We start from the raw sequence: 115343 nt of genomic DNA on the forward strand, positions 1-115343 counted from the left end.
TCCAGAGCTTAGCTCAATACCCTACGAGGTGCCCTAGCACCAGGCCTGCCCAGGAGAGCAGGTAGACCAGCCCCATGAACGGCAGGATGGCCTTGAGCCACTGCTCGTAGGTCACGCGGCCCAGCGCGATCATGGCCAGCATGCCGCCTGAGGTAGGAATGATGAGGTTGGTCAGGCCATCGCCGATCTGGAAGGAAGTGATCATTAACTGACGGCTCATGCCGACGAGGTCGGCCACCGGAATCAGGATGGGCATGGTGACCAGCGCCTGACCCGAGCCCGAGGGTACGAAGAGGTTGATCACGCCTTGTAGCACGCTGGCCATGATGGCCGAAAGCATCGGCGGCACGCCGTCGAGCAGGCCGCTCAGTGCGTTGACGATGGTATCGATGATCGAGGCGTCGTTGAGTATGACCTGAATGGAGGCGGCAAGGCCGATCACCAGGGCACCTGCAGTCACGCTCGAAGCGCCTTCGACCATTTGTTTGGCGATGCCGTTGGCCGATAAGCCATTGAGCGCGCCGATGACGATGGCCATCAGCAGGAACATGGCCGCGATCTCGTTGATGTACCAGCCGCGCGTGAATACGCCAAAGAGCATAATCCCAAGCCCGCCAACGAAGGCGATGAGCGTGGCGAGGTTGCGTCCGCTAAGAGAGTACTCGCTCAGCGGGCGGCTCATGCGTTCGGCATTGGGCGACTCGCGAAACGACATTTTCACTACGCGCTTGCAGATATACACCGAGAGTAGCGACAGCGCGCAAAGCAGCAGCAGAGTGCGCAGCCAGGCGCCTGAGAAGGTGGGTAGCTCAGCGATGCCCTGAGCCACGCCGACGGTGTAGGGGTTGATTGGCGAGAGCGCAAACCCAACGCCGATGCCGCCCACCGCCATGGTGGTGCCGACTAGGCTCGAACAGCCAATGGCGCTGGCGATCAGTACGGCAATAGGCACCAGGGCAATGTTATTTTCGTAGCCCACGGCGACGCCAAAAAAGCCATAGATGAAGGTGCCAACGGTAATGATGAGATTGCGCCGCTCGACGCCCACCCGGTTGACCGCCACGCCGATGGCATTTTCGAGCGCGCCGGTTTTCTGCAGGATATGAAAGAGCCCGCCCGCGATGAAAACGATGAACAGATACTGCGCGGCGTTGATCAAGCCGCGTGGAATGGCCACGAAGATATCGAACGGCACGATGGGGGCGATATCACTCAAATAAGTGAAGGAGCCCGGCACGACCACGGTGCGGCCGTTTTGAGCAACGCGCTCGAACTCTCCTGCAGGAATGACGAAGGTCAAAAGATACGTGGCCACCAAGATCATGAAGATCAGGACCATGGGGTCGGGTACCGAGCGGTACCACTTCTTGGGTGCACCGGCTGGGGTGCTAGCGGAGTCGGTCATGGCAGTGCCTTGGATTAAGAGTGTCTCAGCAGTGGCGCCCTAGGGGGCGTCTCGTAGGGGCGTGTCAGCGAGCGACACAAAAAAACCTGCAAGCGGGCTTGCAGGCTAGCGCTATCATACCAGCGATGTGGAAAAGCGGCTCAGCGTTGCCAGAACCAACGGCGCTTGGGGGCAGGCACGGCGATGTTCGCAATGGCCGCCGAGAGCGGCAACAAAATGGCGCCAAGCTGGCGGTGGCAAATGGCGCTGCTCATTACGCCAGGACACTGGCGCAGCAGTAGGTCGCACTGCTGGTCGGCAATATAAAGCTGCTGCTGTACCGGCACGGTAAACAGCGTACGTCCCTGCGCCGCCACGCGATGCAGTTCTCGCGACAGCATGGAGAGCATGCCGGTATCTAGCCAGCACGGAAGTGGATCGTCCAACCGCCCAGCAATCGAGTGCTGTACCGCCTCGAAAGAGGTCCGCAAAAAGATAAGCGTTTGGCGAAGCTGCCGCTGTTCACTGGTCATGGCTCTCCTCCGCGTGAGATAACGCCGCTAAATTGAGTAGCTAGCAAATGATTGTGAAGTGTTTCTCATTTGCAACTTCAATCGGGACGATAGCGATACCGCATCGGGTTGTCAATTGCCTTCGTATCTTATTGCTATGACGGCCTCGTCATTGCTGTGCATCTTTGAAGCGGGTGGCGGCTATAGTGAGGTGAGATTCAAATACCAGGCACAAAAAAAGCACCCGAAGGTGCTTTTTTTGCTAGGTGTTGGTGGAGGCGGCGGGAATTGAACCCGCGTCCGCCAGCACTCGCCCATTGGCTCTACATGCTTAGAGTTCGTCTTTTGCTTTAACGCCACTGACTCCGACGATCAGGATTCAGCTACGCGAGCCTTCTAAAGTTTGACGATTGGCGAGAAGACACCACCAACCGCGGTCCTGTCAGCTTTAGCTCGTATCCCCTCAGCAATGAACAGGCACATCGCCTTGGGGCCAGACAAGAAGCTAGCAGTTCTTAGGCTGCCAGCGCGCCTTGAGCGTAGTTTTCGTCGTTTGCGACTATTTTTCGAGATGTGGTATTTACGAGAGACATCTCGCTCTCGGCATGCACCGCAGGGGTTGTCACCGGCGTCGAAACCATGTCGCCCCCCTAAGTCAGCGCCATTCTAACGCGCTGTAAGATGATTGACCAGTCAGGCGCGGTTATGTTCCCGCATGATGCGTCCTTTCTGACGTGTCCAGTCGCGGTCTTTCTCGGTGGCACGTTTGTCGTGAAGTTTCTTACCGGTCACTAGGGCAAGCTCACACTTCACCTTGTTGCGCTTCCAGTAGAGCTTGAGCGGTACGCAGGTGTGGCCTTTGTCCTGGGTGACCGAGAAGATCTTGGCGATCTCCTTTTTGTGCAGCAAAAGCTTTCGGGTGCGCGTAGGGTCGGCCAGCTCGTGGGTGCTGGCGGTGTTGAGCGGCGTGATGTGGCTGCCTAGAAGCCAAGCCTCGCCGTTACGCACGAGTATGTACGTGTCGGTGAGTTGGGCCTTCCCGGCGCGCATGCTTTTCACTTCCCAGCCGGAGAGCGCAAGGCCCGCTTCGAACGTTTCGTTGATGTGGTATTCGAAGCGTGCCTTCTTGTTCTGGGCGATGGTGTTATTGACCGGGCCCTTGCTCTTCGCTTTTTTCGTCGCCATGGAACCTCGTATTCATTCTGTCAGTGGCTTCTCCCTTCGCGAGGAGGAGAGGCGTGATACCATTGAATTTTGCCATTGTTCCCATAATACGCCTTGGGTACTGTGAAGTCAGCGGAGAGCTCAATGCCAACGGTCAATCGTTCCGCCCTGGTGCGGCACACTCCCCAGCAGATGTTCGATCTCGTCAATGATTTCGAGCGCTACCCCGATTTTTTGCCGGGCTGTCGCCGTACGCGCCTGATCGAGCGTGACGAGCACCACCTCATCGGTGAATTGACCCTTGGCCGCGCCGGTGTAGAGCAAACCGTCACCACGCGCAACGACCTCTACGCGCCCGAGCGCATCGATCTTTCGCTAGTAAAGGGGCCGTTCAAGCGGTTACAGGGGCGCTGGCACTTCATCCCTATGGGCGAGGGCGCCTGCCGAGTAAGTTTGGACATGGAGTTCGAATTTTCCAGCCGCCTGTTGGGTCTGGCGTTTGGGAAGCTGTTTAGCCAAGTGGCGGGGCAGCTCGTCGATGCATTCGTCAAACGTGCCGATCAGCTCTATGGCCGCTGAGCGAATTACCGTCGAGGTAGCCTTTGCGCTGCCGCATAAGCAGCGTGTGGTGGCGCTAGCCGTGTTACCCGGCACTAGCGCACGTGAGGCCGTTTTACAGGCGAACTTGGCTGCCCTCTTTCCTGAGTTGCCCGAGGCAAGCTTTGCGAGTGCCCCGTTGGGGATATTCGGCAAGGCGCTGCGCGATCCTGAGGCCCGCGTAGTAGAGGAGGGCGAGCGCATCGAGGTCTATCGCCCGCTCGAGATCGATCCCAAAGCGGCCCGCCTGGCCCGGGCACGGCGCCAGGCGGACGATAGCATGACGTAACGTCTTTCTAACCGTTAGCGCGGAAGCGGAACGCTCTGTTGCGTCGGCTCGGGCGCTTCGTTGGGCGGCGTGACCAGCGTGCTCTCTTCGGGGAGCGCGGTGTAAGGGTCGGCGCCTTCGACGGCAGGGCCTACGCTGCTTTCGATATCCAGCGGCAACGCCTCAGAAAGATCACCCTGCTGTTCTATGTTGACCAGACGCCCGGAGGGATCGAAGGTGAGCGTGACGCGGCGCTCTTCCACGCCCCCGTAGGCTTTTTGCAGACGGAAAACGTAGTCCCACTGGTTAGAATCGAAAGGCGCCTCGAGCAGCGGGCGCCCCATGACATAGGCCACCTGATCTTGGGTCATGCCGGGCTGAAGCTGCTCCACCATGCTCTGGGTCACCAGGTTACCCTGAGGTATATCCCGCTTGTAGACGCAGCCGCTGGCGAAAACCAGGGTGGTGGAGAGCGCGATAATTTGTGTCAATCGAGTCAATTTTTGCATTTGATCCTGTTCTTCACTATCGTGGTTTCGGTCGATAATACCCGACCCAACCTGTTACTGCGAAGAGCAACCATGGCCGATCAGAACCATGAATTGCGCAAAGCCGGGCTGAAAGTGACCCTGCCGCGCGTCAAGATCCTGCAGATTCTCGAAAATGCTTCGGGCCAACACCACCTTAGCGCGGAAGACGTGTATCGTACACTGATCGATGCGGGCGAAGATGTGGGGCTGGCGACCGTTTACCGCGTCCTGACTCAGTTCGAGTCGGCCGGGCTCGTCATTCGTCATAACTTCGACGGTGGCCACGCGGTCTTCGAGATGATGCAAGAAGAGCACCATGACCATATGGTGTGCCTGGAAAGCGGTGAGATTATCGAGTTCATCGATAAGACCATCGAAAACCGTCAGCAAGAGATTGCCGAAGAGCACGGCTACGAGCTCGTCGACCACGCTCTAGTGCTGTACGTGCGGCCCCGTGGCTCCAAAGTAACGCGGCAAGAGAGCACGGCAACGTCAAAGAAGTAGGCGCACTGCCCGCGATGGCTCCTTTGACAGTAAAAGCCCCAAGCGCTTCTTAAGCGATTGGGGCTTTTTTTTTGGTTACTTCATTAACGCGTGGTGTTAACGAGTGGCGTTTAGTGCGGTAAGCGCTGGCTGGCATGGAGCATTTCGCGCGCGTGAGCAAGCGTCTGCTCGGAGAGGGTGACGCCGCCGAGCATACGCGCGAGCTCGCTGATGCGCCCATGCTCGTCGAGCAGCGCCATATGCGTTTGCGTCGTATCGCGCTTGGCGCGTTTTTCGATGTGCAGGTGCTGATGCGCCTGCGCGGCGACCTGAGGCAGGTGGGTCACGGTCATGACTTGCCCACGCTCGCCGAGCTTGCGCAGTAGCTGACCAACGATCTCCGCCGTCGCGCCTGAAATGCCCACGTCCACCTCGTCGAAGACCAGGCTCGGGATCGTCGAGTGCGCTGCTGCCACCACCTGGATGGCTAAGCTGATGCGTGAAAGCTCGCCGCCGGAAGCGACTTTGGTGAGCGGTCGGGCGGGCTGGCCGGGGTTGGCGCTGATCAAGAACTGCACGTGATCGAGCCCCTCGGGCGTGGCGCTATCGCGCAGGTTCACCTCGACCTCGAAGCGCGCCTTGCCCATGGCGAGGAAGGCGAGCTGCTGCTGTACCTCTTTTCCCAGGCGTTTGGCGGCTTTCTGGCGTGCCTCGCTGAGACTCTTGGCCTGGCGGCGATACGCTTCGCGCTGGTCTGCGAGCTTGGCGCTCAACGACTCAAGGTCGTCATCGCTGGCTGACAGCTGCTCTACCTCGCGTTGAAGCTCCGCGTGCAGAGCGCAGAGCTCTTCCGGGGGCACATGGTGCTTGCGCGCCATGCGATGAATGTCGCCCAGGCGCTCCTCCACCCAGGCCAGGCGCTCGGGGTCGAGTTCGGTCGCCCCAGCCAAGCGGTTGAGCTCGCTGGCGGCCTCTTCGATATGAATGCGGGCGTCAGCCAGCATGGCCAGCGTATTGGCTAGCGTGCCTTTGTCGCTGCCCGGTAGGGCGCTTAAATGCGTATGGGCCTGATGCAGCAGCGAAAGCGCCCCGCCGTCGTCGGCCGCGCAGCAGTCGGCCGCGAACTGGGTTTCGCGCAGCGTCTCCTCGGCGTGGGCTAGGGTGTGCTGCTCTTCTTCTAACGTTTGCAGCTCGCCCTCGACCAGGGCCAGTTGGTTCAGCTCTTCTACTTGGTAGCGCAGTAGCTGGCGGCGCGCCTCTATCTCACCGCCCTCTTCGCGAAGGCGCTTTAGCCGCCGCTGGGCCTGCTTCCAGGCGCGGTAGGTCTCACCCAGCTGTGCGGTGTTCTCGTTAAGACCGGCGTAGTCATCCAGCAGCGACAGGTGCGTCTCTTCGCGCATCAGCGCCTGGTGGGCGTGCTGGCCGTGGATCTGAATGAGCTGCTCGCCCAGGCTCTTGAGATCGGCAATGGTCGCTGGTTGACCGTTGATCCATGCTTTGGAGCGGCCCGAGGCGCTGATCACGCGCCTCAACAGGCACTCGTCGCTATGCAGTTCGCGCTCCTCGAGCCACGCCTTGGCGCCGGGCAGGTGTTGGATGTCGAAGCGCGCCGAAAGGTCGGTGCGCTCGCCGCCATGACGAACGCTGCCCGCATCGGCGCGCTCGCCAAGGCAGAGCCCCAAGGCCCCTAGAAGAATCGACTTGCCGGCGCCGGTTTCGCCGGTAATGGCGGTCATGCCGCCGCTAAGGTCGAGCTCCAAGTGGTCGACGATGGCGTAATCCTGGATGGCGAGCTGTGTGAGCATGACATCTCCCGAGTCGTGTCTGCACGAGTGCTGGATGCTTATCCACTGGTTATTCGATGACGTGGTGTTTTATACAGTAGACCACGGATCGCTGCAACGCCTCTTGAGATGCCGATAACCAGCCCCATATAGGGTGCAAAGTTAGGTGCAAAGTGCGTTTTCAGGATGATCGGCCACGCGCCGCGTTGACTCATTTCAGGAGGTTGTCATGGCAAAAGATCCCCAGACCCCAGCGAACGATGAACAGGCCCGCCAAGCGCAGGAAGGCACGGTAACCGACCAAGCCGCCGAGGAGCAGTTAGTCGAGGGCGGTATCGAAGGCGTGCTCGACGATGGCGAGTACGTTAGTGGTGGCGGGGTCGATGATCCCGTTCAAAGCCCTGAAGTCGACATTCTTGCCGCTCAGGTCGAAGAGCTCGAACAGAGCCTCGCCGAAGCCAAGGACCAGGCGCTACGCGCGGTGGCCGAAGCGCAGAACGTGCGCCGTCGTGCCGAAGCCGAAACCGATAAAGCACGCAAGTTCGCCTTGGAAAAGTTCGTCAAGGAGCTCTTGCCGGTAGTCGATAGCCTCGAAAAAGCGCTGGAGTCGATGGGTGACGATGCCGATGAAGCGCACCGCGAAGGTGTGTCGATGACGCTCAAGATGCAGCTCGATGTGCTGGGTAAATTCGGCGTCGAGACGGTCGAGCCCGCAGGCGAACCCTTCGACCCGCAGACCCACGAAGCAATGGCCATGGTGCCCAATCCTGAGGTGGATCCCAACACCGTGATCGAGGTGGTGCAGAAGGGGTATCTGCTCAATGGCCGCCTCGTGCGTCCGGCGATGGTCGTGGTCAGCCAAAAAGCCGGATGAGTCGATCGATTGGCCCTTGAAAAGGCGCCAGCGGCCCCCAGATAAAGGGCAACCACGCGGAATACCGCCAGTTGAATTTTAGTTTTAACGTACCACACCGAATTCGAGGTTATTGCTATGGGACGCATTATTGGTATTGACCTGGGCACCACCAACTCCTGTGTCGCGGTGCTCGACGGCGATAGCGCCAAAGTCATTGAAAACGCCGAAGGCGGCCGTACTACGCCGTCCATCATCGCCTACACCGATGACGGCGAAACCCTGGTAGGCCAGGCGGCCAAGCGCCAGGCGGTCACCAACCCCGAGAACACCCTGTACGCCATCAAGCGTCTGATCGGCCGTCGTTTCAAGGACGACGTCGTGCAAAAAGACATCAAGATGGTGCCGTACAAGATTGCCGAAGCCGATAACGGCGACGCTTGGGTCGAAGTCAAAGGCAAGAAGATGGCGCCGCCCCAGGTGAGCGCAGAAGTGCTGAAGAAGATGAAAAAGACCGCCGAAGACTATCTCGGCGAAACGGTCACCGAAGCGGTCATCACCGTACCGGCTTACTTCAACGACAGTCAGCGTCAGGCCACCAAGGATGCCGGTCGTATCGCCGGGCTCGAGGTCAAGCGCATCATTAACGAGCCGACGGCTGCTGCCCTTGCCTACGGCATGGACAAGTCGCGCGGCGATAAAACCATCGCGGTCTATGACCTGGGTGGCGGTACCTTCGATATCTCCATCATCGAAGTGGCCGACGTCGACGGTGAAACCCAGTTCGAAGTGCTCGCCACCAACGGTGACACCTTCCTGGGCGGCGAAGATTTCGACCTCGCGCTGATCAACTACTTGGTCGATCAGTTCAAGGCCGACAGCGGCATCAACCTGTCGGGCGATAACCTTGCCATGCAGCGCCTGAAAGAGGCTGCTGAGAAGGCCAAGATCGAGCTTTCTAGCGCCCAGCAGACCGATGTCAACCTGCCCTACATCACGGCAGACAACACCGGTCCCAAGCACTTGAACGTCAAGGTCACCCGCGCCAAGCTCGAATCGCTGGTCGAAGACCTGGTTCAGCGCTCCCTCGAGCCCTGCAAAATGGCACTCAAGGATGCTGGCCTCTCCGCTTCCGAGATCGACGAAGTGATCTTGGTCGGTGGTCAGACCCGCATGCCGATGGTGCAGCAAAAGGCGGCCGAGTTCTTTGGCAAGGAAGCGCGTAAAGACGTCAACCCAGACGAAGCTGTCGCCGTGGGTGCGGCGATCCAAGGTGGCGTACTCGGTGGCGACGTCAAGGACGTACTGCTGCTCGACGTTACCCCGCTGACGCTGGGTATCGAGACCCTTGGCGGTGTCATGACGCCGCTGATCGAGAAGAACACCACCATCCCGACGAAGAAGACGCAAACCTTCTCTACCGCGGATGACAACCAGACGGCCGTGACCATTCACGTTGCCCAAGGTGAGCGTAAGCAGGTCGCGCAGAACAAGTCGCTGGGTCGTTTCGATTTGAGCGACATTCCGCCTGCGCCGCGTGGCGTGCCGCAGATCGAAGTCGCATTCGATCTAGATGCCAACGGTATTCTCAACGTCTCGGCGAAGGACAAGGCGACCGGTAAGGAGCAGTCCATCGTGATCAAGGCCTCAAGCGGTCTGTCCGACGAAGAGATCGAGCAGATGGTGCGCGACGCCGAAGCCCACGCCGACGAAGACAAGAAGTTCGAGGCGCTGGTGCAACTGCGTAACCAGGCCGATGGCATGATCCATGCCACCCGCAAGACCCTTCAGGAAGCTAGTGACAAGGCGACCGACGAGGAGAAGCAGGCCATCGAGACGGCGATCAGCGAACTCGAAGAGGCCGTCAAAGGCGATGATCAGGAACTCATCCAGCAGAAGCTCGATGCCCTGACCGAAGCCTCCGGCAACCTGGCGCAGAAGATGTACGCCGAGCAGTCCGAAGCCGCCCAGCAGCAGGGTGCCGCCGACGAGGCGTCTTCTGCCAAGCAGGACGATGACGTCGTCGACGCCGAGTACGAAGAAGTCAACGACGAGCAGAAAAAGTCGTAACGCCTCTTTCTGCTACGGGTAACGGTGACGCGGGAGCCTCCTCCCGCGTTGCTGTTTCCGCCGCAGGGGCTTACGTCCCGTACCCGCAACTCAAGACGTTGACTGCATGACGTTGACTGCATAGAGCGAACCAGGAACAGTGAATCAGGAGGCGTAGGACCCATGTCCAAGCGCGATTACTACGAAATCCTGGGTGTCGAGAAGGGGGCCGATCAGAAAGAGATCAAGAAGGCCTATCGCCGTTTGGCGCAGAAATACCACCCCGATCGCAACCCGGACGATAACAGCGCCGCAGAGAAATTTCGTGAGGTATCCGAAGCCTACGAAGTGCTGAGCGATGGCCAAAAACGCGCTGCCTACGACCAGTTCGGCCATGCCGGCGTGGACGGGCAGGGCGGCGGTGGCTTTGGCGGCGGCGGCTTCGGTGGCGGCGGTTCAGGCGATTTCAGCGATATCTTCGGCGATGTGTTCGGAGATATTTTTGGTGGTGGTGGCGGAGGCCGTCGTCGCGGGCCAAATGCGCCTGCGCGCGGCTCGGATCTGCGCTACAACCTCGAACTCGATCTGGAGAGCGCGGTTGCGGGCACTACGGTGGATATCCGTGTGCCGCGTCATATCACCTGCGACCGCTGCGATGGTGACGGCGCCGAGCCGGGTACCACCAAGGACACCTGCCCTACCTGCCAGGGCATGGGTCAGGTGCGCATGCAGCAGGGCTTCTTTGCCGTACAGCAAACCTGCCCGACCTGTCACGGTAGTGGTGTGCAGATCAAGGTCCCCTGCCACAAGTGCAACGGTGACGGCCGCGTGCGCGAGACCCGCACGCTCTCGGTGAAGATTCCGCCTGGCGTGGATACTGGCGATCGCATTCGTTTGAACGGCGAGGGCGAGTCCGGCGTCAACGGTGGCCCCGCTGGCGATCTTTACGTACAGGTTGCGATCAAGCCGCACCACATCTTCCAGCGTGATGGTAAGCACCTGCACTGCGATGTGCCGATCAACTTCGTCGATGCTGCTCTTGGCGGCGAGCTCGAAGTACCGACGCTCGATGGTCGGGTGAAGCTCAAGATTCCGCCGGAAACGCAAACCGGCAAGCTCTTCCGCCTGCGCGGCAAGGGCGTGAAGCCGGTACGCGGCGGCACGCCTGGAGATCTGCTCTGCAAGGTGGTGATCGAAACCCCGGTCAACCTCAACGACGAGCAGAAAGACCTCCTGCGCCAGTTGCAAAAGAGCTTCGATGGCAGCAATAGTCACAGCCACTCACCGAAGAAGACCGGCTTCTTCGACAGCGTGAAGAAGTTCTTCGAAGAGATGAAGCCGTAAGCTTTTGTCTCGCTCTTTGCGTTAACATGTGTGTTGCATGACCCCCGGTATCCCCGGGGGTTTTTTCTGAAGGATGAAAAGATGACGGGTCTTGAAGACCGCCCAGGGTTGGGCATTGCGCTGCGGGTGCTTGCCGGTTTTTTGACTGCCGCCATGCTGGTGTGCATCAAGTCGGTGAGCGATGAAGTGCCGGTGGGGCAGACGGTATTCTTTCGCTCGCTGTTTGCCCTTTTGCCTATCGTCATCTTTCTCATGCTCAGGCGGGAGTTTCCGCGCGCGCTCGCCACACGGCGTCCGCTGGGGCACGCGCTGCGCTCGGGACTGGGGGCGGCGTCGATGTTCGCTTCCTTCGGTGCAGTGGCACTGCTGCCGGTCGCTGAGGCGACATTAATGGCGCAGCTTGCCCCCATCTTCATGGCCATTGGCGGGGTGGTGCTGATGGGCGAGCGCTTTTCGCTCTATCGCGCGGGGGGTATCGTACTTGCGCTAATGGGAGTGGTGGTGCTGGTGCTGCCTGCGCTTGATTCAAACGCAGGTGAAGGCAAGCTTGCAGGCTACGCTCTGGGGCTTGGCGGGGCGCTATTGACCGCCGGGGCGCTGCTCACGGTGCGGCGTATCTCGCGCACCGAGACCGCCGGTTCGATTGCGTTTTACTTCATCCTGGTCGCGGCGCTGGCGGGGCTGGCTACCTGGCCGCTCGGCTGGGCATCGCTTAGCGCGCCGACGCTGGGCATTCTGATTCTCTCGGGGCTGTTTGGCGGGACGGCGCACATCGCCTTGACGCTGGCGCTGCGCTACGCTGAGGTGTCGCGCCTGGCGCCTTTCGAATACATCGCTCTGCTTTGGCCCGTGCTCGCTGATTGGCTGCTCTTCGGGCTGCCTGTCTCCAGCGGCTTTTTGCTCGCGCTGCCCTTTATGCTTTGCGGCGTGGCGCTGGCGGCGATGGAAGGGCGGCGGCTACGCTGGTGGTTGCGCCGTTGAGCACTGTATTTTGCTCCCCGTCATACTGATCACTTTTATTAACGTTACGTTCTCTAATATTGCGAGAACGGCGTATCTCTCCTACGGTTTCTAAATAGTTAGCACGTTATTTTTTTGACCCAGTCCTGCTGGTGTTAATACCCGATGCCGTTGCCTGCCCTGGGCAGCCGGGTTTAAAAATAAAGGGAACCGTGATGAGCAATAAACAGGATGCCGCCCCTTCAGGCGGCTTGACCCGAAGGGAGCTCTTGGGGTCTTCGGCAGCGCTATTGATCGGCGCATCCGCACCGGGCGCTGCACAGGCGCTGACCTTTCGTGATACCCCCGAATGGAAACCGTTGGCCAACGTTGCCGTCGAGCCCGTCGATGAAAACGCGGGTTGGCAATTTTTCACCGAAGAAGAGGCGGCAACGGTCGAGGCGATCGTCGAACGGTTGATCCCTGCCGATGCGTTGAGCATGAGCGGCAAGGAGGCGGGCTGCACGGTCTTCATCGACCGCCAACTGGCCGGGGCCTACGGCGATTCTGAGCGGCTCTACATGCATGGCCCCTTTCAAGAGGGCACGCCGGAGCAGGGCGATCAGTCACCGCTGACCCCGCAGCAGCGTTACCGCATTGGTTTGAGCGCCCTCGATGACCACTGCCGCAACGAACACGGCGCGGCCTTTGCCGAGCTGGCTGACGAACAGCGCGATCAGGTGCTGACCCAGCTCGAGGAGAACGAGATCGCGCTCGGCGATATCGACTCACAGGTGTTTTTCGAGATCGTACTGCAGAACACCATGGAAGGCTTCTTCGCCGATCCTCTCTACGGCGGTAACCGGGACATGGTCTCGTGGAAGATGCTGGGCTTTCCCGGCGCCCGCTACGACTACCGCGACTACGTCGAACGGCACAACGAAGATCTCGGGCTCGAACCGGTAAGTATCGGCGGGCGTCCTGACTGGCAAGCGCAGGGATAGCATTCACCTATGGCAACCAAACTACCCCCCACCGATGCGGTGGTGGTCGGGCTCGGCTGGGCCGGGGCGATCATCGCCAATCAACTCGTCGACGCAGGTCTCAAAGTCGTAGGCGTCGAGCGTGGCCCCTGGCGCGATACCGCCAAGGATTTCAATATCGCCTCGGTCACCGACGAACTGCGCTACGCACAGCGTCAGGAGCTGATGCTGCGCACCGCCCAAAACACTATCACCATGCGTAACACGCCCTCGCAAACGGCGCTGCCGATGCGCCAATGGGGCTCGTTTCACCCAGGTAACGGCACCGGTGGGGCGGGCAACCACTGGGCGGGCATCACGTTTCGTTTTCAGCCCGAGGAGTTTCGCCTGCGCAGCCATTTAGAGGAGCGCTATGGCGCTGATTCGATTCCCGATGAGCTTTCCCTACAAGACTGGGGCACCGATTGGGACGAGATGGAACCCTTCTACGACGCCTTCGAGAAGGTGGCGGGCACGTCGGGGCGCGCGGGCCAGCTGACGAGCGGCCAGCAAGATGGCGGTAACCCCTTCGAGGGCGCGCGCTCAAGCGACTATCCGACCCCGCCGCTAAGGCAGACCTACGCGCCGACGCTGTTCGCCGACACCGCGCGTGAGATGGGCTATACGCCGTTTCCCGTGCCCTCGTCGCTGGTCTCCGAGACCTATACCAACCCACTTGGCGTCACCATGGGGCCTTGCACCTTCTGCGGCTTTTGCACCAACTACGGCTGCGCCAACTACTCCAAGGCCAGCGCCATTACGACGGTGCTGCCTGCTCTGATCCGTAAGGAGAACTTCGAGGCGCGCACCCACTGCGAAGTGCTCGAGGTCACCACCGACTCGGGCGGGCGCCGCGCTACCGGTATCGTCTACGTCGATTCCGCCGGGCGGCGCTGGGAGCAGCCCGCAGAGATCGTCATCGTCGCTGCTTTCACCTTCGAAAACGTGCGCCTAATGCTCACTTCGAACATCGGCGAGGCCTACGACCCTGCCACGCGGCGCGGCACCACCGGGCGCAATTACGCCTACCAAACCGCCAACAACGTCCAGCTGTTCTTCGATGACAAGAACTTCAACCCGTTTATCGGCGGGGGAGCGGTAGGCATGGGCATCGACGATTTCAACAACGACAATTTCGACCATGCGGGGCTCGGTTTCTTCGGCGGCGGCAGCACCCGGGTGACGCCGATAGGCGCGGCGCCGATCAACGCGCGCCCAACGCCGCCGGGCACGCCGCGCTGGGGCTCGAACTGGAAGCGCGCCACGGTGGATAACTACGCCAGCACCATGTCGATCGGCTGCGAGGCGAGCAACTACTCCTCGCCCAACAACTATCTGTCGCTCGACCCGACCTACCGTGACCGGCTAGGCCGACCGCTTCTGCGCATCACCTTCGACTTCACCGAAAACGATTTGCGCATGGCGCAGTACGTCACCGAAAAGACCGCCGAGATCGCGCGGCGAATGAACCCGCGCCAAATCGTCGCCAACCCGCGCACCGGGCCCTGGGACGGGCGGCCCTACCAGTCTTCCCACGTGGTGGGCGGCTTCGTCATGGGCGCCGACCCCGGTACCAGCTCGGTGAACAAGTATCTGCAGGTATGGGGCGTGCCCAACCTGTTCGTCGTTGGCGCCTCCGCCTTTCCGCAAAATCCGGGCTACAACCCCACAGGCACCGTAGGGGCGCTCGCTTTCAAGGCCGCCGATGCCATCGTTAATCGCTACCTGCGCAACCCCGGGGAGATGATTGCATGAAAACGCTCACGGGGTTTGCCTTAGCGCTGCTGCCACTTTCGGCATGGGCCGCCAGCACCGAGTTTCAGGATATCGAACGCGGGCGCTATATCAGCGTGCTCGGCGACTGCGCGGCCTGTCATACCGTTGACGACGACCAGCCGCTCGCAGGCGGTGTACCACTTGAGACGCCCTTTGGTACGCTGATTGCGCCCAACATCACTCCCGATGCGGCCACTGGTCTTGGGCGCTGGAACTTCGAGGACTTCAAGGCAGCAATGACCGAGGGCGTTGGCCGTGGTGGTTATCACCTCTATCCGGCCATGCCGTACCCCTCGTACACGCTGATGGAGGAGAGGGACATTCGCGACCTATGGGCGTACCTGCAAACGGTCACGCCGGTCGAAAACGACGTGGACGCCAACCAGCTGCCGTTCCCCTTTAGCGTGCGTCAGGTGATGTTGGGCTGGAATCTATTGAACTTCGACGGGCGCCGCTTCGAGCCCGACCCCGAACAGAGCGATGAGATCAACCGCGGCGCCTATCTGGTGGAGAGCCTAGGACACTGCGGCACCTGTCATACGCCGCGCAACTTCATGGGCGGGGAGGGCGGCGACAAGTTCTCCGGCGCCAGCATCGAAGGCTGGTACGCGCCCAACATCACCCCAAACCGCCACGTGGGTATCGGCAACTGGAGCGAGGAGGAGCTGGTCGAGTACCTGCAGACCGGCGGCAACCGCTACGCTTTCGCCTCGGGCCCGATGGCCGATGAAGTGCACCACTCCTCCCAGCACTGGACCGAAGACGACCTCTACGCCGTGGCGCGCTATTTGCTTTCCGGGGCGGGGGTCGATGCCGCCGACTGGGATCGCGAGCCGCCCGAGCCGCTAGCGGAGGATAACGCCCAGGTGCGAGCGGGTAGCCACATCTACTTCGACCGCTGCTCGGGCTGCCATACGCCTAACGGCGGCGGTGAGCCAGGCATCTTCCCTCAGCTTGCGAGCAACGCCTTGCTCAACAGCGCCAATACCGACTCGCTGATTCGTGTGGTGTTGGCGGGCAGCCGCCCGGTAGCCACCGACGCCAAGCCCACCGCACCGGCCATGCCCGCCTTTGCCTGGAACCTGAGCGATGATGACGTCGCCAACGTATTGACCTTCGTGCGTAACAGCTGGGGTAACGCTGCCCCGGCGGTGTCGGCAAGCGAGGTTGCCGATATGCGTGAAACGCTGGAAAGCGAGTGAGTTTGAGGAGGTATTGCCCAAGGGCTTCGGCGACGCCGCTGAGCCCTTGGGTAGCGGTCTGATATACTCCCTCCCAGTTCCAGTAGCGCATCTGCGTGCGTGTCGAGACGTTCGTACGCTTCGCGTTGCTCAATCTTTGTCGAGAGCAGGAGTTAGCATGACTCGAATTGCCATCGTAGGCGTGGCGGGCCGTATGGGTCGCACGCTGGTGAACGCCGTCGAACAAGACGCCGAGGCAACACTTGCCGGCGGTAGCGTGGCCCCGGGCAGCTCGCTGGCGGGTGCCGATATCGGTGAGCTTGCAGGGGTTGGTAAACGCGGCCTGCAGGCAGTTGATTCACTGGCGGCCATCGTCGATGACTTCGACGTGCTGATCGACTTCACGACGCCGCAGGTCACGCTTGCCAACCTGGCCTTCTGCGCTGAGCACGGCAAAGCCATCGTCATTGGTACCACTGGCCTAAGCGATGACGAGCTCACAACGCTCGACGGCTATCGCAACCGCGTGGCGATGGTCTTCGCGCCTAACATGAGCGTGGGCGTCAATCTTACTCTGAAGCTTCTGGAAACTGCCGCCAAGGCGCTGGGCGATGAGGGCTACGACATCGAAGTCGTCGAAGCGCATCACCGCCACAAAGTCGATGCGCCTTCCGGCACGGCGCTCAAGATGGGCGAAGTCGTGGCCGAAAGTCTGGGGCGTAATCTCAAGGAGCACGGCGTGTTCGAGCGCGTTGGCCAGTGTGGGCCGCGCAGTGATAAAGAGATCGGCTTTGCCACTCTGCGCGCCGGTGACATCGTCGGCGAGCACACGGTGATGTTCGCCACCGAAGGTGAGCGCATCGAAATCACTCACAAAGCCTCGAGCCGCATGACGTTTGCCAAGGGTGCCGTGCGCGCCGCGCGCTGGGTCGCCGAGCGCGACCAGGGTCGCTACGACATGCAGGACGTGCTGGCGCTGCGCTGATTTTTGCCTAAGCGCCGTTGCGGGGGTAGGCGAGGCGGGCGAAATCCTGTAACATTCCAAAAATTTTGGCCGGGTGGCTTAAAATTGGTGAAGTTACGACGCGCTTGTTGCGTTGGCCAGCCCAAAGCCTTGCGTTCGCCGATAGGCAGGCGTGAAGGCAGAGAACAACAAGCGGGATGAAACCGATGCATTTTGGTCGGCTTCGTCCCGCTTTTTTACGACCTGATGTACGCCCTGCGTTTGAACGCCACTGGCGTTCACGCCCGGGCTTGAACCGTCACGTCGTTGTGCTACCGAACTGTCGCTGCGAAAGAGCGTTGCTTTCGCACGGAATTGCCGAGCCTGCGCCCTCAGGCTCCCACCAGCATGGGAGAACCTTGTCTTGAATAACCCCGCATTGAGCAAACCCGCGATCTTGGCCCTGGAAGATGGCAGCGTTTTCCGTGGTGTCGCCATCGGCGCGGATGGACAGACCAGCGGTGAGGTGGTGTTCAATACAGCCATGACCGGCTATCAAGAGATTCTGACCGACCCCTCCTACACCCGCCAGATCGTGACCCTGACCTACCCTCATATCGGCAATACCGGCGTCAACGTCGAAGACGTCGAGTCGGCCTCGATTGCGGCGGCTGGCTTGGTGATTCGCGATCTGCCCCTGCTGGCCAGCAACTTCCGCTCGACCCAGTCGCTTTCTGACTACCTCAAGAGCCAAAGCGTACTGGGTATCGCCGATATCGATACCCGCCGTTTGACCCGTATCCTGCGCGATAAGGGCGCTCAGAACGGCGCGATTCTGGCCGGTGCGGACGCCGAAGGTGAGGATGCCGAGGCGCGGGCGCTGGAGGCTGCGCGTGCGTTCCCCGGCCTCAAGGGTATGGACCTGGCCAAGGTGGTGTCGTGCAAGAGCGCTTACGAGTGGAGTGAGGGCGACTGGACCCTGGGTGAGGGCTATCAGGACACCGCCAGCATCGAGCGCCCCTACCACGTGGTGGCCTACGATTTCGGCGTCAAACACAACATTTTGCGTCTGCTCGCCACGCGCGGCTGCCGCCTGACCGTGGTGCCCGCGGAGACCCCAGCCTCTAAGGTGCTGGCGATGAATCCGGACGGCGTCTTCTTGGCCAACGGCCCGGGCGACCCCGAGCCCTGCGACTACGCCATCCAGGCAATTCGTGAGGTGCTCGAAACCGAGACGCCGGTCTTTGGTATCTGCCTTGGGCACCAGCTCCTGGCGCTGGCCTCGGGCGCCAAGACGGTGAAGATGAGCCACGGCCACCACGGCGCCAACCACCCGGTGCAGGACTTGGATACCGGGCACGTCATGATCACCAGCCAAAACCACGGCTTCGCCGCTGACGAAGCGAGCCTGCCGGCCAACCTGCGCGCGACGCACCGTTCGCTGTTCGACGGCACCCTGCAGGGCATCGAGCGCACCGACCGTCCGGCCTTCAGCTTCCAGGGCCACCCGGAAGCGAGCCCTGGGCCGAAGGACGTGTCGCCGCTGTTTGATCGTTTCGTGGACATGATGAAGGCGCGCCGCTAAGCGCCCGACGCAACGCCCCGACGTACTTCATCACGCACTTTACCGCCTAATTCTGCAGGAACCGTTATGCCCAAGCGTACCGACATCACCAGCATTCTGATCATTGGCGCAGGCCCCATCGTCATCGGCCAAGCCTGTGAATTCGACTACTCCGGCGCCCAGGCGTGCAAGGCGCTGCGCGAGGAGGGCTACCGGGTCATTCTGGTCAACTCCAACCCGGCCACCATCATGACCGACCCGGCCATGGCCGATGCGACTTACATCGAGCCGATCACCTGGCAGGCGGTTGAGAAGATCATCGAAGCCGAGCGCCCCTCGGCGATCCTGCCGACCATGGGTGGCCAGACGGCACTCAACTGCGCGCTGGATCTGGACAAGCACGGCGTGCTCGAAAAGTACAATGTGGAGATGATCGGCGCCAACGCCGATGCCATCAACAAGGCCGAAGACCGCGACCTGTTCGACAAGGCGATGAAGAACATCGGCCTTGCCTGCCCCAAGGCGAAGGTAGCGCACACCATGGACGAGGCGTGGGAAATCCAGGCCGAACTCGGCTTTCCTACCATCATCCGTCCCTCCTACACCATGGGCGGCTCCGGCGGGGGCGTGGCGTACAACAAGGAGGAGTTCGAGGAGATCTGTACCCGCGGCTTCGAACTCTCCAATAACCACGAGCTGCTGATCGACGAGTCGCTGCTGGGCTGGAAGGAGTACGAGATGGAGGTCGTTCGTGACAAGAACGACAACTGCATCATCGTCTGCGCGATCGAAAACTTCGACCCCATGGGCGTGCATACCGGCGACTCCATTACCGTGGCCCCGGCGCAAACGCTGACGGACAAAGAGTACCAGATCATGCGCGACGCGAGCCTCGCCGTGCTGCGCGAGATCGGCGTCGAGACCGGTGGCTCCAACGTTCAGTTTGGCGTCGACCCCAACACCGGGCGCATGGTGGTCATCGAGATGAACCCGCGGGTGTCGCGCTCCTCGGCGCTCGCCTCTAAAGCGACCGGCTTCCCCATCGCCAAGATCGCCGCCAAGCTGGCCGTCGGTTACACCCTGGACGAGCTGCAAAACGACATTACCGGCGGTGCTACACCGGCCTCCTTCGAGCCCGCGATCGACTACGTCGTCACCAAGATTCCGCGCTTCACCTTCGAGAAGTTCCCCCAGGCCAACGACCGTTTGACCACCCAGATGAAGTCGGTGGGCGAAGTAATGGCGATCGGCCGGACCTTCCAGGAGTCGCTGCAAAAGGCGCTGCGCGGCATGGAGACCGGCAACGACGGCCTCGATCCCATCGTCAGCGATTTCAGCGACGACAACATGGCGCTGATCAAGGGCGAGCTTCAGGCCGCCGGTGCTGAGCGTATTTTCTTCGTCGCCGACGCCCTGCGCAGCGGCATGAGCATCGATGAGATCTTCGCCCTGACCAAGATCGACCGCTGGTTCTTGGTGCAGCTTGAAGACCTGATCCTCACCGAGAAGGCCGTGGCCGAGCGCACGCTCGAAAGTTTCAGCGCCGACGAGCTCTACCGCCTCAAGCGCAAGGGCTTTAGCGATGCGCGTCTTGCCAAGCTCCTGGGCGTGGCCGAGAAAGCGTTTCGCCAAACGCGCCAGGCCGCCGGTATTCGCCCGGTCTACAAGCGCGTCGATACCTGTGCCGCCGAGTTCGCCTCCGATACCGCCTACATGTACTCCACCTACGAAGAGGAGTGCGAAGCGGACGTCTCCGATCGCCAGAAGATCATGGTGCTGGGCGGCGGGCCGAACCGGATCGGCCAGGGCATCGAGTTCGACTACTGCTGCGTTCACGCCGCACTCGCCATGCGCGACGACGGCTATGAAACCATCATGGTCAACTGCAACCCGGAAACCGTCTCCACCGACTACGACACCTCCGACCGTCTCTACTTCGAGCCGGTGACGCTCGAAGACGTGCTCGAAATCGCCGACAAGGAGAAGCCGGTCGGGGTGATCGTGCAGTTTGGCGGCCAGACTCCGCTCAAGCTCGCCCGCGAGCTCGAAGCCGCTGGCGTGCCGATCATCGGCACCACGCCGGACGCGATCGACCGCGCCGAAGACCGCGAGCGCTTCCAGAAGATGATCGACAAGCTTGGCCTGAAGCAGCCGCCGAATGCTACCGCGCGTAGCTTCGAGGAGGCCTTCGCCAAAGCCGAAACCATCGGCTATCCGCTGGTGGTGCGCCCGAGCTACGTGCTGGGCGGCCGCGCCATGGAGATCGTCTACGACGCCTCCGAGCTCGAAAACTACATGACCCATGCGGTGAAGGTCTCCAACGACTCGCCGGTGCTGCTCGATCACTTCTTGAGTGCCGCAGTCGAGGTCGATATCGATGCGGTGTCTGATGGTCAGCAGGTGGTCATCGGCGGCATCATGCAGCACGTCGAGCAAGCAGGCGTTCACTCTGGCGACTCTGCTTGCTCGCTGCCGCCCTATTCGCTACCCGCAGACGTTCAGGATGAGATGCGCGAGCAGGTCAAGCGCATGGCGGTCGAACTCGGCGTGGTCGGTCTGATGAACGTGCAACTCGCCTGGCAAGACGGTGAGATCTACGTGATCGAGGTCAACCCGCGCGCCTCGCGTACCGTGCCCTTCGTCTCCAAGTGTATCGGCACCTCACTCGCCCAGGTGGCAGCGCGCTGCATGGCAGGCACTACTCTTGCCGCCCAGGGCTTCGAGCGCGAAATCGTGCCGCACTTCTACAGCGTCAAGGAAGCGGTCTTCCCGTTCAACAAGTTCCCCGGTGTCGACCCGATTCTTTCGCCGGAGATGAAGTCCACCGGCGAGGTGATGGGCTCGGGCACTACCTTCGCCGAGGCCTTCTTCAAGGCGCAGCTGGGCGCCGGTGAGGCTATTCCGTCTCTTGAGGGCGAGCGCAAGGCATTCTTGTCGGTGCGCGAGCCGGACAAGGCCGGGATTATCGAAGTTGCGCGTTCTCTGCTAACATTGGGCTTTACACTTTGTGCGACCCACGGCACCGCTGCCGCTCTGGAAGCGGCCGGTATTGCGGTGGAGCGCGTCAATAAAGTCTACGAAGGCCGTCCCCATATCGTCGATTCGATCAAGAACGACGAGATAGCCTATATCGTGAATACCACCGAAGGGCGTCAGGCTATCAATGACTCTTCGGTCATTCGTCGTACTGCTCTCGCGCGCAAGGTGCCCTATGCGACCACCTTGGCGGGCGCTAATGCCGTTTGCATGGCGCTGGAGTATGGACGCGAGATTACGGTGCGGCGCCTTCAGGAACTGCATGCAGGAGCAAATGGATGAACAAGGTCCCGATGACGGTGACGGGAGAGAAACGCCTTCGCGAGGAGTTGGACCACCTGAAGAGCGATGCCCGCCCGACGGTGATCGCGGCCATCGCCGAGGCGCGCGAGCACGGCGATCTCAAAGAGAACGCCGAGTATCACGCCGCGCGTGAGCAGCAGGGCTTCATCGAAGGGCGTATCCAGGAGATCGAAGGTAAGCTCTCCAATGCCCAGGTGATCGATGTCACCAAGCTGCCCAAGACCGGCAAGGTGATCTTCGGCGTCACGGTGTCGCTGCTCAATCTCGATACCGACGCCAAGGTGACCTACCGCATCGTGGGTGAGGACGAAGCCGACATCAAAGCCGGGCGCATTTCGGTAACCTCGCCCATCGCGCGTGCGCTGATCGGTAAGGAAGAGGGTGATATCGTCGTGGTCAAGACCCCGGGCGGCGATGTCGAGTACGAGGTCGAGAGCGTCGAGCATCTCTAATCGTTTAGGGCTATGAGCGCTTAGGCCCAAACGCAGCGCCCCCGCCACGATGTGGCGGGGGCGCTTGCGTATCCGGGATCGGTGACGCTCAGTGGCGGCCGTGGTGGTTCTCGAAACGGGAAACGTTGGAGAGTTTGACGTTCGCCTTGGGGTTTTTGCGGTAGAGTAGCGCGGTCTTGCCGATGGTTTGCACGCGCTCGACGTTACCGGCCTGGGCCAGGAGCTCTTCGAGCATGGCGGCGCGGTCGTCGCGCTCGGCAATCGCCAGCTTGATTTTGATCAGCTCGTGGTCGTTGAGGGCGCGATTGAGCTCGGCGACCAAATTCTCCGAAATGCCGTTCTCCGAAAGGGTGACGACTGGATTCAGATGGTGGCCGATGCTGCGAAATGCTTTCTTTTGTGCCTGTGACAAGCTCATGGTATCTTGCGGTATCCCGAATTGGCTTAACGCTCCATCTTACGGCGAAAAACCGTCAAGTGAAAGCGATCATGCACCCAAAGGCGCTCGCGCGAGCGTGTCCACTTCTCTATTTCCGTACCGTTATCACCATGTCGCAAAAGCCATCTGCCGGTAAGCGTCCGGCCAGCAAGACCAGCGCCAGTTGGATGAAAGAGCACTTCGACGATCACTACGTCAAACAGAGCTGGCAAGATGGCTATCGGTCGCGGGCAAGCTACAAGTTGCTCGAACTCGATGCCAAGGACAAGCTGTTTCGCGCAGGCATGACGGTGATCGACTTAGGGGCTGCTCCCGGTGGCTGGAGCCAGGTGGCCGCTGAGAAGGTAGGCAGCGAAGGACTGGTGCTGGCCTCGGATATTCTGGAGATGGATGCTCTGGCGGGCGTCGACTTCATTCAGGGCGACTTTACCGAAGAGACGGTGCTGGAGGCGATTCTCGAACGCTTGGGAAATCGTCCCGTAGACCTTGTGATGTCGGACATGGCCCCCAATATGAGTGGCATGGCGGCCATCGATCAGCCTCAGGCGATGTATCTGGTGGAGCTGGCGCTGGAGCTTGCGCGCGAGACGCTCTCCCCCGGCGGCCGTTTTCTCGCTAAGGTGTTTCAAGGTGAAGGGTTCGATGCTTATCTCAAGGCGCTGCGCAGCAGTTTTGCCCGGGTGGTGACCCGCAAGCCCGACGCCTCGCGCGCGCGTTCGCGTGAAGTCTACTTGCTAGCAGAAGGCTTTCGTAGGTAGCGTATAGCTCGGTTTGATTGGTAGCAGTATGTGAATAGCGATATTCGATGAACGTGATGGCTAACACCCTATCGCGTTCTGTGTCACAGTCAGGAGATGCGAATGTGACACGCCTGGCCCGACGTGCTCTGGTGCGCGTTGGCAAGGGTTGAACGCCCATGGCGATGATGGGGTCCAAGTACGACATCACTCGGCCCGCTGCGGCGTCAACTGACGGTTTCTTGTAATGAGGGTTGCCCCTTGAACGATATGGCGAAGAACCTGATTCTGTGGTTGGTCATCGCGGCCGTCCTCCTGACAGTGTTCAACAATTTCAGTACCGAAAGCTCACCCCAGTCGATGAACTACTCCCAGTTCGTTCAGCAGGTGCAAAATCAGCAGGTACGTAGCGTCACCATCGATGGTTACACCATCAGCGGTGAGCGTACCGACGGCTCCTCGTTCCAGACGATTCGTCCGGCCGCCGAGGATCCCAAGCTGATGGACGACCTGCTGAGCAACAACGTCACCGTGGTGGGTAAGGCGCCTGAGCAGCAGAGCATCTGGACGCGACTTTTGATCGCGAGTTTCCCGATTCTGTTGATCCTGGCGATCTTCATGTTCTTCATGCGCCAAATGCAGGGCGGCGCCGGGGGCGGCAAGGGCGGGCCGATGAGTTTCGGTAAGTCCAAAGCCAAACTGCTCTCTCAGGATCAGATCAAAACCACGTTTGCTGACGTTGCCGGTTGCGACGAAGCCAAGGAGGAGGTCGAGGAGCTCGTCGACTTCCTGCGCGATCCGACCAAGTTCCAGCGTTTGGGCGGCACCATTCCGCGCGGCGTCCTCATGGTCGGCCCGCCAGGAACCGGTAAGACGCTGCTGGCGAAATCTATCGCCGGTGAAGCCAAGGTACCGTTTTTCTCCATTTCTGGCTCTGACTTCGTCGAGATGTTCGTCGGCGTGGGCGCATCACGCGTGCGTGATATGTTCGAGCAGGCCAAGAAGCAGGCGCCCTGCATCATCTTCATCGACGAGATCGATGCCGTGGGCCGCTCGCGCGGCGCCGGAATGGGCGGTGGTAACGATGAGCGCGAGCAAACGCTCAACCAGTTGCTGGTCGAAATGGACGGTTTCGAGGCCAACGAAGGCATCATCGTCATCGCCGCGACCAACCGCCCTGACGTACTCGACCCCGCGCTCTTGCGTCCGGGCCGCTTCGACCGTCAGGTCACCGTTGGCCTGCCCGATATTCGCGGCCGTGAGCACATCCTGGGTGTGCACCTGCGCAAGGTGCCACTGGCGGATGACGTCAAGCCGGTGCTGATCGCCCGCGGTACGCCCGGTTTTTCGGGTGCGGATCTCGCCAACCTGGTCAACGAGGCAGCGCTCTTTGCCGCACGGCGCAACAAGCGCCTGGTAGGTATGGAGGAGCTGGAGCTCGCCAAGGACAAGATCATGATGGGGGCCGAGCGCCGCTCCATGGTCATGACCGACAAAGAGAAGCTCAATACCGCTTACCACGAAGCTGGCCACGCGATCATCGGTTTGGTGATGCCAGAGCACGACCCGGTCTATAAGGTCACCATCATTCCGCGCGGCCGCGCCTTGGGCGTGACCATGTTCCTGCCCGAGCAGGATCGCTACAGCCTGTCCAAGCAGCAGATCATCAGTCAGATCTGTTCGCTGTTCGGTGGCCGTATTGCCGAAGAGATGACACTTGGGCCAAGCGGGGTTACCACTGGGGCTTCCAACGACATCAAGCGTGCCACCGAGCTTGCCCATAACATGGTCGCCAAGTGGGGCTTGTCGGACGAGATGGGCCCGATCATGTACGACGAGGACGAGTCGCACCAGTTCCTCGGCGGCCCGGGGCAGGGCGGCGGTAAGCTCAAGTCAGGCGAAACCACTACGCGTCTGGACAAGGAAGTGCGCCGCATCATCGATGACTGCTACGAGCAGGCGCGCATCATCCTCGAAGAGAACCGCGACAAGCTCGATGCCATGGCCGAAGCACTGATGAAGTACGAAACCATCGATGCGCATCAGCTCAAGGACATCATGGAAGGCCGCGATCCGCGTCCGCCCGAAGGCTGGGACGACGGTGATGCCTCCGGTGGCGGCACGCGCGTGGATGACGAGCCGCAGCCGCGCGCTCAGGACGACGCGCCGCAGAGCCAGGACGATGGCGAAAGCGAAGAGGACGACGACGGCCCGCGCCGTCGCCCCTCCGACCCGCTAGGCGGTAGCGCCGGTTCCTAACCGCCGCGCTCGCGCAAAAGGCACCTCGTTCGAGGTGCCTTTTTTGTTATCCTAGCGGTTTTCGACCGTTAGCCATTTTAGCTTCACTCCCGTTTTAGTCAGGACGACGACGCATGCAATCGATCCCAGGCGCCCTTACCGCCGCACCCCCAGGCGCAAGCCCTCAGGCGCTGCGCTGCGGGCGACACCAGCTCGATCTCTCCTATCCGCGAGTGATGGGGATTCTCAACGTCACGCCCGACTCCTTCTCCGATGGCGGCCACCACGTGGCGCTGGACGATGCCTTGCGTCACGCCGAGCGTATGCTCGCCGAGGGCGCGGCGATCATCGACGTGGGCGGTGAGTCCACGCGCCCAGGGGCCGCATCGGTGACGGCGCAAGAGGAGCTCGACCGCGTAGCCCCCATCGTCGAGGCGCTGGTGCGCGAGCTAGATGCGCTGGTGTCGGTCGATACCAGTAGCGCGCTGGTGATGCGCGAAACGAGCCAGCTGGGCGCGGGCTTGATCAACGACGTGCGCGCGCTCGAGCGCGAAGGGGCGCTTGAGGCTGCCGTTACCAGTGGCCTGCCGGTTTGTTTGATGCATCGTCAGGGGGAGCCTGGCACCATGCAGCAGGCGCCTTCTTATAGCGTGCCCGTCGAAGAGGCGGTGGCGGCGTATCTCGCCGAGCGTATCGCCGTTTGCGAAGCGGCAGGGCTTGAGCGTGAGCGCTTGTTGCTCGACCCGGGCTTTGGTTTTGGTAAGACGCTTGCGCACAATCTTCGCCTGCTCAACCGCATGCAGCATCTCACTACGTTTGCGCTGCCTCTGCTGGTGGGTATGTCGCGCAAGAGCATGATTGGTCAGGTGCTCGATCGCCCCGTGGAGGAGCGCCTTCACGGTGGGCTTGCGCTCTCGGCCATGGCGGTCGAGCGCGGTGCCAAGATCATCAGAGTACATGACGTTGCCGCCACGGCCGATGCCATCGGCATGGCCTGGGCCGTATGTCAGGAAGGGCGTGAACACGAGGCCCACGAGGAGAACGCAGGATGAGTCGACGCTATTTTGGCACCGATGGGATTCGGGGAACGGTCGGGCAGGCGCCGATCACGGCAGACTTCGTGCTCAAACTCGGCTGGGCCGCAGGCCAGGTGCTACGCCGTGAGAAAGGCCGCACCCGCGTGCTGATCGGTAAAGATACCCGCATCTCGGGCTATATGTTCGAGTCTGCGCTGGAGGCGGGGCTCTCGGCGGCGGGTGTCGATGTCTCGCTGCTCGGGCCGATGCCCACGCCGGGCATTGCCTATCTTACGCGCACCTTTCGCGCCGACGCGGGGATCGTCATCTCGGCCTCGCACAACCCCTTCGAAGACAACGGCATCAAATTCTTCTCGGCAGAAGGCAAGAAGCTGCCCGATGAGACCGAAGATCGCATCGAACGCATGCTCGACGCTCCCCTGACGACCGCCGATGCCGCGCAGTTGGGTAAAGCCACGCGTATCGACGACGCAGCGGGCCGCTACATCGAATTTTGTAAATCGACGCTGCCAGACCGCTTGAGCCTGCATGGTCTGCGCATCGTGCTCGACTGCGCGCATGGAGCGACCTACCACATCGCGCCTAGTGTGTTTCGTGAGTTGGGGGCTGAGGTCAGCGTCATTGGCGCGGCCCCCAACGGGCTCAATATCAACCATGACGTTGGCTCGACGCATCCGGCGGCGCTGCGCGCGGCGGTGATCCAGCAAGGCGCCGATTTGGGCATTGCCTTCGACGGTGACGGCGATCGCGTGCTGCTGGTCGACGCGGACGGGCGTGAAATCGACGGCGACGACATTCTCTATCTGATCGCGCGCGACCGCCTCGATCGTGGACTGCTGCGTGGTGGCGTCGTTGGCACGCTGATGACCAACTTTGGCTTGGCCCAGGCGCTCGAGCGTCTCGATATCCCCTTCGAGCGCGCCAACGTCGGCGACCGCTTCGTCATGGAGCGCATGGCCGCCAACGATTGGGAGTTGGGCGGCGAAGCGTCGGGGCATATCGTCTGCGGTCACGTACAGACCACTGGCGACGGCATCGTCGCGGCGCTGCAGGTGTTGGCGCTGATGATGCGCAAGCAAAAGACGCTGCCCGTGCTGCTCAAGGGTTTGGCCAAGGTGCCCCAGGCGCTGGTCAACGTGCGCTTGCCGACGGGCACCGATGCCAAGGCAGTGATGGCCTCCGCGCCGCTTAAAGAGGCCGTGGCCGCCATGGAGCAGGAGCTGGGTAGCGAGGGGCGCGTATTGCTGCGCGCTTCGGGTACCGAGCCTTTGATCCGCGTGATGGTCGAAGCCTGCGCTCACTTGGATGTCGACGCCCTGGCCGAGCGGCTGGCCGAACGCGTCCAGGGCCTACTCGACTAGTCTTTGCCATCGCCCTTGGCAGCGCCAAGGGCATAAAATCCAGCGGTTGTCTTGACAAGGCCGCTCCTATACCATTTCGCTCCACCTTGAGAGGACACTGAATGCGTACGCCCCTGATTGCCGGTAATTGGAAGATGAACGGTTCGGCCCGCTTGGTCGAGGAGTTCGCTGCGGCGTTTGCCAAGGCGTCTTTGCCCCAGAAGCTCGATATCGTGCTCATTCCTCCCTTTCCCTATCTGGATGCGGCGCAGCGCGCCTTTGCGGGTACGCCGCTGGCCTTGGGTGCGCAGAATCTCAACGCCTTCGAATCCGGCGCGCACACCGGTGAAGTCAGCGGCGCCATGCTCGCTGAGTTCGGTGTTCGCTACGTGCTGGTGGGCCACTCCGAGCGTCGTCAGCTCTATCGTGAAAGCGACGACGACGTTTGCGCCCGCGTCGAGGCGGCGCTCAACGCAGGTTTGACGCCCATTCTCTGCGTTGGCGAAACGCTGGAAGAGCGCGACGGCGAACGCACCATGGACGTGGTGCTTGGGCAGGTGAAGGTGGTCATGGACCGGCTGGATGGCGCCCAGCGTGCCAAACTCGCGCTCGCCTACGAGCCCGTTTGGGCGATAGGCACCGGGCGCACCGCGACGCCGGAGCAGGCGCAAGAGGTCATGGCGGGCATTCGTGCCTACCTGAAAACGCTGGACACCGCCTTAGCCGAGCAGGCGATTTTGCTCTACGGCGGCAGCATGAACGCAAGCAATGCGGCTGAGCTTCTCGCCCAGCCCGATATCGACGGCGGTCTGGTGGGCGGTGCCTCGCTCAAGATCGACGACTTCAACGCCATTTGCCAGTCAGCAGGATAATTCCCATGCAAGTTGCCATTTTGATGATCCACGTGGTGATCGCGATCGCCCTCGTTGTCCTGATCCTGCTTCAGCAGGGCAAGGGTGCCGATGCCGGTGCCTCTTTCGGCGGCGGTGCCTCGCAAACCGTTTTCGGCTCACGCGGTAGCGGCTCGTTTTTGTCACGTACGACGGGCGTGCTGGTAGCCGGTTTCTTCGTTACCTCCCTGGCGTTGGCGTTCTTTGCTACCCAGGCAGGCCAAGCGCCAGAAGCCGGTATTCCCGATGCGCGACTGATCGAACAACAACGTAGTGTTCCAACGCTTGACGAAGACGCATCAAGTGTGGATAATACCGCGCCAGTGCTAGAGGAAAGCAGCGAGTAAAAGGCTGCTTGTATTTCCGCTAGCCTCCCCTGTTGCCGAAGTGGTGGAATTGGTAGACACGCTATCTTGAGGGGGTAGTGACCTTACGGTCGTGCGGGTTCAAGTCCCGCCTTCGGCACCATCTGACAAGCGGTTGAAATGTCAGAGTCAGCACCCAGGACGGTTGGTTGTCTTGACGCCACGGCATTAAGCAGCTATTATCGTCGACCTAGATTGATGCGGGGTGGAGCAGTCTGGTAGCTCGTCGGGCTCATAACCCGAAGGTCATCGGTTCAAATCCGGTCCCCGCTACCATCTAACGCAAGGCTTGCAGGTGTGGTTTCGAATTGGAAGCTTCACCACTACGAGGTAAGGGTCTGCAAGCGCCAGCGTGAAGATGTTACAGGTTTCTTTCGAAAAGCCCCTTCCAGTGAAGGGGCTTTTTGTTAGCGGCCTTTTTCGTTAGACCGCGTCACTGTTGAAAAACGTCGTTGGATAACGTCTTTGTCAGAGAGCGTCACCGGCGGTTTTTACTCGTCATGCCGGACGCTTTTCCGGGTAACGCCAATCAGCCACCTAGCTTTTCTGATGACTCCTGGCCAGGTGCCTGATGCAACGGCTATAGGAGCTTTGTCTGTGGCCACGAAACATGCAGCACTTCACGCGCTGATCGAGCCGATCGTCTCCGCTATGGGCTTCGAGCTCTGGGGGATCGATTTTCTTTCCCAGGGCAAGCATTCGCGCCTAGTGGTCTACATCGAGCGCGAAAGCGGCGTCGGCGTCGATGACTGTGCCGATATCAGTCGCCAGATCAGCGCCACCATGGACGTCGAAGACCCCATCGCGGGCGAATATCGCCTCGAGGTCTCCTCGCCCGGCATGGATCGTCCCCTTTACACCCTGGATCACTTCACCCGCTTTCAAGGCCATCACGTGGCGCTCAAGCTGCGTATGCCCTTCGATGGGCGGCGCAAGTTCCAAGGTCTCTTGGCCGGGATCGAAGGCGACGAAGTGCTCCTCCATATGGATGGCGAGGAGTACTGCTTCCCCGTGGAGAGCATCGATACCGCGCACGTCGTACCGCAGTTCGAGGACTGATGCCGTTCGGCGGTTGAACGGATGGCAACGCGACCGGCAGGCTGCCGGGCTTACGCACAAAAGGACAGGTTTACTGGCGAGGCAAACGCATGAGTAAAGAAATTTTAATGGTCGTTGATGCCATCTCTAACGAGAAAGGCGTACCCCGTGACGTGATCTTCGAAGCGGTCGAAGCGGCGCTTGCCAGCGCCTCGCGTAAGCGTTTCGAAAACGAAGAAGCCAACGTGCGTGTGCGTATCGACCGCCGCACCGGCGACTACGACACCTTCCGCTACTGGACCGTGGTCGAAGACGACGAGTTCGAGACCCCGGACTACGAGATCAAAGAGAGCATCGCCGAGCAGCGCGATCCGCCTTTGAAGCTGGGTGACGTGGTCGAGCAGAAAATCGATAACGCCGAGTTCGGCCGTATCGCCGCGCAGACCGCCAAACAGGTCATCGTCCAGAAGGTACGCGAAGCCGAGCGCGCCGAAGTGGTTCGTCAGTATGCCGACCGCGAAGGCGAGCTGGTCGCTGGTATCGTCAAGAAAACCACCCGCGATGGCTTGATCATCGATTTGGGTGACAACGCCGAGGCGTTCTTGCCGCGCAACGAGATGATCCACGGCGAGCGCTATCGCATGAACGAGCGCGTGCGGGCGCTACTGGTCAAAGTCGACGCCGACGCACGCGGCGCCCAACTGCAGCTGTCGCGGACCTGCCCGGCGTTCATCATCGAGCTGTTCAAGATCGAGGTGCCGGAAATCGCCGAGCAGCTGATCGAAATCAAGGGAGCTGCGCGTGATCCCGGCTCGCGGGCCAAGATCGCGGTGAAGACCAACGACCGCCGTATCGATCCCGTCGGCGCCTGCGTCGGTATGCGTGGTTCGCGCGTTCAAGCCGTCTCTTCGGAGCTGCAAAACGAACGTGTCGATATCGTGCTGTGGGACGACAACCCAGCGCAACTGGTCATCAACGCCATGGCCCCGGCCGACGTCGCCTCCATTTTGGTCGATGAAGACGCCCACGCCATGGACGTCGCCGTCGCCCAAGACAACCTGGCTCAGGCCATCGGCCGCAGCGGCCAGAACGTGCGTCTGGCCTCCGAACTCACCGGCTGGCGTATCAACGTCATGACCGAAGACGAGGCCGAGGCCAAGCGCGATCAAGAGATCGATAGCCTGGTGGATAGCTTCGTCCAGCACCTGGGCGTCGACGACGACGTTGCCCGCCTGTTGGTGGAAGAGGGGTTCACCACCCTAGAAGAAGTCGCCTACGTGCCGCTCGAAGAGATGCTCGAGATCGAAGAGTTCGATGAGGAGCTTGTCGAGGAGCTGCGCGCACGGGCAAAAGACGAGCTGCTGACGATGGCAATCGCCTCGGAAGAAGCGCTGGATGGAGCCCAGCCAGCGGACGATCTGCTGGAGATGGACGGCATGGAACGTCACTTGGCGTTCCAACTGGCCAGCCGCGGCATCATCACCATGGAAGATCTCGCCGAGCAGTCTGTCGACGATCTGGTCGATATCGAGGAGTTGGACGAAGCGCGCGCAGCGGCACTGATCATGACTGCCCGTGCGCCCTGGTTTGCAGACGATGCGTCGGACGCGAACTCACAGTAAACAGGTCACGGGCTGAGGAGGGTCACTATGTCAGATATGACAGTCAAAGATTTTGCAGCAAAAGTAGGCCGTGATGTGCCTCGTCTGCTTGCGCAGATGAAAGAAGCGGGCTTGAAGCATACGACGGAAGGCGACGCGGTGTCCGAAGACGACAAGCGTACGCTGCTCACCTTTCTGAAAAAGAGCCACGGCGGTAGCGACAGCGATGCGGGCAAGAACCGCATCACCCTGACGCGCAAGACGCGTAGCCGGATCAAGACCGGTGAGCGCGGCAAGACCATCGAAGTGCAGGTGCGTAAGAAGAAGACCTACGTCAAGCGCGCCGAGGAAGAGAAGCCCAAGGCTGCCGAGCCGGTTCATTCCGGGCCGCGTCAGTTGGTAGGCGATATGGCCGAGGCCGAAGCCGAGCGTAAGGCGCGTGAAGCACGCGAAGCCGAAGAGCGCGCGGCAGCAAGCAAGGCCAAAGCCGCCGAAGACGCTGCACGTAAGGAAGCCGAAGCCAAGGCTGCCGCCGAGCCGTCGCTCGACACCCTGCCGGTTAGCGACGACGACGCAGCACCGGCCGAAGACATGCCACCGGCACCGCCCAAAGAGGGCCGCACCGACCGGCGTACTGCGCCGCCCAAGAAGGCCGCGGCCAAAAAAGGGCGTCACGAGCGCGAGGACGACCGTGAAGACAACCGTGGCGATCGCGAAGAGCGTCGTCGTGGCGGCGGCAAGAAAGCCAAGCGCGCCGAGCGCCGTGGCGGCCGTCGGGGCGCCTCGACTCAGGGCAGCGGCAAGCACGGCTTCCAGAAGCCGACTCAGCCGATCGTCCGCGAGGTTTCCATCCCTGAGTCGATCAGCGTGGCCGAGCTTGCCGACAAGATGTCGATCAAGGCCAACGAAGTGATCAAGGCGATGTTCACCATGGGGGCAGCGGTGACCATCAACCAGACCATCGACCAGGACACGGCGGCGATCGTCGTCGAAGAGATGGGCCACAAGCCCCGCCTGGTGAAGGACGATGCGCTCGAGACCGAAGTCCTCGACAGCATCTCCTACGAGGGCGAAGAGATCACCCGTTCGCCGGTCGTGACCGTCATGGGCCACGTCGACCACGGTAAGACCTCGCTGCTCGACTACATCCGTAAGGCCAAGGTCGCCACCGGTGAAGCGGGGGGTATTACCCAGCACATCGGCGCCTACCACGTCGAAGACGAGCACGGCGGCGTGACCTTCCTGGATACCCCAGGGCACGCGGCGTTTACCGCCATGCGTGCGCGCGGCGCCAAGGCCACCGACGTGGTCATCCTGGTGGTCGCAGCCGACGATGGCGTCATGCCGCAGACCGTCGAAGCGGTCGAGCACTCCAAGGCCGCGGGCGTGCCCATGGTCGTGGCGGTGAACAAGATCGACAAGCCCGATGCCGATCCCGATCGGGTCAAGAACGAGCTGTCGCAGCACGGCGTCATCTCCGAGGAGTGGGGCGGTGATACGCAGTTCGTCCACGTCTCGGCGAAAAGCGGCGAAGGCATCGAAGATCTGCTGGAATCGATCCAGCTGGTTTCCGAAGTGCTCGAACTCAAAGCCGTGCCTTCGGCGCCCGGCAAGGGCGTCGTAGTCGAGTCGCGTCTGGACAAGGGCCGCGGTCCGGTGGCTACCGTACTGGTACAAAACGGTACGCTGCGTAAGGGCGACATCGTTCTGGCAGGCCTGCACTACGGTCGCGTACGTGCTCTGACCAACGAACTTGGTCAGCAAGTCAGCGACGTGGGCCCGGCCATGCCGGTGGAAATCCAGGGCCTGGACGGTACGCCGGACGCCGGTGAAGAGTTCATGGTCGTGGCCGACGAGAAGAAGGCACGCGAAGTCGCCAACTTCCGTCAGGGCAAATACCGCGAAGTGCGCCTGGCGCGTCAGCAGAAGGCCAAGCTGGAGAACATGTTCAGCCAGATGGGCCAAGGCGAAGTCGCCAAGGTCAACATCGTGCTCAAGGCCGACGTACAGGGCTCGCTGGAAGCGATCAAAGGTGCGCTCGAAGAGCTCTCCACCGACGAAGTCCAAGTGGCCGTGGTCTCCTCGGGCGTGGGCGGTATCACCGGTACCGACGCCAACTTGGCGCTGGCCAGTGAGGCCATCGTGGTCGGCTTCAACGTCCGTGCCGACGCCTCCGCGCGCGAGATCATCGAGCGTGAAGGTCTGGACCTGCGCTACTACAGCGTCATCTACCACCTCATCGACGAAGTGAAGCAGGCGATGAGCGGTATGTTGGCACCGGAGTGGAAAGAAGAGATCGTCGGTGTGGCCGAAGTGCGCGACGTGTTCCGCGCGCCGAAGATCGGTGCCGTCGCCGGCTGTATGGTCGTCGAAGGTACGGTTTACCGCAGCAAGCGTATTCGCGTACTGCGCGACAACGTGGTCATCTACGAAGGTGAACTCGAATCGCTGCGCCGCTTCAAGGACGATGTCCAGGAAGTACGTAACGGCATCGAGTGCGGTATCGGCGTGAAGAACTACAACGACGTGCAGGTCGGCGACAAGATCGAAGTCTTCGATCAGGTCAAGGTCGAGCGCAGCCTGTAAGGCGGCGAGGAGACGAACATGCGCGAATTCAAGCGTACCGACCGAGTGGCCGACCAGCTCCAGAAGGAGCTGGCGGTCCTCATCCAGCGCGAGGTCAAAGACCCGCGCTTGGGCATGATCACCGTCAGCGGCGTCGAGGTCAGTCGTGACCTCGGCTACGCCGACGTCTACGTCACCCTGCTCGGCGAGCAGGAGGGCGAGCGTATCAAAGAGAACTTGCAGGTGCTCAAGCGCGCGGCCGGTTTTCTAAGAAGCCAGATCGCCAAACGCATCAAGCTGCGCCACGTGCCGGAGCTGCGCTTTCATTACGATGAAAGCGTAGTGCGCGGCCAGCAGCTGTCGTCGCTGATCGACGAGGCGGTGTCGAGCGATCGCGCGCGTCACGAAGAAAGCGACGATGCCCAGCACGATGGCACGCAGGACGAGGGCGAGCGCTAATGGCGCGTCGCCGTCGCGGCCTGCCGGTCAATGGCGTGCTGCTGCTGGATAAGCCCCAAGGGCTTTCCAGTAACCACGCCCTGCAGCGCGTACGGCGGCTCTTCCAGGCTCAGAAAGCGGGGCACACTGGCACGCTCGATCCCATGGCGACGGGGCTTTTGCCCATTTGCCTGGGGGAGGCGACCAAGTTCTCCTCGCACCTGCTGGAAGCCGACAAGGCGTACCGCACCCGCGTAGAGCTGGGTGTGGTCACCGATACCGGCGACGCCGAGGGTAGCGTGGTTCGCCGCCGCGAGGTGCCTGCACTGAGCGCTGCGGATATCGAGGCGGTGTTGGCACGCTTTCATGGCGAGATCGACCAGGTGCCGCCGATGTACTCGGCGCTCAAGCATCAGGGCAAAAAGCTCTACGAACTGGCCCGTGAGGGCAAAGAGGTAGAGCGTGCAGCAAGGCGCGTGCGTATTTACGCCACGCGCCTGCTCGCCGTCGAAGAGACGGCCTTTGAGCTCGAGGTGAGCGTAAGCAAAGGCACCTACATCCGTACCTTGGCCGAGGACATCGGCGAAGCGCTCGGCTGTGGCGCCCATATCAGCCAGCTCCGGCGGCTGAAGACCGGCCCTTTCGATAGCGAGGCGATGTGGACGCTAGAAGCCCTAGAGGCACTGGCCGATCAAACCGCGCGCGAAGCTGAGCTTATGCCCGTCGACGTGCTGGTGGCGCACCTGCCTAAGCTCGAGCTCGATGCCGCCGCCCGTCAGGCGCTGATGCAGGGACAGGCGGTGGCTGCCGATACCACGGGGCTTGCGCCGCAAGCGCTAGTGCGTCTCTACGGTGACGGTGCTTTTCTTGGGCTTGGCCGCGTGAGCGGCATTAGCGAGTCTGGCGAGCCTCGGGGCGAAGTGGCACCCAAGCGGCTGTTCAGTACGGCCGCCGACTCGTAAGAGTCATTGCAACCACGCGCCAAAGCGCGCGATAATAGTACGCTTGAGACTGCAAATATGCGTGGTCTCATCTACTGACATTCAGGCATATTGCTACTGGAGATCAAGATGGCATTAACCGCTGAACAGAAAGCCGAAATCGTCAACGACTACGGCCGCGGCGAGAACGACACCGGTTCCCCCGAAGTGCAGGTTGCCCTGCTGAGCGCCAACATCAACGGCCTGCAGGATCACTTCAAGTCCAACAAGCAGGATCACCACTCCCGTCGTGGTCTGATCCGCATGGTTAACCAGCGCCGTAAGCTGCTGGACTACCTGAAGCGTAAGGATCTGGCACGTTACCAAGCGCTGATCCAGCGTCTGGGTCTGCGTCGCTAAGGACGCTCGGGCTCGCCACGGCGGGCCCTGGGTGGAAGGTGAAAACGGACGGCTCTTCGTGAGCCGTCCGTTTTTTTACGCCGGATGAAAACCCACAGCCACGGAAGCGCTAGCCCTTACGTGATGCAGCGCCTAAAATGGTGGCGAGTCAAAACGACCCCAATGTGAAAAGTACCTGCAAAGTGAAGGAAGTTGCCGTGAATCCGGTCAAGAAAACGTTTCAATACGGTCGCAGCACCGTCACGCTCGAAACCGGGCGTATCGCTCGCCAGGCCACTGGCGCCGTCATGGTCACTATGGACGATACCGTCGTGCTGTGTACCGTGGTCGCGAAGAAGGACGTCAACCCAAGTCAGCCCTTCTTCCCGCTCTCCGTGCACTACCAGGAGAAGACCTACGCGGTTGGCAAGATTCCCGGCGGCTTCTTCAAGCGCGAAGGCCGTCCCACCGAGAAAGAGACGCTGACCTCGCGTCTGATCGATCGCCCGATTCGCCCGCTGTTCCCCAAGGGCTTCATGAACGAAGTCCAGGTCATCTGTACCGTGCTCTCCACCGATCGCAACCATGATCCGGATATTGCCGCCATGCTGGGTACCTCGGCGGCGCTGGCGATCTCCGGTGTGCCGTTCAACGGCCCCATCGGTGCTGCACGCGTGGGCTTCAATGAAGAGCAAGGCTACTTCCTGAACCCCACCGTCGAAGAGCTCACGACCTCCGAGCTCGACATGGTCGTCGCCGGTACCGAAAAAGCCGTGCTAATGGTCGAGTCCGAAGCCCAGGAGCTGCTCGAAGACGAAATGCTCGGCGCGGTCCTCTTTGGCCATCAGGAGATGCAGGTCGCCATCAGCGCCATCAAGGAGCTTGCTCAACAAGCGGGCAAGCCGCGCTGGGAGTGGCAGCCTGCGGCAGAGAACGTGGTGCTGAAAACCGCCATGGCGGAGCTGTTCGAGGCCAAGGTCGGCGAAGCCTACCGCATCACCGACAAGATGGCGCGCCAAGACGCCCTAGCAGCGCTCAAAGAGCAGGCCGTTGCGCAGCTGGGCGCTGACGAGGGTGAAGCCAGCGATAGCACCTTCGACAAGGACGCCGTCAAAGGGGCCTTTGCCAGCCTCGAGAAGCGCGTCGTACGCTCGCGCGTGGTCAAGGGTGAGCCGCGTATCGACGGCCGCGACAACACCACCGTGCGTCCGCTTAACATCGAAGTGGGCGTGCTGCCCAAAACCCACGGCTCGGCCGTGTTCACCCGCGGTGAGACCCAAGCGATTGCGGTGGCTACTCTGGGTACGCTGCGTGATTCGCAGCTGATCGAGTCGCTTGAAGGTGAGCGCAAGGACCGCTTCATGCTGCACTACAACTTCCCCCCCTACTCGGTGGGCGAAGCAGGCTTCATGGGTGGGCCGAAGCGTCGCGAGATCGGCCATGGCCGTCTGGCGCGTCGCGGCGTACAGGCCATGCTGCCCTCCGAAGAGGCGTTCCCCTACACCATTCGCGTGGTCTCCGAGATCACCGAATCCAACGGTTCGAGCTCCATGGCCTCCGTGTGCGGCTCGTCGCTGGCGCTGATGGATGCCGGGGTGCCGCTCAAGGCACCGGTGGCGGGTATCGCCATGGGCCTGGTGAAGGACCCGGAAGGCTACGCCGTACTCACCGATATTCTGGGTGATGAAGATCACCTCGGCGACATGGACTTCAAGGTCGCTGGTTCCGAAGAGGGCGTGACCGCCCTGCAGATGGACATCAAGATCGAGGGCATCGACGAAGAGATCATGGAGACCGCGCTGCAGCAGGCCCATAAGGCGCGTCTGACCATTCTCGAACAGATGAACACGGTTATCGCTCAGAGCCGTAGTGACGTCTCCGAGAATGCCCCCTCCATGGCGACCATCAAGATCGATCCTGACAAGATTCGTGACGTGATCGGCAAAGGCGGGGCGACCATTCGTAAGATCTGCGAAGACACCGGCGCCTCCATCGATCTCGACGATGACGGCACCGTGCGCATCTACGCCGAGGACAAGAAAGCCGCCAAGGCCGCCATCGACACGGTACTGGCGATCACCGCCGAGGCGGAAATCGGCAAGCTCTACAACGGCAAGGTGGTGCGCATCGCCGACTTCGGTGCCTTCGTCAACATCATGCCGGGTACCGATGGTCTGGTGCACATCTCCCAGATTGTGCCGGAGCGCGTCAACAACGTGCGTGACTTCCTCAACGAAGGCGACGAGGTCGTGGTGAAGGTGCTCGACATCGACAACCGCAACCGCGTCAAGCTCTCCATCAAGGAGATCACCGACGAGGAGAAAGCGGCGTTCGCCGCCGAGGCTGAAAGCGACAGCTAAGCGTCACGCTTAAGGTCAATCCCGCCCCCGTAGCCTCGGCTGCGGGGGCGGCGTCGTTTGAGAGCAGGAGAGAACATGCAGCAGGAGCAAGCGCCGCGCTGGGCGGCGGTCATCGCCGTGATGGGCGGCATTTTTTTGTTGGTTACGGCAGAGCAACTACCCATCGGGCTGCTGTCGCAGGTGGCGGGTTCGCTCGAGGTCACCTCGGGCGTGGCCGGTTTGATGGTCACCGTGCCTGGGGTGATCGCGGCCTTTTCGGCACCGCTCTTACCGGTAGCGGTCGGGCGGTTGGATCGGCGGGTCATGTTGACGCTATTGATGTTAGTCATGACGCTTGGCAGCGTGCTGTCGGCGCTGGCGAGCAACTTTACCCTACTGCTTGCCGCTCGGGCGCTGATTGGGATAAGCATCGGCGGCTACTGGGCGGTGGCGGGCAGTCTCGCGCCACGTTTGGTGCCCGAAGATAAGGTGGCGCGGGCAATGACGATCATTTTCGGCGGGGTGGCGGCTGCCTCGGTGCTGGGAGTGCCGCTGGGAACGCTATTGGGTGATTTCAGCAGTTGGCGCGTCGCTTTCGCCACGCTTGGCGGCTTTAGTCTGCTCACCGCCGTGGCGCTGTGGTGCTGGCTTCCGCCGCTGCCCCCTCGCGAACCGGTGCGGCTCAAGATACTGGCTCAGCAGTTCGGCAATCGCGGCGTGCGCGTAGCGGTACTCACGACCGGCTTCGTCGTGGTCGGCCACTTTGCCGCCTATACCTTCATCAGTCCGATTTTGCAGCAGCTCAGCGGCATCGCCGAGAGCCGGGTGGGCAGTTTGCTGCTGCTCTATGGTGCGGCGGGCATTTTGGGTAATGTTGCAGCGGGTATGTTAGCCGGGCGCCATCCGTACCGCGCGGTGCTGCTCATTCCTAGCCTTTTACTGGTCGTGGTCGCGGCGTTTCCGCTACTCGGCGTGCAGCCGCTAAGCGGGGTAGCGCTGCTGATGGTGTGGGGCGCGGTATTTGGCAGCGTGTCGGTGAGTATCCAGACCTGGATTTTGCGCACTGCTCCCAATACCGAAGCGGCCACGGCGCTGATGGCGTTTGTCTTCAATTTCTCCATCGGTTTGGGCGCCATGGTAGGCGGTCGCGTGGTGGATGCCACCAACCTACCGGCTACCATGTGGGCCGCCTCGCTACTGTTTTTGCTGGGCGCGCTATTGGTGTGGCGCACGCCCTCGCGCATCGTGGGGGAGAAGCGCCGCTAGTCGCGCTCGATAGCCAGCGCCACCCCTTGGCCGCCACCGATGCACAGCGTCGCCAAGCCCTTCTTGGCGTCGCGGGCGATCATCTCGTACAGCAGGCTGACCAGAATACGGCAGCCCGACGCGCCGATGGGGTGGCCAAGCGCAATGGCGCCGCCGTTGACGTTGACCTTGGCGGTGTCCCAGCCAAGCTCCTTGTTCACCGATAGCGCTTGCGCTGCGAACGCCTCGTTGGCCTCGATCAGGTCGAGCTCGTCCAGCGTCCAGCCCGCCTTCTCCAGGCAGCGGCGCGTTGCCGGTGCCGGACCGATGCCCATGATGGCCGGGTCGACCCCAGCGTTGGCGTAGCCTTTGATGCGCGCCAAGGGTTCGAGACCGAGCGCCTTGGCCTTTTCCGCCGAGCAGAGCATGACCACGGCCGCGCCGTCGTTGAGCGAAGACGCATTGCCTGCCGTCACCGTACCGTCTTTCTTGAACGCCGGGCGCATGCCGCCAAGCTTTTCGGCGGTGACTTCGCGCGGGTTTTCGTCGGTATCGAAGCGCAGCGGATCGCCCTTACGCTGGGGAATCTCCACCGGCACGATCTGGCTCTTGAAGCGCCCCTCTTTGATCGCGCTGGCGGCCTTCTGCTGCGAGGCAGCGGCAAACTCGTCCATTTCCTGGCGGGTGATACCGTACTTCTCGGCGAGGTTTTCGGCGGTGATGCCCATGTGGTACTGGTTGAACGCATCCCATAGGCCATCGTGAACCATGGAGTCGATCGCTTTCCAGTCGCCCATACGCTGGCCGGTACGAGAGTTGGGCAAAAGGTGCGGCGAGAGCGACATGTTCTCCTGGCCACCGGCTAGGATCAGCTCGGCATCGCCGCAGCGGATAGCTTGCGTTGCCAGGTGGAGCGCCTTGAGCCCTGAGCCGCATACCTTGTTGATGGTCATGGCAGGCACCGCGTCGGGCAAGCCCGCCTTGATGGCCGCTTGGCGCGCCGGATTCTGACCGGTGCCCGCCGTCAGCACCTGACCCAAGAGCACCTCATCGACCTCTTCGGGGGCCACGCCGGTCGAGGAGAGAAGCTCCTTGATCACCAGCGCACCGAGATCGCTTGCGGGAATGCCCGAAAGCGCCCCAGCGAAGGTGCCGATCGCCGTGCGCCGCGCCGCTACAATCACCACGTCTTGCATAAGCTGACTCCTGCCTTGGTAAGCCCGGGGCCTCGGGCCCCCTCGGAAGTTTTCAGCATAGGGTATCTTTGTGCGCTGCGACAATACGCATTTCGGCGCCTTTCAACGCCGTTGGCTACGTAGCCTTTGGCCCGGGAAGGCTAACGACGAGGTTGTCGATTAGCCGCGCCGGGCCGAGCCGAGCGGCGCCAAGCAGTACGGCTTGGCGGGTCTCTTGCGTCACCGGACCAAGGTCGATCGCGCGTAGTTCCAAATAGTCGGGGACGAATCCCGCTGCCTCGAGTGCGCTTACGCCTTGGGCGAGCACGCGATTGATCGTGTCGCCCTGGGCCAGCGCATCGCGCATCTCTACGAGCGTGCGGTAGAGCGCGGGGGCGACGGCGCGCTGATCGGCACTCAAATAGCCGTTACGCGACGACAGCGCCAGGCCATCGGCGGCGCGTACCGTGGGCACGCCGATGATCTCGATGGGCAGGTGCAAATCGGCGACCAGCTTGCGAATTACCGCGAGCTGCTGGTAATCCTTTTCGCCAAAGCAGGCCACATCGGGCTGCACCAGATTGAATAGCAGGGCGACGACGGTCGCCACACCGTCGAAGTGGCCTGGGCGTGCGCCGCCGCAAAGCCCTTCGCCTACGCGCGGTACCCGAACGCGGGTTTGCTCGCCAAGGCCGTTGGGGTAGAGGGTAGTGGTCGTCGGGGCAAAGAGCAGATCGCACCCGGCGGTTTCCAGGGCGTCGCGATCAGCCTCAAACGTGCGCGGGTAAGCATCGAGGTCTTCGCCGGGGCCGAACTGCATGGGGTTGACGAACAGGCTCGCAACGACGAAATCACTGTGCTGGCGCGCAGTTTCGATCAGCGTCAGGTGGCCCTGGTGCAGATTGCCCATAGTGGGCACCAGCGCAATGCGCTGGCCATTTGCGCGCGCCGCTTTCAGCGTCGTGCGCAGGTCGGTAATGCTATCGAGCGTTATCAGAGGCATGGGAGAACCGTTAGAAGCAGTGTTCGGGTGCCGGGAAGCGGCGCGCTTTGACCGCTTGGTGGTAGCGGGAGAAGGCGTCCTGAATAGCGTCGGCCTCCGCCATGAAGTTCTTCACGAAGCGCGGCGTGCGCCCGTGGGTAACGCCCAATAGGTCGTGCATCACTAGGATCTGCCCATCGGTGTCAGGACCTGCGCCAATGCCGATGACTGGCACGTCGAGTGCGGCGGTCACGGCCTTACCCAGATGCTGCGGAACGCACTCGAGCAGAATCACCGAGGCTCCCGCCTCGACCAGGGTTTTGGCGTCGTCGAGGATGCGCTGGGCGTGGGCGTCCTCGCGCCCCTGCACGCGGTAGCCGCCCAACTGGTGAACGGTTTGCGGCGTTAGGCCCAAGTGGGCGCATACGGGGACGCCGCGTTGGGTAAGCGCACGAACGTCTTCGGCCATCCACGCTTCGCCTTCGAGTTTGACCATCTCGGCCCCGGCACGCATCAGCGCGCCCGCGTTTTCGAGGAGCCGCTCACGGCTGGGGTTGCCCATGAAAGGCAGATCGACCATCAAGAGGCTTGCTCCCTTGCCTCGGGCCACGCAGCGGGTGTGGTAGACGATATCGTCGAGGGTAACGGGCAGGGTGCTGGTATGGCCTTGCAGTACCATACCGAGGGAGTCCCCGACCAGCAGTACTTCGACCCCCGCTTGACCGATGGCGTGGGCAAAGGAGGCGTCGTAAGCGGTCAGGCAGCTAAACGGCTCGCCTGCGCGCTTGTACGCCTGCAGCGTACTCAGCGTGATGTTTTTCATGGCGTGTCTCTGTCCGAAGCGGCGTTTTTATTAAAAGCGAATAAACGCGATTGGCAAGGAAACGCCATTGTTACGCCATTACGTGGTGGGTGTCGAGCGGTGGGCAGGCGGCCCTGCGTAGGCGTTAATGGGTGCTGGCCGAAAGCTTGACCAGGTCAGAAGGAGGAAGCTCATCGAGCCAAGCGGTTAGCGGGCGCGCATGCACCTGAAGCTTAGGGGCGATTTCGCTAAGCGGCACCAGCACGAAGTGGCGCCGGTGCATCTCGTGGTGGGGTACGTTCAAGCGCGGATGACGTAGCGTGGTATCGGCGTAGAGCAGCAGATCCAGATCCAGAGTACGCGGGCCCCAGTGGCGCAGGCGCTGGCGCCGGTGGCGCTGCTCCAGCGCCTGCAATTGATCGAGCAGGGCAAGGGGAGAGAGGCGCGTATCGAGCTGCGCCACAGCATTGACGAAGTCGGGCTGATCCTGCGGCCCTACCGGGCGGCTGGCGTAGAGCGAGGAGGCGGCCACGAAGCGCGTCAGCGGTAAGGCATCGAGCTCTTCGAGCGCGCGCCTGACCTGCTGGGTGGGCGTATCGAGATTGCTGCCCAGGCCCACGTAGGCGGTCACCTTCGCGCTCACGCGTCCGCGCTCGGCTTGCGGCCCTTGCGCCGACGTTTGCGGCGCCCATCGCCCTGGCTTGCCGGGTCGCTGCCGACTTTTTGCAGCAGGCGGCGCTGCTCGTGCTCGTCGCCTTGCTGGAAGGCGGTCCACCAGTCGCCAAGTCCACGGGGCAGCTCACCGGCCTGCTCGCGCAGTAACAGCAGATCGTAGGCGGCGCGAAAGCGTGGGTGCTCGCGGGTCTGGAAAGCGCGGCGTCCGCGACGCTGAGGCAGACGCTCCTGCAGCTCCCAAATCTCGCGCATGGGAATGCCAAAACGCTTGGGAATGGAGGTGTGCTCCAGCTGGCGCGAAATCACCTGCTGCGCGGCGGCCTGCAGCGCGGGCAGTGGTGGCATGCCTTCCTGCTCTAGCTCCATTTGGCGATACTTGACCGGCGCCCACAAAAACGCCGCCAGTAAGAAGGCTGGCGTTACGGGGCGATCTTCGGCAATGCGCTTATCGGTATTGCGCAGCGCCTGTTCGATCAGCTCTTCCGCCCAGGCGGCATCGGCCATCGCCTCTTCGGACTCGGGGAAGAGCATGCCGAAGAGGTTGTAGTGGCTCAGCAGGCGGAAGGTCATCAGGCCGTGACCGGCCATAAAGAGCTTGAGTGCCTCATCGAAAAGCCGCGCTGGGGGAATGCTGAGCAGCAGCGGCGCAAGCTCCTCCAGTGGTGCTTCGGTATGCGGGTCGAGGGTGAAGTCGAGCTTGGCGGCAAAGCGAATGGCGCGCAACATGCGCACCGGGTCCTCGCGGTAGCGCGTGGCCGGGTCGCCAATCAGGCGCAGGGTGCGCGCATTGATATCGCCGATGCCTCCGGCAAAGTCGAGAATGCTGAAATCGGCAATGTTGTAGTAGAGGGCATTGATGGTGAAATCGCGGCGAATGGCATCCTCTTCGATGCTGCCCCAAACGTTGTCACGTAGCAGTAGGCCTTCGTCCGACTGCTGAGCGATGTGCTCGCCGTGCTCGTTCTTGGGCTGGCCACGAAACGTCGTCACCTCGATGACCTCGCGCCCGAAGCGGACGTGGACGATACGAAAACGGCGTCCGATCATGCGCGAATTACGAAACAGGTCGCGCACCTGCTCGGGCGTTGCATTGGTCGCAACGTCGAAATCCTTGGGCATCTGCCCCAGCAGGGCATCGCGAATGCAGCCACCGACCAAATACGCATCGAAACCGGCGCCGTTGAGCCGGTAGAGCACTTTTAGAGCGGCCTCACTGATCTGCCGTCGGGAAACGGGGTGCTCGGCGCGAGGAATGATATGGGGGGTGAGGGCGTCAGTGGGGCTCTCAGGGGAATCGAGCGGGGATTTCAAGTGCTCTCCCGGGCGGTTAAGAAAACGGGTAAATCCTTTGAACATGCGGCGATATCGACTCGCAATCTAGGTAAAACCATCGTCGGTAAGGCGATGAGTGTAGCCGACCCCCATGGCCTTGCAAAGCGCTTGCGTTCAATTGCCTGAGCCTGGAGGGTGCCGGGAGCCTTGACCTGATTTGCATAGAAAAGGCCGCGCGATAAGCACGGCCAGGCAAATGCCGTCAGAAGCGAACGATCAGAAAAGCAGACAACGGGTGAGGGCTTAGCGCGCTGGTAGCGGCAGCCAGTCGGCCAGGGCTACCTCGGCGTGGGCAAACTGGGGCATCTTCTCGCTCAGCGTGGCCATGCTGTCGATGGCGTTGTCGTCGAGAAAGTCCTGAGTGATGAGGGTTGGCGGCACGATGACCGGCGACTCAATCGTCTCACCCGCCATCAAAAGCGCCAGGGTACGCACGGAGACTTCACCTACCACCGTTGGGTTGGTGGCCACGGTGGCTGCCCAGGGGGAGCCCGGTTCGCGCATGGCGGCGATGTCGGAGGTGGAGATATCCGCCGAGTAGATCGAGATGTCTTCCCCCAGCCCCATCTCATCGACGGCGATTTTTACCCCGGCGGCGAACTCGTTATAGGGCGCGAAGAAAACGTCGATGGCCGGATTGGCTTGAATGACCGCGCGCGCCTGGTTGGCAACGGCGTTGGCGATGGGGTTGTCCAGCGTGCCGAACACCGCCGCTTCGGTGACGCCCGGATGCGCCGCCTTGAAATCTTCCCAGGCGGCATTGCGTTGATCCAGCGGCGCGATGCCGGGCACGTAGACGTAACCGGCGGTGAAGTCGTCGCCGTTGTCTGCCGCGGCCTGCTCCAGCGCCAGCTCGCCAAGCAGGTAGTTGGACTGCTCGATCTGGGGGATGGCCGGGTTATCGATCTCGACGTCGAAGGCGACCACATCGATTCCCGCATCGATGGCGCGCTGGGCAGCCTCCTGCATCGACTCCGAAAGCCCATGTTGAATGATGATCCCATCGACCCCGAGCGCGATGGCTTGGTCCACCATGTCAGCCTGCAGCGCTGCGTCCTGACGGCTATCGAGCACGCGTAGCTCGACGCCAAGCGCCTCGGCCTGCGCCTCGACGCCGGCAAGGTAAGCCTGGAAAAAATCACCCGTGGAAATATAGCGCACCACCGCAATGCTGACCTCCTCGGGCGCATCGAAGGGCGCGGGGCGCTCCTGGGCGACGGCCAGGGCGGGCCCCAACGTCAGGGTGGCAGCAAGGCCGATGGCAAGGCGGTTCAGCATGGCGGTGTCCTTATACTTTTGCGTTGTTGGAGTGGCTGGTTGCCCAACGTTTCGCTAGGCGAGCATGAAGTACGCCTCAGTGGCGCATCGATGGGCCACGGCGTGATGATAGATAGAAGGTGAACATCAAGGCGATGACCAGTACCGCGCCCTTGACGAAGTCTTGGGTGTAGTAGGGGGCATTTAGCATCGTCATCCCCTGGAGCAGGATGCCCACGAAGAGCGCGCCCATGGCCGTACCGAAGGCATTGGGGCGTGCGGCCCCCAGCACGGCAAAGCCGATCAGCGCCGCAGCGACGCTATCGAGCAGTAAATTGTTGCCGCTGGCGATATCGCCCCGGCCCAGGCGGGCGGCCAGCAGAACGCCGCCAATGGCCGCCGTGACGCCTGAGATCATGTAGGCCGCTATCTTGTAGCGCGCCACCGGTGCGCCCACCAAGGCCGTCGCCCGTGCGTTGGAGCCGATGGCGTACATCAGCCGACCGTGGCGGGTGAAGCCCAAAAATAGCCAGATCGCGAGCGCGATAAGCAGAAAAATCACTACGGGCACCGGCACGAGTCGCTCGATGACGAGATCGAAGCGGTGGCGGCCAAGCCACAAAAATGCTGCCGAAAAACTGCCCTGCGCCGTCTCGCCATCGGCAAGCGTCATGCCCGTGGCGATGGAGTTGCCCTGGGTGGGGATACGCTGTAAGCCAATGAGTAGGAACATCATGCCCAGGGTCGCAAGCAAATCGGGAATGCGGCACTTGACGATCAAAAGCCCGTTGATCAGCCCCACCAGCGCCCCCATCAGCAAACACAAGGCCACCGCCACGTAAGCAGGCTGCTCCAAAACGACCATGCTGTAAGCGGCAAGCATCAGCGAGGAGGTCGCCACCGCGCCGATGGAGAGATCGAAGCCGCCGACCACCAGTGTGGTCGTCACGCCCAGCGCTAGAATGCCGGTGATGGCGACCGACTGCAGCACGAATACCGCCGAGCGTGGGTTGGCAAAGCCCGGTGCCGCCAGGCTGAAGTAGAGCACAAGCCCCACCAGGAGCAGCAGAAAACCGTAGCGAATGGCGAACGCCAACAGTCGTGCCCGGAAGGCGCCGGGCTCAGCCATGGCCTGCGGCCTGCGCGGCGAGGACGCCGAGGTCGATGTCTTGGTTGTATTGCTCACCCGCGATGCATCCTTCATGTAAAACGATGATTCGGTCGGCGATCTCGATCGCCTCGTCGATTTCCGACACGCACACCAGCGTGGCGCGTCCTTTGGCCGTGGCGCGAATCTGGCGGCCGATATCATGGCGCGCGCCAATGTCCACACCCTGGAAGGGCTCGTCCAGGATCAGCAAACGGCAGGGCGCCTGGAGCCAACGGCCGATCATCACTTTCTGCTGATTGCCGCCGGAAAGCGTGCCGATGGCGTCTTGCGGCGACTGGCACACGATGCCAAGCCGCTCGATCATCTGCGTGGCGGCCTGGCGCTGGCGTGAGCGCCTGAGCAGCCCCCCGGTAGAGAATGCCTTCAGAAACGGCAGCGTCATGTTGTCGGCGATGTCGAAGTCGGCCACTACGCCGTTGACCGAGCGGTCTTTTGCCGCCAGAAAAACGCCGCGCGCTAGGGCCTCGCTCACCGTGTTAGGGGCATAATCGCGGCCATCGAGCCGAAGGCTGCCCTGGCTCAGCGGGCGCTGGCCAAAGAGCATGGCCACCAGCGCCTCCATGCCGCTGCCGAGCAGGCCAGTCAGTGCCACCACCTCGCCGTCGCCCACCGCGAAACTCACCGGCTTGCTTCCCGGCGCCAGGACGATGTCGTGGAGTTCAAGCACCGCAGGTCCCGGTGCGACCGGCTGGATCGCCGTCGCCTCTAGCGTTTGGCCCAGCATGGCCTGCACGGCGCCGGGCAGATCCAGCGGCTTTTGATCGAACATCCCCGAGACGCGGCCGTCACGTAGGCAGACGATGCGATCGGCCAGGCGGCGAATGTCGGTCATGCGGTGGGAGATATACAAAATCGCCACGCCCTGCTCGCGCAGTCGATCGAGGAGGTTGAACAGGCGCTCGGCCTCGGCGGCCGAGAGCGATGAGGTCGGCTCGTCCAGAATCAGCAGGCGCGGTGAGTGGGCAAGCGCCCGGGCGATGCCGATCAGTTGCCGGTCGGCAACCGACAGTTCGGCCACGCGTGCATCGAGATCGAGCGTCATGCCCATGGCCTCGGCGACCTGGCGGGCTTCGCGCCGCAGCGTTCGAGCACTGACCCAAAGGCCGTGATCGCGCGAGGCAAAGCGGTCGAGCAAAAGGTTATCGGCCACGCTCAAGTCAGGAATCACGCCGTCATCGATGGCCTGATGCACGGTAACGATGCCCTGGCGAATGGCATCGCGGGCGTCAACGGGGTGATAGGCGTTGCCCGCGAGCGTCATGACCCCGTCGTCGGCCACGTGATAGCCGCTCAACACCTTGACCAGCGTCGATTTACCCGCGCCGTTGGCGCCCATCAGTACGACGACTTCACCGGCGTCGATGGTGAGATCGACGCCGCGCAGCACCTGGTTGGCGCCGAAGGCCTTATAGAGGCCATGAAGAGCGAGCACGCGCTTTACAACTGGTCGAGGCGATCGAAGCGCCCGGCGATGTCGCTTTCGGTCCAGTGTGGCACCCAGCCTTCGACGTTGTCGAAAAAGCGCAGCGCGGTGAATTCAGGCGCGGGGCCCATATCGAACCAGTGCGGGGTGTTGGCGGGCACGCTGATGAGATCGTTACGCGTGCAGAGCACCTGGTACACCTTGTCGTCGAGGTGCAGGCAGAAAAGCCCCTGGCCTTTGACGAAAAAGCGTACCTCGTCTTCGTGGTGGCGGTGTTCGTTCAAAAACTTTTGGCGCATGGCGTCTTTATCGGGATGCGTCGGCACCATGTGCAGCACGTCCACCGTTTGATAGCCGCCCTGGGCTTTCAAGCGCTCGATATCCGCTTTGTACAGTGCCAGGATCTCCTCCTGGGTGGCGTCATCGGCAATCTCACCGGGCGTCGCCCAGCGCTCGAACAGCACGCCCGCGCGGTTCAGCTCCTGCGTGATGATATCGGCGTCCTGAGTATCCACCAGGGCCTCGTGCGGGTTTTGGTCGGCAAAGATCTTGAGGTGTGACATGGCGGCGTCTCCCGGTCGTGATGATGAGCCGTTGAAGTAACGTATTGCGCCCGCGGAGTAAAGGAACGAGCGGTTACAAGGATATGTCGTCGAAGCGGGTGACGTGGGGGTGGCGGCTTCCAGCACGATTGCCTTCGCGCACCAACTGCAGCGTTTGCAGTCCCGCCTCACTTGCCGCATCGAGCTCCTCGATGACATCGGATAAAAACAACACCTGCTCGGCGGGCAGGGCGAGGGTGTCGACGATGTTGCGATAAGACGCTGCTTCGCGCTTGTGGCCAACGTGGGTATCGAAGTAGCCGCTGAAAAGCGGCGTCACGTCGCCCTCGGTGCTGTAACCAAACAGCAGCTTCTGCGCCTGTACCGATCCCGACGAGTAGACGTAGAGCTTTTTACCCTGCTCGACCCAGCGGCGCAGGCAGGGAACGACGTCGGCATACAGATGCCCCTTGAAGGCGCCGCGCTGGTAGCCATCGGCCCACAGCATGCCCTGGAGTGCCTTGAGCGAGGTCTCTTTCTGGTCGCTCTCGATCCAGTGCAGTAGGGTTTCGATCACCCGCTCGACCGGTGCATCGGGCTCGTCCAGGCGTGCACGCACCGCCGCGATCTGCTCGGCGACCTCAGGCTGCGCCTGATGCGTGTGAACGAACTCGGGCAACTGGTCGTAGGCATAAGGGAACAACACCTTATGCACGAACTGGATATCGGTCGTGGTGCCTTCGATATCGGTCACCACGGCGTGAATGTGGTCGAAATGGGTCATGAGGTCCACCGTGTTTCTTCGAGGGTGCAGGCGAGGAGGAATTCGATGGCTTCCAGGTGGCGGCGGCAGGCCGCGACGCTCTCGCCCACGGCGTAAATGCCGTGGCCCTGGACCAAAAAGCCCCAGGGCATCGGCCAGCCTGCTTGGACGTGTGCGGCAAGCTCGGCCATGTCCTGCGAGTTGGGCACCACGGGCAGCGTGATGGCGGCATCGTGGGTAACGTTGCCCGCGAGCGCTTTTTGCATCTCGAACCCGGCTAGCCGAATACCCTCCGGGAAGCGTCGCGACAGCACGGTACTCGCCAGCGTATGGGTGTGCAGCACGCACCCGATGTTAGGCTCGAAACGGTAGAGTGCGGCGTGAAGGTCGCTTTCGGCGCTGGGTTTGCCGCGACCGGCGAGCACGCGACCGTCGAGATCGCAGCGCAAGAGATCCTCAGCGCTCACCCGCGTTTTGTCGACGCCGGAGGCGGTCACCAGATAGCCCTCATCCGTACGCACGGAGAAGTTGCCGCCGGTGGCCGGGGTCCAGCCCTTGGCGGCGGCCCAGCTAATCGCTTCCAGCAGTTCGTCTTGTAAGGTCATCGCCACGCTACTCGTTACTCGCTAAAGGGACGCATTCTATATGATATGCTCCGCGCCTATAAGCCGCGCCCAACCGCCAAGGAGCCTTCGATGCCTCAACTTCAGTCACGTAGCCTGCGTATTCACGCCGACGCTCTTGAATATCTGGACCAGACGCGCCTTCCCCAGGCCGAGTCTTGGGAGCGCATCGACTCTTTAGCGGCGTGGCAGGCGGCGGTCAAGCGCTTGGCGATTCGCGGCGCGCCGCTGATCGGCCTGAGTGCGGCCTTCACCCTAGCGCACTACGCCAAGGCGTACCCCGACGCCGACTGGCAGGCCGCCAGCGACGCCCTGCGCGCCACACGCCCCACGGCGGTGAATTTGATGTACTGCCTGGACGCGCTGGAAGCCTGCTTCGATGCGGGTGCCGACGCACTCTGGGCGCGTGCGCTGGCGCTGTTCGAAGAGGACCGGGCGCTGTGCCTGGCGATGGCCGAACGCGGCGCGGATCTACTGCGCGATGGCGACCGTGTACTCACCCACTGCAACACCGGGGCCTTGGCCACCGCAGGCGTGGGCACGGCGATTGGCGCACTGGCGGTGGCCAAATCACGCGGTCTCAAGCTTCATGTCTACGTGGATGAAACCCGCCCGCTTTTACAGGGCGGGCGGCTTACCGCCTGGGAGATGGCAGATCTAGGCATCGACTATCAGCTGATCTGCGACAGCATGGCCGCAAGCCTGATGGCCGCAGGCAAGGTCGACAAGATCATGGTTGGCGCCGACCGCATCTGCGCCAACGGCGATTTCGCCAATAAGGTGGGCACCTATATGCTCGCCGTGCTGGCGCACTATCATCAAGTGCCGTTTTATGTCGTCGCGCCCTACACCACGGTGGATGCCGCCTGCGCCACCGGCGCCGAGATTCCCATCGAGCAGCGCGACGGTGCCGAGGTGCGGGGCGTGGCAGGCGCCTTTGGCGAGGTGAACTGGGCACCTACGGACGCTCCCGTCTGGAACCCGGCGTTTGATGTTACGCCCGCCGCACTGGTCACCGGCTGGGTACTGGACACCGGCGTGTTCGATGCCGCTGCTATTGGACGTGGCGAGCACTGTCCTTAATATCGCATTCTCCCGTGGTCTCGGAGCGTGACCATGCGCTGGCATCAAGAGCCTTAGGATGCGGCGTCTCGTTTTCTTTTGTTTTTACGAAACTGTCGGGGATCGATACCCCATTTGTACAGGCGGGAGGCCAGTGTTGTCGGTTTAAGGCCCAGCGTTTCAGCCGCGCCACCAACGCCCGATATCTTGCCGTTAGCAGCCTCCAGTGCTTTGAGTGCATTGATGCGCTGATGTTGACACAGCGCCTGTTCGGTCATTGGGTAATCCGGCGCATGAGGCTCCTTCGCTTTCATATTCAAGGTGGTATGGCTCGGCCTGGACTCGGATAGCAAAAAGTCGTCGAAGGATAAATCGCTACCTTGGGTCACGATCACCTGTCGCTCAATCACGTTTTCGAGCTCGCGAATATTGCCGGGCCAGGTGTAGCGCTTGAGCACGTCTAGTTGAGAGGGCGCTATTCGTACGTTGGGCTTGTTGAACTTCAAGCGGGCACGATTTAAGAAGTGGTGTGCCAATAGAGGTACATCTTCGATGCGTTTTCGCAGCGGAACAGAATCGATAGGAAAGACATTCAAGCGGAAGTAAAGGTCCTCACGGAACTGGCCAGCATCGATCATCTCTTTCAGGTCACGGTTGGTAGCAGCAATGACTCGAACATCCACTTCGCGTGTATGGTTATCTCCCACTCGCTCGAATTGCTGATCTTGTAACACGCGCAGTAGCTTGCTCTGTAACTCCAGCGGTATCTCACCCACTTCATCAAGAAACAGCGTTCCTCCATGGGCTAGCTCAAAGCGCCCGGGCCGGTCATGCACCGCGCCGGTAAACGCTCCTTTGACATGGCCGAAAAACTCGCTTTCAAACAAGTCTCTTGGAATCGCTGCGCAGTTCACGCGAATCAGAGGTCGATCGCTGCGGTCGCTGCTTGCATGAATGGCGCGTGCGATCAGTTCTTTACCCGTACCCGATTCGCCGCTGATGAGCACGTTAGCGTTAGTCGGGGCCACCATGGCCGTCTGCTGTATCAGCTTGGCGACCGCTGGGCTGTTGCCAACGATATCGTGATGGTTCACCTCTGCCTTGATCTCTTCTTGAAGGTATTGATTTTCCAGCTCCAGGCGCTGCTTGAGCGACTCTACTTCTTCCAGCGCATCACGCAGTTGTTGCTCGGCCCGTTTGCGCTCGCGAATATCGCGAAACAGGACGACGGCGCCGACCAGGCGGCCCATTTCGAAAATCGGCGTACTGGTGTACTCCACGGGAATGGCTTCGCCGCTCTTGTGCCAAAATACTTCATCATCGACATGGTGTACCTGGCCATCGCTGAACGAGGCGTGAATGGGGCACTGCTGTACAGGAAACAGACCCCCATCTGCACGGGTGTGATGGAACATCAAGTGCGCATCATGTCCCACCATATCCTCAGTGCTCCAGCCAAGGATTCGCTCGGCGGCGGGATTCACAAAGGTGGTTCTACCTTGTGCATCCAGTCCATAAATACCCTCCCCGGCGGCACTCAGTATCAGTCTGTTCTGCTTTTCAATGCGTTCGAATACTTGCTCTACCCGCCGCCATCCCACTTCGCCCTGGCGATGCTGACGTCCAAGCTCGGCCTTGGCCCGGCGTTGTTCGGCCTTGTGCCTGTCCATCACGGTAAGCAGTAACAAAGCGTCATCCAGACGCTGCCCGTGCACCTCGACGCGATGGGGCTGGCGAATGCTATCCAGCAAGACCAAGTCATCCGACCATCCTTGTCCGGTCGTCAATACTTCGTCGGTAAAGCTGATCCACAGGGGCAGGGACGCACTCAAATGGTGGCTGAAGGTGGACGTCATCATTGTTGCATGCTCGGTGGACAGCAAGTGGCAGGCCGAGAGATTGGCCTCCACTAAGCGATCATTCAGCGGATCAATCACCAGCATCGCCAGCGGCGAATGATGCGCCATCCGGGTGAGGGTGGAAGAAGAACCTTGTCGTGAGCGGTTACCCATCTCGACTCCTTGCACTATTCGTTCAGTGGCCCTCTTTTCATACAAGAGTGGGGCCAGAAACGATATTTCGTTAATTAATCAACGAAATATCGTTATTTACGAAAAGTCGTTATAGACGAGAAGGTGGAGACTCTCTGAATTAAATTAAATAAGTATTTGATATTTAATTAAATAAATAAGTATTGGTCATTATGGCATGTGATTCGCTAAGTATTCGAACGACACCATAGAAATTTTTTGCACCAAGATGGCGTGTATCCATGCTGTTCGGCTTCTGCAAGGGGAATGTCTGTGAAAGATGACAACGATCATAATAGTCTGGGGAATCCGTTCGACCATCGCCAATCATTGATCCACGGGCGGAAGTGCGATTGCCGACAGTGCTGCCCACCTCAGTCCGGTATCCTGGTATCTTCTGAACAGGCCGCTTCTGAACCGACAGCTTCTCCTAAATCGACATCACGCTCGAAGGATACCGCCGATGTCATGGATCGCATGGTCGAAAGTGCGTTGGTGCGTGGCATGTTCGGCCACAGCGAGATGCACCGTCGTCAGTTCATGAAACTGGTCGGCGGCGGCACGGTCGCCGCTGCGTTAGCCAGCCTGCTGCCCCTGAATGCGATCAAGGCGGCGGTCAACGAGAGTCTTGGCCCCCTCGAGAAGACGCAGCTCAATATCGGATTTGTCCCCATTACCTGTGCAACGCCCATCATCATGGCCCACCCCATGGGGTTTTATGAGCGCTATGGGTTGGATGTCTCCGTGATCAAGACGGCGGGCTGGGCGGTGGCGCGCGATAAGTCGCTCAACCGAGAGTATGATGCCGCGCACATGCTGACGCCGATGCCCTTGGCCATGACGCTGGGGGCCGGTTCCACGCCAGAGCCCTTCATCATGCCGGCGGTGGAAAACATCAACGGTCAGGCGATCGTGCTACACAACGACCACTTGGATAAACGCGACCCGCAGCAGTGGAGGGGCTTCACCTTTGGCGTACCGTTCGAGTACTCCATGCACAACTTCCTGCTGCGCTACTACGTGGCCGAGCACGGCCTGGACCCGGATCAGGATATTCAGATTCGCGTCATTCCGCCGCCCGAAATGGTGGCCAATTTGCGGGCCGGCAATATCGACGGCTTTCTGTCTCCCGATCCCTTCAATCAGCGCGCCGTGTTCGAACGCATCGGTTTCATTCACCTGCTCACGAAAGAAATTTGGGACGGCCACCCCTGCTGCGCCTTCGCCACCAGCGCCCGCTTCGCGCGCGAGAACCCCAACACCTACGGCGCTCTGCTGCGAGCCATCATCGATGCGACCCAGTACTCCTCCGACCCCGGCAATCGCTCGGAGATCGCCGAAGCCATCGCCCCGACGAACTATCTGAACCAGCCGGTCACGGTGATCGAGCAGGTTCTCACCGGGCGTTTCGCCGATGGTTTGGGGGGCGTTCAGGAAGTGCCGGATCGCATCGATTTCGACCCCTTCCCGTGGCACTCCATGGCGGTCTGGATTCTGACGCAGATGAAGCGCTGGGGGTATATCGAAGGTGATGTGGATTATCAGCAGATCGCCAGGGACGTTTACCTTGCAACCGATGCTCAAACCGTCATGCGTGAGCTTGGGTACGAGGCGCCGGAAGAGACCGCTCGCAACTATCAGATCATGGGCAAAACCTTTGATTACACCCAGCCAGAAGCCTATATCGACAGCTTCGCTATTCGGAGGAGCTAAGGATGAGCCGTGCTGCTACCGAAGGGAAGTTGAGTCTGAATGTCCGCGCAACGCTTCTCGCCATCGTGCTGCTAGTCGTCGGGTTGGGCATTTGGGAAGGCGTGAATCACTCGCCGCTCATGGGCGGAAATGAAGCGCTCAGCGAGTACGAGCAACTGCTGGCTGGCGACGATGAGCGGGCCAGCGTGCCGCCTCCTTCCGAGATTGCCGCCAGGGCGTGGCAAGAGCTTTCCAACCCCTTTTACGATGCAGGCCCCAACGACAAGGGCATTGGCATTCAACTGGGCTACTCGCTCTACCGGGTACTGAGCGGCTATCTGCTGGCCGCGCTGGTGGCGATTCCCATCGGCTTTCTGATCGGCATGTCGCCGCTTGCTTACAAGGCGCTTAACCCCTTTATTCAGGTGTTGCGGCCTATCTCGCCGCTGGCCTGGATGCCGCTGGCGCTATTCATCATTCGAGATTCCGAAGCCTCCGCCATCTTCGTGATCTTCATCTGCTCCATCTGGCCGATGCTGCTCAATACCGCCTTTGGCGTGGCCGGTGTACGCAACGATTGGGTCAACGTGGCCCGAACCCACGAACTGACCTCGCTGCAAACGGCCTTCAAGGTGATTCTGCCAGCTGCCGCGCCCACCATTTTGACCGGTATGCGTATCTCTATCGGTATTGCCTGGCTGGTCATCGTGGCCGCCGAAATGCTGGTGGGGGGCACCGGCATTGGCTATTACGTCTGGAACGAGTGGAACAACCTGGATCTGACCAGCGTGATCTTCTCCATCCTGATGATTGGTGTGGTGGGCATGCTACTGGATATGTCGCTTGCCTATATAGCGCGCTTTGTCACCTACGCCGAATGAGGAGCCGGTTATGAGTCATGCTTTCGTAGAGGTACAAAACGCGACGAAGCGTTTCCCAGGCGCGGGCAAGGACGCTGTGCCGCTGACGGTGTTCGAGAACATCAGCTTCAAGCTCAACAAGGGCGAGTTCGTCTGCATCATCGGGCATTCCGGCTGCGGTAAATCCACCATCATGAACGCGTTGGCCGGGTTGGATCAGTTCTCCGATGGCTCCATGGTCATGGAGAACAAGGAGATCAACGGCCCGGGCCTCGAGCGCGGTGTCGTGTTTCAGAACTACAGCTTGCTACCCTGGCTAACCGCGCTGGAAAACGTTCGTTTCGGCGTTCGCGCCCGCTGGAGAGCGTGGAGCGATAGGGAAGTCACCGACCACAGTATGAAGTACTTGAAAATGGTCGGCCTTCAGGAGGTGGTGAACCGAAAACCTTCCCAACTCTCCGGCGGCATGCGCCAGCGTGTCAGCATTGCCCGCGCTTTTGCCACCAAACCTAAGCTGCTGCTGTTGGATGAGCCCTTTGGCGCACTGGATGCCTTGACCCGCGGCGTCATTCAGGACGAGTTGATCAAGATCTGGAGTCAGGATCAGCAAACCGTGTTCATGATCACTCACGATGTGGACGAAGCCATTTTGTTGGCTGATCGCATCTTCCTGATGACCAACGGCCCCCATGCGCGCATCGCCGAAGCGGTAGAGATCGACCTGCCAAGACCCCGCCAGCGGGCGAGCATCGTCAAGCATCCACATTTCTACACGATTCGTAACTACCTCGTCGATTTTCTGGTCAATCGCTCCAGCGAATTGCGTTCCGAGAAAACCGATGGCCAGGGCTTGCGCTACCCGACACCGGTGGACCCGGTACGGCAAGCGTCCGCTGAGTGCGCGACCGAAACCGCTCCGGCATCCCCGGACATCGAATCACACCAGAATCTGGTCAATTTCACTCCCAAGGAGACTCGTCATGGATAAGCTTGAAATGCGCCACACGCTGCTGGCGGCCAAAGCGCGTAAAAAAATGAGCTGGGACGACATCGCCGGTGCCGTGGGCATGTCGCCGGTATGGGTCGCATCCGCGTGCTACGGAATGAACAGCTCAAGCGTCGACGTGGCCCATAAGCTCTGCGACGTACTCGAGGTCGATAGCGACGTGGCTACAGCGCTGGTGGCCTTCCCCACCAAGGCGTGGGATGAAGCCATTCCCCAGGACCCATTCATCTACCGCTTATACGAAGTGGTCGGCGTCTACGGCGAAACGCTCAAGGACGTGGTGCAGGAGCGATTCGGCGACGGCATTATGAGCGCCATCGATTTCACCATGGAGGTGGATAAAATCGAAGATCCCAAGGGCGATCGCGTACTGCTCACCTTGAATGGCAAGTTCCTTCCCTACAAATCCTGGTAATAGCGTATCGAGCCGATCGGGTGCCGGGTGGCCGATTTCATACCCACCTGTGCCTTGCCCGCCGAATGATTCGGCGGGCAAGGTATCTCGAGGCAGTGGATGGCTGCCGCCGTGTTCTCCTTCCCATCACGAACTTCTCGCAGCGCTCATCGAGGCGCGTACGCAGGCCAATACCGAGTAATCGACTCGGCCATCAAGGGCGTCGTGGACCGGTTTGAGCCCTTGCCCGGCGTAGGTATGGAAAGCGCCTTGAATGCGCTCGAGTTCGGAGGGTGCAAGCGTAATGGCCTCATTGAGTTCGAGCACCCCAACTTCGATAGCCTCCGCCAGGTGGCGGTAGACGGTATTGGCGGTGATGCCGCGGTTTTGTGCGATCGCATTGATCGATAGTCCCTGGCGCAACAGCTCGGCGGACTCCCGGGCGCTATCGCCGATGATGGGGGCGCGGGCGCTTTCCCGGTGTCGGTCGATCACCTGAAGAATCTCTTCACCGTAATCCTCGAGCTTGCGCGCGCCGATGCCGGTGATGCCGCCGAGTGCGGCTAGGTTTTCCGGGCGGCGCTCGACGAGTTCGGCAAGGGTGGCGTCGTTGAAGATGATGTAGGCGGGCACGCTCTGTTCATCGGCCAAGGCCTTACGGTGGCTGCGTAGCGCCTCCCATAGCGGGCCGTGGCCTGGGGCGATGGGCGCGCTTTTGCTGCGTCGCCGGGCGGCGGCTTTAACGGGTTTTCGCAGGGTCAGCGTTATTTCGCCGCGCAGTACCGGTTTGGCCTCTTGGGTCAGGTGGATGCCGCCGTGGCCCTCCATGTCGACGCTCAAGAAGCCGCTGGCGATCAGCTGACGATAAAGCGCTTTCCACTCGTTGGCCGATAGCTCATTACCGATGCCGAAGGTGCTCACTCGGTCGTGACCAAAACGCGTAATGCGCTCATTGGACTTGCCCAGCAGCACGTCGACCAGATAGGTCACGCCGAAGCGCTGCTCGGTGCGGTAGACACACGACAGCGCCTTCTGCGCCGCCACCGTGGCGTCCCAGGTTTGCGGTGGGGTCAGGCAGTTGTCGCAGTTGCCACAGGGGTGATCCAGTGTATCGCCGAAGTAGCGCAGAAGCGCCTGGCGGCGGCAGCTAATGATCTCGCAAAGCCCCAGCATGGCATCCAATTTCTGCTGTTCGATGCGCTTTTGTTGATCGGAGGCAACGGAGCCCTCCTGCATCTGACGCAGCGTGATCACATCCTGAAGGCCATAGGCCATCCAGGCATCTGAGGGTAGGCCATCGCGCCCAGCGCGGCCGGTTTCCTGGTAGTAGGCTTCGATGCTCTTGGGCAGGTTCAAATGCGCCACGAAGCGCACGTCGGGCTTGTCGATGCCCATGCCGAAGGCGATGGTCGCCACCACGATCACGCCGTCTTCGCGCAGAAAGCGGCTCTGGTGGTGCTGGCGCTGCTCCGGCGGTAGCCCCGCGTGATAGGGCAGCGCTGTCAGCCCCTGGCGGGTCAGCCACTCGGCGGTCTCCTCCACCTTCTTGCGCGACAGGCAGTAGACGATGCCCGCCTCATTGTGGTGGTTGTCGCGAATGAAACGCAAGAGCGCTTCGCGCGTGTTGCCCTGATTTTCGGCGATGTGGTAGCGAATGTTGGGGCGATCAAAACCGTTATTGAAAAGCGCGGCGTTTTGAAGCTGCAGATGCTCGATGATGTCGCCGCGGGTCGGCACGTCGGCGGTGGCGGTAAGCGCGATTCTAGGAACGTCGGGAAAGCGCTCGTGTAGCTGCGAAAGCTGGCGATACTCCGGGCGAAAGTCGTGGCCCCATTGGGAAACACAGTGCGCCTCGTCGATGGCAAAAAGCGCGATCGGCACCTGCTCCAATAGCGCCTGCATACGTGGCGTGGCGAGCCGTTCCGGGGCGACATAGAGAAGATCGAGCTCGCCCGCGCGCAGCTGATTCTCTACCGCCATGGCGCCCTGAAAATCCAGGCTCGAATTCAAATACGCCGCGCGCACGCCGTTTTGCACCAGTGCGGCCACCTGATCCTGCATTAGCGCGATCAGAGGCGAGACCACGATCGCCGTGCCCGCGCGCAAGAGGGCGGGAATCTGATAGCACAGCGACTTGCCGCCGCCGGTGGGCATCAACACCAGCGCATCGCCCCCGGCACTTACGTGTTCGACAATCGCCTGCTGCGGGCCACGAAAGTGCTCGAAGCCGAAGACGTCTCGCAGCACCTCAAGGGCCGCTGAGTGGGATTCGCCGTGCATCGTTGCGCTCTCCTCGCGTTATATACCGGGCGAGGATTGTCGCACGAAAGCGGGCGCTACCGGATGCCCGCGCGCAGAAACGATTGCACGAACTGGCGCTGAAAAAGCAGAAACGCCACCAAGAGTGGCGCGATGCTCAAAAGCGTGGCGGCGCTGACGGTGGCCCAGTTGACTCCAGTTTCTGGCGCGGAGAAGACCCCGAGGCCCACGGTCAGCGGGCGGCTCGCCACCGAGTTGGTGACCACCAAAGGCCACAGGAAGTTGTTCCAGTGGTGGCTGATCGAGACCAGCGCGTAGGCGAGATAGGTAGGCTTGGCCAGTGGTACGTACACTTTCCATAAAACGCCCAGCCAGCTGCAGCCCTCGATGCGCGCAGCGTCCTCGAGCTCCCGGGGAATGGTCTTGAAGGTCTGGCGCAGCAGGAAGATACCGAAGGCGCTGGCCACGTAAGGCAGCCCCATGCCGGCAATGGTGTCGATCAGGCCCAGATCGCTTGCGATGCGGTAGTTCTCGACGATCAGCACTTCGGGAAAGACGAACAGCTGGATCAGCACCAGCAGAAATAGCGCGTTCTTGCCGGGCACGGGAAAGCGCGCAAAGGCAAAGGCTGCCAGCGTACACACCACGAATTGCGCCGCCACCACGCCAGTGACTAGCCCAAAAGTGTTGAGGTAGTAGCGCGCGAACGGCGCCTGCCCCCAAGCAGTTTTGAAGTTCTCCAGCGTCAACGGCGCTAAAAGCTCGAAGCGCACCATGAACGCAGGCGGGTGAAACGCCGCCCACACCGCGTAGAGTAGCGGAAAGATCCAGACGATCGCCAACAGCCAGGCGGCCAGGGTGTCGAGAGAGAGCGCCGGTAACAGGCGGCGGGGAAGGGTGGCGGCGAGCGTGTTCATTGGTAGTGGGTCCTACGATCAAGAAGCGTGAACTTGAGCGTGGCTACCACGGCGAGCACCAGCAGGATCACCACGGTGATGGTGGCCGCCGTGGTGCGGTCGAAGAACGCGAAGGCGTTCTCGTACACGTAGTAGAGCAGCAGGTTGGTGGCGTTGTTCGGTCCGCCTTTAGTGAGAATGAACAGGTGATCGACCACGCGTACGGCGTTGATCAGCGCGTTGATCAAGACGAACAGCGTGGTCGGCATCAGAAGCGGAAAGGTCACCCGCCAAAAGAATCGCCACCGGCTCGTACCCTCGAGATCCGCCGCCTCCTTAAGCTCCGGCGGTATGGCCTGGAGGGCAGCAAGGTAGAAGAGCATGAAAAATCCCGCCTCCTTCCACACCGACATCACGATGATCGAATAAAGCGCCACGCCCGGGTCGCCCAGCCAGTTCATCCCTCCAAGGCCAAACGCTCCGAGCAGCTTGTTGAAAAGGCCAATCTGCGGGGCGTAGAAGAACATCCAGATATTGGCGGCGGCGATCATCGGCAGAATCGTCGGCGTGAAGTAGGCCATTCGCACCAGCCCTCGACCGGGAAGTTGACGGTTAACCAGTAGCGCCATGGCAAGCGACAGCGCCATCGATGTCGGGATCGTGCCGAGCGCGTAGATCAGGTTGTTGCGCGCCACCAGCCAGAATTTGGGGTCTTCGAAAAGGTAGCGGTAGTTATCGAGGCCGACGAATTCCGGCGGCGCACCGCGAAAGCCGGGCAGAAAAAGGCTCTGGATCACCGTGCTGATCGTGGGCAGATAGGCGAAGAGACCCAATAGCAGCGCGGCGGGCAGCAGCAGAAGCGCGCCATAAAGTTGGAGCTTGCGGTGGGCGGTCAGCGTCATGGTGAAGGCTCGCCGGTGAGTGAGCGCCGGGGAGCCCCGGCGCCTTGAGTGGGCTTAGCGGGCGTAGCGGCGCAGGATGCGATCGGCCTCGGTTTGCGCTTGGGTCAGTGCCTCCTCGGGTGTCATCTGGCCGGTGAGGGCGGCTTGGACTGCGTTATCCAGCGTGCGGCGAATGCGCCCCCCTTCATAGGTGGCAAGCTCGGCGGTGCCGAATTCCAGCTGGTCGCGGGCCACCGCCGCCGGGGGAAACGCTTCGACGTAGTCGCGTAGCGCATCAGTTTCATAGGCGGCGGGGCTTACGCCCATGTAGCCGGTTTCGATCGACCAGTCGGCGGCGCGCTCGGGGGCGGTCATCCAACGAACGAAGGTCATCGCGGCACGCTGCTCCTCCTCGGGCGTGTCAGCGAAGATATAGAAGTTGCCACCGCCGGTGGGACTGCCGCGCTGGGTGCGAGCTGGCAGCATCGCCACGCCGAAGTCGAAGCTCGACGCATCGCGCACGGCGGTCAGGTTGCCGGTGGTGTGCCACATCATCGCCGTGGACTGCTCGAGGAAGTTCTGGCGCAGCGTGCCCCACTCGATGGTGCCCTCCGGCATGACACCGCTCTGGGTAAGCGATACCCAGTACTCTAGCGCCTCTATCGTAGCGGGGGCATCGAAGTAGACCTCGGTACCGGCCTCGTTCATCAACCGCTGGCCGTTCTGGAACGCAAAGGCCTGGAGCATCCAGTAGGGATAGCCGGTGGAGGGCACCATCACGCCCCACTGGTCACCGCTTGCCTCGCGAAGGGTAGCGGCCATCTCGGCCATCTCGTCCCAGTTCTCTGGCGGGGTGTTTGGGTCGAGACCTGCCGCGGCGAAGGCGTCCTTGTTCCAGAACAGCACGATGGTGGAGCGCTGGAAGGGAATGCCGTAAGTCTTGCCATCAAGTTGGCCGTTCTCCATCAGGCCCGGGTAGAAGCTGTCCAGCCACGCGCGCTCCTCGTCGGTTTCCACCAGGTCGTCGAAGGCGACGATCGCCTCTTGCTCGATCAGCTCGAACAGGTCGATGGAGAACATCACCGAAAGCGCCGGGGTATCGCCGGCTTCGATGGCAGACATGGCGCGCACCCGGGTGTCGTCGTAGTTGCCCGCATAGATGGCGTTGACCGTGATCTCCGGGTGCTCTTGCTCGAACTCATCGACCAGCTCATCGATGACGCCGGTCAGCGCGCCGCCCACCGATACCGGGTAATACATCGTGAGATCGACAGCGGCGCTGGCCGAGGCGGCGCTCATCAGACCTGCAGCAAGGGCGGTCATGGCGAAAGGCAAACGAAAACGCATGGCAAACTCCCGAAGATCGAATTGACTAGTGCTGGAAAGAGCCCACCAGTGGCGGGCGAGAAACGCTGCGCTGGGCGGCGGTAAAGGCGCGAGGGGCAAGATGCTCGAGTCGCAGGCCGTTTTCGGCAAACAGGTGCGCTTTCGCCGACGCCCAGTAGAGGCGATAGCTTTTCTTCTCGGCGAGCACGGGCCTGCCTGCCAAGCGTACGCGCAATACATGATTGCCCACCGCTGCGTGTACGACGGTATCTGCCCCTAGATACTCTTCGCTGACGATATGCGCGGCCACGCCTGGCTCGTGGTCAGCGCGAAGCTCGATATCCTCGGGGCGAACGCCGAGCTTTCCGCCGGCGGCTTCTAGCGGAGCGACGGGGGTGGTGTCGCCGTCGATCACGGCGGCGCTATCGAGCGCAACGAGTGGCAGCAAATTCATGGCAGGACTTCCTATGAAACTAGCGGCGAAGGCGCTCGCTGGTTGGTTATAAAGCTCACTCGGCGTGCCGTCCTGTACGATGCGGCCGTGCTGCATCAAGATGACCCGGTCGCCCATGCTCATGGCTTCCACCTGATCGTGAGTGACGTAGATCACGGTCATGTTCAAACGTCGCTGCAGTGCTTTGATTTCGCGTCGCATGTCGGCTCTCAAACGCGCATCCAGGTTGGAGAGTGGCTCGTCCATCAAGCAGATCGGGTGCTCAGAGACGATGGCGCGAGCGAGCGCCACCCGCTGGCGCTGGCCGCCGGAAAGATTCGCCGGCTTGCGCGCCAGGTACGGCGCAAGGTCGACCAGCTTGGCCACGTGTGCCAGGCGCTTGTCCCGCTCGGCCCTGGGCACGCGGCGGCTCCTGAGCCCGAAAAGGATGTTCTCGGCCACGTTCAGGTGAGGAAAAAGCGCGTAGGACTGAAACACCATGGAGAGGCCCCGGTCGCCCGGCGATGCGCGCGTGACATCGCGCTCGCCGATATGGATCGTGCCCTGGGACGCCTCTTCGAGCCCGGCGATCATACGCAGCGTCGTCGATTTACCGCAGCCGGATGGCCCCAGCAGGATGACGAACTGCCCTGGAGCGACATCGAAGGAGATGTCGTCGACGGCGGTGGTGGCGCCCCAGTGTTTGGAGACGCCCGTCAGTTGAATGCGTGATGGGCTCATGGCTTTCGCCTTGCTTGGATCGTGGCCAATCACTCTGGGGCAAGGACGTTGCGGTTGTGTGACGCTTGTGTGGCGTGGATGTGTCAACCGGTGGAAAGCTGATTAGTAGCGCGAGGAGTTCTTCGGTCTCATGCTTTGCAAGCGGAGCAAAGAGCATTGCGTATTGCTAACGACAGCTTAAAACCAGCAGCGTTTAGTACAACTCCGAGCAGTTGGTGCTGCCGGAAACCGCCTGGGACGGCTTCAAGCAAAGCGGCATCGGCCGCGAGCTGGGCTCTTAGGGGTGAGTGCATACCTGGAGGTAAAGCATGTAGTGGGGTCTACGTAAGAAAATGGCTTGATCATGCTTTGGAAAAAAGATACGCTTTTCTTATCCACGCCCTTGGCTGTAAGCAATCCCCCTCTATCTTGGGATTTGCCGAACCCTGGGGCGTTTTTGTTTTTAACAGGGGGAGAGCGCACCATGCCAACGGCAATATTGGTAGACGGCGGCTACTTTATAAAGCGGTTCAGAAAGATTGAACCGGGCAATGCCTATAATGGAGCTCGTGCAGCTGACTGTTTACACCGGTGGGCGGTCAGCCACTTGAGTGGCAAAGGGAAGGGGCGACGTAGGGATTTGTATCGTATCTTTTTCTATGACTGTCCGCCGCTTTCTAAAAAAATGCATAATCCTATTTCGGGTCAATCCATCGATTTCTCCAAGACCCAGGAAGCTATATTCCGTAAAAAGTTGCACCAGGAGTTATTGGGTAAGCGTAAAGTGGCTGTGCGACTTGGCCATCTGTCAGACGACGCTCAGTGGACGATTAAAGCGCATAAAATAAAAGACCTGCTGAAAAGCAGGATCGCTTTAGAGGATCTGTGTGCAGACGATGTTCGTGTCGACGTTCGCCAGAAGGGAGTCGACATGCGTATTGGGGTAGATGTCACGTCCCTGACGCTTAAGGGTCAAGTCGATCAAATAGTGCTGATGGCTGGTGATGCGGATTTCGTGCCGGCGGCGAAAATTGCTCGCAGAGAGGGTATCGACTTTGTTCTTGATCCCATGTGGCAGTCGATACCCGCTGGTTTGCACGAGCATATTGATGGTTTGAGAACCACCTGCCCCAAACCCGAATCAAGGGCTAGCCAGTAGCCTCGGGCGCGGCCGAACGCTTAAGAGTTTAATGCGTCGGCATCGCATAGCGCCGGTCCCATTTTCCCGCCTTGACCACCTGCCCCGGCACATCGTGGCCCACAAGCTCGGGCAGCGTGGTGGCTACTTCCAGCAGGGCATCGAGGTCGACGCCAGTGTCCACGCCCATCGCCTCGAACATGTGAACGAGGTCCTCGGTGCAGACGTTACCCGTCGCCCCCGGGGCGAAGGGGCAGCCGCCGAGCCCGCCGAGGGCCGCGTCGAAGCGGGTAATGCCAGCCTGCCAGGCGGCCAGGGCATTGGCTAGGCCCATGCCGCGGGTGTTGTGCACATGCAGGGTGAAGGCGACCTCGGGCCAGCGGGCGATGACGGCTTCGCATAGCGCTTTTACTTGGGCGGGGTTGGCCATGCCGGTGGTGTCGCAAAGGGTGATGCCCGTAATGCCAAGCTCCACCAGGCGAGCGATCAAATCGAGCGCGCGAGCTTGGGGAACGATGCCCTCAAACGGGCAGCCGAAGGTGGTCGAAAGCGAGGCGTTGACGAACACGTTCTGAGCTCGAGGGTGGGCCCGCACGGCGTCGAGAATGGCGGCGAACTGCGCAAGCGACTGTTCGGGCGTCATGCGCAAATTGGCTAGGCCGTGGCTCTCGCTTGCCGACATCACCAGATTGATCTCATCCACGTCACAAGCCAAGGCGCGCTCCACACCCTTGAGATTGGGCACCAGCACGGTGATCTCGACGCCCTCCCGGCGCTGGATACCGTTCACCACCTCGGCGGCATCACGCAGGTTGGGAATCGCTTTGGGCGAGGTGAACGAGGTGGCTTCGATGCGCGCAAGGCCGGTTTGGGAGAGCGCGTCGATCCAGCGAATCTTATCTTCGGTGGGCACGAAACGCTTCTCGATCTGTAGCCCGTCGCGGGGGCCAACCTCGTTGATCTCGATGCGCTCGGGGCAGGGGAGTTGTTTTAGCATGACGCGCTCCTTAAATGATGCCAGCTTGGCGCAGCTTAGTGCGGGTTTCCTGGTCGATGTCCAACTCGTCGAGCACGTCTTCGGTGTGCTGGCCAAGGGCGGGGCCTCCATTGCCCAACCGTCCTGGCGTGGCGCTGAGTTTGGGCAGTACGCCGGGTACGGTGAGCGGCTTGCCGCCGGGACGCGTTAGTGACTGCAGCATCTCACGCGCTTGATAGTGAGGGTCCTGGGCGATGTCGGCGGCGGTGTAGGGGTAACCTGCCGGAACGCGCGCTGCATCCAGCGCCTTGAGAATATGCTCGCGGGGGTGCTGGCGTGTCCAGGCCTCGATGGCGGCGTCGATCATCGTAGCCTGGCGGCTGCGGCCATCGTTGTGGGCAAGTGCGGGGTCGCGGGCGAGATCGTCGCGGCCAATCACGCCCATCAGACGCTTGAAGATGCTGTCGCCGTTGCCCGCAATGAGAACGAAATCGTCATTCTGGCAGCGGTAAGCGTTGGAGGGAGTAATGCCCGGGAGAGCACTGCCGCTAGGATGACGAATCTCGCCGTCGGCGGCGTATTCTGGTATCAGGCTTTCCATCATGGCGAATACCGACTCGTACAGCGCCACGTCGATCTCCTGGCCTAGCCCGCTTCGCTGGCGCTCTTGTAGGGCCAGCAGCGTACCGATGACCGCATAGAGTGCCGAGAGCGAATCACCGATACTGACGCCTACACGCACCGAGGGCTCGCCGGGCTGGCCTGTTAGGTAGCGAAGCCCGCCCATGGCCTCGCCGATGACGCCGAAACCGGGCTTGTCGCGGTAGGGGCCGGTCTGCCCGTAGCCCGAGACGTGCACCATGATCAAACGCGGATTGAGCGTTGATAGCGTCTCCCAGCCAAGGCCCCACGCCGCCAGCGTACCGGGGCGAAAGTTTTCGACGATGACGTCGGCCTCGGCCGCCAGCTGGCGCACGATGGCTTGGCCTTCGGCGCTGCGCAGATCAAGGGTGACCGAGCGCTTATTGCGCGACTGCACGTGCCACCAGAGCGAGGTGCCGTCTTCGATCTTTCGCCATTTGCGAAGGGGGTCGCCGGTTTCAGGCGGCTCGATCTTGATCACGTCGGCGCCGAACTCGCCCAAAAGCTTGGTGGCGAAGGGCCCGGCGATCAGCTGGCCGAGCTCCAGGACTTTGATACCAGCCAAGGGTAGCTGACGAGACGAACCGCTCATGGCGAGGCTCCTAGAATCCATGATAGATGGGGCAGGTAAACGTTGGCAGGCAGCATGCGCCAGCGGACAGGCGGGCGACAATTAGGCAAAGGCCAAACCTGGTTTCGTTGGTGGCGAAGGATCGTCTTTTGTTAGCGCCTTTGTCATAGTAGGCAGCCTTCGGCCTCGCGCCGTTCGATACGCCAAGGACGTCTCATGCGCCGCTTCGATCTCGTCAGCCTCAAGCTCTTCATCTCCGTCGCTGACGAAGGGCGCCTTACCGCCGCCGCCCAGCGCGAGCACTTGGCGTTGGCCGCCGTCAGTAAGCGCATTAGCGATCTGGAAACCCTGGTGGGCACGACGCTGCTCTACCGGCGCCCGCGTGGCGTAGAGCTAACGCCCGCCGGGCAGGCCTTTTTGCACCATGCGCGGCGCATCATGGATGACATCGAGCGCCTTCAAGCGGAGCTCAGCGAGTATGGCGACGGCGTGCGTGGGCACGTGCGCATCCACTCCAACACGTCGGCAATCATCGCCTTTCTACCCCAAGACCTGAGCGCTTTCGCGCGCGCTTTTCCGCAGATCAAGCTCGACTTGCAGGAGCGCGTGAGCAGCGAAGTAATCGCTGCGTTGCGCGATGGCCTGACCGATGTGGGCATCTTCGCGCGCCACGTGGCCGCGCCTGATCTGGAAATCATGCCCTATCGCCATGATCGGCTGGTGCTGGTGGTGCCGCGCGACCATCCGCTGGCCGAACAGGCGAATTTGTCCTTTCTGGCCTCTACCCGCTATGACTTCATCGGCCTGCAGCAGGATGCCTCATTGCAGACGCTGTTACACGAGCAGGCCAGCCGCGCCGGGCAGACGCTGCGCATGCGTATTCAAGTGCGCAGCTTCGATGCCATCTGCCGCATGATTCATCACGGCATGGGCATCGGCATCCTGCCCGAATGTACTCTCGACGGTCGCGATCTCGATGCGCTACAGCTCATTCGCCTCCCGCTTAGCGACCCTTGGGCCCAACGTGAACTGGTGGTAGGGATGCGCCGCTATGCAAGCTTGCCGGTAACCGCACGCCACTTAGTCGATCACCTGACCGGCGGTGAATCTCTCGATTCTCCTTGAGTTCGTCTTTTGCGAAGGATCGCTTCATAAACGTCGATTTGAGCGCATGAGCAGCATGTTCCAAGATCGGACGCGATACACGCCAACTTCTTCGCCATAACGATAAATTGAGAGAGTTCATCTCATGCAAAAAACACTGCTGGCCACACTCACGGCGCTTGGCATGCTGGTAGCGGCGCCCCTGGCGCTTGCCAAGCCGATCGAGATTCAAGTCAATAACACCATGAGCGAGGGCGGCTCGGAGAGCGCCGCCATCGAACGCTTCGCCGAGTACCTCGAAGAACAGGCGCCGGGGCGCTTCAACGTGCTCCCCTTCCTCGCCGGGTCGCTCGGCGGCGAGGACGCCGTGCTCGAACTGCTCAACCTGGGGCAGACACAGATGTCGCTGACCGGGGGTAACTGGCGCCAACAGTATGCGCCGGATTACGACGCCATGACCGTGCCTTTCCTCTTCACCACCTGGGAGGAGGTGGATCACTACCTCGAAAGCCCTTCGGGTCAAACGCTCATCGAGCAGGCCGAAAACCGTGGTGGCCTCACCTTCCTGGGGCTGCAGCATCGCGGCCCGCGCCATATGACGGCGAACAAGGAAATCCACACTCCAGAAGACCTGCAGGGCTTTCGCCTGCGCATGCCGTCGCTGCCCATCTGGCTCGAGGTGTGGCAGGAGATCGGCGCGCAGGTGGTCAACGTGCCGGCGCCGGAGATCTATCTCGCGATGCAGACGCGCCAGGTGGACGGCCACGAGAACTCGCTCTCCTCGCCCTATACCCGGCGGCTATGGGAAGTGCAGGACTACCTCATCATGACCAGCCACGTTCAGTTCCCCTGGAGCTGGGTCGCTAGCACCCGCTGGTGGGATGGCCTCGATGAAGAGGATCAAGCGCTGATTAGCGAAGCCGTGGATGTCGCGCGCGCCTACGGCAACGAGCAGGAGTTGGAGCTCGACGTCTTCTACCGCGATGCACTCGAAGACGAAGGCATGACGGTAATCGAGCCGGACATCGCCGCCTTCCGCGAGGCGGCCCAACCGGCCATCGACCGCGTGCTATCGCGCATGGCCGACGGCGTACGTGACGACGCCATCGCTGCCAGCCAGATCGACGAGTGAGGCGTTGCCTGCGCTAGCCTCGGGGCGGCGTTGCCGCCCCGAGTTCGTCATGTCCCGCTGTTTTATCTATACGATTTTCAAGGAGCCGTTTCGTGGACGAAGCCAAGTCGCCCGCTAGAGGCGCAGACCGCTTTGCCTTTCTTGCCCTGCGCACCATCACCCGCTTTTGCGACGCCTTGGGCGTGGCATTGTTGATCGGAGTGCTCGGCCTCATCGTCGCCGCTGTCGTGGCGCGTGATCTGCTGGGCTGGGGGCTACCTTGGTCCGAGGAGGTGGTATCGTTACTCGCCGTCTATGCCGTGGCCTTTGGCGCCGTGTCTGCTTGGGTGCGCAGCGACCACTTGGTCGTCGATCTCTTTAGCCACCGCCTGGGGGCGTTGGGGCGCCAGTGCCAGTACCGCCTTACGTCGGCCATCTCGATGGTGTTTTTTGTGCTGGCGGCCTGGGGCGCCTGGATCATGTCTTACATGAGCGCGCACAACAATACGGTGTCGCTGGGCATCAGTTTCTCCTTTCTCTACTACGCCATTTTGTTCAGCTTCGTCGCCATGGCGCTGATCGCGCTTTGGCAAACCCTACGGGGGCCAGTGGCCTGGCTCGATACACCCGCTGAGGAGGCCGCGCCATGATGGAACTGGCAATATTCGTCGGGGGCCTGCTGGCGCTAATGATGATCGGCCTGCCGGTGGTGGTCGCCATCGGCGTGACGTCGTTTACGGCGCTGGCCGTTACGGGGGCCGGCGGGCTTCCGGTCGAGCTTTTATCGCTACGGATGATCCAGACGCTCAACAACTTCACGCTGCTGGCGATCCCGCTGTTCATCCTGGCGGCCAACATCATGAATCAGGGCTCGACGACGACGCGGATCTTTGACTTCGCCACGGCGCTGGTGGGCTTCACCAAAGGCGGGCTAGGGCACGCCAACGTGGTGGCAAGCTCCATCTTTGCCACCATGTCGGGTACCGCCGTGGCGGATGCCGCAGGCCTTGGCAGCATCGAAATCAAGGCGATGAAGGAGCGCGGCTACGCGCTGGGATATAGCACCGGTATTACCGCCGCTTCGAGCGTCGTTGGCCCCATCTTGCCGCCGAGCATCGCGCTGGTGGTGTATGGCTGGCTGGCCAACGTCAGCATTGGGGGGCTCTTCATGGCGGGCTTGGTGCCCGGCATTCTGATGGCGCTACTGCTCATGGGCATGACCGTGCTGCTGGGCGCGACGGGCAAGGTAACCATGCCCGATCCCATGCCGTTCGATGCCAAGGAAGTGGTGCGCACAGGCAAACGTGCGGTGTTGCCACTGTTGATGCCTGCGATCATCGTTGGAGGTATTTGGGGCGGCTTCTTCACCCCGACCGAAGCGGGGGCTATCGCCTCTCTCTATGCGGTCATTTTAGGCGGCGTGGTCTACCGCGACCTGGGCCTCAAAGAGCTCTACGGCGCCTTTCGCCGCACGCTGATGTTTAGCGCCGTCATTCTCATGATCATCGCGGTATCTAGCTTCTACGGCTGGATTCTGGTGCGTATGGGCATTCCACAGGCCCTGGCCGGGCAAGTGGCGAGCATCGATATGCCCACCATTGCGCTCCTTCTCTGCTTTGCGCTGTTCTTTTTGCTGATCGGCTGCTTCATGTCGGTGATCGAGAGCATCCTGATCTTCACGCCCATCGTGGTACCCGCCGCGCTGAGCGCGGGGCTCGACCCTGTGCACTTTGGCATCGTCATGGTGATCACGCTCTCCGTCGGCGTCATCACACCGCCCTTTGGCACGGTGCTGTTCATGATGGTCGGCATCACCCGCCTGCGCTACAGCCAGGTAGTGAAAGCGGTGCTGCCTTTCTTGCTTCCCATCCTCGCCACCATCCTACTGCTCATCGCTATTCCAGGACTTGCGACTTGGCTGCCGGGGGTGATGGGGTATTGAACCGCACCGCACCGCCCCATGGGGAAGCCCATGGGGCGGTTTACGTTTGGCTCGGCGGCAAAATACGACCGGGATTCATCAATCCCTTGGGGTCGAATAGCGCTTTGATACCGCTTAGCAGCTCGCGCTCGGTGGGCGCAAGCCGCTCGAGGTAGGCGGCCTGCTTGGTACGACCAATACCGTGCTCGGCGCTGATACTGCCGCCGAAATCGTCGAGCACTTCGAACAGTCGCGTCTCGAGGGTATGCAGGTAGGACTTCTTCTCTTCGTTCGCCATGGTAGGAGGCGGCAGGATGTTGAAGTGCAGGTTGCCGTCGCCCACGTGGCCGTAGGCGATGATCTCGCACTCGGCGTCGAGGGCTGTGATCGCGTCGCTTGCCTTGCTAACGAAAGCGGGAATCCTCGAGATCGGCACGGAAAGATCCGTACGCAGATGTTCGCCGCGCCGACGCTGCCCCTCCAGCATGCTTTCACGGAACTGCCAAAGCTGGGCTGCCTGGGTGTCGCTTGCCGCCAAGGCGCCGTCCAGCACCAGCTCGCGCGCCATGCCCGTCTCCAGCAGTTGCTCCAGCAGGGCGTTCAGATCGACCGGCCCGGTCGCGGCGATTTCCATCAGTACGTACCAGGGGTAGGGCCGATCCAGTGGATCGGTAAGCGTGGGTGTCGCCTCCATGGCAAGCTCGATGCAGCGACGGGGGATCAGCTCGAAAGCGGTCAGCAGGTCGCAGCAGTCGCGCCGTGCCAGGGTGTAAAGATCGACCACCGCCTGCACCGAGGGCATACCCAGAAGCGCCGAGCGGCTTTGGGTCGGCCGGGGCGAGAGCTTCAATACCGCACCGGTCACGATACCCAGGGTGCCTTCGCTGCCCATGAAAAGCTGCTGCAGGGCGTAGCCGCGGTTATCCTTGTGCAGCGCGGTCAGGTTCTGCCAGAGGCGGCCGTCGGGCAGCACCACCTCGAGGCCGAGTACCAGTTCACGCATCATGCCGTAGCGCAGCACGTTCAACCCGCCGGCGTTGGTGGCGATGTTACCGCCGATCTGGCAGCTTCCCTGCGCGCCGAGAGAAAGCGGGAAATCGCAGTCGTGCTCCCAGGCGGCGCGCTTGACGTTCTCGAGAATGCAGCCGGCATCCACGGTCATGGTGAAGTTGATCGGGTCGATGTCGCGCACGCGATCGAGCCGCTCCAGGCTGATCACCAGCTCCTGACCATCCTGTGCGGGCAGGGCGCCGGCCACCAGACCGCTGTGGCCGCCCTGGGGCGTCATGGCCACCCCTTGAGCGTGGCAGCGCCGGACCACCTCAGCGACCTCGTCGGCGCTTGCGGGTCTAGCCACGGCCAGCGGTGTGCCCAGTGACTCCCCGGCCCAATCACTCACGTAGCGTGCCATGGCAGCGCTTTCGCGAAGAAGGCCGCGCTCGCCAAGCAGCGCCTGGAGCTTATCCAGAAACGTGCCTGTATCACTCATGAGCGCTCTCCTGCCAGGCCGGACCGTCGGGAAAGCGGTACTGCGATTGCGACTCGGAGTGCATGGCGATGCTGTACCCGGGTGCTTCGGGCACCCGGTAGCGTCCACGCTCTACCACGACGGGGTCGATGAAGTGTTCGTGCAGGTGATCGACGTACTCCAGCACCCGCCCGTCGAGGTCTGCGGAGACGGCGATGTAATCGAACAGGGCGATATGCTGGGTGTATTCGCAGAGCCCGACGCCGCCCCCGTGGGGGCAGACCGGCACGCCGAACTTGGCCGCCATCAATACCACCAGAATGACCTCGTTGAGCCCGCCCAGACGCGCGGCATCGAGCTGGCAATAGTCCAGCGCCTCGGCTTGAAAGAACTGTTTGAACATCACCTTGTTATGGCAGTGCTCGCCGGTTGCTACACCGATGGGGGCAACGCGGTGGCGGATCTCCGCGTGGCCGAGAATATCGTCGGGACTGGTGGGCTCCTCGATCCAGAGCGGGTCGAACTCGGCCAGCCGACGCATTTTGTGCACCGTTTCGTCGACCTCCCATACCTGGTTGGCATCCATCATCAGCACGTTGTCCCAGCCGATCTCCTCGCGCAGCAGCGCCGCGCGGCGGGCATCTTCGTCGATATCGCCGCCGATTTTTTGCTTGAAATGGGTAAAGCCTTCGGCCAGCGCCTCCCGGGCCAGGCCACGCACCTTGTCGTCGCTGTAGCCGAGCCAGCCCGCCGAGGTGGTGTAGCCCGGGTAGCCGTCGCGGCGCATGTGCGCTTCGCGCTCGGCCTTGCCCGGTGCCTGGCGGCGTAGCAGGCAAATCGCCTCTTCCGGCGTCAGCGCGTCGGTGACGAAGCGAAAATCGAGACAGCGCACCAGCTGCTCTGGGCTCATGTCCACCAGCAGTTTCCACACCGGCTTGCCTTCGCGCTTCGCCCACATGTCCCACAGGGCGTTGACGATGGCGGCGGTCGCCAGGTGGATCGCGCCCTTGTCCGGGCCGATCCAGCGCAGCTGGCTGTCGCCGGTGAACTCGCGCCAGAAAGCGCCCATGTCGTCGGTGATCGATTCGAGAGTGCGTCCCTGGATTAGGGGCGTCAGGGAGTGCAGAGCAGTGATCACGATTTCGTTGCCGCGGCCGATGGTGAACGTCAGCCCATGGCCTTCGAGCGTATCGTCATCGGTGTGCAAAATCACATAGGCGGCGGAGTAGTCCGGTGCGGCGTTCATGGCATCGGAGCCATCGAGCGACCGGGAGGTGGGAAAGCGAATGTCCTGAACGTCGACGTGAGTGATCGTTGTCATTATCGTCTCCTCGAAAGTTTAGCGGCGTGCCAGATGACGCATCAGTTCCCGGATACCGAAGGTCCAGGGCGGCAGCTTGTCGCTTTGCCCCACGGAATTGACGAGCGTGCCGAGCGATGGCGTCGCGATGGACACCCGGTCCTCGAGATGGTGGGTAAAGCCCTGGCCTTCACCGTCGCGATCTTCGATCGGTGAGAACATGGTGCCGAGAAACAGCATGAAACCATCGGGGTACTGGTGGTGCGCGCCGATGGTTTGGCGCACCAGATCCAGCGGGTCGCGGCTGATCTCGCGCATGTCGCTTTCGCCCTGGAGCACGAAGTCGTCGTCGGCGCCTTCGATGCGCAGCGATACCTGGCAGGCGCGCAGCGTGTCGATATCGAAATGCGCGTCGAACACGCGAATGAACGGGCCTAACGAGCATGAAGCGTTGTTATCCTTTGCCTTGCCCAGCAGCAGGGCGCTGCGGCCCTCGACGTCGCGCAGGTTGACGTCGTTGCCAAGCGTTGCGCCGCGTACCCGGCCCTGGCTGTCCACGGCGAGCACGATCTCGGGCTCGGGATTGTTCCACTTCGATCCGGGATGCAGGCCCACCGTGGCACCGAAGCCGACCGACGAGAGCGGCTGTGCCTTGGTGAAGACTTCGGCGTCGGGCCCGATGCCCACTTCCATGTACTGCGACCAGCCGCCTGTTTCCTGAAGCGCCCGCTTGAGCGATGCCGCTTCTTCGGAGCCAGGAACGATTTGCGAAAGGTCGGTGCCGATCAGCGCTTGCAGGTCATCGCGAAGCGCTTTGGCTCGCGCCGGATCTCCGCCGGCCTGCTCCTCGATGACACGCTCAAGAAGGCTAACGGCGAAGGTGACACCGCAGGCCTTGATCGCTTGGACGTCGCAAGGCGCAAGCAAATACGGCGCTTGCGGTGGCGTCATTTGAGAATTCGCCACCAGGGTGTCGACAGGACCAAGGCTCGGGCCTTCGGCGCTGCGTACTACGTTGTGCAAGTCATCGCGTTCCAGAAGGTCCGCCATGGTTGGGCCGTATTCGGTGAGGTCGATGACTTCGCCACGGCGCACCGTGATTAGCACAGGGCCAGCATTAGCGTCCTCCTGCCAGGCGCGGCCGACCAATAGGGCACGGTCGGCATCCTGGGGGAGGGTGTCTGTCGATGAGATGGGGTGCACGCGTGCCTCCGTTAATTTTTGAACTTGGTGGCGGGTCCGGTCATGCGCAGCTTATTGTATGACAGGTATGCCAGCTAGAGAGTGACTCTAGCGTAACGTTTTCAGGAGGGTCGATAGTCCAATGGAAGTAGAGAGGGCGAAAACTGAAAGCGGGCACGGTAAGGTATGTGCCAAATTTTGCATGGATAGCGCGACTAAAGTTTCAAGGCGCGCGGTTGCCGCACAATCGGCGAAGGGCTAGTTTTGAACATACGGTATGACACGTATACAGGCGAAGATGTCGCCTCGATGACCATTACCGCTCGCACCACGACCTATAGCAACTGACCAATAACAAATCCAAGGGTTGTAAGGAGTTTCTCATGCGTAACCATCGTTATTCGCGTATTCGTCTGCCCTCTCTTTTAGGTGCTGCGCTTTTCACGGCGAGCGTTAGCGCCTCCAGCGCTGCGGAAAATCTGCGCTTCGCGCACGTCTATGAAACCACCGAGCCGTTTCACGAGTGGGCCCTTTGGGCTGCCGATCAGATCGAGGAGCGTACCGACGGGCGCTACACCATGGAGGTTTACCCGGCGGCGTCGCTGGGCAAGGAGGAAGATATCAACGAAGGGCTCGAGCTCGGTACGGTCGACGCCATCTATACCGGCACGCAGTTCGCTGGCCGTGCTTATGGCCCGATCGGCATCGCCGGGGCGGCGTATATGTTCCGCGATTTCGATCACTGGCAGGCCTTTGCCGACAGCGAGCTGTTCGACGAAATCGCTAAAGGGTACCAGGACCAGACCGGCAACGTTCCCCTCGCGCTCAACTACTACGGCGAGCGCCACGTCACTTCCAACAAGCCGATCAACGAACCCGAGGATATGCAGGGGCTCAAGATCCGGGTGCCCAATGCGCCCATGTACATGATGATGCCCCAGGCCGTAGGCGCCAACCCGACACCCATCGCTTTCGACGAGGTATATCTCGCACTCCAGCAAGGCGTGGTCGACGCTCAGGAGAACCCGCTGCCGACGATCAAGGCCAAGGCGTTTTATGAGGTGCAGGATTACATCAACCTGACCGGGCATATCACCGATTCGCTGATCACCATTGTGGGCGGGCCGCGCTGGAACCGGCTTTCCGAAGAGGACCAGCAGATATTTCGCGAGGTGTTCCAGGAGGCAGCGGTCAATAACACCCGCAGCATTCAGCAGGCCGAGGCCGAACTCGTCGCCTGGTTCGAAGAGCAGGGCAACACCATCAACGAGGTGAATCGCGAGCGCTTTCGCGAGGCGGTGCTACCCGCTCACCACGGCAGTGCCGCAACCTGGGACGAGCAGACCTACGAGCGCCTTCAGGCAATCGGTCAATAAATCACTCTTACGTCTCTGCTGATTGACGCCCCCCTGTCTGGCGGGGCGCAAGGAGCCTACTGCCATGAACGATAGGCAAGATAGTGTGCCACCGCAGGGCGACCCGATGATCGATTTCGAGGCCGCCTTCGACGATACCCCTTTCAGGTGGAAGGATTACGCGGCCGAGGATTTCGTCACCCTGATCGTTTTCTGGGCCTTGATTCTGGTCGTCTTTGCCCAATTCTTCAGCCGCTACGTGCTGGGCGATTCGATCGGCTGGACCGAAGAGATCGCAAGGTACCTGTTGATCGTGGTGGGGTTTCTGGGTAGCGCCATGGCGGCACGTAACGGCAGCCATATTCTGGTGGAGTTTTTCTACCACTATATGCCGAGCTGGCAGGCGCGGCTGCTCGAGCGCCTGATGGGGCTAGTGAGTCTGGCTTTCTTCGTGGCCATGGCTTGGGTCACTTATCAGCTTGCGGGTCGCACCAGTAGCTTGATGGTCTCCGTCGACCTGCCCAAAAGCCTGCTCTACTACACCGTGTGCACGGCGTTCGTACTGATGGCCCTGCGCACCCTCCAGCGTCTCTACGTCACGTATCGAACACCCCGCGACGCAACGTAGACCCACTCGACCTCGGCTCCCTATTACTCGTGAGGCCTGGTATGTCTCGACTCTCCTTGATGCGCTGGCAAAAGCCGTTGCTTTCGCCGCTACTGGCAGCGCTGGCGGTATTGGGCTGTGTCATTCTGCCCTTGATGGGCCATGACCTGGCCTTTCTTTTCTTCGCCCTATTCACGCTTTTAGTGCTGGGCGCGCCGATCGCAATCAGCCTGGCCGGTGCGTGTCTGATGTTCGTGCTGATCACCGGCCAGGTGCCTAATATCGTCGTCGCCCACCGCATGATCAACGGTATCGACAGTTTCCCGCTGCTGGCCATCCCGTTTTTCATCTTCGCCGGCAGCCTAATGAATAACGGCGGTATCACCGAGCGCATCTTCAACTTCGCCAAGGCGCTGATGGGCTGGATGCGCGGTGGGCTCGGGCACGTCAACGTTGGCGCCAGTATCGTGTTTTCCGGCATGTCCGGCGCGGCGGTGGCAGACGCCGGGGGGCTTGGCATGATCGAGGTCAAGGCGATGAAGGACGCCGGCTACGACGAGGAGTTCGCGGTCGGGATCACCGCTGCTTCATCGACCATAGGTCCGATCATTCCGCCGAGTTTGCCAATGGTCATCTATGGTGTCATGGCGTCGGCCTCGGTGGGGCAGCTTTTTGCCGCCGGACTGGTGCCCGGGCTGTTGATGGGGGTGATGCTGATGCTGATGATCTTTCTGATCTCGCGTCGGCGTGGCTACCAGCGCGATGCGGTCTTCTCGCTGCGCGTACTCGGCCATACCTTCAAACGCGCGTTCTTATCGTTGATGACCCCGGTCATCATCGTCGGGGGTATCATCACCGGCGCTTTCACGCCCACCGAGGCGGCGGTGGCGGCGGTTTTCTACGCCCTGGTGCTGGGCGGCATCGTCTATCGTACGCTGACCTTCAAAAAACTGCTCAAGGTGAGCATGGAAACCATCGAGACCACGGCGGTCATTCTTTTCATCGTCTCCGCTGCCTCGATCTTTGCCTGGATACTGACCAGTAACCAGGTGACCCAGAACGTCATCGCTTTGATGGGTAACTTCGCCGACAGCAAGCTGGCGGTACTGATGATGGCCAATATCGTACTCATCATCGTCGGCTGTTTCATGGAAACCATCGCCGCCATCACCATTCTGGTGCCGGTACTGCTTCCGATGGCCGTCGCGGTCGGGGTGGACCCGGTGCACTTTGGCGTGATCATGGTGCTCAATCTGATGATCGGACTGCTTACGCCGCCGGTCGGCATGGTGCTGTACGTTTTGTCTCGGGTATCCAACGTCAGTTTCGAACGCTGTATGCGTGGCACCATCCCGTTTTTGATTCCTCTGGTTATTTGCCTGCTACTGGTCACGTTTATCCCGGCGATCTCTATGTGGCTGCCCACACTCGTTTATCGCTGATCCTGTTCATGAGATTTAATGGATTCAACCATTGAAGACCGAACTATCAAGTTCTGAATCAGGGAGTGTTTATGGCCGATACGTCCTCGCGTTTTCGTGTCACTAGTGATGATCTTGCCCGCTTCATGAGAGCCGCGCTGGCGGCGGTAGGGGCCAACGAGGCTTCTTCCGAGGCCGTCACGCGTGCTCTAGTCAAGGCCTCACGTATGGGAGTCGATAGCCATGGTTTAAGGCTGCTACCCCATTACGTGAAGGTACTCGAAGGGGGACGCGTCAAGGGAGCGCCTGACATGGTGTTTCATCAGCGCTTGCCCGCGACCGGTTTTTTGGATGCCGCCGATGGATTGGGCCATTTGGCCGGGTATACCGCAATGGAGCATGCCGTAGAGATGGCGGGGCAGGCCGGTTTGGGAGCCGTTGCGGTCGGAAATTCGTCCCATTTCGGCGCGGCGGGCTGTTACGCGCTCGCGGCAGCCGAGCGTGGCTATATCGGTATGGCGTTTTGTAACTCGGACCCCTTCGTGCAGCTTCACGATGGTCAGGATGCTTTCCACGGCACGAACCCAATCGCGTTTGCCGCGCCCGTTGCGGGGGCGGCCCCTTATCTGTTGGATATGGCCACAAGCTCGATTCCCTGGAATCGTGTGCAGCAATTCGGTGCCATAGGGCGTGAGTTGCCGAATCAAGTGGCCGCCAGAGCTGATGGTCAGGTGAGTACTGACCCTCGCGAAGTCACTTCCCTGTTGCCGCTGGGAGGGAGCGACTTTGGCTTCAAGGGCGCAGGGCTTGGCGGCATGGTCGAGATACTGAGTTCGACGCTTTCGGGTATGCAGCATGGCTTCAATCTTTTGCCCATGAACGGCTCCGATATATCGACACCGCGTGGGGTGGGGCATTTCTTTTTGGCCATAAAGCCGGATGCCTTCATCGAAGAGGGCGACTTCTCTCGAGGGCTGGCCGACTATTTGACGGATTTACGTCGCCAGTCCGCTATAAAAGGCTCCCATGGCATCATGGCGCCGGGTGATCGGGAGTGGCGCTGTCAAACACGGCGTGACGCCGAAGGCATCCCACTGGATGTCGCGAATCAGGCAGCCTACGCCCATATTGCCCATCGGTACGAGATAACGCCGTTATCACCACTGACTTAAGGGAAACGTTTAAAATAACGTAAAATCCTCGAATATTTCCCGACCGTGGACGAGTCTTTATGAGTAAATACCGGATCGAGCGCAAGACGCTCTCCGTGCAGGTCGCCGAGCAGCTCGAAGCGGAAATCCTCGAAGGACGGCTCGGCGAGAACGACCAGCTCCCCTCCGAGCGCGAGCTGATGGAGCAGTTCGGCGTGGGGCGTCCCGCCGTGCGCGAGGCGCTGTTCTATCTTCAGCAGCTAGGGTTGATCGCGATCAATAGTGGTACCCGGGCGCGGGTGATTCGGCCCACGGCGGATGCCGTCATGGCACGGCTTTCGGGTGTGACGCGTCAACTGCTTTCGCAGCCCGATGGGCAGCAGTACTTCCAGGAAGCACGGGCGACGTTCGAGATATCGCTGGCGCGCTACGCCGCGCGTAACGCCACCGAAGATGACCTGGCCCGGCTACGTCAGGCGCTGGCGGACAATCGCGACGCCATCGGCGACGAGGCGCGTTTCAAACGCTCGGACAACGACTTTCACGGGGTGTTGGCGAGTATCGGGCGAAACCCGATCTTCGATGCTATCCACCTGGCCCTGTCAGAATGGCTGGATGACCGTCGTGCGCATGTGCTTCAACAAAAGGATGAAGACAAGGCGGCTACCGCAGCGCACACCGAGATCGTCGATGCGATCGCATCCGGCGATGCAGATGCGGCTGAAGAAGCCATGCGCCGCCATCTCGAGCGCCATTACGGCACCTATCGACAGCTCAAGCAGCGCTTGAAGCCGGCGTCGGAGTAAACGCCGGCGCTATCGCTTCCCGCCGTTCAGCGCGCGCTACCGCCAGACTCGGCGATGACCGCTTGGGTCTGCTCGCCCAGTCCCTCGATTCCCAGACGCATACGTTGGCCGGGTTTGAGGTAGACCTGGGGCTTTTGACCCATGCCGACACCAGGAGGAGTACCGGTTGAGATCACATCCCCCGGCTGTAGGCTCATGAACTGGCTCAGATAGCTGATCAAATAGGGGATCTGATACACCATGGTGCGGGTGTTGCCGTTCTGGTAGCGCTTGCCGTCTACCTCGAGCCACATGTCGAGTTGATGCGGATCGGCGATCTCATCGGGGGTCACAAGCCAGGGCCCCAGCGGGCCGAAGGTGTCGCATCCCTTGCCCTTGTCCCAGGTGCCGCTGCGCTCAAGCTGGAATTCGCGCTCGGATACGTCGTTCACCACGCAGAACCCGGCGACGTGCTCCATGGCGTTCGCTTCGCCGACATAGCGTGCGGTCTTGCCGATCACGACGCCAAGCTCCACTTCCCAATCGGTTTTTCGTGAGTTGCGCGGAATCACGACGTCGTCGTTGGGTCCGCAGATGGCACTGGTCCACTTGTTGAAAATGACCGGCTCCGGCGGCACCTCGGCGCCGGTTTCGGCAGCGTGGTCGGAGTAGTTCAAACCGATACAGATGAACTTGCCCACGCCCGCTACACAAGGGCCCAGGCGCGTGTCGGCGGCGACTTCGGGCAGCGCCGAGGTGTCGATTGCCGCGAGCCGCTCGAGCGCGGCGCGATCAAGATGCTCGCCGCCGAGGTCGGGCAGGTGCGCAGAGAGATCGCGAATCGTACCGCTTGCGTCCACGATGCCAGGTTTTTCCTGGCCGGGGGCTCCAAAACGTAACAGTTTCATTTATGCAGTTCCTTTGGGGTTGGCCAACCGGAGCTCACAGGCCCTGCGGTTCGGCGTGAAAGAGATCCAGCGTCGGTGAACCGCGTGGCGTCAAACGAGCCAGCCGCCGTCGATGATTTGTGCTGTTCCGGTGGTGTAGGCCGATTCGTCCGAGGCGAGGTAGGTGGCAAGCGCCGCGATCTCCTCCGGTGTGCCCAGTCGGCCCTGAGGCTGGCGGGCGATGAAATCGGCATAAACGTCGTCGCGCGAGCGCCCTTGCTGCCTGGCCTGCTCGTCGATGCGCTGGCGCAGCGAAGGCGAGTCCACGGTGCCGGGGCAAATCGCGTTGCAGCGAATGCCGCGACCGATGTAGTCGCTGGCGATCGACTTGGTCAGCCCCAGTACCGCCGCTTTCGAGGTACCGTAGGCGCAGCGATTGGGCACCCCCTTGAGGCTCGAGGCGACCGAGGCCATGTTGATGATGCTGCCGCCGCCCTGGTCGAGCATGGCCGGTAGAAAGGCCCGTGTCACGCGCACCATGGCCATCACGTTGAGTGAAAGGGACAGCTCCCAGTCGTCGTCGCTGCCTTCTAAAAGCGAGCCGCTGGCGACAAACCCTGCGCAGTTGAAGAGAATATCGACGGAGCCAACTTTCTCAGCCAGTTCATCGATTGCCGCTGAATCCAGAACGTCGAGCGGCAGTGTCGTAATGCCGGGAGTAGAAGAGAGAGCCTCAAGGCTCGGAGGGTTGATATCGGTGGCAATGACTTGGGCGCCTTCCGCCGCGAAGCGGAGCGCCGTGGCGCGGCCAATACCCTGGCCGGCAGCCGTAATGAGCGCTTTCTTTCGTTCGAGTCGCATGGTGGAAGTATCCGGTGCTGTTGTTATTGGGGCGATCGTCGCTGCGAGTCGAAAACCCGCTAAATACGCGCAGCGCATCGGGCCGATACGCTGCGTGATCCTGTCATATGGTATGACAGGTAGGTGATCTGCACCGTTCGACTTTATGTCAACGGCGCAGTCGTGATTTCGCTTAGTTGCCGCGTACCGAGGTCAAATCCGGCAGCCAGGTCACGATACCGGGGAAGGCGATCAATACGACCAGCACGACCAGTAGTGCCGCATAGTAGGGCAGCATCGCCTTGACCAGCTGCTCCATGGAGACCTTGCCCACGCCACACCCCACGTAGAGGCAGGTGCCCACGGGGGGCGTCAGCAGGCCGATGCCGAGGATGAACGCCATGAGCACGCCGAAGTAAACCGGGTCGACGCCAACCGACGTCACGATCGGCGTCAGCATGGGGGCCATGATGACCATTGCGGGCGTGAGATCCATGACGAAGCCGACCAGCAGCAAAAGCCCTGCCACGATCAACAGCAGCAGGAAAGGATCCTGAGTGATAGCTTGGACCTGGGTCACCAGGGTTTGCGGCACCATGTTGATGGTCAGAAACCAAGCGATGACGGTGGCGAAGGCGAGAAGCAATAGCACCATGCCAGTAAGGCGCGCGGTGCGAATCAGCATGCCCCAAAGCTCGGTGATCTTGAACTCGCGATAGACCACCAGCGAGATGAACAGCGAATAGAGCAGCGCAGCCACGGCGGCTTCGGTGGCGGTGAACACGCCGCCTATGATACCGCCGATCACGATCACCGGAAGCACCAGCGCAAGCCAAGCGGCCTTAAAGGCGGCCCAGAGCGGCGCGAGGCGAAAGCGTCGTGTCTGCCCAGCATGGCCGATGGTGGCCATGATGAACGTGGTCACCATGAGCGCAAGGCCGATGAGAATGCCCGGTACGATACCGGCGATGAACAGTCGGCTGATCGAGGTTTCGGTCACGATGCCGTAAAGAATCAAGGGAATCGACGGCGGAATGATGATGCCGATGACCGATGAAACGGTATTGATCGCCGTTGCCTGCGGGGCGCTGTAGCCCTGTTTGGTCATCGACGGGATCATCATGGCCCCGGTCGCCGCAGTGTCCGCCACCGCCGAACCGCTGATACCGCCGAAAAACATCGACCCCGTAATGGCCACCTGCCCAAGCCCGCCGCGTATGAAGCCGACCAGAGCGCCGGCCAGATCCATGAGTCGGCGCGCGATCCCGCCCTGGCTCATTACCTCGCCGACGAGGATGAAAAACGGAATTGCCAGCAGCGGAAAGCTGTTGACGCCGCGGATGGATTGCTCGATCAGAACGGATAGCGGAATGTCCGATATGAACGCCATGACCACGGCGGCAATACCGAGTCCAAATGCGATGGGAAGGCCCAGCGCCAGCGAAGCGAATAGAATGCCCAGAAATATCCACAGCATGGTCAGCGGCCTTCGTTGAGAGGTGGCGCCGTGTCCGGCGAGAATATAAAACGAATGCTTTGGTAAGCCCGCCACAGTGCAACGGTGGCGATGAAGCCCGCGCAGAGAATCAGCGAGAAATTGATCAGGTTCCAGGGGACGTTGAGGATGGCGGTACGACTGGAGGCGCGGGCGACGACCAGCGCCCCGCCCCAGACGATGATGCCCATCAAAGCGGCGATGACGAGGTGCTGAAAAAGATAGAGCGCATACGCGGCGCGTGGCGTCAAACGGCGCACGAGAATGTCGACCGCGATATGCTCGAAGCGCGCGAAGGCCGCGGCGGCACCAAGGAAAATAAGCCAAATGAACAGCATACGTGCCAGCTCATCTGCCCAGGGCAGGGAGTGGTTCAGCACCGCGCGCCCGACCACGTTGGCGGAGACTGAAACGATCAAGGCGACCAATAGTGCTGCGATCGTATGCTCCATGCCCCGCGTCATCCAGCGAAAGATCACAGGACCGCGGCGCGTTTCTGGTTCTATTTCGAGTGGTTGGCGCGTGGGGTCGTCGAAGAGTGCGGCGGTATCGGGAATTTGGGAGTCCGGCGTATCCATGGCATCTCACAAAGGCTGGTAGCGCGAAGGCAAGAGACGAAGGCCTCTTGCCTGTAAAAGCGACGGTGTCGCGCAGCCGTCGGGGTAAAATATCGCTTATTGCGACATCGCTGACTCGGCGATGCGCTGGAACTCCGCGACCAGATCTTCGCCGATACGCGGTGCCCACTCGTCGTATACGGGCTGCACGGCTTGCTGGAAAGCGGCGATCTGTTCGTCGTCGAGACGCGTCACCTGCATGCCGCGCTCTTCGAGTTGGTCCCGCGCCCAATCGTCGTACTCGCTGGAAAGCTGAATTTCATAATCCGCTGCCTGTAAGGCGGCTTCCTGCACGAGTGCCTGATATTCCGGGTCGAGACGGTCCCAGGCGCGCTGCGAAATCATCTTGATGAACGGTGTATACACATGACGCGTTTCGGAGCCGTACTCCTGCACTTCATAGAAGTTGGAGGTCAGAATCGTGCTCCAGGGATTCTCCTGACCGTCGACCACGCCCTGCTCCATCGCGGAGAAGAGCTCGCCGAACGCCATGGGCGTCGGGTTGGCGCCAAGCGTCTGCCAGATCGCCAGGTGCACCGGGTTCTCCATGGTGCGTACCGACAAGCCGCGGACGTCCAATCCGGCAACATCCTCGGGTGATGCAATGGGGCGAGCACTGTTGGTCAACTGGCGAAAGCCGTTTTCCGAGAAGGCCAGTGCCTTGATGCCCGTACCATCGAAGGCATCCAGCATTTGCTGGGCGGCGTCGCTGCGCATTGCTTCGACGGCGGCTTCGCGCGTGGGCAGCAAGAAGGGCAGATCGAAAACCGCCAACTCGCTCACATAGCCGGTCGCCGGTGATGTCGAGGGGTAGGTCATGTCGAGCGTGCCGGTCTGCAGCATCTCCATCATCTGCACGTCGTCGCCGAGCTGGCTGTTCGGGAAGATATTGACGCTGATGCGGCCTTCGCTTCGTTGATCGAGAATATCGGCGAAATACTGGCTTGAAAGGTACTGCGGCGAGGTGTCGGCGAGTCCCAGCCCCATGCGTAGCGTCACGCTGCCGTGGTCACCGACGGTGGCGCCCTCGATCTCTGGCGGGTCGGAAAGCTCTGGTGTCTGGGCATGGGCAGCGCCGGTGCCGAGCAGCGCAGCGCCAGTCATCAAGAGGGTGTTTTTCAAGAACTTGTGCATTGAGGTCGTTCTCCTTATCCGCATCCACTTCGATATCGTTATCGAAAACATCGTTTTTTTAAGTGAGAAACGGCAGTCAGTGAGCATTGTTGTTGTCAACCCGCGATGCCCCTAACCTGGAGCAATCACGCCTGCAGGCAATGTCATACGTTTTCTGAGTATGTTCAACATATACTTTTGTATGTATCGACGAGCTTGACGGGTACGCGTAACGTCATCGCAAGATATTCTGTTCATCCTGTATGGAACGTTGCCATGGTCAACTCCCGTCGTCTTGCGCCAGACCAGCTACGCTCGCGCTACTGGTTCGATAATTCCGATCATCCGGGTACAACGGCGCTGTGTATCGAGCGCTATCTCAACTACGGCATTACGCTGGACGAGTTGGCGAGCGGCAAGCCCATCATCGGTATCTGCCAATCCGGTTCGGATCTGACGCCCTGTAACCGCCACCACATCGAGCTAGTCAAGCGGGTCAAGGACGGTATCCGCGCAAGCGGGGGGGTACCGTTCGAGTTTCCCATGCATCCGATCCATGAAAACGTGCGCCGCCCGACCGCGGCGCTGGATCGCAACCTCGCCTACCTGGGCATCGTCGAGGTGCTTCACGGCTACCCGCTGGACGGCGTGGTGCTGACCACCGGCTGCGACAAGACCACGCCGGCGGCGCTGATGGCGGCGGCCACGGTCAATATTCCCGCCATCGTGCTTTCCGGCGGGCCAATGCTCAACGGCTGGCGCGGGCGCGAGCGAGTGGGGTCGGGAACGATCATCTGGGAGCTGCGAAAACGTTTGGCCGCCGGCGATATCGACTACCCGGAGTTCCTGTCGCGCGTCAGCGAATCGGCGCCATCGATCGGCCACTGCAACACCATGGGCACCGCCTCGACCATGAACGCTATGGCGGAGGTTCTGGGCATGAGTTTGCCGGGCTCCTCAGTGATTCCCGCGCCCTACAAGGAGCGCGCAATGGTGGCCTACGCCACTGGCGAGCGCATCGTCGATATGGTCTGGGAGGATTTGCGCCCGCTGGATATCCTGACCCGCCCGGCGTTCGAAAACGCGATCGTTGCCTGCTCGGCCTTGGGCGGTTCATCCAACGCGCCGATTCACGTCAATGCCATCGCTCGCCACGCCGGAGTCGAGCTCGACAACGACGACTGGCAGCGGCTGGGTCACGAGATCCCTCTGCTAGCCAACGTAATGCCCGCAGGCGCTTTTTTGTGCGAAGAGTTTTACCGCGCCGGCGGTGTCCCTGCGGTGCTCAATGAGCTGCGCGATGCAGGAAAGCTCCATATTGATGCGCTCACGGTGAGTGGCCACACGCTTGGCGAGACGCTCGAAGGTGTCACCATCGAGGACGAAGAGGTCATTCACCGCTACGCCGATCCGCTGGTAGCGCACGCGGGATTTCTCAATCTCAAGGGCAATCTGTTCGATTCGGCGCTGATGAAGACCAGCGTAATTTCGCGCGACTTTCGCGAGCGTTTTCTCAGTGACCCAAACGACCCCGACGCCTTCGAGGGCAAGGTCGTGGTCTTCGACGGCTCGGAGGATTACCACGCCCGTATCGATGATCCGGCGCTTGCAATCGACGCACGCACGATTCTGGTCATGCGCGGTGCGGGGCCGGTCGGGCATCCAGGCGGTGCCGAAGTGGTCAACATGCAGCCGCCGGCGGCGCTCATTCAACGAGGTATCGAGTCACTGCCTTGTTTGGGGGATGGGCGACAATCGGGTACCTCCGGCTCGCCTTCGATTCTCAACGCCTCGCCCGAGGCGGCGACCGGCGGTGCGCTGGCGCTGCTCGAAAGCGGGGATCGGCTGCGGGTCGATCTCAAGCGTGGCGAAGTGCAACTGCTCATCGATTCCGGTGAGCTGGAGGATCGGCGAACGCGCCTGGCGGATCGGGGCGGGTACCGCTATCCGGGCCATCAGACCCCGTGGCAGGAGATCCAGCGCAGCATGGTGGAGCCACTTGATCGGGGCATGACGCTTGCACCAGCGACCGGTTACCGTGACGTGGCGCGCCAGCACATGCCGCGCGACAACCACTGAGCGAAGCGGTCGCGCCGGGCCATGTACGCTATGATGAGCCGTCAATCAAACAGGATTTTTTTCAGTGGCTGCGACATCCAGCAAGGCATCGCCTCGTCCCCGTATCGATGAGTATCTTGTCAAAGACATTTTCGGCGGGCGCTACCGCCCAGGGGATATGGTGCCCCGCGAAATCGACCTGTGCGAACAGTTTGCGATCAACCGCTCGGCGGTGCGCAGCGATCTGCGTCAGTTGGTGGAGGCGGGCATTCTCGAGCGCATTTCAGGGCATGGATCCAGGGTGCGCGAATACGCCGAGTGGCGCATTCTCGACCCCCAGGTGACGGCATGGCTCACGCGTTACGCCTCGCCAAACCCTCTCATCCTGAAAGAAATCCTCGCCTTTCGTCTGGATGTCGAGCCCTACGTTGCCATGACTGCTGCCAAGCGTGCCACGGCGCGCGACCTGCTCGCGATCGAGGATGCTTTCGAAGGTATGGGGCAGAACTTGAGTAATGCGGCTGAAGAAGACGAGCGCCGGCTTCACAGCGAATGCGATATCGCTTTTCACGAAGCGATTTTCAAGGCAACGCACAACATCGTGTGGGCGCAGCTTTCGCATATTTTGCGTCCCTCCATCTTCATGACGGTATCCATGTCCAACCGGCTCGCGATGGACTCCGAAGAGAGCCTGGAGCGTCATCGCGTTTTGATGGAAAGCATCCGCTTGCGTCGGCCTCGCGAGGCCTTCAAGGCGGCCGAAGCCGTTCTGGCGGGAACCGGCGCTGCGCTGGGGCTCGAATATAGCGCTACCTCGCTGGGGCGAAGCGTCGAGCTTCCGACATCACCGCCGGACACTTTCGACGAGTAAGCGCCGGTTTCGATCCACCCTATACGTGAAAGGAGGCAAGCGAATGTCCAGCTTGAAGCTCGGCCTGATCGGTGCCGGCAAGATTGTTCGCGACCAGCACCTGCCGGCCATCCGGCAGACACCGGCTTTCCGCCTGGCCGCCACCGCAGACCCCTACGCGTCGCTCGACGATGTGCCGGCCTTTACGGAGATGCACGCCATGCTCGACGCCCACCCGGATATCGAGGCGGTATCGATCTGTACGCCGACCGCGCTACGCTTCGAGACGGCGCGGGCCGCGCTCTCGCGCGGTCGTCACGTGCTGCTGGAAAAGCCCCCGGGGGCGACGCTGAGCGAGGTGGAGGCTCTAATCGAACTGGCAAGCCAGCAACAGGTGACCCTGTTCGCCGCCTGGCACTCGCGGTATGCTCCGGGCGTTGCCCAAGCAAAAGCCTGGCTTGCGAACCGTCGTATCGACCAGGTCCATATCGAGTGGAAAGAGGACGTGCGGGTCTGGCATCCGGGGCAGGCATGGATTTGGCAGCCCGGCGGCATGGGCGTTTTCGACCCGGGCATCAACGCGCTTTCGATTGCCACGGCGATACTGCCCGCGCCGTTTTTTCTGCAAAAGGCCAAACTGTGGATGCCCGAAAACGTGCAGGCACCCATCGCGGCGAAGCTAAGCTTCGTCGATGCCCAAGGGGCAGCGATCGCCGCCGACTTCGACTTTCGCCAGACCGGCGCGCAGACCTGGGACATTCACGTCGAAAGCGACGATCACTCCCTGAGTTTGACCCAGGGCGGCTGCAAGCTTGCGATCGACGGCGAGGTGATTCTGGACGAGGAAGAGCAGGAGTATCGCGGCCTGTATGATCACTTCGCCGAGCTGATCGGGGCCGGGCGCAGCGCGGTCGATATCGCCCCGCTGCGCCATGTCGCCGATGCGTTCTTGTACGGCTACCGCGAGACGACCGAGGCGTTCATCGAGTAGTCAGGCGGCGCCGGCGGCTCACTTCTTGACGCAGGTATCGTAGGCGGTGGGCACGAAGCTATCTTCACCCTGGTCCTTTTTCGCACGGGAGAGAAACTCGCAAAGCGGCGGCAGCATCGCCGAGCGCGCTTGATAAGTGGCCAGGGTCTCGGTCAGGTACCTCATATCCTTTTCGGCGTTGCCGAGGCTGAACTTGAGCTTCGTGCATTCGCGCTCCAGCACCCACTCTATGACCGGGGCCAGCATGGCGCTGTTGGCGCCGCCCTGGGAGCAGATCTCCAGCAGCTTTTGCTGAAAGACGCCCAGAGCGTTTGCCATGCTGGCCGCCTCGGCCGCCAGCGTCGCCGCTCCCAATGTTGATCAGCTTGAGTTTGTGCGCTGGCCAGCAGGCCATCTGAGCGTTGAATGATATCGCTCACCTGTTCGGAGGTCTTAACGCAAATGAATACGATATCGCTCTGAGCGGCCATGTCGGCCGGGGTTTTAGCCTCCTCGGCGCCGTCGCGACATAGCGCCTCGAGTGGCTCACGGTTGCGGTGCGCCATGACCGTCAGCGGATATCCCTTGTGCAGCAAATGACGAGTGATAGTGCTTATCGTAGTGATCGGTCATTATCGTTGTTCTCCGTATTGTCGAGTGTGTGTTCAAGCGTTCTGGCGCTCTTCGTTATGGCGACCATTGTGGCGACGAAGCTGCTGGATGAGAGCGCTATGGTCCAGGTCGCCGCCGCCACTTTTGATCAACTCCTCAAAAAGTGAATCGACCAGCGATGAGACTGGCAGCGACAGCTCAAGCGCTCGGGCAAGCGCCATGGCGGTTTGTGTATCCTTGAACTGCCACTTGGCTGGCCCGCCGGGAGTGAAGTTCTCGCTTACCATGCGCTGGCCGTGAAGACGTAGAACGGTCGAGTCGGCGAAGCCGCCTTCCAACGCTTTAAGCATTCGCTTGGGGTCGGCGCCACCGCGCTCGGCAAGCAAGATGGCTTCCGCGACGGTGGCGATGCTGTTGGCGACGATCATCTGATTGGCAAGCTTAGCGAGCTCGCCGCTGCCAGCCGGGCCGATATGGCTCGGCCGACCAAGCAGGCGCAGTACTGGTGCCACCCCGTCGAAGTGAGTGGCGTCTCCGCCGACCATGATCGCAAGCGTACCGTCGATCGCGCCTTGCTCGCCGCCAGACACTGGCGCGTCCAGGTAGCGAATACCTCGCCTGGCGGCTTCATCGGCCTGGCGCTGGGCGGTCTCGACCGGTATCGAACTCATCACGATCAGAGTGGACTCACGCGCCATGGCATCTAGTAGGCAGTCCTCGAGTAGGAGCGCATCGCAAACCGGCCCCGAACTGAGCATGACGATCACGATCTCGCACTGAGCCACGGCAGCCTGTGGTGTTCGTTCGATACTCACCCCCAGCGGCACGAGCTTTTCTGCCTTTTCCGGCGTTCGGTTCCAGACGCTCACTCGGTGACCAGCTTCTGCTAGGCGCCTCGCCATGGGGGCGCCCATGAGGCCTGTGCCGATAAAGCCAATCCTGCGCGATGTCATCATTGTTATACGCTCCATTCTCGGGGTGAGCCTAACGGTTCCCCGATCTCAGCGAAGGTAGGCGGGGATATCGATATCGCCCGCCTTACGGAAATTGGTCAAACGTTCGAGTACCTTGGATTCCGAGCTTGTGAGGTGCGAGGTTAGCGCCCGGTGTGCTTTCTCGGGGGCCGCTTGGCGTAGGCTTTCGAACACCTGAAGGTGCTCTTCAAAAAAAGGATCCTGATCGGGGAAGTCGAGAACGCGGCCCAAAAGATGCTTGCTAATAAGCAGAGTTGGGTGGGTGCGTTGCAGCATATTCATGATCTCCGCATTGGCCCCCCAACTGACGGCGGTATGATGAAGATCGTTTTCCAGCTCATCGAGCAGTGCGCCGGAGATATGAGGGTAATCCTCGGCGGCGCGCTCGAGCCTTGCGATGTAGGTGTCGAGTGCTTCTCGGGGCAGCCGACGCGCCGCCTGGGCGATCATGTAAGGCTCGAGCTGACGCCGAGCCGCATAGAGGTTGTGCAGGCGCTGGTCATCCAGCGGTACGATGCGCCAGCTGCTGTATTTGATCTTCTCGACCAGCCCAAGAGAGTGCAGATGAAACAGCAGTTGATGGGTCACCGTGCGGCTGACGCTCAGTGACTTGGCCAGATGGACCTCGTTGAGTTCGAACGCGCCCTTGATCGAGCAAAGGACGACCGCGTGTTCGACGCCATCAAGATGCGCTCGCCAGGAGAGTGTGCGATCGACTTTTGGCGCCTGATGGCCCGGCGGCCGGACGTCGACGGCTGAGAGCGTACGTCGCACCGGTTCGCCGGGCGAGGCGCCTACCAGATAGCCACGCCCTTCGAAGCGGCATATCAGGCGCTCCTCGCACAGTTGGCTCAACGTTTGGCGTACCGGCGAGCGGCTGATGCCGAACAACGTGGCGATATGGCCCTCTAGTAGCACGAGGCCCTCTTCCAGACGTTGATCGAGAATGCTTTTCTTGAGCGCAATATAAAGCTGTTCCCGAAGCGTTTGCGACATGACGGATCAGTGACTCTGTTCAATCGTTCAAGTGACGGCGCCGACCATCCACGGAACGAACTCGTTGTTGCCGTACCCGAGCGACTCGCTGGCGCTCATATCCCCAGAGGCGATGGCAATGATCCGCTCGAAGATCCTTTCGCCCACACGCTCCACGCTGTCGGTTCCATCGACGATCACGCCGCAGTTGATGTCCATGTCTTCCTGCATTTTTTCATACATGGTGGTGTTGGTCGCAAGCTTGAGACAAGGCGCGGGCTTGAACCCGGAAACCGATCCCCGGCCGGTGGTAAAGCAGACGACGTTCGACCCCGAGGCGATTTGCCCGGTCACGGACACTGGATCGTAGCCTGGGCTATCCATGAAGTTGAAGCCAGGTCTAACCCTTTTCTCAGCGTAGAGCAGGACATCGTTGAGACTCGACGTGCCGCTTTTGGCAACGGCGCCCAGCGACTTTTCGAGTATCGTCGATAGTCCTCCCGCCTTGTTGCCCGGAGAGGGGTTGTTATTGAGTTCGGCTCCATTGATCTCGGTGTAGTGTTTCCACCAGCGGATACGGTCAAGCAGTTTCTGCGCGACGTTTTCATCGATCGATCGCTCGATCAGAAGGTTTTCGGCGCCGTAGATTTCGGGCGTTTCAGCCAGAATGACACTGCCCCTGTTGGCCACGATGAGATCTGCGGCGTGGCCTAGTGCCGGATTGGCCGTAATGCCGGAATAACCGTCCGATCCGCCGCATTGAAGCGCCACGACCAGATGCTCTAGCGATACGGGCGTGCGTTTTGCGCCCTTGTGTTCCTCGGCAAGACGCATCACCTGCGCGCAGGCGGTCTTGATACTGCTGCGCGTACCGCCAGCGTCCTGAATGTTGAAGTAGGCAAGGCGAGAAACATTCTCCAGCCCCTGGTTTTGTACCAGCGCTTTGACTTGGTTCGTTTCACAGCCAAGGCCGATCAGAAGTACGAAAGCGAAATTGGGATGCTGAGCGTAGCCCGCCACCACGCGTTCGAGAAAAGCGAACCCTTCGGATTCCGTGTTCATGGCGCAGCCGGAGCCGTGCGTGATGGGAACCACACCGTCGAACCCCATCCGGGTCAGCTCATCTGACTGATTCAGCTCATCGGCGGCGGCCCTGGCCACCGTGGCCGAGCAGTTTACCGTCGAGAGAATGCCGATGTAGTTGCGTGTACCGACGCTTTTATCGTGTCGCTCGAAGCCTTGAAAGGTTCTCGTTCGACCGACCACTTCGGTTTGAGCATGAGGTTGGAAGCGCCCGAGTGAAGAGTCGACCTCGACCATGTCGATATTATGGGTATGCACGTGCTCGCCGGGGCGGATGGCTCGCGCGGCGATGCCGATGAGCTGACCGTACTTATAAATCGCCTCACCCTTTTTGATGGGGGCGAGCGCCACTTTGTGTCCCGCATCGATATTTTCTCGGGCTGGGGTTCCATCCTTATCGATCGGAATGCCTCGAGGTACCGCTTTCGAGGCAACGCCCACATTGTCCCGCGAGTTGAGATGAATGATCACGGTCGGTGAGTTGATAAGGTTCATGACGGCCTCTCGCTTTTGTTCCGCTTCCAGGCCGAGGCCTGTGGCGGCGTTTATTGTTCATGCACTCTAACAAGCCCTCCCTAAGCGTCGATTAGACTATCGTTCAATATAATGATCATTGAATGCAATGTTCGTTTCTTTCTAGCTTGTCTTTTTATACTTGCTGACGCGTATACCTCTTCTCATTGAACCAAAGAAGTGGTTGCTGTTGGGTATTACTGTATGACACCTTAAAGTCAGATGGTCTGTACATTCATAAAAACAATGAGAAATTAAAATGTCCTTTATCATCAACTATTTGACCAAAATACATTTCGGTGAAGGGGCGGTTGCCGAACTGCCCGGTGAGTTGGCGGTGCTCGATATCACGCGGCCTTTGTTCGTCACGGACAAGGGGCTAGTTGCCACCGGACTCATCGACGACGTCATCGCCGCGGCTCGGTTAGAAGAGGCAGTCTGCGTATTCGAGGATACGCCTTCCAACCCCACGGAGGCGGCTGTCGACCAAGCATTGACCTTTCTGAACGAACATCGGTGCGATGGTCTCATCGCCGTGGGCGGTGGATCGAGCATCGACCTGGCCAAAGCGGTGGCGCTGCTGGCTCGTCATCCGGCGCCGCTTCGTCAGTATGCCGCGATCGAAGGCGGCGCTTCGAAAATCACCGACAGTGTTCTTCCGTTAATTGCCATCCCCACCACGGCGGGCACCGGTAGCGAAGTCGGTCGGGCGTCGCTGATCACCATGAACGATTGCCGCAAGCTCGGGTTTCTCTCCCCTCATCTCATTCCCGATGTTGCGATCTGCGACCCGCGATTGACGCTCGACTTGCCGCCGACGTTGACCGCGGCCACCGGCATGGATGCCATCGCCCACTGTGTGGAAACCTTCCTGAGTCCTAAAGCGAATCCGCCGGCCGACGCTATCGCTTTGGATGGTCTCACACGTGCCAGCGCGCACCTGGTCGAGGCGGTCGAGCAAGGCGAACGGCTGAGTGCGAGAAGCGAAATGATGATGGCGGCACTGGAGGGCGCGATGGCGTTCCAGAAAGGGCTTGGCGCCGTGCACTCCCTGTCGCATGCACTCGGCGGGCTGCACGAATTGAAACTTCACCACGGCACGCTCAACGCCGTGCTGATGCCCACTGTGCTGCGCTTCAACCAGCCTTCCTGCGAGGAGAAATTCGAGCGTCTCAAGCAGGCGATGGGCCTTGCGCCCGAAGAGGATCTGGCCGTCGCTTTCGAAGCGCTCAACGCGCGGTTGGGGATGCCTAAAGGCCTGGAAGCGATGGGAGTCGAGAAATATCACTTCAGCGATGTCGCCCAATGGGCGCTGGAAGATCACTCCACGGCCACCAATCCTCGCACACCCTCGAAAGAGGACTTTCAACGCATGCTGGAAGACGCTTTCTAGACAGCATTTTCGATCGCGCCGCACGCTTTGCAAGGCGCGAGGTAGGGCCCAGCCGTTTCACACAACAATCACAACAGCGCCAACTTCATCGAAAAGGATACCTGCCATGACAACGCCAAACCGTCCCTTGAGCGTACTGATCGCTTCCTCGCTCGCTGTCGCCATGGCGGCGGCTTCCGGCTCGGTGCTCGCGGACTATCCGGAGCGGCCCCTGACGCTGATCGTCCCCTGGGCCGCTGGGGGCGGCACCGATGCCACGGCGCGCACCATCGCACGCGCCTTGGAAGAGGAACTTGGTCAGAACGTCAACGTGGTCAATCGCACCGGCGGCAGCGGCGTGGTCGGCCATACCGCCATGATCAATGCCCGCCCGGATGGCTATACCATTGGTTTGGCGACCGGTGAGGTCAATATGATGCACTGGCAGGGGCTGACCAATCTGACGTTCGAGGACTTCACTCCGATCGCTCAGATCAACTACGACTTTCCAGGCATTCAGGTCGCCGCCGACTCCCCCTATGGAACGCTCGAGGAGCTGCTCGAGGCGATCCGCACCGAGCCCAAGGGTACCTTTACCGCCTCGGGCACCGGTCAGGGCGGCGTGTGGCACCTAGCGTTCGCCGGTTTCTTGATGGATCAGGGGATCGACGCGGATCAGGTGACGTGGATTCCCAGTGAAGGCGCGGCACCGGCGATGACCGAGCTGGTCTCTGGCGGTATCGATATCGTCCCCAGTTCGGTACCCGAGGCGCGTTCGATGATCGAGGCGGGCCGCGTCAAGAGCTTCGCGGTCATGTCACCGCAGCGCATCCCGAGCTTTCCCGATATCCCCACCACTCAGGAGCTGATCGGCAGCGACTACCAGGTGGGTGAGTGGCGTGGTATCGCCGGACCCAAGGGCATGGATCCGGAAATCGTCGCGACCCTCGAGGCCGCGCTCGAAGCCGCCTACCAAAGCGATACCTACCAGGAGTTCATGCAACAGCAGGGCTTCGGGACCGAGTGGCGCGACGCCGAGGCGTTTGGCCAGTTGATGCAAGAGATGGACGGCGTGTTCGGCGATATCGTCGAGCAGGTTGGGCTCGCCAACTGATCGAACGGCCGACGGCCGAGTGAGGAGCACTGACATGCAAATACCCACGAACACCTTCAAGCGTGCGCTGGAAACCTATGCCCCTCTCTGGGGGTGCTGGGCCGGCTTTGCCAGCGGCTACGCCACGGAAATCATTGCCGGTACCGGCTTCGACTGGCTGCTGATCGATGGCGAGCATGCACCCAATACGCTGCCCACCATTCTTGCCCAGCTGCAGGCCGTCGCCGCCTATCCGACGGCGCCGGTAGTGCGCTGCGTCAACCACGACCCGGCGCTGATCAAGCAGCTTCTGGATATCGGCACGCAGACGCTGATGGTGCCCATGGTCGAAAGCGCCGAGCAGGCAGCGGCGCTGGTTCGCGCGACCCGTTACCCGCCTCACGGTATTCGTGGGGTCGGGGGTGGCGTGGTGCGCGCCACGCGCTGGGATGGCGTGGACGACTACCTGAACAAGGCCGCCGACTCGCTTTGCCTGATCGTTCAGGTCGAGTCGCCCAAGGGCGTCGAGCAGGTCGAAGCAATCGCCGCGACCGAGGGCGTGGATGCGGTGTTCGTCGGCCCGGCGGATCTCTCGGTGGGCATGGGGTACCCGGGAAACCCGAGCCACCCGGAGGTGCAGACCGCGATTCGCAAAGTGATCGAGACGGTGAAGGCGGCGGGCAAGCCGGTGGGCATTCTGGCGCCCATGGAAGAGGATGCGCGGCGCTACCAGTCGCTGGGCTGCCAGTTTATCGCCGTCGGCATCGACATCAGCCTGATGCGTCAGGGTGCGCTTTCCACTATTGGCTTGTACAAGGAGCGGCCCGCCGAGCGCCCCTCGAGAACCTATTGATACTCATACCCACAATCATCAACAACAAGACGGTACAGGAGTTCGCAATGAAAAAGCTCACCATTGGACGCAAGGCGCTGTGCTCTTCGGTGGTACTGACGGCGCTGCTGGCAACTTCGGCTCAGGCGGATTATCCGGAGCGGCCGCTTACCTTGATCGTGCCCTGGGCGGCGGGGGGCGGCACCGACGCCACCGCGCGCACCATCGCACGCGCCCTGGAAGAGGAGCTGGGGCAGAACGTCAACGTGGTCAACCGTACCGGCGGCAGCGGCGTGGTCGGCCACACCGCGATGATCAACGCGGCACCCGATGGCTATACGCTGGGGCTGGCCACCGTGGAAGTGAACACCATGCACTGGCTGGGCCTGACGGATCTCACTCATGAAGACTTCACGCCGATCGGCCAGATCAACTACGACCCGCCCGGCATTCAGGTGGCCGCCGACTCACCCTACGAGAACCTGGGCGATCTGCTCGAAGCGATTCGTAGCGCCCCTCAGGGCGGCTTCACGACTTCGGGCACCGGGCAGGGCGGCATCTGGCATCTCGCCTTCACCGGGTTTTTGCTGGATCAGGATATTCCCGTCGATCAGATCGTGTGGATTCCCAGCGAAGGCTCGGCGCCGGCGATGACGGAGCTGGCCTCCGGCGGTATCCAAGCGGTGTCGACATCGGTGCCCGAAGCGCGATCGATGATCGAGGCCGGTCGGGTGAAAAGCCTGGCGGTCATGGCGCCGGAGCGGCTCGCGGCCTTTCCCGATATCCCCACCACGCGTGAGCTGGTGGACAGCACCTACCAGGTCGGCGCGTGGCGCGGCATCGTCGGCCCCCAGGGTATGGATGAAGAGGTCGTGGCCACGCTCGAAGCCGCACTGGAGGCTGCCTACCAAAGCGACACTTACCAGGATTTCATGTCCCAGCGCGGCTTTGGCACCGAGTGGCGTGACGCCGAGGCGTTCGGCCAGATGATGCAGGAGATGGACGGCGTGTTGGGTGAGATCGTCGAGCAGGTTGGCCTGGCCAACTAAGGAGACCGCATGCGGGATTTGTTTGCCGGGCTGGCGTTCTTTGCTGCCGGCGTCGCCACCATCATTACAGCCCAGCAGTTTCCCACCCTGCCCAGCCTGCAGTATGGGCCATCACTGTTCCCCTCCATCGTAGGAGGGGGATTTTGTCTCGGTGGGGCGGCACTGGCTGTCAACGCGCTACTGGCGAGGCGACAACTTGCGCTGGCGCGCGGGGCGGATGATGAGCCGCCTCCCGTCGCACAGAAAATGCGGTGGACCATGGTGCTGCCGCCGCTGGCCGTGCTCTTCTACATCGTCGCCAGCGACTACCTGGGCGCGGCGCTCACCATGGCGCTGATCATGCTCACTCTCATGTTGGTGCGCAAAACCGCGCCGCTGATCGCGCTGGCCGCCTCGACGCTGGTGGCGCTTTCGATCTACTTCGTCTTCTCGCGTTACTTGCTCATTCCGCTACCGCAAGGCGCGCTGTTCGAAGGGGGGCTGCCATGGATATTCTGATCAATGGTATGAGCCTGGTGCTCAATGTCGAAACATTGATGGTCATCTTCCTCGCCTCGCTGTTCGGTATCTTCGTCGGCGCCGTACCGGGGCTGACGGCGACCATGGCGGTGGCGCTGCTGGTGCCCTTGACCTTTTACATGGATACGATTCCGGCCATCGCCGCGATCGTGACCACCTCGGCGATGGCGATTTTCGCCGGCGATATTCCGGGTACCTACCTCAATATTCCGGGCACGCCGGCTTCCGCCGCCTACGTCGGGGAGTCCCACGCGCTGGCCAAAAAGGGTCGGGCAAGGGAGGCGCTGGGCATCAACCTGGTATGCTCGGTGTTCGGCGGAATCTTCGGCACTATCATCCTGATCGTGGTGGCGCAGTCGCTGGCGGAAGTGGCGCTTCAGTTCAGCGCCTTCGAGTACTTCTGGTTGGCGGTGTTGGGCTTGAGCTGCTCGATCTTCATTTCCATTGGCTCGCGTATCAAGGCATTTCTGTCGCTTTTGTTCGGCGTACTGCTGTCGACCGTCGGACTCGACATGATGAGCGGTGCGCCGCGCTTTACCTTCGGCGTGCCGGACCTGATGGCCGGGATCAATTTCATTCCGGTGATGATCGGCATGTTCGCACTCAACGAACTGATCAGCTACTACGGCTCACGTTCGGAAAAGAAGAACATCGGCATCGACGATAGCGACAGCGTCTTTCGTCTGGTGCCCAATCACTTGAAGCGCTACTGGCGCAACATGGTACGCGGAAGCTCCATCGGTACGCTGATCGGCGCACTGCCTGGGGCTGGCGCGGATATCGCCGCCTGGATCTCCTACGGGGTCGGCAAAGGGCGCTCGAAAGAGAAGCAGATGTACGGCACCGGCAACGTCGAGGGGATCGTCGACGCCAGCTCCGCCAACAACTCTGGGATCAGCGGCGCCTGGGTGCCCGCGCTGGTGTTCGGTATCCCCGGTGATTCGATCACCGCGATCGTGATCGGCGTGCTCTATATGAAGGGAATGAACCCGGGGCCCACTATCTTCATGGACAGCACGGGCATGATTTACGCGCTGTTTCTGGTATTCATCGTCGCCAATCTGATGATGCTGCCGGTCGGCTACGCGGCCATTCGCCTCTCGAAGCTCTTCATCCTCACCCCTAGCCGCATCCTCATGCCGGTCATCCTGTGCTTTTGTATCGTGGGCGCCTTCGCTATCAACAACAGCGTGGTGGATATCTGGCTGATGTTGATCGTGGGTCTGGTGGCGTATCTGCTGGCGGTGAACGACTTCCCCATGGCGCCGGCCATTCTGGGGTTGGTGCTGGGAAAGGTGGTGGAGAACAACTTCATGAGCGCCATGCTGCGCACCGGCGGTGATCTGACGAGCTTTTTCGCCAGGCCGATCAGCGTCGGGCTCGGGGTTGCCGTAATTCTCTTGTGGTGCTCGCCGCTGCTGATCAAGGCGTATCGCCACTACCGGGAAAAAAACGCTTCCGCTTCCTTGTAAATCCACCCGAACCCAAAGCGCCGCAAATGAATGATTCGCGGCGCTTTGCTTTATAAAACGACGTTACACATCGCCAGATTTTCGTCAAAGAGGGCGTACACCGATCGGTGGCTCTTTTGTCTCCTGCTCCAACGGGTTGCGTAGCGCCTTACCGAAGGCCGGAATACTGATTTCGAAACGATCGCCCGCTTGAGTCTTAATATCGTCGGCAAAGCTCAACGTCGCCGTTCCGAAAAAATGCACGTGTACGTCGCCCGGGCGACGAAAGCCGGCATACTTGAAGTGGTGATGCTCGAGATTGGCCAGGCTATGGGCCATATTGGCTTCGCCGGTCAAAAAAGGTTTTTCCCAGAGGGTGTTGCCATCGCGAACGATGCGGCTGACGCCCTCGAGGTGTTCCGGCAGCTCCCCCACCAGCATTTCGGGGCCGAAACTGCAGGCCCGCAGCTTCGAGTGCGCCAGCCACAGGTAGTTGAAGCGTTCGGTGACGTGATCAGAAAACTCGTTACCCAACGCGTAGCCGATGCGCCGGGGTTGCCCGTCGTCATCGATGATATAAAGACCGGCAAGCTCGGGCTCCTCACCGGCGTCTTCTGCGAAGAAAGGCGAGGCAATGGGGTGCTCGGGCGCGACGACGCATTGACCGTCGCCCTTGTAGAACCACTCGGGCTGGGCGCCCTGCTGGCCGTCTTCAGGCTTGCCTCCCTCGACGCCGAGCTTGAACATACGCATGGAGTCGGTGAGTTCGTCTTCGCTCGCTTGAGTCTTGGCATGCATGGCCGAGCGCGTGTCGGCACTGCCCAGGTGAGTCAGGCCGGTGCCGGTGACCAGGCAGTGGGCCGGGTCCGGGTGCGTCAAGGGCGGTAACAGCCGCCGTTCGTCCACCAAACGCTGGTAATCGAGTCGGCGCTCGCTTCGGCGTGACCGAACGGCTTGCTCGAGCGAGGTTCCTTCCGCGATGGCGGCTCGCGCCAGGGCGTAGGTGCCGCCTTCGATATCGACGCCCCGAACGCGTTGGGCATCCTCTACTTCGGCTACCCGCAGGTGGTCTTGTTCGACGTACTGAATCAGCCGCATTGTCATTTGTCCTTATTGGCGTTTATTGAAAGATCCGGTAGTAACCCGGGATGGCATTGAAGGCACGTACTTCTTTTGGTCATGTTCAACATAAGTGCTGATATGTTGTGGGTAAAGAGGCGCTATAGGGAAATGGCGGGCTTAGTAGCTGCGCGTTTCGAGTAGGCCGATCAGTTCGGGAACCGCCATAGTCTGATCCTCGACACCGGCATAAAGCGAAGCCACGGCGCTGGCAATGCCCCTGGATGTTTCCAACTCGTCAGTCATGGCGTGGTAGTAGCCAAGATCCTTGTGGGCGTTCGCCACGCTGAAACGAAACCCGCTGGCATCTCCCGATTCGATGAACGGGCGTAGCCGCTCCAGTACCACGCCGCCTCCGCCGCCCTTGCTCAATACTTCCAGCAGGACGTGATCGTCGATACCGGCGCGGCGTGACGCTGCGGTGGCCTCGGCCAGTACGGCGGAAAAGCCAAGTGACACGTAGTTGTGCAGCAGTTTCAGGGTATGGCCGGCACCGACCGGGCCGGCATGGGTGATGACCTCGGCAAAGCTTTCAAAAAGCGGTCGCAGACGGTCGAAATGCTCGCTCGAGGCGCCGACGATGAGGTTCAGCCGCCCCTGCTCGGCCTCCTTGGGCGTGCGCGTCATGGCGGCGTCGACCAGATGCGCGCCCGCTTGCTCGACGCGGGCGGCAACGCTTGCTGTAGAGCTTGGTAGCGACGTCGAGCAGTCGATTACGATGGCGCCAGGTACAAGACCTTCCAACACGCCTTCCGGTTCGAACAATACGGCTTCCACCTGGGGGGAGCCGGTCACGCAGAGCACGACGATCTGCGCTTTTTCGGCCACCTCGCGGGCGCTGGCGCACGACACTGCGCCCGCAGCCAGCAGATCCTCCACTGGCTGGTTGCCCGGATGGTCGAGAAAGGCCAGCGAGTAGCCGGCCTTGAGAATGTTGTTGGCAATGCCGTGGCCCATCAAGCCGACGCCCACGATACCAATGTGCTGATCCGATCCAACGGTGTCATTCATGGACAATATTCCTGTGTCTTTTAAAGTCGGGCTGCACCACTTTACGCAGGCCTTAGCCGTGGCGAAGTGCAACGGTCTTGATGCGTGTATAGCTACGAAGCCCCTCGAACCCCTTTTCCCGCCCGAAGCCCGAGCGCCCCACGCCGCCGAAGGGCAGTTCGACCCCACCGCCGGCGCCGTAGTTGTTGACGAAGACCTGGCCGCTGCGAATGCCCCTGGCAAGTCTCAGCTGACGGCCGCCATCCCGGGTCCAGATACCGGCGCAGAGACCAAAATCGGTGGCGTTGGCCAAGTGCTGCGCTTGCGCTTCATCATCGAAGATCTGCACCGCCAGTACCGGGCCGAAAAGCTCCTCGCGCAACACGGTGTGGCCATCGGGAATCTCGGTGAGAAGATGCGGCACGACGAAGTGGCCTGCAGGCGAGGCGCGTTCATCGAGCTGGCCCTTGGCCGCCACGCGAATGCCGTCGGCTTTGGCCCGGGCTAGCCGCTCATCGAGTCGAGCTTTCTGGCGCGCATTGATCAAGGGGCCGCAGTCGGCGTCCTCTTCGCCTGGCGCGCAGCGAAGCGCCGAAAAGCGCTCGGCAAGGCGCTCGATAAAGGTTTCCGACACGCCTCGCTGCACCAGCAGGCGGCTGCCCGCCGAGCAGGTTTGCCCCGCATTCTGGATGATGCCGCGCACGACCGCATCAAACGCGCTCTCAAGGTCAGCGTCGTCGAACACGATTTGCGGCGACTTGCCGCCCAGCTCCAGGGTCACGGGTACGTGATGCTCGGCCGCCGCCTGGGCCACCTGGGTGCCGGTTTCCGGCGAACCGGTGAACGAAAGATGATCGATGGCCGGATGCGCGGCCAGCGCCGCACCCGCTTCGTGGCCAAGCCCCGGCACCACGTTGAGTACGCCGGGCGGTAAACCGCTTTCGACGGCGAGCTTCGCCAGGCTCAGCACGCTCAGGCAGGCGTCCTCGGCGGGTTTGAGCACCACGGTATTGCCCGTGGCTAGCGCCGCGGCCACACAGCGGCCGAAGATCTGCGCCGGGTAGTTCCAGGGAGTGATCTGCGCACACACGCCGTAGGGCTCGCGCAGGGTCAACACGGTGTAACCCTCCTCAAAAGGCAGGGTTTCACCGTGAAGCTTATCGGCGCCGCCAGCGTAGAAGCGAAAGTAGTGCGCGCACGCCTTGATGTCCGCACGTGCCTGGGTCAGCGGCTTGCCGGTATCCAGGCACTCCAGCGCGGACAGGTTTTCATGGTGCGTTTCGATGGCCTCGGCAAAGGCGTAAAGCCAGGCGCTTCGCTGGCGCGCGCTCCAGCGCGCCCACTCGCCCAGCTCGCCGGTAAACGCGTGCCTGGCAGTGGCGACCGCCTCGTCCACGTGATCGGCGCCGCAGCGGGCGATCCGCGTAACGGTTTCGGCGCGGGCGGGCGCCTCGACCTCCAGGGTGGCGCCGGTATCGATCCATTGATTACCAATCAGCGCCGCTTGAGGTGGAAATTCGGCCACATCCATTGAAAAGCTCCTTAGCCGTAAAGCAGGTTCACAAGGCCCATTGAAATCCAGGGCATATAGGTAATCGCCATCAGACACGCCAGCACCACCAGCACGAACCGCAAAAGCCAGGGCAGCATCTGGTCGATGGAGATTCTGGCCACCGCGCAGGCGGCGAACAAATTTACCCCCAGCGGCGGGGTGATCATTCCAAGGGCCAAATTGACCACCATGATCAACCCGAAATGGACCGGATGAACGCCGAACTGAATCGCGATCGGGGTAAGAATCGGCGCTAACACCAGAATGGCGGCTCCGGTTTCAATGAACATGCCGACCACGAGCAGCAGCGCGTTGACCGCGAGTAAAAACGCCCAGGGGCTTTCGAACATGGCCGTTACCCACGTGGCCACGTGAGCGGGAAGCCCCGAGCGGCTGATCAGAAAACTGAATAGTGCTGCCGCTGAAATGATCAACATGACCGCGGCCGTCGAGATGACGCTTTGGCGCAAGACCGGCACCAGATCGGCGAGCTTGAGTTCACGGTAGCAAGCACCGACCACCAGAGCGTAGAACACCGCCACCGCCGAGGCTTCGGTCGGGGTGAAAACGCCGCCGTAGATGCCCCCGATCACCACCACCGGCATCAGCATGGCCGCCCAGGCACGCTGAAAGGAGGTCACGAAGCTCGTGCGGTTCTGACTATCTTGAAGGCCGAAGCCGCGTAGCTTGCAGAACACGTACAAAAACACCAACAGCGCCAGCCCGATCAACACGCCAGGACCGATACCCGCGATGAACAGCTGGCCGATGGACGTGTTGGTACTCACCCCGAACAGGATCAAGGGAATGGAGGGCGGAATCAGCACTCCAAGCTCCGCGGATGACGCCTGAATGGAGGCGGCCAGGGGCTTGGGGTAGCCGTGACGCACCATGGCGGGAATCAGTATCGCCCCGATGGCGAAGGTGGTCGCTACACTCGAGCCGGACACGGCGGCGAACATCATGCAGGTGAGCACGCAGGTCATGGCTAGACCGCCCTGCACGCCGCCCACGATCGACTTGGCCAGATCGACCAGCCGATTGGAGATACCGCCGGCGGCCATCAGGTTACCCGCCAAGATAAAGAAGGGAATGGCCATCAGTGGGAAGTTGTCGAGCCCTACGAACAGCTGCTGGGGCACCATGACCAAAGGAAAACGCGAGAAGAACTCGATACCGATGATCGAGGCCAGCATGATCGAGATCGCGATCGGCACACCGGTGGCGAACAGGATCAGAAGCGACAGTCCGATGGCAAGGTTCATGGGCGAGCCTCATCGTGAGACGCGGGCCGCGCGGGGTGAGCGCTACTCGAGTCGATGGCCTCATCGTGAACCGGCCCCAATGATTCGAGACCAACGCTCTGAGCGAGTAGCCGGGCGATCACCGCCAGTATGGCGAAGGCGCTGCCTACGGGAATGGCCGCGTAGGCCCAGGCCATGGATACCTCCAGCGCGGAGAGCATCTGGCTACTGACGCGCTGGGTCATCTGGATGCCGTAGATCAGCAGTACCGCCAGTACCAGCAGACAGCAGAGCCCGATAAACCACTCCAGCGCCAGCAGGGCGCGTTTGGGGACTAGCTTGTAGATGACTTCCACCGCCATCATGAAGCCGCCGCGAAAGGTGGCCGCAGCGGCCATGAACACGCACCAGATCATCGTTGCGCGCGACAGCGTCTCCGACCAGGTCGACGGCGCGTTGAAGAGAAACCGCGTAAGCACTTGATAGAACCCCAGTGACACCGACACGATCAACATCACGATCGCTACCGCCAATGCCAGCCGATTCAGCACCTGCTCAAGGCGTAAAAACCAGGACACCATGTGCCACCCCATCCGCCAGATAAGTAAAAACGTGGCGCCGAAGCGCCACGCTCAGGCTCAGCAGTCGCTGTTGCGAATACGCTCCAGCATGTCGTCGCCGTACTGCTCGACGAACTCGGCGTTCACCTCTTCAATGGCGCTCTGGAACGGAGCGGGGTCGACGTTATCGGTCACCGTCATACCCTGTTCCTGCAAGAAAGCGACCCCTTCCTCTTCCAGACGCGATACCTCGGCCCGGGTTGCCTCGGCCGCCGCCCGAGCCGCTTCATCGAACCAGACGCGCTGTTCATCGCTCAGTCCATCGATCAGCACCGGCGAGCCGAGCACGATGGCGGGGGAGTAGACGTGGCCGGTCAACGACAGCTGATCCTGCACTTCATAAAGGTTGGCCGCCACGATCACCGTGAGCGGGTTTTCCTGACCGTCCACGGTGCCCTGCTGAAGGGCGGTGAAGAGTTCCGGCATCGCCATCGGCGTTGGGCTTGCGCCGAGGTCTTCGAAGGCCTGCTGATGAATGCGGTTTTCCATGGTGCGGATCTTCAGCCCGCGCACGTCCTCGGGGGATTCGATGGCACGGCGGCTATTGGTGATATGGCGAAAGCCGTTCTCCGCCCAGGCAAGCCCGACCAGATCATGCTCGCCCATCTTGTCGAGCAGCTCCTGGCCGATTTCGCCGTCGAGTACGCAGCGGGCCTGATCGTAGCTGGTGAACAGAAACGGCAGATCGAGCACGTAGGTTTCCGGTACGAAGTTGCCCAGCGGCCCGGTCGAGGTGATGACCACGTCGACGGTGCCGATCTGCAGCCCTTCGATCATGGCCCGTTCGCCGCCCAGCGAGCCGCTGGGGTGGTCGGTCACGGTAAATTCGCCGTCGGATAGACGCTCGAGCGTCTCCTTGAACGCCCGGGAGCCGGCGCCATAGTGAGAGTCGCTGGAAATGGCGTAGCCTACGCTGACTTCCGTGGCCGCCTGGGCCTGCAAGGATAGACCGGCCAGCGCCAGCGTGGTCGCCGCGCCGATGGCGGTGGCAAGGGTCGATTTAGCGAAACGAGAGGTCATGGTGATGCTCCTTTATTGTCGTTGTTACGAGGCTTTCGTTGTTACCGCGATGGGCGCTCGGCGCTCCCGCCGGGTTCGCTTTCTGACAAATGGGCGTCGAGGATCTCCCGGAAGCTTTGATCGCCGATAAAGCCGAGCCTCTCGGCCTTGCGCGGGGTGAAGCGCGCGGGCCAGCTCGCCACTAGCGACGCGATGCGCGGGTCGGGTTCGTGGCGAACTCGTGCCACGGCCTCGGGCCCCGCCGTTTCACTCAATGCTTCCAGCATCTCGGTCACATCGGTGGTAATGCCCGGAAGGATGAGCGCGCGAAACGCGCCCAGCGCCTCGGATGAAAGCTCTGCTCCGTGCATCAGCGCGTCGATCACGCGGGCCGGCGACATCACGAACATCGCCTGGTCGCGGGGGACCGGGCAGATCGCTTCCTGCTGGTTCAAGGGTTCGCGCAGAATGCTGGAGGCGAAGCTCGACGCCGCCGCGTTAGGCCGCCCCGGGCGCACCACGATGGTCGGCAGGCGCAACACGCGGCCGTCGATCAATTCGCGGCGGCTGTAGTCGTTGATGAGCAGCTCACACATCGCTTTCTGCGTACCGTAGGAGGTTTGCGGCTGCAGCGCGGTCATATCATCCAGCACCTCCGGCAGTTCTCCGCCGTACACGGCCACGGAGCTCGCCATGACCAGGCGGGTTTCGCTCAGTTGGTGGGCTCGACACCCCTCCAGCAAGGCGCGCGTGGCGTCGAAGTTGACCGCCATGCCCAGGTCCAGGTCGGCCTCGGCGGCGGCGCTGACCACCGCCGCCAGATGAAAGATGACGTCAGGGCGCTGTTCCAGGAGAGTATCGAACGCGTTCGGGGCGCTGATATCGATGGCGTGGCTCTCGAGCGAAATGCCCGGCGTTTCGGGCGCCTCGGCTTGGCTCTGGTCGACCAGCGTCATGTGCGTAATGGGCTGATCGCAAAGCGTTTGGCGCTGGAGCAGTTGATGGAGAAGACGCTGGCCGAGAAAACCGGCGGCTCCCGTGATCAGAATATGCATGTTGGGCGTTTCCTCGTCGTATTGTGGTTGTTGGTTTTCAAGACGATTCATCTTCACTCGACCCGCGTCGGGTCACGGCACCAGTCCGTAATCGCGCCCCCAGCCAAGCCCGTCGCGCGTCTTTCCGGCGGGCCGGTACTCGCAGCCGATCCAGCCGTCATAGCCCAGCGCCTCGAGCCTTTCGAACAAGGCCGGATAGTGAATTTCGCCGACATCGGGTTCGTGGCGTTCAGGCGCGCCGGCTACCTGCACATGGCCAATGGCGTCGAACTGCTTCTCCAGATGGCGGATCAGGTCGCCTTCCATGACTTGGCAGTGATAGAGATCGAACTGAAGCTTGAGGTTGGGCGCCTCGACCTGCCTGAGTACCTCCATGGCCTGCGCCTGTCGCGACAGAAAATAGTTCGGCATGTCGCGGCGGTTAATGGGCTCGATCAGAAGTGTCCGGTCCAGTTTGGCTGCTTCCCTGGCGGCATAGCGCAGATTGCGCAGGTACGTGGCTTCATGCTCGGCGCGAGTCGACGCATTGGCCTGGTCGGGCAGTACGCCCGCCATGGCGTGGATTTGTGGGCAGTCCAGCGCTTCGGCGTATTGCAGGGCCTGGATGACCGAGTCGCGAAACTCGGCCTCGCGACCGGGGAGGCTGGCAAGCCCTCGCTCACCCGCTTCCCAATCCCCCGGCGGCAGGTTGAACAGCACTTGCGTCAGCTGCGTCTGCTCGAGGGCGTCGCGTAGTTCCCGTGCGCTATAGGCGTAGGGAAACAGGTACTCGACACCCTTGAACCCGGCCTCGGCTGCGGCCGAAAACCGGTCCATGAACGCATGTTCGTTGAACATCATGGTGAGGTTGGCGGCTAATCGAATCATGGTGCCGTGCTACCTTTCATGTCATTTCCTGGGGCTGACCTGAACCGTGTCATCGTTGGCGGCGCTTGGCAGGGTAATACCGGAGAGCTTTTGATAAACCTTGATGACCGCCGCATCGTCCTCTCGGCCGAACCCCGCCCCGCTTGCCGCCATGAACTGCTGTAGCGCGCTCGCGGCCACCGGGGTCGCCATCGAGAGCTCGCGCCCGGTCTGGTGTACGAGATCGAGATCCTTGACGAAGATATCCACGGCCGACAGCGGCGTGTAGTCGCCGCTGAGAATATGCGGAACGCGATTCTCGAACATCCAGGAATTGCCCGCCGAGTGAGTGATTACCTCGAAGACGACCTCGGGAGCGAGTCCCATTCGAATCCCAAGCGCTACGGCTTCGGCGGCGCTGGCGATATGAACCCCCGCCAGCAGTTGATTGACGAGCTTCATGCTCGAACCGACACCGGGAGCGTCTCCCAGGCGATAGACGTGGGCGGCCATGGCATCGAGCACGGACTGCGCCTGGGCGAAAGTCTCGGGCGCGCCGGAGGCCATGACTGAAAGCTCGCCGCTTTTCGCCCTGGCTGCGCCGCCGCTGATGGGAGCATCGAGCATTCCCAGCCCGTGCGACGTCAGGCGCGCGTGCAGCGCTTTGGCTTGGCTTGGAGCGATCGTGGCGCATTGAAGGATCAGGCTGCCCCGGGCCAGCGTGGAGGCCAGCCCCTGTTCACCAAATAACACCTGTTCGACCTGATGACCGTTGATGACCACCGTCAATACGATCTCGCAATCATGCAACTCGGCGGGGCTCTCGACGCTGGCGCCGCCCAGGGCGACGAACGCCGTACGCGCCGAGGCGTTGATGTCGCAGCCGGTCACATCGAAGCCGCTTTGGTGCAGGGTTTCGGCGATCCCCAGCCCCATGGCGCCAAGTCCAATGACGCCGACGCGGGCCGGGCGTGGTCGTTGCGTGCTCACCAGGCGTTACCTCTGTCTTGTTGTTATGACCGATTCGACGGATCGCTCGGGAAAAACGCCAATGATAGCGCTACCATTACGTTCTAGATGACCCTTCGCCCAGCGACAAGCCCAACGATCAGGATGTGTGACTAATGTCTAAAGCCGCTTTCGATACGATCAAGCCGCGCCGTCGCTCCGATCAGGTGACGCTTGGACAGGTAGCCAAAGCCGCAGGGGTGTCGCCGATGACGGTGTCGCGAGCGCTGAATCACCCCGACAAGGTCAGCGACCGGACGCGTCAAAGCGTGCTGGATAGTGTCGAGCGTTTGGGATACGTGCCCAATCGGGTCGCCGGCAGCCTCGCTTCCTCACGCTCTTCGCTGGTCGCCGTGATCGTGCCTTCCTTGAGCAACAGTGTTTTCGTCGAAGTCATCAAGGGGCTGCAGGAAACCCTGGAAGGCGAAGGCTACCAGCTGCTGCTCGGCAACACCGACTACGACCTGGATCGCGAGTATCAGCTGGTGCGCACGTTCATGGGGTGGTCCTGCTCGGCGCTGGTCATGGCGGGGCTGCGCCATAGCGAGGCGAGCCATACGCTGCTGACGAACGCCAGCCATCCGATCATGGAGATTATGGAGCTTGGGCCGAGTCTCGACCTCAACGTTGGTCTGGACCATGTGGCGGCGGGTCGCTGCATGGCGCGTCATCTCCTCGAGCGGGGCTACCGGCGCATCGTTTATGTCGGTGCGCGGCTCGGCGACGACTATCGAGCGTTCATGCGCTACCAGGGGCACCGGGAGGTTCTCGAGTGCGCCGGCCTCGAGGCGCCGCTTGTGGAGTTGGAGACCCTGGGAAGCCTCGAGGCCGGCGCGCTGGGTCTGGCCCGGGTGTCGAGAGAGTACCCAGCGGCGCAGGCGATCCATTTTGCCAACGACGATCTCGGCGCCGGGGCGCTGCTGGCGGCAAACCGCCAGGGGCTACGGGTTCCCGAGGATATCGCCATCGCCGGGTTCAACGGGTTGGCGTTTGGCCAGCACATCACGCCCCGTCTCACGACGATCGTCTCGCCCCGCGAAACCATGGGCCGCTTGGCGGGGCAGGCGCTGATTCGCCGACTCGCCGGCCAGCACGTTCACCGCAAGCGTCACGATGTTGGCTTCACTTTGCAACCCGGCGAAAGTACGTGAGTGCTAACGGGCGGGCGTATTGGGCGCGCCAGAAGAGCCATCAGCGCTTGTCCCGGGCGACCAGTGATCGCAGCTCGCTCATCAGTACCGCCGCCCCCGGCGACAGCCGGCGATGACGAAGGCTGACCAGGCCATAAGGCTGCACGCTCAGCGTTTCGTCGAACGTCAATCGACGAAAGCGATGCGGCGCACAGAGCAGGTCCGCGGTTTCCCGGGTGATGACCGTCAGGGTGTCTGATTTCGACACCAGCGCCAGCGAGACCAGCAGGTCGGCGGTATCGACCACTTGGCGCGGCGGCGCAATTTGGTGATGCAGAAACAGGCTGTCGACCCGCTGGCGCATCAAGGCGCCAGGAGGTTGTAGCGCCCAGGGAAAGGTGGCCATATCGGTAAGGGTAGGGGTCGCGTCGTGTGCCAGCGGGTGCCCTTCACGGCAGATGAAACAGAGCTGCTCCTCGCCGATCTCCTCGAAGACGAAGTGCTCGATATCGCTGCCCGCTGGAATGCGGGTGATGGCGAAATCGAGTTCGCCCTCCAAAAGGCGCGGCACCAGCGCCTTGCTCACGTCCACATCGACGCTGATCTTGAGCGCCGGGCGGTCGCGATGCACGCGCTCGATGGCGCTGGTCAGAAGCGTCACCGCCGGTGCCATGACCGTGCCGACAGCCACGGTCCCCTGATGGCCGTCGTGCAGCGCCGAAAGTTCCTCCCCCGTATGGCGCAGCGCCGAGAGCACGCTGTGCGCTTGGCGAATCATTACTTCACCATACCAATTGGGCGTCAGCCCACGTGGCTGGCGCTCGAAAAGGCGCACCCCCAACCCCGCCTCGAGATCGCCCAGAAGCTTGGACGCCGCGGGTTGGCTGATGCCGAGCTGGCGCGCCGCGCGGTGCAGGTTACGCTGCTCGTCCAGCGCGATGAAAAGCTGAAAATGACGCAACTTTAGTCGAGCGTCGAGAAACCACTCCTCTGCCAATTTGCCCATGAAACAAGCCTTCCTCTGATTGCAATATCCATACGTATATCACTTTTAGCGGATTTCTGTATTGGTCGGTTATGGGAGAATTACCTAGTGTAGAGGCTGACCTGAAAATGGTGATTTCGCCCTGATAACAACAATCCTTCAAGGAGCGGGCATGTTCATACCGAACGTTCTACGGGGTTCATTCGTCCCGGTACTGCTCTCTGCGATGGGTGGGTCGCTGCTGGGAGTGAGTACGGCCCACGCGCAGCAAGAGACATCGCCAATGAATCAACCCAATCGCACTCCCGGCATCGAACAGAGTATTTTCGGGCAACTGCCCGATGGCCGAGAGGTGGATCGCTATCGTCTCACTAACGTCAACGGCCTCGAGCTCGAGGTGATCAACTACGGTGGCACCATCGTCTCGCTCGAAGTGCCGGATAGCCAAGGGCAATTCGACGATATCGTGCTCGGGTTCGATACGCTCGATGGCTACCTCTCCGATACCTACCGACAGGTGAATCCCTACTTCGGCGCGCTCATCGGGCGCTACGGCAACCGTATCGCGGGCGGCCGTTTTTCGCTGGAGGGCGAGACTTTTACGCTTGCCACCAACGATGGCGATAACCACCTGCATGGCGGCGAGCAAGGCTTCGATCAAAAGCTTTGGCAGGCCGAGCCCGTTGATAACGCTCGCGGCCCGGGGGTGGTGCTGCGTTACACCAGCGCCGACGGCGAAGAGGGCTACCCTGGCGAACTCGATGTCGAAGTGACCTACACCCTGACCGACCAGGACGAGTTGGTCATCGACTACGTGGCCGAAACCGACAAGGCCACGCCGGTCAATCTGACCCAGCACAGCTACTTCAACCTGGTCGGCGAGGGCCACGCGAGCATCGAGGCCCACCAGCTCATGCTCAATGCCGACACCTTCACCCCGGTCGATGACAGCCTGATCCCTACAGGTGAACGGCGTGAGGTAGCCGGGACGCCTTTTGACTTCACGCGGCCAACGGCTATCGGTGAGCGTATCGATCAGGACAACGAGCAGTTGACCTTCGGCCAAGGGTACGACCATAACTTCGTGCTCGATCGCGAGAAGGCCGGCGACGGTGCGCTGACACTGGCCGCGCGGGTGTGGGAGCCGACCACCGGCCGGGTGCTGGAGATCGAAACCACCGAGCCGGGTATCCAGTTCTACTCGGGCAATTTTCTCGGCGGCGAACTGACTGGCAAGCGCGGCGAGGTCTATCAGCGGCGCTCGGGGTTCGCGCTGGAAACTCAGCACTTCCCCGACTCACCCAATCAAGAGAGCTTCCCCAGCACGATTCTAGAGCCCGGCGAGCGCTATCATTCGCGCACCGTGCTGCGTTTTTCTACCCGTGAAGAGAACGATAGCTGACCAAACCCGAACGCCGCGTCGGCGTGATCCAGAACGTAAGACTCACAACAACAAACGATTGGAAGGAGCTTCACCATGCGCTTGACCCATTCACTCGCTCGCCTTGCACTTTGCAGCGCCATCATGATGGCTCCGTTCGCCGCTCAGGCGCAAAGCGACGAGAACGTAAAAATCGGTTTTATCGTCAAGAAGCCCGAGCAGGCCTGGTTCATCAATGAGCAGCAGGCCGCTACCGCCGCCGGCGAGGAGCTGGGCTTTCAGGTGGTGCGTCTCGGCGGTGAAGATGGTCAGGAGGTGCTCAGCGCCATCGACAACCTTTACTCCCAGGGAGCGCAAGGCTTCGTCATCTGCCCGCCGGATGTGCGCCTGGGGCCGGCGATCATGAACCGCGCCGAACAATACGGCATGAAGGTGATCACCGTGGACGATCAGTTCGTGACCTCCAGCGGTGAGCCGATGGAGGGCGTGCCGCATCTGGGGATGTCGGGCACCAAAATCGGCATGCAGGTGGGTGAGGCGATCGCTGCCGAGATGCAGGCCCGCGGTTGGGATATGGACGAGGTCGCCGCGCTGCGCATCACCAACAACGAACTGCCCACGGCGGTAGAGCGCACCGATGGCGCCACCCAGGCGCTGATTGATGCGGGCTTTCCCGAGGCGAATATCTTCGATGCGCCCCAGCAGAGTACCGATACCAGTGGGGCGTTTTCCGCCGCCTCGCCGGTGCTCTCCCAGCGCGGCGGTTTCGAGCACTGGGTGATCTACGCCTTGAACGAGGAGAGCGTGCTGGGCGGCGTGCGCGCCACCGAGCAGTATGGGCTGGCGCCCGAGAACGTGATCGGCGTAGGCATCAATGGCTCCGGCGCCGCTTTTGCCGAGTTCTCTCGCAACAACCCGACCGGCTTTCACGGCACCGTGGCGGTAAGTTCCACCATGCACGGCCGCCAGACCGCCGAGGATCTCTACCGCTGGATCGCCGAGGATGAGCAGCCGCCGGCCAATACCGAGACCACTGGCACTCTGATGACCCGTGACAACTGGCAGGACGTGCGCGAGGAGCTGGGCCTTTGAAACCGGCCGACGAAGAGGAGAACGACATGACCCAGCCGTTTCTTCGTTTCGAGGAGATCAGCGTGGTGTTCCCCGGCGTGCGGGCGCTCGACAAGGTGAGCTTCGCCGCCCACGCCGGGCAGGTCCACGCGCTGATGGGCGAGAACGGCGCCGGTAAGTCGACGCTGCTCAAGGTACTCAGCGGCGTTAACCGCACCACCGAAGGAGCGCTCTGGATCGACGGTCAGCGCCACGTCTTCACCAACGCCCGCGAGGCGCTGCGCGAAGGGGTGGCGATCATCTACCAGGAGCTGACCCTGTCGCCGAACATGTCGGTGGCGGAGAACCTGCTGCTGGGCCAGCTACCCACGCGCAGCGGGTTCGTGGATCGTCGCCGATTGAAGGAGCGGGCGCTTGCAATCCTTCAGGATCTGGGCGAAGGGGCGATCCACCCCTCGACCAAAGTGCGCGAGCTCTCCATCGGCCAGCAGCAGATGATCGAGATCGGCCGGGCGCTTCTGCGCGATGCCCGAGTGATCGCCTTCGACGAGCCCACCAGCAGCCTGTCGGTGCAGGAGACGCGCCAGCTCAAACGCATCGTCCAAAGGTTGCGGGACGAAGGGCGCGTGGTGCTCTACGTGACCCACCGCATGGAGGAGGTGTTCGAGATGTGCGATGCGGTGACCATCTTTCGTGATGGCTGCCATATTCGCACCCACGAGCAGATGGCAACGCTCACTCACGACCAACTGGTTAGTGAGATGGTCGGCCGGGACATCGACGACGTCTACGGCTATCGCCCTCGCGAGACTGGCGAGATCGCGCTGCGGGTGGACGCAATCGAGGGGCGCGGTGTCAGCACGCCGGTCAGCTTCGCGGTGAAAAAGGGCGAAGTGTTTGGCCTATTCGGGCTGGTCGGCGCCGGGCGCAGCGAGCTGCTTCGCTTGGTGTGCGGAGTCGAGGCGCCGAAGGCGGGCAGCGTCACCTTCAACGGCGTGACCCGGCGCTTCAAGAGCCCGGGGGAGGCGATTCGCGCCGGCATCGCCATGTGCCCGGAGGATCGCAAGTCCCAAGGCATCTTTCCCGTGGCGAGCGTGGCGGACAATCTGAACATCAGCTGTCGGCGCTTTTTCAAGCGGCTTGGCGTATTTCGCCACCCCGGGCGCGAGCGACGCAACGCCCAGGACTACATCCAGAAGCTCAGTGTCAAGACGCCGAGCTATCGCGCG

General features: G+C 61.4%; 104 protein-coding genes, 2 tRNA genes and 1 other RNA gene (1 of these 107 only partly in view). 58 read left to right on the forward strand and 49 right to left on the reverse strand.

Annotated features, from left to right (window positions below; all coding sequences use genetic code 11):
• Positions 1-13: 13 nt before the first annotated feature.
• The 4 genes from LLY24_RS02605 to smpB form a co-directional block, all read right to left on the reverse strand.
• On the reverse strand, positions 14-1405 hold the full coding sequence (locus LLY24_RS02605) for a YfcC family protein (protein WP_259034701.1): 1392 nt from the start codon (positions 1403-1405) through the stop codon (positions 14-16).
• Positions 1406-1545: 140 nt separating this feature from the next.
• Positions 1546-1917, reverse strand: a complete 372-nt coding sequence (locus LLY24_RS02610; protein WP_259034702.1) for a hypothetical protein — start codon at positions 1915-1917, stop codon at positions 1546-1548.
• A gap of 249 nt (positions 1918-2166) precedes the next feature.
• Positions 2167-2546, reverse strand: a transfer-messenger RNA (tmRNA) gene (gene ssrA, locus LLY24_RS02615).
• A 43-nt stretch (positions 2547-2589) separates the two neighbouring features.
• On the reverse strand, positions 2590-3081 hold the full coding sequence (smpB, locus tag LLY24_RS02620; RefSeq protein WP_259034703.1) for an SsrA-binding protein SmpB: 492 nt from the start codon (positions 3079-3081) through the stop codon (positions 2590-2592).
• 123 nt (positions 3082-3204) lie between these two features.
• Between smpB and LLY24_RS02625 the strand changes: the two genes are divergently transcribed.
• Together LLY24_RS02625 and LLY24_RS02630 are read left to right on the forward strand one after the other, a co-directional pair.
• Positions 3205-3639 carry a type II toxin-antitoxin system RatA family toxin gene (locus LLY24_RS02625; protein ID WP_259034704.1) on the forward strand — a complete coding sequence of 145 codons (435 nt, stop codon included), beginning with the start codon at positions 3205-3207 and terminating at the stop codon, positions 3637-3639.
• The gene (locus LLY24_RS02630; RefSeq protein WP_259034705.1) at positions 3629-3946 is read left to right on the forward strand and encodes an RnfH family protein; all 318 of its coding nucleotides are present in this window, start codon (positions 3629-3631) and stop codon (positions 3944-3946) included. The genes LLY24_RS02625 and LLY24_RS02630 overlap by 11 nt, the downstream gene beginning before the upstream one ends.
• Before the next feature lie 14 nt (positions 3947-3960).
• On the opposite strand, the gene LLY24_RS02635 is transcribed toward LLY24_RS02630, so the two are convergent.
• Positions 3961-4434, reverse strand: coding sequence for an outer membrane protein assembly factor BamE (locus LLY24_RS02635; RefSeq protein ID WP_259034706.1), 474 nt, complete (start codon positions 4432-4434; stop codon positions 3961-3963).
• Positions 4435-4506: 72 nt separating this feature from the next.
• On the opposite strand from LLY24_RS02635, the gene fur reads away from it, so the two are divergent.
• The gene (fur, locus tag LLY24_RS02640; RefSeq protein WP_259034707.1) at positions 4507-4959 is read left to right on the forward strand and encodes a ferric iron uptake transcriptional regulator; all 453 of its coding nucleotides are present in this window, start codon (positions 4507-4509) and stop codon (positions 4957-4959) included.
• Positions 4960-5069: 110 nt separating this feature from the next.
• Here fur and recN read toward each other — a convergent pair whose 3' ends face one another.
• A complete protein-coding gene (recN, locus tag LLY24_RS02645) occupies positions 5070-6743 on the reverse strand; it encodes a DNA repair protein RecN (RefSeq protein WP_259034708.1) in 1674 nt (557 codons plus the stop codon).
• 208 nt (positions 6744-6951) lie between these two features.
• Between recN and grpE the strand changes: the two genes are divergently transcribed.
• From grpE to greA, 11 genes are all read left to right on the forward strand, one after another.
• On the forward strand, positions 6952-7596 hold the full coding sequence (grpE, locus tag LLY24_RS02650) for a nucleotide exchange factor GrpE (protein WP_259034709.1): 645 nt from the start codon (positions 6952-6954) through the stop codon (positions 7594-7596).
• 117 nt (positions 7597-7713) lie between these two features.
• Complete coding sequence (gene dnaK, locus LLY24_RS02655; RefSeq protein ID WP_259034710.1) at positions 7714-9645, forward strand: molecular chaperone DnaK; 1932 nt, start codon at positions 7714-7716, stop codon at positions 9643-9645.
• A 162-nt stretch (positions 9646-9807) separates the two neighbouring features.
• The gene (gene dnaJ, locus LLY24_RS02660; RefSeq protein ID WP_259034711.1) at positions 9808-10968 is read left to right on the forward strand and encodes a molecular chaperone DnaJ; all 1161 of its coding nucleotides are present in this window, start codon (positions 9808-9810) and stop codon (positions 10966-10968) included.
• An 81-nt stretch (positions 10969-11049) separates the two neighbouring features.
• On the forward strand, positions 11050-11949 hold the full coding sequence (locus tag LLY24_RS02665) for a DMT family transporter (protein WP_259034712.1): 900 nt from the start codon (positions 11050-11052) through the stop codon (positions 11947-11949).
• Positions 11950-12143: 194 nt separating this feature from the next.
• Entirely contained in the window at positions 12144-12911 is a 768-nt protein-coding gene (locus LLY24_RS02670) for a gluconate 2-dehydrogenase subunit 3 family protein (protein ID WP_259034713.1), read from the forward strand.
• A 9-nt stretch (positions 12912-12920) separates the two neighbouring features.
• Entirely contained in the window at positions 12921-14684 is a 1764-nt protein-coding gene (locus tag LLY24_RS02675) for a GMC family oxidoreductase (protein ID WP_259034714.1), read from the forward strand.
• A complete protein-coding gene (locus LLY24_RS02680) occupies positions 14681-15907 on the forward strand; it encodes a cytochrome c (RefSeq protein ID WP_259034715.1) in 1227 nt (408 codons plus the stop codon). The genes LLY24_RS02675 and LLY24_RS02680 overlap by 4 nt, the downstream gene beginning before the upstream one ends.
• 157 nt (positions 15908-16064) lie before the next feature.
• On the forward strand, positions 16065-16871 hold the full coding sequence (gene dapB, locus LLY24_RS02685) for a 4-hydroxy-tetrahydrodipicolinate reductase (protein ID WP_259034716.1): 807 nt from the start codon (positions 16065-16067) through the stop codon (positions 16869-16871).
• A 397-nt stretch (positions 16872-17268) separates the two neighbouring features.
• Positions 17269-18414 (forward strand): glutamine-hydrolyzing carbamoyl-phosphate synthase small subunit, encoded by a 1146-nt coding sequence (gene carA / locus LLY24_RS02690; protein WP_259034898.1) that lies wholly within the window; start codon positions 17269-17271, stop codon positions 18412-18414.
• A gap of 66 nt (positions 18415-18480) precedes the next feature.
• Positions 18481-21711, forward strand: a complete 3231-nt coding sequence (gene carB / locus LLY24_RS02695) for a carbamoyl-phosphate synthase large subunit (protein ID WP_259034717.1) — start codon at positions 18481-18483, stop codon at positions 21709-21711.
• On the forward strand, positions 21708-22184 hold the full coding sequence (gene greA / locus LLY24_RS02700) for a transcription elongation factor GreA (protein ID WP_259034718.1): 477 nt from the start codon (positions 21708-21710) through the stop codon (positions 22182-22184). The genes carB and greA overlap by 4 nt, the downstream gene beginning before the upstream one ends.
• An 88-nt stretch (positions 22185-22272) precedes the next feature.
• Here the strand turns inward: greA and LLY24_RS02705 are convergent, their stop codons facing one another.
• Complete coding sequence (locus tag LLY24_RS02705; RefSeq protein ID WP_259034719.1) at positions 22273-22602, reverse strand: YhbY family RNA-binding protein; 330 nt, start codon at positions 22600-22602, stop codon at positions 22273-22275.
• A 131-nt stretch (positions 22603-22733) separates the two neighbouring features.
• Here LLY24_RS02705 and rlmE point away from each other — a divergent pair, with 131 nt between their 5' ends.
• The 16 genes from rlmE to LLY24_RS02785 all read left to right on the forward strand — a co-directional run bounded on the left by rlmE (position 22734) and on the right by LLY24_RS02785 (position 39796).
• Entirely contained in the window at positions 22734-23381 is a 648-nt protein-coding gene (rlmE, locus tag LLY24_RS02710; RefSeq protein WP_259034720.1) for a 23S rRNA (uridine(2552)-2'-O)-methyltransferase RlmE, read from the forward strand.
• 240 nt (positions 23382-23621) lie between these two features.
• Positions 23622-25619 (forward strand): ATP-dependent zinc metalloprotease FtsH, encoded by a 1998-nt coding sequence (ftsH, locus tag LLY24_RS02715; protein ID WP_259034721.1) that lies wholly within the window; start codon positions 23622-23624, stop codon positions 25617-25619.
• 113 nt (positions 25620-25732) lie between these two features.
• Complete coding sequence (gene folP / locus LLY24_RS02720; RefSeq protein WP_259034722.1) at positions 25733-26650, forward strand: dihydropteroate synthase; 918 nt, start codon at positions 25733-25735, stop codon at positions 26648-26650.
• Positions 26647-27996, forward strand: a complete 1350-nt coding sequence (gene glmM / locus LLY24_RS02725) for a phosphoglucosamine mutase (protein ID WP_259034723.1) — start codon at positions 26647-26649, stop codon at positions 27994-27996. The genes folP and glmM overlap by 4 nt, the downstream gene beginning before the upstream one ends.
• Before the next feature lie 101 nt (positions 27997-28097).
• Entirely contained in the window at positions 28098-28847 is a 750-nt protein-coding gene (gene tpiA, locus LLY24_RS02730; protein WP_259034724.1) for a triose-phosphate isomerase, read from the forward strand.
• A gap of 5 nt (positions 28848-28852) precedes the next feature.
• Positions 28853-29212: a preprotein translocase subunit SecG gene (gene secG, locus LLY24_RS02735; RefSeq protein WP_259034725.1), complete on the forward strand. Its 360-nt coding sequence runs from the start codon at positions 28853-28855 to the stop codon at positions 29210-29212.
• A gap of 34 nt (positions 29213-29246) precedes the next feature.
• Positions 29247-29333, forward strand: a tRNA-Leu gene (locus LLY24_RS02740).
• 96 nt (positions 29334-29429) lie between these two features.
• Positions 29430-29506: transfer RNA gene (locus LLY24_RS02745), tRNA-Met, on the forward strand.
• Between the two features lie 321 nt (positions 29507-29827).
• Positions 29828-30289: a ribosome maturation factor RimP gene (gene rimP / locus LLY24_RS02750; RefSeq protein WP_259034726.1), complete on the forward strand. Its 462-nt coding sequence runs from the start codon at positions 29828-29830 to the stop codon at positions 30287-30289.
• 89 nt (positions 30290-30378) lie between these two features.
• Complete coding sequence (gene nusA / locus LLY24_RS02755) at positions 30379-31890, forward strand: transcription termination factor NusA (protein ID WP_259034727.1); 1512 nt, start codon at positions 30379-30381, stop codon at positions 31888-31890.
• A gap of 27 nt (positions 31891-31917) precedes the next feature.
• Positions 31918-34455 carry a translation initiation factor IF-2 gene (gene infB, locus LLY24_RS02760; protein WP_259034728.1) on the forward strand — a complete coding sequence of 846 codons (2538 nt, stop codon included), beginning with the start codon at positions 31918-31920 and terminating at the stop codon, positions 34453-34455.
• Positions 34456-34473: 18 nt separating this feature from the next.
• Positions 34474-34893, forward strand: a complete 420-nt coding sequence (gene rbfA / locus LLY24_RS02765; RefSeq protein ID WP_259034729.1) for a 30S ribosome-binding factor RbfA — start codon at positions 34474-34476, stop codon at positions 34891-34893.
• On the forward strand, positions 34893-35834 hold the full coding sequence (truB, locus tag LLY24_RS02770; RefSeq protein WP_259034730.1) for a tRNA pseudouridine(55) synthase TruB: 942 nt from the start codon (positions 34893-34895) through the stop codon (positions 35832-35834). Before rbfA ends, truB begins: the two co-directional genes overlap by 1 nt.
• Positions 35835-35942: 108 nt before the next feature.
• Positions 35943-36212, forward strand: coding sequence for a 30S ribosomal protein S15 (rpsO, locus tag LLY24_RS02775; RefSeq protein WP_259034731.1), 270 nt, complete (start codon positions 35943-35945; stop codon positions 36210-36212).
• A gap of 197 nt (positions 36213-36409) precedes the next feature.
• Positions 36410-38551, forward strand: coding sequence for a polyribonucleotide nucleotidyltransferase (pnp, locus tag LLY24_RS02780; RefSeq protein WP_259034732.1), 2142 nt, complete (start codon positions 36410-36412; stop codon positions 38549-38551).
• A 75-nt stretch (positions 38552-38626) separates the two neighbouring features.
• Complete coding sequence (locus tag LLY24_RS02785; protein WP_259034733.1) at positions 38627-39796, forward strand: MFS transporter; 1170 nt, start codon at positions 38627-38629, stop codon at positions 39794-39796.
• Here LLY24_RS02785 and LLY24_RS02790 read toward each other — a convergent pair.
• From LLY24_RS02790 to mtnB, 11 genes are all read right to left on the reverse strand, one after another.
• Positions 39793-40971: an acetyl-CoA C-acetyltransferase gene (locus LLY24_RS02790; protein ID WP_259034734.1), complete on the reverse strand. Its 1179-nt coding sequence runs from the start codon at positions 40969-40971 to the stop codon at positions 39793-39795. The two genes, LLY24_RS02785 and LLY24_RS02790, sit on opposite strands and share 4 nt — an antisense overlap.
• Before the next feature lie 115 nt (positions 40972-41086).
• Complete coding sequence (gene panC, locus LLY24_RS02795) at positions 41087-41947, reverse strand: pantoate--beta-alanine ligase (protein ID WP_427854532.1); 861 nt, start codon at positions 41945-41947, stop codon at positions 41087-41089.
• 16 nt (positions 41948-41963) lie between these two features.
• A complete protein-coding gene (gene panB, locus LLY24_RS02800) occupies positions 41964-42755 on the reverse strand; it encodes a 3-methyl-2-oxobutanoate hydroxymethyltransferase (RefSeq protein WP_259034736.1) in 792 nt (263 codons plus the stop codon).
• Positions 42756-42879: 124 nt separating this feature from the next.
• Positions 42880-43377: a 2-amino-4-hydroxy-6-hydroxymethyldihydropteridine diphosphokinase gene (gene folK / locus LLY24_RS02805; RefSeq protein WP_259034737.1), complete on the reverse strand. Its 498-nt coding sequence runs from the start codon at positions 43375-43377 to the stop codon at positions 42880-42882.
• Positions 43374-44765, reverse strand: a complete 1392-nt coding sequence (gene pcnB / locus LLY24_RS02810) for a polynucleotide adenylyltransferase PcnB (RefSeq protein ID WP_259034738.1) — start codon at positions 44763-44765, stop codon at positions 43374-43376. The genes folK and pcnB overlap by 4 nt, the downstream gene beginning before the upstream one ends.
• Before the next feature lie 219 nt (positions 44766-44984).
• A complete protein-coding gene (locus LLY24_RS02815) occupies positions 44985-46019 on the reverse strand; it encodes a substrate-binding domain-containing protein (protein ID WP_259034739.1) in 1035 nt (344 codons plus the stop codon).
• A 76-nt stretch (positions 46020-46095) separates the two neighbouring features.
• Positions 46096-47127: an ABC transporter permease gene (locus LLY24_RS02820; RefSeq protein WP_259034740.1), complete on the reverse strand. Its 1032-nt coding sequence runs from the start codon at positions 47125-47127 to the stop codon at positions 46096-46098.
• Positions 47120-48601 carry a sugar ABC transporter ATP-binding protein gene (locus tag LLY24_RS02825; protein WP_259034741.1) on the reverse strand — a complete coding sequence of 494 codons (1482 nt, stop codon included), beginning with the start codon at positions 48599-48601 and terminating at the stop codon, positions 47120-47122. The genes LLY24_RS02820 and LLY24_RS02825 overlap by 8 nt, the downstream gene beginning before the upstream one ends.
• Before the next feature lie 5 nt (positions 48602-48606).
• Entirely contained in the window at positions 48607-49155 is a 549-nt protein-coding gene (locus LLY24_RS02830; RefSeq protein ID WP_259034742.1) for a 1,2-dihydroxy-3-keto-5-methylthiopentene dioxygenase, read from the reverse strand.
• Positions 49156-49228: 73 nt separating this feature from the next.
• Entirely contained in the window at positions 49229-49918 is a 690-nt protein-coding gene (gene mtnC / locus LLY24_RS02835) for an acireductone synthase (protein WP_259034743.1), read from the reverse strand.
• Positions 49915-50502 (reverse strand): methylthioribulose 1-phosphate dehydratase, encoded by a 588-nt coding sequence (gene mtnB / locus LLY24_RS02840; RefSeq protein WP_259034744.1) that lies wholly within the window; start codon positions 50500-50502, stop codon positions 49915-49917. Before mtnB ends, mtnC begins: the two co-directional genes overlap by 4 nt.
• A 90-nt stretch (positions 50503-50592) precedes the next feature.
• Here mtnB and mtnA point away from each other — a divergent pair, with 90 nt between their 5' ends.
• Complete coding sequence (mtnA, locus tag LLY24_RS02845; protein WP_259034745.1) at positions 50593-51603, forward strand: S-methyl-5-thioribose-1-phosphate isomerase; 1011 nt, start codon at positions 50593-50595, stop codon at positions 51601-51603.
• A gap of 53 nt (positions 51604-51656) precedes the next feature.
• On the opposite strand, the gene LLY24_RS02850 is transcribed toward mtnA, so the two are convergent.
• Entirely contained in the window at positions 51657-53594 is a 1938-nt protein-coding gene (locus tag LLY24_RS02850) for a sigma 54-interacting transcriptional regulator (RefSeq protein ID WP_259034746.1), read from the reverse strand.
• A 285-nt stretch (positions 53595-53879) separates the two neighbouring features.
• Here LLY24_RS02850 and LLY24_RS02855 point away from each other — a divergent pair, with 285 nt between their 5' ends.
• The 4 genes from LLY24_RS02855 to cynS are packed head-to-tail and all read left to right on the forward strand — an operon-like array spanning position 53880 to position 57585.
• Positions 53880-55325 carry a CmpA/NrtA family ABC transporter substrate-binding protein gene (locus LLY24_RS02855; RefSeq protein WP_427854527.1) on the forward strand — a complete coding sequence of 482 codons (1446 nt, stop codon included), beginning with the start codon at positions 53880-53882 and terminating at the stop codon, positions 55323-55325.
• Between the two features lie 2 nt (positions 55326-55327).
• A complete protein-coding gene (gene ntrB, locus LLY24_RS02860; RefSeq protein ID WP_259034748.1) occupies positions 55328-56185 on the forward strand; it encodes a nitrate ABC transporter permease in 858 nt (285 codons plus the stop codon).
• Positions 56186-56195: 10 nt separating this feature from the next.
• Positions 56196-57152 carry an ABC transporter ATP-binding protein gene (locus tag LLY24_RS02865; protein ID WP_259034749.1) on the forward strand — a complete coding sequence of 319 codons (957 nt, stop codon included), beginning with the start codon at positions 56196-56198 and terminating at the stop codon, positions 57150-57152.
• The gene (gene cynS, locus LLY24_RS02870) at positions 57145-57585 is read left to right on the forward strand and encodes a cyanase (RefSeq protein WP_259034750.1); all 441 of its coding nucleotides are present in this window, start codon (positions 57145-57147) and stop codon (positions 57583-57585) included. The genes LLY24_RS02865 and cynS overlap by 8 nt, the downstream gene beginning before the upstream one ends.
• Before the next feature lie 126 nt (positions 57586-57711).
• Here the strand turns inward: cynS and recQ are convergent, their stop codons facing one another.
• From recQ to LLY24_RS02895, 5 genes are read right to left on the reverse strand one after another with little or no spacing between them, the layout of a single operon-like run.
• Positions 57712-59844 carry a DNA helicase RecQ gene (recQ, locus tag LLY24_RS02875; RefSeq protein WP_259034751.1) on the reverse strand — a complete coding sequence of 711 codons (2133 nt, stop codon included), beginning with the start codon at positions 59842-59844 and terminating at the stop codon, positions 57712-57714.
• 56 nt (positions 59845-59900) lie between these two features.
• The gene (locus LLY24_RS02880; protein ID WP_259034752.1) at positions 59901-60740 is read right to left on the reverse strand and encodes a carbohydrate ABC transporter permease; all 840 of its coding nucleotides are present in this window, start codon (positions 60738-60740) and stop codon (positions 59901-59903) included.
• Entirely contained in the window at positions 60737-61621 is an 885-nt protein-coding gene (locus LLY24_RS02885) for a carbohydrate ABC transporter permease (protein ID WP_259034753.1), read from the reverse strand. The genes LLY24_RS02880 and LLY24_RS02885 overlap by 4 nt, the downstream gene beginning before the upstream one ends.
• Before the next feature lie 54 nt (positions 61622-61675).
• Positions 61676-62947, reverse strand: a complete 1272-nt coding sequence (locus tag LLY24_RS02890; protein ID WP_259034754.1) for an ABC transporter substrate-binding protein — start codon at positions 62945-62947, stop codon at positions 61676-61678.
• Between the two features lie 25 nt (positions 62948-62972).
• On the reverse strand, positions 62973-64100 hold the full coding sequence (locus LLY24_RS02895; RefSeq protein WP_259034755.1) for an ABC transporter ATP-binding protein: 1128 nt from the start codon (positions 64098-64100) through the stop codon (positions 62973-62975).
• A gap of 343 nt (positions 64101-64443) precedes the next feature.
• Between LLY24_RS02895 and LLY24_RS02905 the strand changes: the two genes are divergently transcribed.
• Positions 64444-65238, forward strand: coding sequence for an NYN domain-containing protein (locus tag LLY24_RS02905; RefSeq protein WP_259034899.1), 795 nt, complete (start codon positions 64444-64446; stop codon positions 65236-65238).
• A gap of 28 nt (positions 65239-65266) precedes the next feature.
• On the opposite strand, the gene LLY24_RS02910 is transcribed toward LLY24_RS02905, so the two are convergent.
• Together LLY24_RS02910 and LLY24_RS02915 are read right to left on the reverse strand one after the other, a co-directional pair.
• Complete coding sequence (locus tag LLY24_RS02910) at positions 65267-66214, reverse strand: hydroxymethylglutaryl-CoA lyase (RefSeq protein WP_259034756.1); 948 nt, start codon at positions 66212-66214, stop codon at positions 65267-65269.
• A 10-nt stretch (positions 66215-66224) separates the two neighbouring features.
• A complete protein-coding gene (locus LLY24_RS02915) occupies positions 66225-67427 on the reverse strand; it encodes a CaiB/BaiF CoA transferase family protein (protein ID WP_259034757.1) in 1203 nt (400 codons plus the stop codon).
• A 195-nt stretch (positions 67428-67622) separates the two neighbouring features.
• On the opposite strand from LLY24_RS02915, the gene LLY24_RS02920 reads away from it, so the two are divergent.
• The 4 genes from LLY24_RS02920 to LLY24_RS02935 all read left to right on the forward strand — a co-directional run bounded on the left by LLY24_RS02920 (position 67623) and on the right by LLY24_RS02935 (position 71563).
• Complete coding sequence (locus LLY24_RS02920) at positions 67623-68531, forward strand: LysR family transcriptional regulator (RefSeq protein WP_259034758.1); 909 nt, start codon at positions 67623-67625, stop codon at positions 68529-68531.
• A gap of 124 nt (positions 68532-68655) precedes the next feature.
• Positions 68656-69642, forward strand: a complete 987-nt coding sequence (locus tag LLY24_RS02925) for a TRAP transporter substrate-binding protein (RefSeq protein ID WP_259034759.1) — start codon at positions 68656-68658, stop codon at positions 69640-69642.
• A gap of 92 nt (positions 69643-69734) precedes the next feature.
• Entirely contained in the window at positions 69735-70271 is a 537-nt protein-coding gene (locus LLY24_RS02930) for a TRAP transporter small permease (RefSeq protein WP_259034760.1), read from the forward strand.
• Positions 70268-71563 (forward strand): TRAP transporter large permease, encoded by a 1296-nt coding sequence (locus LLY24_RS02935; protein WP_259034761.1) that lies wholly within the window; start codon positions 70268-70270, stop codon positions 71561-71563. The genes LLY24_RS02930 and LLY24_RS02935 overlap by 4 nt, the downstream gene beginning before the upstream one ends.
• 40 nt (positions 71564-71603) lie before the next feature.
• Here LLY24_RS02935 and LLY24_RS02940 read toward each other — a convergent pair whose 3' ends face one another.
• Genes LLY24_RS02940 through LLY24_RS02950 form a run of 3 tightly spaced genes read right to left on the reverse strand, consistent with a single transcriptional unit; the run spans position 71604 to position 75513 of the window.
• Positions 71604-73031, reverse strand: a complete 1428-nt coding sequence (locus LLY24_RS02940) for an FAD-binding oxidoreductase (protein WP_259034762.1) — start codon at positions 73029-73031, stop codon at positions 71604-71606.
• Positions 73024-74331: an L-fuconate dehydratase gene (locus LLY24_RS02945; RefSeq protein ID WP_259034763.1), complete on the reverse strand. Its 1308-nt coding sequence runs from the start codon at positions 74329-74331 to the stop codon at positions 73024-73026. The genes LLY24_RS02940 and LLY24_RS02945 overlap by 8 nt, the downstream gene beginning before the upstream one ends.
• 18 nt (positions 74332-74349) lie before the next feature.
• Positions 74350-75513, reverse strand: coding sequence for a fumarylacetoacetate hydrolase family protein (locus LLY24_RS02950; RefSeq protein ID WP_259034764.1), 1164 nt, complete (start codon positions 75511-75513; stop codon positions 74350-74352).
• 362 nt (positions 75514-75875) lie between these two features.
• Between LLY24_RS02950 and LLY24_RS02955 the strand changes: the two genes are divergently transcribed.
• The 5 genes from LLY24_RS02955 (at position 75876) to nanR (ending at position 80832) form a co-directional block, all read left to right on the forward strand.
• On the forward strand, positions 75876-76868 hold the full coding sequence (locus LLY24_RS02955) for a sialic acid TRAP transporter substrate-binding protein SiaP (RefSeq protein WP_259034765.1): 993 nt from the start codon (positions 75876-75878) through the stop codon (positions 76866-76868).
• A gap of 64 nt (positions 76869-76932) precedes the next feature.
• Positions 76933-77475 carry a TRAP transporter small permease gene (locus LLY24_RS02960; protein WP_259034766.1) on the forward strand — a complete coding sequence of 181 codons (543 nt, stop codon included), beginning with the start codon at positions 76933-76935 and terminating at the stop codon, positions 77473-77475.
• A 41-nt stretch (positions 77476-77516) separates the two neighbouring features.
• Positions 77517-78896: a TRAP transporter large permease gene (locus LLY24_RS02965; RefSeq protein ID WP_259034767.1), complete on the forward strand. Its 1380-nt coding sequence runs from the start codon at positions 77517-77519 to the stop codon at positions 78894-78896.
• Between the two features lie 71 nt (positions 78897-78967).
• The gene (locus tag LLY24_RS02970) at positions 78968-80047 is read left to right on the forward strand and encodes an Ldh family oxidoreductase (RefSeq protein ID WP_259034768.1); all 1080 of its coding nucleotides are present in this window, start codon (positions 78968-78970) and stop codon (positions 80045-80047) included.
• 59 nt (positions 80048-80106) lie between these two features.
• Complete coding sequence (nanR, locus tag LLY24_RS02975) at positions 80107-80832, forward strand: transcriptional regulator NanR (protein WP_259034769.1); 726 nt, start codon at positions 80107-80109, stop codon at positions 80830-80832.
• 26 nt (positions 80833-80858) lie between these two features.
• Here the strand turns inward: nanR and LLY24_RS02980 are convergent, their stop codons facing one another.
• The 5 genes from LLY24_RS02980 to LLY24_RS03000 form a co-directional block, all read right to left on the reverse strand.
• On the reverse strand, positions 80859-81719 hold the full coding sequence (locus LLY24_RS02980) for a fumarylacetoacetate hydrolase family protein (protein WP_259034770.1): 861 nt from the start codon (positions 81717-81719) through the stop codon (positions 80859-80861).
• Between the two features lie 90 nt (positions 81720-81809).
• Entirely contained in the window at positions 81810-82559 is a 750-nt protein-coding gene (locus LLY24_RS02985) for an SDR family oxidoreductase (protein WP_259034771.1), read from the reverse strand.
• A 172-nt stretch (positions 82560-82731) separates the two neighbouring features.
• Positions 82732-84015, reverse strand: coding sequence for a TRAP transporter large permease (locus LLY24_RS02990; protein ID WP_259034772.1), 1284 nt, complete (start codon positions 84013-84015; stop codon positions 82732-82734).
• A 2-nt stretch (positions 84016-84017) separates the two neighbouring features.
• Positions 84018-84611, reverse strand: coding sequence for a TRAP transporter small permease (locus tag LLY24_RS02995; RefSeq protein ID WP_259034773.1), 594 nt, complete (start codon positions 84609-84611; stop codon positions 84018-84020).
• A 96-nt stretch (positions 84612-84707) separates the two neighbouring features.
• Entirely contained in the window at positions 84708-85784 is a 1077-nt protein-coding gene (locus tag LLY24_RS03000) for a TRAP transporter substrate-binding protein (protein WP_259034774.1), read from the reverse strand.
• A 255-nt stretch (positions 85785-86039) separates the two neighbouring features.
• On the opposite strand from LLY24_RS03000, the gene LLY24_RS03005 reads away from it, so the two are divergent.
• The 3 genes from LLY24_RS03005 (at position 86040) to LLY24_RS03015 (ending at position 89662) form a co-directional block, all read left to right on the forward strand.
• On the forward strand, positions 86040-87842 hold the full coding sequence (locus LLY24_RS03005; protein ID WP_259034775.1) for an IlvD/Edd family dehydratase: 1803 nt from the start codon (positions 86040-86042) through the stop codon (positions 87840-87842).
• A 64-nt stretch (positions 87843-87906) separates the two neighbouring features.
• The gene (locus tag LLY24_RS03010; protein WP_259034776.1) at positions 87907-88692 is read left to right on the forward strand and encodes a FadR/GntR family transcriptional regulator; all 786 of its coding nucleotides are present in this window, start codon (positions 87907-87909) and stop codon (positions 88690-88692) included.
• 43 nt (positions 88693-88735) lie between these two features.
• Positions 88736-89662 carry a Gfo/Idh/MocA family protein gene (locus LLY24_RS03015; RefSeq protein WP_259034777.1) on the forward strand — a complete coding sequence of 309 codons (927 nt, stop codon included), beginning with the start codon at positions 88736-88738 and terminating at the stop codon, positions 89660-89662.
• 18 nt (positions 89663-89680) lie between these two features.
• Here LLY24_RS03015 and LLY24_RS03020 read toward each other — a convergent pair whose 3' ends face one another.
• The 5 genes from LLY24_RS03020 to LLY24_RS03040 all read right to left on the reverse strand — a co-directional run bounded on the left by LLY24_RS03020 (position 89681) and on the right by LLY24_RS03040 (position 93780).
• On the reverse strand, positions 89681-89980 hold the full coding sequence (locus LLY24_RS03020; RefSeq protein ID WP_259034778.1) for a hypothetical protein: 300 nt from the start codon (positions 89978-89980) through the stop codon (positions 89681-89683).
• Positions 89890-90207, reverse strand: coding sequence for an NAD(P)-binding domain-containing protein (locus LLY24_RS03025; RefSeq protein WP_259034779.1), 318 nt, complete (start codon positions 90205-90207; stop codon positions 89890-89892). Before LLY24_RS03025 ends, LLY24_RS03020 begins: the two co-directional genes overlap by 91 nt.
• A gap of 99 nt (positions 90208-90306) precedes the next feature.
• Positions 90307-91209 carry an NAD(P)-dependent oxidoreductase gene (locus tag LLY24_RS03030; RefSeq protein ID WP_259034780.1) on the reverse strand — a complete coding sequence of 301 codons (903 nt, stop codon included), beginning with the start codon at positions 91207-91209 and terminating at the stop codon, positions 90307-90309.
• A 45-nt stretch (positions 91210-91254) separates the two neighbouring features.
• Positions 91255-92223 carry a GntR family transcriptional regulator gene (locus LLY24_RS03035; protein WP_259034781.1) on the reverse strand — a complete coding sequence of 323 codons (969 nt, stop codon included), beginning with the start codon at positions 92221-92223 and terminating at the stop codon, positions 91255-91257.
• Positions 92224-92250: 27 nt separating this feature from the next.
• Positions 92251-93780, reverse strand: coding sequence for a UxaA family hydrolase (locus LLY24_RS03040; protein WP_259034782.1), 1530 nt, complete (start codon positions 93778-93780; stop codon positions 92251-92253).
• Between the two features lie 277 nt (positions 93781-94057).
• On the opposite strand from LLY24_RS03040, the gene LLY24_RS03045 reads away from it, so the two are divergent.
• The 6 genes from LLY24_RS03045 (at position 94058) to LLY24_RS03070 (ending at position 100135) form a co-directional block, all read left to right on the forward strand.
• Complete coding sequence (locus LLY24_RS03045) at positions 94058-95191, forward strand: iron-containing alcohol dehydrogenase (RefSeq protein WP_259034783.1); 1134 nt, start codon at positions 94058-94060, stop codon at positions 95189-95191.
• A 106-nt stretch (positions 95192-95297) separates the two neighbouring features.
• Positions 95298-96284, forward strand: a complete 987-nt coding sequence (locus LLY24_RS03050; protein ID WP_427854528.1) for a tripartite tricarboxylate transporter substrate binding protein — start codon at positions 95298-95300, stop codon at positions 96282-96284.
• A gap of 34 nt (positions 96285-96318) precedes the next feature.
• Positions 96319-97116: an HpcH/HpaI aldolase family protein gene (locus tag LLY24_RS03055; protein WP_259034784.1), complete on the forward strand. Its 798-nt coding sequence runs from the start codon at positions 96319-96321 to the stop codon at positions 97114-97116.
• A gap of 47 nt (positions 97117-97163) precedes the next feature.
• Positions 97164-98144 (forward strand): tripartite tricarboxylate transporter substrate binding protein, encoded by a 981-nt coding sequence (locus LLY24_RS03060; RefSeq protein ID WP_259034785.1) that lies wholly within the window; start codon positions 97164-97166, stop codon positions 98142-98144.
• Positions 98145-98153: 9 nt separating this feature from the next.
• Positions 98154-98642: a tripartite tricarboxylate transporter TctB family protein gene (locus tag LLY24_RS03065; protein WP_259034786.1), complete on the forward strand. Its 489-nt coding sequence runs from the start codon at positions 98154-98156 to the stop codon at positions 98640-98642.
• A complete protein-coding gene (locus LLY24_RS03070) occupies positions 98630-100135 on the forward strand; it encodes a tripartite tricarboxylate transporter permease (RefSeq protein ID WP_259034787.1) in 1506 nt (501 codons plus the stop codon). The genes LLY24_RS03065 and LLY24_RS03070 overlap by 13 nt, the downstream gene beginning before the upstream one ends.
• A gap of 84 nt (positions 100136-100219) precedes the next feature.
• Here LLY24_RS03070 and araD1 read toward each other — a convergent pair whose 3' ends face one another.
• The 9 genes from araD1 to ltnD form a co-directional block, all read right to left on the reverse strand.
• A complete protein-coding gene (gene araD1, locus LLY24_RS03075) occupies positions 100220-101212 on the reverse strand; it encodes an AraD1 family protein (RefSeq protein WP_259034788.1) in 993 nt (330 codons plus the stop codon).
• 141 nt (positions 101213-101353) lie between these two features.
• Complete coding sequence (locus tag LLY24_RS03080) at positions 101354-102244, reverse strand: NAD(P)-dependent oxidoreductase (RefSeq protein ID WP_259034789.1); 891 nt, start codon at positions 102242-102244, stop codon at positions 101354-101356.
• Between the two features lie 52 nt (positions 102245-102296).
• Entirely contained in the window at positions 102297-103754 is a 1458-nt protein-coding gene (locus LLY24_RS03085) for an aldehyde dehydrogenase family protein (protein ID WP_259034790.1), read from the reverse strand.
• Positions 103755-103765: 11 nt separating this feature from the next.
• The gene (locus LLY24_RS03090; protein ID WP_259034791.1) at positions 103766-105040 is read right to left on the reverse strand and encodes a TRAP transporter large permease; all 1275 of its coding nucleotides are present in this window, start codon (positions 105038-105040) and stop codon (positions 103766-103768) included.
• A complete protein-coding gene (locus tag LLY24_RS03095; protein WP_259034792.1) occupies positions 105037-105600 on the reverse strand; it encodes a TRAP transporter small permease in 564 nt (187 codons plus the stop codon). The genes LLY24_RS03090 and LLY24_RS03095 overlap by 4 nt, the downstream gene beginning before the upstream one ends.
• Before the next feature lie 57 nt (positions 105601-105657).
• Entirely contained in the window at positions 105658-106659 is a 1002-nt protein-coding gene (locus LLY24_RS03100; protein WP_259034793.1) for a TRAP transporter substrate-binding protein, read from the reverse strand.
• Positions 106660-106700: 41 nt separating this feature from the next.
• Positions 106701-107693: a D-erythronate dehydrogenase gene (gene denD, locus LLY24_RS03105; protein WP_259034794.1), complete on the reverse strand. Its 993-nt coding sequence runs from the start codon at positions 107691-107693 to the stop codon at positions 106701-106703.
• 72 nt (positions 107694-107765) lie between these two features.
• A complete protein-coding gene (otnI, locus tag LLY24_RS03110; RefSeq protein ID WP_259034795.1) occupies positions 107766-108560 on the reverse strand; it encodes a 2-oxo-tetronate isomerase in 795 nt (264 codons plus the stop codon).
• Positions 108561-108581: 21 nt separating this feature from the next.
• A complete protein-coding gene (gene ltnD / locus LLY24_RS03115) occupies positions 108582-109529 on the reverse strand; it encodes an L-threonate dehydrogenase (protein WP_259034796.1) in 948 nt (315 codons plus the stop codon).
• A 134-nt stretch (positions 109530-109663) separates the two neighbouring features.
• Between ltnD and LLY24_RS03120 the strand changes: the two genes are divergently transcribed.
• The gene (locus tag LLY24_RS03120; RefSeq protein WP_259034797.1) at positions 109664-110698 is read left to right on the forward strand and encodes a LacI family DNA-binding transcriptional regulator; all 1035 of its coding nucleotides are present in this window, start codon (positions 109664-109666) and stop codon (positions 110696-110698) included.
• 40 nt (positions 110699-110738) lie between these two features.
• On the opposite strand, the gene LLY24_RS03125 is transcribed toward LLY24_RS03120, so the two are convergent.
• On the reverse strand, positions 110739-111683 hold the full coding sequence (locus LLY24_RS03125; protein ID WP_259034798.1) for a LysR substrate-binding domain-containing protein: 945 nt from the start codon (positions 111681-111683) through the stop codon (positions 110739-110741).
• A gap of 151 nt (positions 111684-111834) precedes the next feature.
• Here LLY24_RS03125 and LLY24_RS03130 point away from each other — a divergent pair, with 151 nt between their 5' ends.
• The 3 genes from LLY24_RS03130 to araG all read left to right on the forward strand — a co-directional run.
• Positions 111835-113064, forward strand: a complete 1230-nt coding sequence (locus LLY24_RS03130) for an aldose epimerase family protein (protein ID WP_259034799.1) — start codon at positions 111835-111837, stop codon at positions 113062-113064.
• A gap of 75 nt (positions 113065-113139) precedes the next feature.
• Positions 113140-114135 carry an arabinose ABC transporter substrate-binding protein gene (locus LLY24_RS03135; RefSeq protein WP_259034800.1) on the forward strand — a complete coding sequence of 332 codons (996 nt, stop codon included), beginning with the start codon at positions 113140-113142 and terminating at the stop codon, positions 114133-114135.
• A 26-nt stretch (positions 114136-114161) separates the two neighbouring features.
• Positions 114162-115343, forward strand: partial view of an L-arabinose ABC transporter ATP-binding protein AraG gene (araG, locus tag LLY24_RS03140; RefSeq protein WP_259034901.1) — the 5' portion only. 312 nt of this gene lie beyond the right edge of the window; only the first 1182 of its 1494 coding nucleotides appear in the window; its start codon is at positions 114162-114164; its stop codon lies beyond the right edge, outside the window.

The organism is Halomonas dongshanensis, assembly GCF_024790395.1.
GTDB classification, from domain to species: Bacteria; Pseudomonadota; Gammaproteobacteria; order Pseudomonadales; family Halomonadaceae; genus Vreelandella; species Vreelandella dongshanensis.

Bases quoted from the DNA above. Each gene is read 5' to 3' on its own strand.
- LLY24_RS02920 (WP_259034758.1), top strand. From the start codon at position 67,623: ATGCGCCGCTTCGATCTCGTCAGCCTCAAGCTCTTCATCTCCGTCGCT.
- LLY24_RS03090 (WP_259034791.1), bottom strand. From the start codon at position 105,040: ATGAACCTTGCCATCGGACTGTCGCTTCTGATCCTGTTCGCCACCGGT.
- folP (WP_259034722.1), top strand. From the start codon at position 25,733: ATGCAATCGATCCCAGGCGCCCTTACCGCCGCACCCCCAGGCGCAAGC.
- LLY24_RS03100 (WP_259034793.1), bottom strand. From the start codon at position 106,659: ATGACCTCTCGTTTCGCTAAATCGACCCTTGCCACCGCCATCGGCGCG.
- LLY24_RS02790 (WP_259034734.1), bottom strand. From the start codon at position 40,971: ATGCAAGACGTGGTGATTGTAGCGGCGCGGCGCACGGCGATCGGCACC.
- LLY24_RS03045 (WP_259034783.1), top strand. From the start codon at position 94,058: ATGTCCTTTATCATCAACTATTTGACCAAAATACATTTCGGTGAAGGG.
- LLY24_RS02925 (WP_259034759.1), top strand. From the start codon at position 68,656: ATGCAAAAAACACTGCTGGCCACACTCACGGCGCTTGGCATGCTGGTA.
- LLY24_RS02630 (WP_259034705.1), top strand. From the start codon at position 3,629: ATGGCCGCTGAGCGAATTACCGTCGAGGTAGCCTTTGCGCTGCCGCAT.
- LLY24_RS02980 (WP_259034770.1), bottom strand. From the start codon at position 81,719: ATGAAACTGTTACGTTTTGGAGCCCCCGGCCAGGAAAAACCTGGCATC.
- LLY24_RS03125 (WP_259034798.1), bottom strand. From the start codon at position 111,683: ATGGGCAAATTGGCAGAGGAGTGGTTTCTCGACGCTCGACTAAAGTTG.
- LLY24_RS03035 (WP_259034781.1), bottom strand. From the start codon at position 92,223: ATGTCGCAAACGCTTCGGGAACAGCTTTATATTGCGCTCAAGAAAAGC.
- LLY24_RS02635 (WP_259034706.1), bottom strand. From the start codon at position 4,434: ATGCAAAAATTGACTCGATTGACACAAATTATCGCGCTCTCCACCACC.
- LLY24_RS02625 (WP_259034704.1), top strand. From the start codon at position 3,205: ATGCCAACGGTCAATCGTTCCGCCCTGGTGCGGCACACTCCCCAGCAG.
- LLY24_RS02850 (WP_259034746.1), bottom strand. From the start codon at position 53,594: ATGGGTAACCGCTCACGACAAGGTTCTTCTTCCACCCTCACCCGGATG.
- otnI (WP_259034795.1), bottom strand. From the start codon at position 108,560: ATGATTCGATTAGCCGCCAACCTCACCATGATGTTCAACGAACATGCG.
- LLY24_RS02855 (WP_427854527.1), top strand. From the start codon at position 53,880: ATGTCTGTGAAAGATGACAACGATCATAATAGTCTGGGGAATCCGTTC.
- LLY24_RS03030 (WP_259034780.1), bottom strand. From the start codon at position 91,209: ATGATGACATCGCGCAGGATTGGCTTTATCGGCACAGGCCTCATGGGC.
- LLY24_RS02905 (WP_259034899.1), top strand. From the start codon at position 64,444: ATGCTTTGGAAAAAAGATACGCTTTTCTTATCCACGCCCTTGGCTGTA.
- araD1 (WP_259034788.1), bottom strand. From the start codon at position 101,212: ATGCGGCTGATTCAGTACGTCGAACAAGACCACCTGCGGGTAGCCGAA.
- nanR (WP_259034769.1), top strand. From the start codon at position 80,107: ATGAGTAAATACCGGATCGAGCGCAAGACGCTCTCCGTGCAGGTCGCC.
- LLY24_RS02940 (WP_259034762.1), bottom strand. From the start codon at position 73,031: ATGAGTGATACAGGCACGTTTCTGGATAAGCTCCAGGCGCTGCTTGGC.
- secG (WP_259034725.1), top strand. From the start codon at position 28,853: ATGCAAGTTGCCATTTTGATGATCCACGTGGTGATCGCGATCGCCCTC.
- nusA (WP_259034727.1), top strand. From the start codon at position 30,379: ATGAGTAAAGAAATTTTAATGGTCGTTGATGCCATCTCTAACGAGAAA.
- LLY24_RS02890 (WP_259034754.1), bottom strand. From the start codon at position 62,947: ATGCGTTTTCGTTTGCCTTTCGCCATGACCGCCCTTGCTGCAGGTCTG.
- denD (WP_259034794.1), bottom strand. From the start codon at position 107,693: ATGCATATTCTGATCACGGGAGCCGCCGGTTTTCTCGGCCAGCGTCTT.
- panB (WP_259034736.1), bottom strand. From the start codon at position 42,755: ATGAAAAACATCACGCTGAGTACGCTGCAGGCGTACAAGCGCGCAGGC.
- LLY24_RS02705 (WP_259034719.1), bottom strand. From the start codon at position 22,602: ATGAGCTTGTCACAGGCACAAAAGAAAGCATTTCGCAGCATCGGCCAC.
- LLY24_RS02990 (WP_259034772.1), bottom strand. From the start codon at position 84,015: ATGCTGTGGATATTTCTGGGCATTCTATTCGCTTCGCTGGCGCTGGGC.
- pcnB (WP_259034738.1), bottom strand. From the start codon at position 44,765: ATGTTCAAAGGATTTACCCGTTTTCTTAACCGCCCGGGAGAGCACTTG.
- LLY24_RS03050 (WP_427854528.1), top strand. From the start codon at position 95,298: ATGACAACGCCAAACCGTCCCTTGAGCGTACTGATCGCTTCCTCGCTC.
- fur (WP_259034707.1), top strand. From the start codon at position 4,507: ATGGCCGATCAGAACCATGAATTGCGCAAAGCCGGGCTGAAAGTGACC.
- infB (WP_259034728.1), top strand. From the start codon at position 31,918: ATGTCAGATATGACAGTCAAAGATTTTGCAGCAAAAGTAGGCCGTGAT.
- LLY24_RS02675 (WP_259034714.1), top strand. From the start codon at position 12,921: ATGGCAACCAAACTACCCCCCACCGATGCGGTGGTGGTCGGGCTCGGC.
- LLY24_RS02970 (WP_259034768.1), top strand. From the start codon at position 78,968: ATGGCCGATACGTCCTCGCGTTTTCGTGTCACTAGTGATGATCTTGCC.
- rlmE (WP_259034720.1), top strand. From the start codon at position 22,734: ATGTCGCAAAAGCCATCTGCCGGTAAGCGTCCGGCCAGCAAGACCAGC.
- LLY24_RS03020 (WP_259034778.1), bottom strand. From the start codon at position 89,980: ATGGCAAACGCTCTGGGCGTCTTTCAGCAAAAGCTGCTGGAGATCTGC.
- LLY24_RS03130 (WP_259034799.1), top strand. From the start codon at position 111,835: ATGTTCATACCGAACGTTCTACGGGGTTCATTCGTCCCGGTACTGCTC.
- dnaK (WP_259034710.1), top strand. From the start codon at position 7,714: ATGGGACGCATTATTGGTATTGACCTGGGCACCACCAACTCCTGTGTC.
- LLY24_RS02895 (WP_259034755.1), bottom strand. From the start codon at position 64,100: ATGAGCCCATCACGCATTCAACTGACGGGCGTCTCCAAACACTGGGGC.
- carB (WP_259034717.1), top strand. From the start codon at position 18,481: ATGCCCAAGCGTACCGACATCACCAGCATTCTGATCATTGGCGCAGGC.
- glmM (WP_259034723.1), top strand. From the start codon at position 26,647: ATGAGTCGACGCTATTTTGGCACCGATGGGATTCGGGGAACGGTCGGG.
- truB (WP_259034730.1), top strand. From the start codon at position 34,893: ATGGCGCGTCGCCGTCGCGGCCTGCCGGTCAATGGCGTGCTGCTGCTG.
- mtnA (WP_259034745.1), top strand. From the start codon at position 50,593: ATGCCTCAACTTCAGTCACGTAGCCTGCGTATTCACGCCGACGCTCTT.
- dnaJ (WP_259034711.1), top strand. From the start codon at position 9,808: ATGTCCAAGCGCGATTACTACGAAATCCTGGGTGTCGAGAAGGGGGCC.
- mtnB (WP_259034744.1), bottom strand. From the start codon at position 50,502: ATGACCTTACAAGACGAACTGCTGGAAGCGATTAGCTGGGCCGCCGCC.
- LLY24_RS03135 (WP_259034800.1), top strand. From the start codon at position 113,140: ATGCGCTTGACCCATTCACTCGCTCGCCTTGCACTTTGCAGCGCCATC.
- dapB (WP_259034716.1), top strand. From the start codon at position 16,065: ATGACTCGAATTGCCATCGTAGGCGTGGCGGGCCGTATGGGTCGCACG.
- LLY24_RS02985 (WP_259034771.1), bottom strand. From the start codon at position 82,559: ATGCGACTCGAACGAAAGAAAGCGCTCATTACGGCTGCCGGCCAGGGT.
- LLY24_RS02670 (WP_259034713.1), top strand. From the start codon at position 12,144: ATGAGCAATAAACAGGATGCCGCCCCTTCAGGCGGCTTGACCCGAAGG.
- LLY24_RS02605 (WP_259034701.1), bottom strand. From the start codon at position 1,405: ATGACCGACTCCGCTAGCACCCCAGCCGGTGCACCCAAGAAGTGGTAC.
- LLY24_RS02785 (WP_259034733.1), top strand. From the start codon at position 38,627: ATGCAGCAGGAGCAAGCGCCGCGCTGGGCGGCGGTCATCGCCGTGATG.
- rpsO (WP_259034731.1), top strand. From the start codon at position 35,943: ATGGCATTAACCGCTGAACAGAAAGCCGAAATCGTCAACGACTACGGC.
- grpE (WP_259034709.1), top strand. From the start codon at position 6,952: ATGGCAAAAGATCCCCAGACCCCAGCGAACGATGAACAGGCCCGCCAA.
- LLY24_RS03065 (WP_259034786.1), top strand. From the start codon at position 98,154: ATGCGGGATTTGTTTGCCGGGCTGGCGTTCTTTGCTGCCGGCGTCGCC.
- recQ (WP_259034751.1), bottom strand. From the start codon at position 59,844: ATGCACGGCGAATCCCACTCAGCGGCCCTTGAGGTGCTGCGAGACGTC.
- mtnC (WP_259034743.1), bottom strand. From the start codon at position 49,918: ATGACCCATTTCGACCACATTCACGCCGTGGTGACCGATATCGAAGGC.
- LLY24_RS03005 (WP_259034775.1), top strand. From the start codon at position 86,040: ATGGTCAACTCCCGTCGTCTTGCGCCAGACCAGCTACGCTCGCGCTAC.
- LLY24_RS03015 (WP_259034777.1), top strand. From the start codon at position 88,736: ATGTCCAGCTTGAAGCTCGGCCTGATCGGTGCCGGCAAGATTGTTCGC.
- ntrB (WP_259034748.1), top strand. From the start codon at position 55,328: ATGAGCCGTGCTGCTACCGAAGGGAAGTTGAGTCTGAATGTCCGCGCA.
- LLY24_RS02965 (WP_259034767.1), top strand. From the start codon at position 77,517: ATGTCTCGACTCTCCTTGATGCGCTGGCAAAAGCCGTTGCTTTCGCCG.
- LLY24_RS02820 (WP_259034740.1), bottom strand. From the start codon at position 47,127: ATGGCTGAGCCCGGCGCCTTCCGGGCACGACTGTTGGCGTTCGCCATT.
- cynS (WP_259034750.1), top strand. From the start codon at position 57,145: ATGGATAAGCTTGAAATGCGCCACACGCTGCTGGCGGCCAAAGCGCGT.
- LLY24_RS02915 (WP_259034757.1), bottom strand. From the start codon at position 67,427: ATGAGCGGTTCGTCTCGTCAGCTACCCTTGGCTGGTATCAAAGTCCTG.
- LLY24_RS02880 (WP_259034752.1), bottom strand. From the start codon at position 60,740: ATGAACACGCTCGCCGCCACCCTTCCCCGCCGCCTGTTACCGGCGCTC.
- greA (WP_259034718.1), top strand. From the start codon at position 21,708: ATGAACAAGGTCCCGATGACGGTGACGGGAGAGAAACGCCTTCGCGAG.
- LLY24_RS03000 (WP_259034774.1), bottom strand. From the start codon at position 85,784: ATGCACAAGTTCTTGAAAAACACCCTCTTGATGACTGGCGCTGCGCTG.
- tpiA (WP_259034724.1), top strand. From the start codon at position 28,098: ATGCGTACGCCCCTGATTGCCGGTAATTGGAAGATGAACGGTTCGGCC.
- LLY24_RS03080 (WP_259034789.1), bottom strand. From the start codon at position 102,244: ATGAATGACACCGTTGGATCGGATCAGCACATTGGTATCGTGGGCGTC.
- LLY24_RS02910 (WP_259034756.1), bottom strand. From the start codon at position 66,214: ATGCTAAAACAACTCCCCTGCCCCGAGCGCATCGAGATCAACGAGGTT.
- LLY24_RS03070 (WP_259034787.1), top strand. From the start codon at position 98,630: ATGGATATTCTGATCAATGGTATGAGCCTGGTGCTCAATGTCGAAACA.
- LLY24_RS02955 (WP_259034765.1), top strand. From the start codon at position 75,876: ATGCGTAACCATCGTTATTCGCGTATTCGTCTGCCCTCTCTTTTAGGT.
- LLY24_RS02830 (WP_259034742.1), bottom strand. From the start codon at position 49,155: ATGTCACACCTCAAGATCTTTGCCGACCAAAACCCGCACGAGGCCCTG.
- LLY24_RS02610 (WP_259034702.1), bottom strand. From the start codon at position 1,917: ATGACCAGTGAACAGCGGCAGCTTCGCCAAACGCTTATCTTTTTGCGG.
- LLY24_RS02815 (WP_259034739.1), bottom strand. From the start codon at position 46,019: ATGCTGAACCGCCTTGCCATCGGCCTTGCTGCCACCCTGACGTTGGGG.
- smpB (WP_259034703.1), bottom strand. From the start codon at position 3,081: ATGGCGACGAAAAAAGCGAAGAGCAAGGGCCCGGTCAATAACACCATC.
- LLY24_RS03060 (WP_259034785.1), top strand. From the start codon at position 97,164: ATGAAAAAGCTCACCATTGGACGCAAGGCGCTGTGCTCTTCGGTGGTA.
- LLY24_RS03055 (WP_259034784.1), top strand. From the start codon at position 96,319: ATGCAAATACCCACGAACACCTTCAAGCGTGCGCTGGAAACCTATGCC.
- LLY24_RS02665 (WP_259034712.1), top strand. From the start codon at position 11,050: ATGACGGGTCTTGAAGACCGCCCAGGGTTGGGCATTGCGCTGCGGGTG.
- LLY24_RS03040 (WP_259034782.1), bottom strand. From the start codon at position 93,780: ATGAACCTTATCAACTCACCGACCGTGATCATTCATCTCAACTCGCGG.
- LLY24_RS02935 (WP_259034761.1), top strand. From the start codon at position 70,268: ATGATGGAACTGGCAATATTCGTCGGGGGCCTGCTGGCGCTAATGATG.
- LLY24_RS02680 (WP_259034715.1), top strand. From the start codon at position 14,681: ATGAAAACGCTCACGGGGTTTGCCTTAGCGCTGCTGCCACTTTCGGCA.
- LLY24_RS02995 (WP_259034773.1), bottom strand. From the start codon at position 84,611: ATGGATACGCCGGACTCCCAAATTCCCGATACCGCCGCACTCTTCGAC.
- recN (WP_259034708.1), bottom strand. From the start codon at position 6,743: ATGCTCACACAGCTCGCCATCCAGGATTACGCCATCGTCGACCACTTG.
- rbfA (WP_259034729.1), top strand. From the start codon at position 34,474: ATGCGCGAATTCAAGCGTACCGACCGAGTGGCCGACCAGCTCCAGAAG.
- LLY24_RS03120 (WP_259034797.1), top strand. From the start codon at position 109,664: ATGTCTAAAGCCGCTTTCGATACGATCAAGCCGCGCCGTCGCTCCGAT.
- LLY24_RS03025 (WP_259034779.1), bottom strand. From the start codon at position 90,207: ATGGCGCACCGCAACCGTGAGCCACTCGAGGCGCTATGTCGCGACGGC.
- LLY24_RS02865 (WP_259034749.1), top strand. From the start codon at position 56,196: ATGAGTCATGCTTTCGTAGAGGTACAAAACGCGACGAAGCGTTTCCCA.
- LLY24_RS02960 (WP_259034766.1), top strand. From the start codon at position 76,933: ATGAACGATAGGCAAGATAGTGTGCCACCGCAGGGCGACCCGATGATC.
- LLY24_RS03095 (WP_259034792.1), bottom strand. From the start codon at position 105,600: ATGGTGTCCTGGTTTTTACGCCTTGAGCAGGTGCTGAATCGGCTGGCA.
- LLY24_RS03085 (WP_259034790.1), bottom strand. From the start codon at position 103,754: ATGGATGTGGCCGAATTTCCACCTCAAGCGGCGCTGATTGGTAATCAA.
- LLY24_RS02885 (WP_259034753.1), bottom strand. From the start codon at position 61,621: ATGACGCTGACCGCCCACCGCAAGCTCCAACTTTATGGCGCGCTTCTG.
- LLY24_RS02945 (WP_259034763.1), bottom strand. From the start codon at position 74,331: ATGACAACGATCACTCACGTCGACGTTCAGGACATTCGCTTTCCCACC.